The 108,022-nt window shown below is 69.8% G+C and carries 87 protein-coding genes and 1 pseudogene (1 of these 88 running past the window's edge); 50 read left to right on the top strand and 38 right to left on the bottom strand.

Annotation, left to right across the window (positions count from 1 at the left end; all coding sequences use genetic code 11):
- Nucleotides 1-49 precede the first annotated feature (49 nt).
- The 3 genes from ACFFQA_RS27820 to ACFFQA_RS27810 all read left to right on the top strand — a co-directional run bounded on the left by ACFFQA_RS27820 (nt 50) and on the right by ACFFQA_RS27810 (nt 2,469).
- Complete coding sequence (locus ACFFQA_RS27820; RefSeq protein WP_377858490.1) at nt 50-433, top strand: hypothetical protein; 384 nt, start codon at nt 50-52, stop codon at nt 431-433.
- A 99-nt stretch (nt 434-532) separates the two neighbouring features.
- The gene (locus ACFFQA_RS27815; RefSeq protein ID WP_377858487.1) at nt 533-1,894 is read left to right on the top strand and encodes a tryptophanase; all 1,362 of its coding nucleotides are present in this window, start codon (nt 533-535) and stop codon (nt 1,892-1,894) included.
- A gap of 149 nt (nt 1,895-2,043) precedes the next feature.
- Entirely contained in the window at nt 2,044-2,469 is a 426-nt protein-coding gene (locus tag ACFFQA_RS27810) for a LysR family transcriptional regulator (RefSeq protein WP_377858484.1), read from the top strand.
- A 58-nt stretch (nt 2,470-2,527) separates the two neighbouring features.
- On the opposite strand, the gene ACFFQA_RS27805 is transcribed toward ACFFQA_RS27810, so the two are convergent.
- Nucleotides 2,528-3,013: a carboxymuconolactone decarboxylase family protein gene (locus tag ACFFQA_RS27805; protein WP_377858482.1), complete on the bottom strand. Its 486-nt coding sequence runs from the start codon at nt 3,011-3,013 to the stop codon at nt 2,528-2,530.
- Nucleotides 3,014-3,430: 417 nt separating this feature from the next.
- Here ACFFQA_RS27805 and ACFFQA_RS27800 point away from each other — a divergent pair, with 417 nt between their 5' ends.
- From ACFFQA_RS27800 to ACFFQA_RS27790, 3 genes are all read left to right on the top strand, one after another.
- Nucleotides 3,431-4,327 (top strand): RNA polymerase sigma-70 factor, encoded by an 897-nt coding sequence (locus ACFFQA_RS27800; protein WP_377858479.1) that lies wholly within the window; start codon nt 3,431-3,433, stop codon nt 4,325-4,327.
- Nucleotides 4,328-4,400: 73 nt separating this feature from the next.
- Nucleotides 4,401-5,315 carry a class A beta-lactamase gene (gene bla, locus ACFFQA_RS27795; protein WP_377858477.1) on the top strand — a complete coding sequence of 305 codons (915 nt, stop codon included), beginning with the start codon at nt 4,401-4,403 and terminating at the stop codon, nt 5,313-5,315.
- A gap of 94 nt (nt 5,316-5,409) precedes the next feature.
- A complete protein-coding gene (locus ACFFQA_RS27790; protein WP_377858474.1) occupies nt 5,410-10,656 on the top strand; it encodes a hypothetical protein in 5,247 nt (1,748 codons plus the stop codon).
- 48 nt (nt 10,657-10,704) lie between these two features.
- Here the strand turns inward: ACFFQA_RS27790 and ACFFQA_RS27785 are convergent, their stop codons facing one another.
- Nucleotides 10,705-11,067 (bottom strand): MmcQ/YjbR family DNA-binding protein, encoded by a 363-nt coding sequence (locus tag ACFFQA_RS27785; RefSeq protein ID WP_377858471.1) that lies wholly within the window; start codon nt 11,065-11,067, stop codon nt 10,705-10,707.
- A 122-nt stretch (nt 11,068-11,189) separates the two neighbouring features.
- Here ACFFQA_RS27785 and ACFFQA_RS27780 point away from each other — a divergent pair, with 122 nt between their 5' ends.
- Nucleotides 11,190-11,849, top strand: a complete 660-nt coding sequence (locus tag ACFFQA_RS27780) for a single stranded DNA-binding domain-containing protein (protein WP_377858468.1) — start codon at nt 11,190-11,192, stop codon at nt 11,847-11,849.
- An 11-nt stretch (nt 11,850-11,860) separates the two neighbouring features.
- Here ACFFQA_RS27780 and ACFFQA_RS27775 read toward each other — a convergent pair whose 3' ends face one another.
- Entirely contained in the window at nt 11,861-12,691 is an 831-nt protein-coding gene (locus tag ACFFQA_RS27775) for a class I SAM-dependent methyltransferase (protein ID WP_377858464.1), read from the bottom strand.
- Nucleotides 12,692-12,739: 48 nt separating this feature from the next.
- Between ACFFQA_RS27775 and ACFFQA_RS27770 the strand changes: the two genes are divergently transcribed.
- Nucleotides 12,740-13,336, top strand: a complete 597-nt coding sequence (locus ACFFQA_RS27770) for a TetR family transcriptional regulator (RefSeq protein WP_377858461.1) — start codon at nt 12,740-12,742, stop codon at nt 13,334-13,336.
- 4 nt (nt 13,337-13,340) lie between these two features.
- Here ACFFQA_RS27770 and cpt read toward each other — a convergent pair whose 3' ends face one another.
- Nucleotides 13,341-13,874, bottom strand: a complete 534-nt coding sequence (gene cpt / locus ACFFQA_RS27765; RefSeq protein ID WP_377858459.1) for a chloramphenicol phosphotransferase CPT — start codon at nt 13,872-13,874, stop codon at nt 13,341-13,343.
- Nucleotides 13,875-14,354: 480 nt separating this feature from the next.
- On the bottom strand, nt 14,355-14,723 hold the full coding sequence (locus ACFFQA_RS27760; protein ID WP_377858457.1) for a YciI family protein: 369 nt from the start codon (nt 14,721-14,723) through the stop codon (nt 14,355-14,357).
- Nucleotides 14,724-14,859: 136 nt separating this feature from the next.
- On the opposite strand from ACFFQA_RS27760, the gene ACFFQA_RS27755 reads away from it, so the two are divergent.
- A complete protein-coding gene (locus tag ACFFQA_RS27755; RefSeq protein WP_377858455.1) occupies nt 14,860-15,054 on the top strand; it encodes a nucleotidyltransferase domain-containing protein in 195 nt (64 codons plus the stop codon).
- 64 nt (nt 15,055-15,118) lie between these two features.
- A complete protein-coding gene (locus ACFFQA_RS27750; RefSeq protein WP_377858453.1) occupies nt 15,119-15,322 on the top strand; it encodes a hypothetical protein in 204 nt (67 codons plus the stop codon).
- Nucleotides 15,323-15,348: 26 nt separating this feature from the next.
- On the opposite strand, the gene ACFFQA_RS27745 is transcribed toward ACFFQA_RS27750, so the two are convergent.
- Nucleotides 15,349-16,515, bottom strand: coding sequence for an SGNH/GDSL hydrolase family protein (locus ACFFQA_RS27745; RefSeq protein ID WP_377858450.1), 1,167 nt, complete (start codon nt 16,513-16,515; stop codon nt 15,349-15,351).
- Between the two features lie 685 nt (nt 16,516-17,200).
- Here ACFFQA_RS27745 and ACFFQA_RS27740 point away from each other — a divergent pair.
- A complete protein-coding gene (locus tag ACFFQA_RS27740; RefSeq protein WP_377858448.1) occupies nt 17,201-18,625 on the top strand; it encodes a tetratricopeptide repeat protein in 1,425 nt (474 codons plus the stop codon).
- Between the two features lie 68 nt (nt 18,626-18,693).
- On the top strand, nt 18,694-19,155 hold the full coding sequence (locus ACFFQA_RS27735) for a DinB family protein (RefSeq protein WP_377858445.1): 462 nt from the start codon (nt 18,694-18,696) through the stop codon (nt 19,153-19,155).
- A gap of 57 nt (nt 19,156-19,212) precedes the next feature.
- Here ACFFQA_RS27735 and ACFFQA_RS27730 read toward each other — a convergent pair whose 3' ends face one another.
- Nucleotides 19,213-19,764 carry an EF-hand domain-containing protein gene (locus ACFFQA_RS27730; RefSeq protein ID WP_377858443.1) on the bottom strand — a complete coding sequence of 184 codons (552 nt, stop codon included), beginning with the start codon at nt 19,762-19,764 and terminating at the stop codon, nt 19,213-19,215.
- Between the two features lie 219 nt (nt 19,765-19,983).
- On the opposite strand from ACFFQA_RS27730, the gene ACFFQA_RS27725 reads away from it, so the two are divergent.
- The 3 genes from ACFFQA_RS27725 to ACFFQA_RS27715 are packed head-to-tail and all read left to right on the top strand — an operon-like array spanning nt 19,984 to nt 21,524.
- Nucleotides 19,984-20,415 carry an SRPBCC domain-containing protein gene (locus ACFFQA_RS27725; protein ID WP_377858441.1) on the top strand — a complete coding sequence of 144 codons (432 nt, stop codon included), beginning with the start codon at nt 19,984-19,986 and terminating at the stop codon, nt 20,413-20,415.
- Entirely contained in the window at nt 20,405-20,734 is a 330-nt protein-coding gene (locus ACFFQA_RS27720; protein WP_377858438.1) for an ArsR/SmtB family transcription factor, read from the top strand. Before ACFFQA_RS27725 ends, ACFFQA_RS27720 begins: the two co-directional genes overlap by 11 nt.
- A 52-nt stretch (nt 20,735-20,786) precedes the next feature.
- Nucleotides 20,787-21,524: a class I SAM-dependent methyltransferase gene (locus tag ACFFQA_RS27715; protein ID WP_377858435.1), complete on the top strand. Its 738-nt coding sequence runs from the start codon at nt 20,787-20,789 to the stop codon at nt 21,522-21,524.
- Here the strand turns inward: ACFFQA_RS27715 and ACFFQA_RS27710 are convergent.
- The 3 genes from ACFFQA_RS27710 to ACFFQA_RS27700 all read right to left on the bottom strand — a co-directional run bounded on the left by ACFFQA_RS27710 (nt 21,502) and on the right by ACFFQA_RS27700 (nt 25,572).
- Nucleotides 21,502-22,131, bottom strand: a complete 630-nt coding sequence (locus tag ACFFQA_RS27710; RefSeq protein ID WP_377858432.1) for a dihydrofolate reductase family protein — start codon at nt 22,129-22,131, stop codon at nt 21,502-21,504. The two genes, ACFFQA_RS27715 and ACFFQA_RS27710, sit on opposite strands and share 23 nt — an antisense overlap.
- A gap of 163 nt (nt 22,132-22,294) precedes the next feature.
- Nucleotides 22,295-24,793, bottom strand: coding sequence for an FtsX-like permease family protein (locus ACFFQA_RS27705; protein ID WP_377858429.1), 2,499 nt, complete (start codon nt 24,791-24,793; stop codon nt 22,295-22,297).
- 80 nt (nt 24,794-24,873) lie between these two features.
- Nucleotides 24,874-25,572: an ABC transporter ATP-binding protein gene (locus tag ACFFQA_RS27700; RefSeq protein WP_377858505.1), complete on the bottom strand. Its 699-nt coding sequence runs from the start codon at nt 25,570-25,572 to the stop codon at nt 24,874-24,876.
- 210 nt (nt 25,573-25,782) lie between these two features.
- On the opposite strand from ACFFQA_RS27700, the gene ACFFQA_RS27695 reads away from it, so the two are divergent.
- Nucleotides 25,783-27,003, top strand: a complete 1,221-nt coding sequence (locus tag ACFFQA_RS27695; RefSeq protein ID WP_377858426.1) for a sensor histidine kinase — start codon at nt 25,783-25,785, stop codon at nt 27,001-27,003.
- Between the two features lie 3 nt (nt 27,004-27,006).
- Complete coding sequence (locus ACFFQA_RS27690; protein ID WP_377858423.1) at nt 27,007-27,651, top strand: response regulator transcription factor; 645 nt, start codon at nt 27,007-27,009, stop codon at nt 27,649-27,651.
- A gap of 19 nt (nt 27,652-27,670) precedes the next feature.
- Here ACFFQA_RS27690 and ACFFQA_RS27685 read toward each other — a convergent pair whose 3' ends face one another.
- The gene (locus ACFFQA_RS27685; protein WP_377858420.1) at nt 27,671-28,891 is read right to left on the bottom strand and encodes a cytochrome P450 family protein; all 1,221 of its coding nucleotides are present in this window, start codon (nt 28,889-28,891) and stop codon (nt 27,671-27,673) included.
- A 548-nt stretch (nt 28,892-29,439) separates the two neighbouring features.
- Nucleotides 29,440-30,204, bottom strand: a complete 765-nt coding sequence (locus ACFFQA_RS27680) for a TerC family protein (protein ID WP_377858418.1) — start codon at nt 30,202-30,204, stop codon at nt 29,440-29,442.
- 349 nt (nt 30,205-30,553) lie between these two features.
- Here ACFFQA_RS27680 and ACFFQA_RS27675 point away from each other — a divergent pair, with 349 nt between their 5' ends.
- Nucleotides 30,554-31,387, top strand: coding sequence for an alpha/beta fold hydrolase (locus ACFFQA_RS27675; protein WP_377858415.1), 834 nt, complete (start codon nt 30,554-30,556; stop codon nt 31,385-31,387).
- A 37-nt stretch (nt 31,388-31,424) separates the two neighbouring features.
- Here the strand turns inward: ACFFQA_RS27675 and ACFFQA_RS27670 are convergent, their stop codons facing one another.
- The 6 genes from ACFFQA_RS27670 to ACFFQA_RS27645 form a co-directional block, all read right to left on the bottom strand.
- Complete coding sequence (locus tag ACFFQA_RS27670) at nt 31,425-32,627, bottom strand: putative glycoside hydrolase (RefSeq protein WP_377858412.1); 1,203 nt, start codon at nt 32,625-32,627, stop codon at nt 31,425-31,427.
- A gap of 815 nt (nt 32,628-33,442) precedes the next feature.
- Entirely contained in the window at nt 33,443-34,039 is a 597-nt protein-coding gene (locus ACFFQA_RS27665) for a GNAT family N-acetyltransferase (RefSeq protein ID WP_377858409.1), read from the bottom strand.
- A 482-nt stretch (nt 34,040-34,521) separates the two neighbouring features.
- Nucleotides 34,522-34,962 carry a phosphatase domain-containing protein gene (locus ACFFQA_RS27660; RefSeq protein ID WP_377858406.1) on the bottom strand — a complete coding sequence of 147 codons (441 nt, stop codon included), beginning with the start codon at nt 34,960-34,962 and terminating at the stop codon, nt 34,522-34,524.
- The gene (locus ACFFQA_RS27655) at nt 34,959-35,516 is read right to left on the bottom strand and encodes a CGNR zinc finger domain-containing protein (RefSeq protein WP_377858403.1); all 558 of its coding nucleotides are present in this window, start codon (nt 35,514-35,516) and stop codon (nt 34,959-34,961) included. Before ACFFQA_RS27655 ends, ACFFQA_RS27660 begins: the two co-directional genes overlap by 4 nt.
- Before the next feature lie 41 nt (nt 35,517-35,557).
- Nucleotides 35,558-35,986 (bottom strand): hypothetical protein, encoded by a 429-nt coding sequence (locus tag ACFFQA_RS27650; RefSeq protein WP_377858400.1) that lies wholly within the window; start codon nt 35,984-35,986, stop codon nt 35,558-35,560.
- Nucleotides 35,987-36,067: 81 nt separating this feature from the next.
- Nucleotides 36,068-36,307, bottom strand: a complete 240-nt coding sequence (locus tag ACFFQA_RS27645) for a hypothetical protein (protein WP_377858397.1) — start codon at nt 36,305-36,307, stop codon at nt 36,068-36,070.
- Between the two features lie 234 nt (nt 36,308-36,541).
- Here ACFFQA_RS27645 and lexA point away from each other — a divergent pair, with 234 nt between their 5' ends.
- From lexA to ACFFQA_RS27625, 4 genes are all read left to right on the top strand, one after another.
- Nucleotides 36,542-37,204, top strand: coding sequence for a transcriptional repressor LexA (gene lexA, locus ACFFQA_RS27640; protein WP_377858395.1), 663 nt, complete (start codon nt 36,542-36,544; stop codon nt 37,202-37,204).
- Nucleotides 37,205-37,446: 242 nt separating this feature from the next.
- On the top strand, nt 37,447-37,671 hold the full coding sequence (locus ACFFQA_RS27635; protein ID WP_377858392.1) for a hypothetical protein: 225 nt from the start codon (nt 37,447-37,449) through the stop codon (nt 37,669-37,671).
- 47 nt (nt 37,672-37,718) lie between these two features.
- Nucleotides 37,719-38,882, top strand: a complete 1,164-nt coding sequence (locus ACFFQA_RS27630; RefSeq protein ID WP_377858389.1) for an FAD-dependent monooxygenase — start codon at nt 37,719-37,721, stop codon at nt 38,880-38,882.
- A gap of 180 nt (nt 38,883-39,062) precedes the next feature.
- On the top strand, nt 39,063-40,193 hold the full coding sequence (locus ACFFQA_RS27625) for a VanZ family protein (protein WP_377858386.1): 1,131 nt from the start codon (nt 39,063-39,065) through the stop codon (nt 40,191-40,193).
- Between the two features lie 169 nt (nt 40,194-40,362).
- Here ACFFQA_RS27625 and ACFFQA_RS27620 read toward each other — a convergent pair whose 3' ends face one another.
- Entirely contained in the window at nt 40,363-41,211 is an 849-nt protein-coding gene (locus ACFFQA_RS27620; protein WP_377858382.1) for an ABC transporter permease, read from the bottom strand.
- Entirely contained in the window at nt 41,211-42,119 is a 909-nt protein-coding gene (locus tag ACFFQA_RS27615; protein ID WP_377858379.1) for an ABC transporter ATP-binding protein, read from the bottom strand. The genes ACFFQA_RS27620 and ACFFQA_RS27615 overlap by 1 nt, the downstream gene beginning before the upstream one ends.
- Before the next feature lie 171 nt (nt 42,120-42,290).
- Here ACFFQA_RS27615 and ACFFQA_RS27610 point away from each other — a divergent pair, with 171 nt between their 5' ends.
- From ACFFQA_RS27610 to ACFFQA_RS27570, 9 genes are all read left to right on the top strand, one after another.
- Nucleotides 42,291-43,220, top strand: a complete 930-nt coding sequence (locus tag ACFFQA_RS27610) for a GbsR/MarR family transcriptional regulator (protein ID WP_377858376.1) — start codon at nt 42,291-42,293, stop codon at nt 43,218-43,220.
- Between the two features lie 1,250 nt (nt 43,221-44,470).
- Nucleotides 44,471-44,818, top strand: coding sequence for a histone-like nucleoid-structuring protein Lsr2 (locus ACFFQA_RS27605; RefSeq protein ID WP_377858373.1), 348 nt, complete (start codon nt 44,471-44,473; stop codon nt 44,816-44,818).
- A gap of 860 nt (nt 44,819-45,678) precedes the next feature.
- Nucleotides 45,679-46,239, top strand: coding sequence for a DUF4142 domain-containing protein (locus ACFFQA_RS27600; RefSeq protein ID WP_377858370.1), 561 nt, complete (start codon nt 45,679-45,681; stop codon nt 46,237-46,239).
- 239 nt (nt 46,240-46,478) lie between these two features.
- Nucleotides 46,479-47,708, top strand: a complete 1,230-nt coding sequence (locus ACFFQA_RS27595; RefSeq protein WP_377858368.1) for a glycosyltransferase — start codon at nt 46,479-46,481, stop codon at nt 47,706-47,708.
- Between the two features lie 28 nt (nt 47,709-47,736).
- Nucleotides 47,737-48,759, top strand: coding sequence for a hypothetical protein (locus ACFFQA_RS27590; RefSeq protein WP_377858365.1), 1,023 nt, complete (start codon nt 47,737-47,739; stop codon nt 48,757-48,759).
- Nucleotides 48,756-49,199: a nitroreductase family deazaflavin-dependent oxidoreductase gene (locus ACFFQA_RS27585; protein WP_377858363.1), complete on the top strand. Its 444-nt coding sequence runs from the start codon at nt 48,756-48,758 to the stop codon at nt 49,197-49,199. Before ACFFQA_RS27590 ends, ACFFQA_RS27585 begins: the two co-directional genes overlap by 4 nt.
- Nucleotides 49,200-49,275: 76 nt before the next feature.
- Nucleotides 49,276-49,920 (top strand): phosphoribosyltransferase, encoded by a 645-nt coding sequence (locus ACFFQA_RS27580; RefSeq protein ID WP_377858360.1) that lies wholly within the window; start codon nt 49,276-49,278, stop codon nt 49,918-49,920.
- Nucleotides 49,921-50,198: 278 nt separating this feature from the next.
- Nucleotides 50,199-51,410: an ArgE/DapE family deacylase gene (locus ACFFQA_RS27575; protein WP_377858357.1), complete on the top strand. Its 1,212-nt coding sequence runs from the start codon at nt 50,199-50,201 to the stop codon at nt 51,408-51,410.
- Between the two features lie 262 nt (nt 51,411-51,672).
- Nucleotides 51,673-52,161 (top strand): Maf family protein, encoded by a 489-nt coding sequence (locus ACFFQA_RS27570; protein WP_377858354.1) that lies wholly within the window; start codon nt 51,673-51,675, stop codon nt 52,159-52,161.
- Between the two features lie 101 nt (nt 52,162-52,262).
- Here ACFFQA_RS27570 and ACFFQA_RS27565 read toward each other — a convergent pair whose 3' ends face one another.
- The gene (locus ACFFQA_RS27565; protein ID WP_377858351.1) at nt 52,263-52,967 is read right to left on the bottom strand and encodes a helix-turn-helix transcriptional regulator; all 705 of its coding nucleotides are present in this window, start codon (nt 52,965-52,967) and stop codon (nt 52,263-52,265) included.
- 257 nt (nt 52,968-53,224) lie between these two features.
- Between ACFFQA_RS27565 and folE the strand changes: the two genes are divergently transcribed.
- The gene (gene folE / locus ACFFQA_RS27560; RefSeq protein ID WP_377858502.1) at nt 53,225-53,824 is read left to right on the top strand and encodes a GTP cyclohydrolase I FolE; all 600 of its coding nucleotides are present in this window, start codon (nt 53,225-53,227) and stop codon (nt 53,822-53,824) included.
- Nucleotides 53,825-53,857: 33 nt separating this feature from the next.
- On the opposite strand, the gene ACFFQA_RS27555 is transcribed toward folE, so the two are convergent.
- From ACFFQA_RS27555 to ACFFQA_RS27545, 3 genes are all read right to left on the bottom strand, one after another.
- Nucleotides 53,858-54,196 carry a DUF5313 family protein gene (locus ACFFQA_RS27555; protein WP_377858349.1) on the bottom strand — a complete coding sequence of 113 codons (339 nt, stop codon included), beginning with the start codon at nt 54,194-54,196 and terminating at the stop codon, nt 53,858-53,860.
- 166 nt (nt 54,197-54,362) lie between these two features.
- The gene (locus ACFFQA_RS27550; protein ID WP_377858346.1) at nt 54,363-55,118 is read right to left on the bottom strand and encodes an alpha/beta fold hydrolase; all 756 of its coding nucleotides are present in this window, start codon (nt 55,116-55,118) and stop codon (nt 54,363-54,365) included.
- 281 nt (nt 55,119-55,399) lie between these two features.
- Complete coding sequence (locus ACFFQA_RS27545) at nt 55,400-55,942, bottom strand: ricin-type beta-trefoil lectin domain protein (RefSeq protein ID WP_377858344.1); 543 nt, start codon at nt 55,940-55,942, stop codon at nt 55,400-55,402.
- Between the two features lie 772 nt (nt 55,943-56,714).
- On the opposite strand from ACFFQA_RS27545, the gene ACFFQA_RS27540 reads away from it, so the two are divergent.
- Nucleotides 56,715-57,302: a TetR/AcrR family transcriptional regulator gene (locus tag ACFFQA_RS27540; protein WP_377858342.1), complete on the top strand. Its 588-nt coding sequence runs from the start codon at nt 56,715-56,717 to the stop codon at nt 57,300-57,302.
- The gene (locus ACFFQA_RS27535; protein ID WP_377858340.1) at nt 57,277-58,731 is read left to right on the top strand and encodes a nitrilase-related carbon-nitrogen hydrolase; all 1,455 of its coding nucleotides are present in this window, start codon (nt 57,277-57,279) and stop codon (nt 58,729-58,731) included. Before ACFFQA_RS27540 ends, ACFFQA_RS27535 begins: the two co-directional genes overlap by 26 nt.
- Here ACFFQA_RS27535 and phoA read toward each other — a convergent pair.
- Entirely contained in the window at nt 58,706-60,100 is a 1,395-nt protein-coding gene (gene phoA, locus ACFFQA_RS27530; protein WP_377858337.1) for an alkaline phosphatase, read from the bottom strand. The genes ACFFQA_RS27535 and phoA overlap by 26 nt on opposite strands.
- 1,184 nt (nt 60,101-61,284) lie before the next feature.
- On the opposite strand from phoA, the gene ACFFQA_RS27525 reads away from it, so the two are divergent.
- From ACFFQA_RS27525 to ACFFQA_RS27480, 10 genes are all read left to right on the top strand, one after another.
- Nucleotides 61,285-62,604 (top strand): serine hydrolase domain-containing protein, encoded by a 1,320-nt coding sequence (locus ACFFQA_RS27525; protein WP_377858334.1) that lies wholly within the window; start codon nt 61,285-61,287, stop codon nt 62,602-62,604.
- Nucleotides 62,601-63,590 carry an ArsR/SmtB family transcription factor gene (locus ACFFQA_RS27520; RefSeq protein WP_377858331.1) on the top strand — a complete coding sequence of 330 codons (990 nt, stop codon included), beginning with the start codon at nt 62,601-62,603 and terminating at the stop codon, nt 63,588-63,590. Before ACFFQA_RS27525 ends, ACFFQA_RS27520 begins: the two co-directional genes overlap by 4 nt.
- Before the next feature lie 61 nt (nt 63,591-63,651).
- A complete protein-coding gene (locus ACFFQA_RS27515) occupies nt 63,652-63,903 on the top strand; it encodes an MbtH family protein (protein WP_377858329.1) in 252 nt (83 codons plus the stop codon).
- Between the two features lie 73 nt (nt 63,904-63,976).
- The gene (locus tag ACFFQA_RS27510) at nt 63,977-73,261 is read left to right on the top strand and encodes a non-ribosomal peptide synthetase (RefSeq protein ID WP_377858326.1); all 9,285 of its coding nucleotides are present in this window, start codon (nt 63,977-63,979) and stop codon (nt 73,259-73,261) included.
- A gap of 15 nt (nt 73,262-73,276) precedes the next feature.
- On the top strand, nt 73,277-74,398 hold the full coding sequence (locus ACFFQA_RS27505) for an SAM-dependent methyltransferase (protein ID WP_377858324.1): 1,122 nt from the start codon (nt 73,277-73,279) through the stop codon (nt 74,396-74,398).
- A 2-nt stretch (nt 74,399-74,400) separates the two neighbouring features.
- The gene (locus tag ACFFQA_RS27500; RefSeq protein ID WP_377858321.1) at nt 74,401-86,541 is read left to right on the top strand and encodes a non-ribosomal peptide synthetase; all 12,141 of its coding nucleotides are present in this window, start codon (nt 74,401-74,403) and stop codon (nt 86,539-86,541) included.
- A 40-nt stretch (nt 86,542-86,581) separates the two neighbouring features.
- A complete protein-coding gene (locus ACFFQA_RS27495; protein WP_377858318.1) occupies nt 86,582-87,562 on the top strand; it encodes a TauD/TfdA family dioxygenase in 981 nt (326 codons plus the stop codon).
- The gene (locus tag ACFFQA_RS27490) at nt 87,559-88,776 is read left to right on the top strand and encodes an MFS transporter (protein WP_377858315.1); all 1,218 of its coding nucleotides are present in this window, start codon (nt 87,559-87,561) and stop codon (nt 88,774-88,776) included. Before ACFFQA_RS27495 ends, ACFFQA_RS27490 begins: the two co-directional genes overlap by 4 nt.
- Nucleotides 88,773-89,999 (top strand): cytochrome P450, encoded by a 1,227-nt coding sequence (locus tag ACFFQA_RS27485; protein WP_377858312.1) that lies wholly within the window; start codon nt 88,773-88,775, stop codon nt 89,997-89,999. Before ACFFQA_RS27490 ends, ACFFQA_RS27485 begins: the two co-directional genes overlap by 4 nt.
- Nucleotides 90,000-90,245: 246 nt before the next feature.
- Entirely contained in the window at nt 90,246-90,494 is a 249-nt protein-coding gene (locus ACFFQA_RS27480) for a PLD nuclease N-terminal domain-containing protein (protein WP_377858309.1), read from the top strand.
- A gap of 75 nt (nt 90,495-90,569) precedes the next feature.
- Here ACFFQA_RS27480 and ACFFQA_RS27475 read toward each other — a convergent pair whose 3' ends face one another.
- The 4 genes from ACFFQA_RS27475 to ACFFQA_RS27460 all read right to left on the bottom strand — a co-directional run bounded on the left by ACFFQA_RS27475 (nt 90,570) and on the right by ACFFQA_RS27460 (nt 93,101).
- Nucleotides 90,570-90,962, bottom strand: coding sequence for a VOC family protein (locus ACFFQA_RS27475; protein ID WP_377858306.1), 393 nt, complete (start codon nt 90,960-90,962; stop codon nt 90,570-90,572).
- Nucleotides 90,963-90,964: 2 nt separating this feature from the next.
- Nucleotides 90,965-91,243, bottom strand: a complete 279-nt coding sequence (locus ACFFQA_RS27470; protein WP_377858303.1) for an ArsR/SmtB family transcription factor — start codon at nt 91,241-91,243, stop codon at nt 90,965-90,967.
- 275 nt (nt 91,244-91,518) lie between these two features.
- Nucleotides 91,519-92,169, bottom strand: coding sequence for a lysophospholipid acyltransferase family protein (locus ACFFQA_RS27465; protein WP_377858300.1), 651 nt, complete (start codon nt 92,167-92,169; stop codon nt 91,519-91,521).
- Nucleotides 92,160-93,101: a beta-ketoacyl-ACP synthase III gene (locus ACFFQA_RS27460; RefSeq protein WP_377858297.1), complete on the bottom strand. Its 942-nt coding sequence runs from the start codon at nt 93,099-93,101 to the stop codon at nt 92,160-92,162. Before ACFFQA_RS27460 ends, ACFFQA_RS27465 begins: the two co-directional genes overlap by 10 nt.
- A gap of 64 nt (nt 93,102-93,165) precedes the next feature.
- Between ACFFQA_RS27460 and ACFFQA_RS27455 the strand changes: the two genes are divergently transcribed.
- On the top strand, nt 93,166-93,765 hold the full coding sequence (locus ACFFQA_RS27455; protein WP_377858294.1) for a TetR/AcrR family transcriptional regulator: 600 nt from the start codon (nt 93,166-93,168) through the stop codon (nt 93,763-93,765).
- On the opposite strand, the gene ACFFQA_RS27450 is transcribed toward ACFFQA_RS27455, so the two are convergent.
- On the bottom strand, nt 93,766-94,740 hold the full coding sequence (locus tag ACFFQA_RS27450; RefSeq protein ID WP_377858292.1) for a site-specific integrase: 975 nt from the start codon (nt 94,738-94,740) through the stop codon (nt 93,766-93,768). It abuts the gene before it with no gap.
- A gap of 156 nt (nt 94,741-94,896) precedes the next feature.
- Here ACFFQA_RS27450 and ACFFQA_RS27445 point away from each other — a divergent pair, with 156 nt between their 5' ends.
- Both ACFFQA_RS27445 and ACFFQA_RS27440 read left to right on the top strand, forming a co-directional pair.
- Nucleotides 94,897-95,322, top strand: a complete 426-nt coding sequence (locus ACFFQA_RS27445; protein ID WP_377858289.1) for a PGPGW domain-containing protein — start codon at nt 94,897-94,899, stop codon at nt 95,320-95,322.
- Nucleotides 95,323-95,356: 34 nt separating this feature from the next.
- Nucleotides 95,357-96,304 carry a LuxR C-terminal-related transcriptional regulator gene (locus ACFFQA_RS27440; RefSeq protein WP_377858286.1) on the top strand — a complete coding sequence of 316 codons (948 nt, stop codon included), beginning with the start codon at nt 95,357-95,359 and terminating at the stop codon, nt 96,302-96,304.
- Nucleotides 96,305-96,313: 9 nt separating this feature from the next.
- On the opposite strand, the gene ACFFQA_RS27435 is transcribed toward ACFFQA_RS27440, so the two are convergent.
- From ACFFQA_RS27435 to ACFFQA_RS27415, 5 genes are all read right to left on the bottom strand, one after another.
- Entirely contained in the window at nt 96,314-99,040 is a 2,727-nt protein-coding gene (locus tag ACFFQA_RS27435; RefSeq protein ID WP_377858283.1) for an AfsR/SARP family transcriptional regulator, read from the bottom strand.
- A gap of 102 nt (nt 99,041-99,142) precedes the next feature.
- Entirely contained in the window at nt 99,143-99,985 is an 843-nt protein-coding gene (locus ACFFQA_RS27430; protein ID WP_377858280.1) for a siderophore-interacting protein, read from the bottom strand.
- Nucleotides 99,986-99,988: 3 nt separating this feature from the next.
- The gene (locus ACFFQA_RS27425) at nt 99,989-102,265 is read right to left on the bottom strand and encodes an ATP-binding cassette domain-containing protein (protein ID WP_377858277.1); all 2,277 of its coding nucleotides are present in this window, start codon (nt 102,263-102,265) and stop codon (nt 99,989-99,991) included.
- A complete protein-coding gene (locus ACFFQA_RS27420; protein ID WP_377858274.1) occupies nt 102,262-103,068 on the bottom strand; it encodes an ABC transporter permease in 807 nt (268 codons plus the stop codon). Before ACFFQA_RS27420 ends, ACFFQA_RS27425 begins: the two co-directional genes overlap by 4 nt.
- Nucleotides 103,069-104,037 carry an ATP-binding cassette domain-containing protein gene (locus ACFFQA_RS27415; protein WP_377858271.1) on the bottom strand — a complete coding sequence of 323 codons (969 nt, stop codon included), beginning with the start codon at nt 104,035-104,037 and terminating at the stop codon, nt 103,069-103,071.
- Between the two features lie 74 nt (nt 104,038-104,111).
- Between ACFFQA_RS27415 and ACFFQA_RS27410 the strand changes: the two genes are divergently transcribed.
- Nucleotides 104,112-104,909, top strand: a complete 798-nt coding sequence (locus ACFFQA_RS27410) for a TetR/AcrR family transcriptional regulator (protein WP_377858268.1) — start codon at nt 104,112-104,114, stop codon at nt 104,907-104,909.
- Between the two features lie 50 nt (nt 104,910-104,959).
- Here ACFFQA_RS27410 and ACFFQA_RS27405 read toward each other — a convergent pair whose 3' ends face one another.
- Both ACFFQA_RS27405 and ACFFQA_RS27400 read right to left on the bottom strand, forming a co-directional pair.
- The gene (locus tag ACFFQA_RS27405; RefSeq protein WP_377858265.1) at nt 104,960-105,088 is read right to left on the bottom strand and encodes a hypothetical protein; all 129 of its coding nucleotides are present in this window, start codon (nt 105,086-105,088) and stop codon (nt 104,960-104,962) included.
- 165 nt (nt 105,089-105,253) lie between these two features.
- On the bottom strand, nt 105,254-105,793 hold the full coding sequence (locus ACFFQA_RS27400; RefSeq protein WP_377858262.1) for an EF-hand domain-containing protein: 540 nt from the start codon (nt 105,791-105,793) through the stop codon (nt 105,254-105,256).
- A gap of 167 nt (nt 105,794-105,960) precedes the next feature.
- On the opposite strand from ACFFQA_RS27400, the gene ACFFQA_RS27395 reads away from it, so the two are divergent.
- Nucleotides 105,961-106,863, top strand: coding sequence for a phosphotransferase family protein (locus ACFFQA_RS27395; RefSeq protein ID WP_377858260.1), 903 nt, complete (start codon nt 105,961-105,963; stop codon nt 106,861-106,863).
- A 128-nt stretch (nt 106,864-106,991) separates the two neighbouring features.
- Nucleotides 106,992-107,566, top strand: a pseudogene (locus ACFFQA_RS27390) (IS5 family transposase); the annotation flags it as partial.
- 186 nt (nt 107,567-107,752) lie between these two features.
- On the opposite strand, the gene ACFFQA_RS27385 reads toward ACFFQA_RS27390, so the two are convergent.
- Nucleotides 107,753-108,022, bottom strand: the 3' end of a protein-coding gene (locus ACFFQA_RS27385) for an HNH endonuclease signature motif containing protein (protein WP_377858258.1). The gene runs 858 nt beyond the window's last position; 270 of the gene's 1,128 nt are visible here — the last part of the coding sequence; the start codon falls outside the window, past its right edge; it ends in the stop codon at nt 107,753-107,755.

Genomic DNA, 108,022 nt, shown 5'->3' with positions numbered 1-108,022 from the left:
ACCCTCGTTTTCGCGTTTTGTCACCTTGATGCGAAATGGGAGCGCTCTTTTGCGCATCAAGGTGACAAAACGCGAGAAGCCGACCACGCCAGCCCGCGCGGACGACGCCAGCCCGCTGGACCGCGCCAGCCCGCTGGACCACGCCAGCCCGCTGGACCGCGCCAGCCCGCTGGACCACGCCAGCCCGCGCGGACGACGCCAGCCCGCGAGGGCCGCGCCAGCCCGCGAGGGCCACGCCAGCCCGCGAGGGCCACGCCAGCCCGCGGGACGCGGGCGGGACGGGCGACGCCCGTGGGCGGGGCGGGCGGGGGATGCGGGTGGCTCGGGGCTCGGCCGCGAGATCGTCATCCGGCACGGTGGATGCCTCCGGGTGGAGGGCAGCGAGACGGGTGCTGGGGTTGTCGCCCGACTGCTCACACCGCGGCAGCGGTGACGCCACCGCTCTTTCCCTGGTCGTGGGCGGTATATCAAGCCTTTCGTGCGCTGCCGAACCAAGCTTGCCAGGGGCCGGAGGGAGGCAAACGCTAGGCGTATGCCTACCTTCATCGAGCCGTTCCGGATCAAGTCGGTCGAGCCGATTCCGTTCCTCACGCGCGCCGAGCGTGAGGAAAACCTGCGCGCGTCGGGCTACAACCTGTTCCGGGTCGACGCCGACCAGATCACCGTCGACCTGCTCACCGACTCCGGGACCGGGGCGATGTCGGCGGCGCAGTGGTCGGCTCTGCTCAACGGTGACGAGTCCTATGCCGGGGCGCGGTCGTTCCGCCGCTTCGAGCGGGTGGTCACCGAGCTGACCGGCTACCCGGAGGTGATTCCGGTGCACCAGGGGCGGGCCGCCGAGCGCATCCTGTTCTCCTGCTTGCTCGGTCCGGGCCGGATCAGCGTCAGCAACACCCATTTCGACACCACGCGCGCCAATGTCGAGGCGCTCGGCGCTCTCGCGGTGGACTTCCCCGACTTGGTCTCGGAGTTCGGCGGTGACCTCGATGTCGCCGCGTTGCGCGAGCTGTTGGAGGGGGCGGACGGTTCCGCAGTCGGCTGTGTCGTGCTGACCGTGACCAACAACGCCGGGGGAGGGCAGCCCGTCTCGATCGCCAACGCGCGTGCTGTGCGGGAGCTCTGCGACGCGCACGACATTCCGCTGTTCCTGGATGCCGCGCGGTTCGCCGAGAACGCCTACCTGATCGTCGAGCGCGACCCGGCCTACAGCGGTGTCAGCCCGCGTGAGGTCGCTCGGGAGTTGTTCTCCATCGCCGACGGCTGCTGCGCCAGCCTGAAGAAGGACGGCATCGCCAACATCGGCGGGATGATCGCGCTGCGCGATCCGGCGCTGGCGGCCACGTGCCGGGAGCAGCTGATCATCTCGGAGGGCTACAGCACCTACGGCGGGCTGGCCGGACGGGACCTCGACGCGCTCGCCCAGGGACTGCTGGAGGTCACCGACCTGGACTACCTCCGGTACCGGGCCGAGTCCGCGCGGTGGTTCGGCGACGAGCTGGCCAAGGCCGGTCTTCCGGTGTTGCGCCCGACAGGCTGCCACGCGGTCTACGTCGACGCCGCCGAGCTGCTGCCCCATCTGAGCCTGCAAGAACTGCCCGCGAACGCGCTCGCGTGCGCCCTCTACGCGGAGGGGGGAGTGCGCACCAGTGACCTCGGCACGCTGTGCTTCGGCCGTGTCGATCCGGCGGGTGGGCCCGACCAGCCCGCGCCCCGCGAGTTGCTGCGGTTCGCGCTGCCGCGCCGGGTCTACACCCGCAACCACCTTGAGTACGTGGTCGAGACCGCGGCCGCCGTCGCCGCGCGCGCCCACGGCATTCCGGGCATGCGGATCGTCGAGCAGCCCCGCATGCTCCGGCACTTCACCTCACGCCTGGAGCCCCTCACCGCCCCGTGAGCGGCCCGGCCACGATCCGCTCCGCCCTGACTGTCCACAGTGGATTGTCAGGGCAGCGGATCGCCGTGTCATGACTGCCGGAGTGTGATGCCCGGGATCGCCCTCAGCTCGGCGCGCAGCGCGGCAACCCGGACTTCGAGGTGGAACTCGTGACGTCCCAAGGACTTCGCGAGGCCACTCCTCCCTGGTCGACCGCCGTGTTCGCCCGCGTCGTCGGCGAGCTGGACGAGTCGGTCGATCACCTCCCGGCCTACCTCGAACCACTCCACCTCATCGTCGGCCGCCGGCACCCCTTGGCGCGGCGCCGCACCGTTCGACTAGAGGAGCTGTGCCGCTCGCGGGACTTCTTCAGCTTCGTCGGGGCGTGGTGCGCCGACATCGTCCAGATCCCCATCGTGGATCCCGCGCCGACCTACCCCTGGTCGCTGTTGCTGAACCGGCACCACCCGCACCCGGCGACACTCCAGCTCGTCCGGCACGTCGAAGCCCACTTCGAACCGCTGGACCGGGCGCGCCAACGGGTGCCGCCCGCCGACCGCGCCAGGTTCAGCGCACACCCGTCCGGATCGGCGTGATCACGCGGCGCTGGCCCGGCCCGGATCGCGTGAACCCGAGCCGGGACGCGGCCGTCGATCAGCTGAGCGCGGCGGCGAACATGCCGGGCTCGTAGGAGCCCCCCTGCTGGTGCACGATCACGGCGAGCCGGTTGGCCGCGTTGATCAGGGCGACCAGGGAGACCAGCGCGACGATCTGGTCGTCGTCGTAGTGCTCGCGCACCTGGGCCCACGTCTCGTCGGACACGCCGGGGTGGGCGTCGGCGAGCCGAGTGCCCTCTTCGGCGAGCGCCAGCGCGGCCTGCTCGGCCTCGGTGAACACGGTGGCCTCGCGCCCGGCGGCGACCAGGTTGAGCCGGACGGGGCTCTCACCGGCGGCCAGGGCTTCCTTGGTGTGCATGTCGATGCACCACCCGCAGCCGTTGATCTGGCTGGCGCGCAACGACACCAGCTCCTGGGTGGACTTCGGCAGCGACGACTGGTCGATCACCATGCCGGCGTTGGCGAACCGCTTGGCGAACTTGGCGCCGATCTCGTTGGTGAACAGGTCGATGCGGGGTGCCATGGTCTCGTCCTCACTCGTGGTGTTGCGTGCTGCTGCACTGGACGAACACCAGATGCCCGCGACCCGATCCGTGTGACAGCTCGCCGAAGTGACGCGCGTCACGGGCAGGCGGCCGTCCTGGTGTCACAGAACCGTGGGACCCGACGTCTAGTGGGTGTCCTGCACGCGGCAACACCACCTCACCACCCCCTAGCGCCTTCACCCGCAAGCCCCCTCACTTCGCGTTTTGTCACCTTGATGCGCAAAAGAGCGCTCTCATTTCGCATCAAGGTGACAAAACGCGAAAACCCCGACCACGTCGGCCAGTTGACGCGCGCACGGGGGCACGCGCGCACGGGGGGCACGGGGATGAGGGGGTGAGGGGGTGAAGGGCGCTCGTGGGTGACACGGTTGAGAGCGAAGAGACAGGAGCCACTGGTGAACGAGGACGACCACGCGGACGCCGCCACTGAGGCGTTCGTCGCCCACCGCAACCTGTTGTTCACCGTCGCCTACGAGATGCTCGGCTCGGCCGCCGATGCCGAGGACGTCCTCCAGGAGACCTGGCTGCGGTGGGCGGGCGTCGACCTCGACACCGTGGAGAACCAGCGCGCTTACCTGGTCCGGATTACCACCCGTCAGGCGCTCACCCGGCTGCGCGCGCTCGGTCGGCGCAAGGAGTCCTACGTCGGCTCCTGGCTGCCCGAGCCGCTGCTGACCACGCCCGACGTGGCCGAGGACGTCGAGTTGGCCGACAGCGTCTCGATGGCGATGTTGCTGGTGCTGGAGACGCTCACGCCGACCGAGCGGGCGGTGTTCGTGCTGCGCGAGGTGTTCGACCTCGGCTACGACGAGATCGCGGAAGCCGTCGACAAGAGCCCGGCGGCGGTCCGCCAGATCGCCCACCGGGCACGGGCACATGTCGCCGCTCGCCGCCCGCGCGGGGTCGTTTCGCCTTCCGAGACCCGAGACGTGCTCGACGCGTTCCAGCGGGCGACCGAAACGGGCGATCTGCAGGGCTTGCTCGACATCCTCGCTCCGGATGTCGTCTTGCTGGGCGACGGTGGCGGGGTCAAGCAGGCCGTGCTGCGGCCCATCGTGGGGGCCGACAAGGTGGCCCGCTTGCTGGCCGCCGGACTGGGCAGGGTCGCCGACGCGGTGTCGCTGCGGTCGGCACAGGTCAACGGCCACCCGGCGCTGGTCGTCCGGCTCAACGGCGAGCTCGACACCGTCGTGGCTGTGCGCATCGACGACGGCCTCATCACCGGGCTCTACGCCGTGCGCAATCCCGAGAAGCTCTCGCACATGGGGCGGGAGACCACGCTGCGCCGCTGAGCCCCGCCCTCGGACATGATCTCATGGCTGCGATGCGCATCGTTCGAGTCGCTGAAGCAGCAGGGGGAAGAACTTGACGCCATCGCGACCGGTCGTCTCTCGCCGCGCTTTCCTCGGGGTGGCAGCACTTCTGCCGTTGGCCGGATGTGGGAGGGGCGAGGCGCCCGCTTCGCCACCCTCGTCCTCTGCCGCCGTCACCACGACCACGGATCGCCACGATCGCTTGGTTGAGCTGGAGCGGAAGTTCGACGCACGCCTGGGGGTGTACGCCCTCGCCACCGGAACCGGCGCCACCATCGCCCACCGGGCGGATGAGAGGTTCGCGTTCTGCTCGACGTTCAAAGGGCTCGCCGCCGCAGCGGTCTTGCAGCGCAATCCCTTGTCGCACTTGGACAAGGTCGTCACGTACACCAAAGACGATCTCATGAAGAGCTCCGTCATCACCCGGCAGCACGTGGCCACCGGGATGACGATCCGTCAGGTGTGCGACGCCGCGATCCGCTACAGCGACGGCACGGCCGCCAACCTCCTGCTCCGCGACCTAGGTGGCCCGGACCAGGTCACGGCGTACGCGCGGAGCCTTGGCGACACGGTCACGCGGATGGACCGGATCGAGCCGTTGATCACGGAAGCGACCCCGGGCGACCCCCGCGACACCACCTCGCCCAAGGCGTTCGGCACCGACTACCAGAAGCTGGTGCTGGGGGACGCCCTTCCGGCCGACAAGCGCGCGTTCCTCCGAGACCTGCTGGAACGCAACACCACTGGCGCACAACGCATCCGGGCAGGCGTGCCGCAGGGTTGGACCGTGGCCGACAAGACCGGGACCGGTGACTACGGCACGCTCAACGACATCGCCATCGTGTGGCCCCCGGACTCCGCCCCGCTCGTCGTCGCGATCATGTCGAGCAAGTCCACCAAGGACGCCGAGTACAACCAGGCCGTCATCGCCGAGGCCGCCGCGTACGCAGTAGCCACCCTCACTTGATCATGGGCATGTGCTGAGACGCGCCCTCCTGGTCTCCGTACCCTGTTGGCCGATCATGAGAGCATGCGTTCTCCGCTGGCGTAATGGGGGTCGGGTGGACAAGGACGGGTGGTCTGGCACTGCCAACCAGATCGATGGCACGGTCTACGGCCCTGCTGTCCAAGCCAACTCCATCCACGGTGACGTGCACATCACCGTTACCAGCGGTGGTGACGGTGAGCGTCCGGTGCCCTGTGCACCGCCATCCGGGTGGCACGACCGACCGGAGCTGCCCGACGCGGTCCGTTTCCTGCTGCGCGCCGAGATCCAGACCGCTCACGAGCTGCCGTACCGCCTGCCGGGGGCGCGCAGACCGTCCTTGGCGACGGTCTACGTGCGCCAGGACCTGGGCAGCGGCTCTGAGGAGGACCAGCCCGAGCAGCCCCAGCCGACCCCGATCCTGGACGGCCGGGGCCAGGTGACGGACCCGCCGAACCGGCCGGTCACCCGGGTGGCCGTCCGCCCGCCCTCCCGGACGGTGCGGGAGGCGCTGGACACCGATGACCACCTGCTGATCACCGGTGGGCCGGGGCAGGGCAAGTCCACACTGTCGTTGCGGCTGGCCGCCGACGTCGCCGCGCGGTGGCTGTCCTCCGACGCCGAGGGCGCTCCGATCGCCGAACCCGTCGTGCCGCTCCGCGTGACGGCGCGCGAGCTGGCGTGCCGGCTCGGGCTGCCGTTCTCGGAGGCTCTGGCGGAGAGCACCCGGATCGAGTACGGCGCGTTGCTCGGAGCCTTCCTGGACGCCCGGTTGCTGAGCGAGCGGATCGCGGGCTGTCGGTGGCTGCTGTTGGTGGACGGCCTCGACGAGGTCGCCGACAGCGCGGAGCGGGACCGGCTCGTCACCGTGCTGGCGGCGTGGTCATCCGATGCGGGTTCCCCGTACCGGGTCGTGCTCACCACCAGGCCGCTCGAAGGCGCCACCCTGGCTCCGTTGCAGCGGATCGGAGCGGCCCGCTACGAGCTGCAACCCTTCGGCGAAGAGGCGTTGTGGCACTTCGCCCACAACTGGTTCGACGATGACGACCAGGCGCACCGGTTCGTCCGGCAGATCCACGCGGCGTACCTGGACGACCTGGTGCGCGTGCCGCTGCTGGCGACGATCGCCGCGATCATCTTCGAACAGCACAGTGACCGACCGTTGCCGGACAACCAGTACGAGCTGTACGAGACCTACCTCAAGTACCTGCGGTCGGGGCGCCCCACCGCGTCCGTCGCCTTCGACCAGGTCTGCGACGCCCTGTTGGAGCACCTGGGCCGCATCCGGCTGGAAGACGACACGTCCCTGGTGGCGGCCGCACTCGACTGGACCGCCCAGCACCTCCCCGACCTGGCGGGGGACTGGCAGGACGACCTGATCACCTACCTCGCCACGGTCGGCCCACTGAGCCGTCGAGGCGACGACCTGCGCTTTCTGCACCACAGCTTCGCCGAACACCTTGCCGCCACCGAAAGAGCGCGCCTCCTACCGGGAAGCTTCGAGCCGGACCACCCCGAGTTCGCCCGCCTCCTGCACGCCGCGCGCCCCAGCGAACGCGGACGACACGCCCGAGCGGTGCTCCTGCACCACACCCGCCTGCACCCCACGGAAGCGGATCACCTCATCGGCTGGCTGCACTCCGGCGGAGCTGACCAGCACCTGCTCGCCGCCCGCCTGCTCGCCTTGCACGTGCCCGCGGGGCCCGATGTCGTCGACGCGTTCCTGGACACCGTGCGGGCCTGGGCGATGACCACCCAGTACCCCGGGGGCGAGATCCTGGCGCAGGCCGACCGCGCCGCGCACCACCCCGGTATGGCGACGTGGCTGGTCGGCCTCATGCGCGACGAGGACGCACCCTGGGACACCCGGATCGAGGCGGCCACCGCGCTGGCGACCAGGCTTCGCGGAGCCGAGTCCCCTGATGCGACAGCGCAGTTGCGGGCGGTTGTTGACGACATGACGGTGCCGGTCGAACACCGGCTGACGGCAGCCGAGGCGTTGTGCGAGTGCGGGAGCTCTGAGCGCGAGGCCTCGGAGCACGGTTTGCGACTGGTCCTCGCCGACCCGTCAGCCACCGGGCTGGAATGCCGCACGGCGGCTGTGGTGCTCGCCGGGTTCGACGGCGCGGCCCGCGCGTTCGCCGTCGAGGCCCTGATGTCGATGCTGGACGACCCCTGGACACCGGACTACGAACGGGTCGAAGCCGCGACAGGTCTGGTCGAGATCGGCGTCGAGTTTCACGAGCGCTGCGCCGAGGTCTTCCGCGTGATCCTCGGCAACCGCACGGTGTTCGACATCGCTATGCGCAATGCCGCGATGGGGTTGGCGTCACTGGGGCCCCACGAGTTGACCGAGGCCGTAGCCAACTTGACCGCGCTGGCCAACGACAGGCGGCTGGACTGTTCGGATCGGATCAGCGCTGTCGAAGCGCTCGCCGAACTGGGGCCTCAGCACCGGGTGACGGCGGGCGAGCAGCTGGTGGCCCTCTCCGAGGAGTTCGGCAGAGAGCCCGGCGACCTGTGGCGAGTCGCGTCGTCACTCGCCCAGCTCGGGTTCGACGACCATGCGTTGGCGCTGCTTCGTGCGGTGCTCGCAAACCTCGAAACCGGTGCGCACGACCAGCTGTGGGCGGCGCGGACGCTGGCCAATGTGGCGCCCGACCACCAGGACGAAGCCGTCGGACATCTCCGCCGCGTCACGACCCATCCGATGATGAGCGCGGGCAACCGAGCAGCGGCGTTGGCGCAGCTGGTCATCGCGGGCGAGCCACACCGAACTCCGGCCCTGGCGTCGATGCGCGCAGTGCTCTCGGACCCGGTTGCGGATCCAGCACTGCGGTGCCACGTGGGCGCCGAGCTGAAAGAGCTGGGGCCGGAGTTCCACGGCGAGGTGGCCAGGCATGCGCTGGGGATCGCCACAGGTCAGGCCGACCCCGATGCCCGCCGCCTGGCGTGGCGCACGCTGCGATCCCTCGGCACCAAGTTCAGCGCCCAGGCTTCGTCAGCCTTGTCCGCGCTCATGGGGCCGGATGAGGCGGCGAACTGGGAAGCACACCGTGACTACGCCTTCCTCATGGCCGGGGATGTCGATGACCACAGCGCTGCGGCTGAGGTGCTCACCGCGGCCGTCCACGACCCCGCGCGTAGCGTCGCGGTGCAGGTGGCCGCCGCCTGCAGCCTGGTGAACCTCGGCCCACGATTCCACCGCACGGCACTGAGCGGTGTGATCGGTCTGCTTCGTGCTCGCCTCGTGCCCGTCACCCAGCTGTCCTGGATCGCCAGGACTTTCGCTGAACTGGGCTCCGAGCCCCGTGCCGAGCTTGCCGAGGCCTTTCGCGAGTTGGCGCGCTGTCCCGAAACGGATGCTGCGACCGTCGCCACGGTGGCGGAGGTGTTGGAGCACCTCAGTCATCGCGCCGATCCCGAGATCATCGCTGCCCTGCGGGACGTCGTCGCCGACGATCTGGTCGAGGCACAGGTGCGCGGAGACGCGGGGATCGCCCTGGTACGTGCGGTGCCGGACGCGCTCGGGGAGGTCGCCGCCGTCGTGCTGGAAGACCGGGACGACGAGTCCGTGCTCCGGTGGGAACGGCACGTGCGCAAGCTCGCCGCTTTGGGCACGGACGTGGCTCCGAAGCTGCGTGACCTGGTGTCGGACGTCGACGCCACCCGCCGCAGGCGCGAGGTCGCCGCCGGGGTCCTCGCGGACCTGGGTCCCGGCCGGCGCGACGAGGCACTCGACGAGCTGCGGGCGCAGGCCGACGACGAGTTCCTGGAGTTCCAATGGCGAACTGATCCGATGATGCGCCTCGCCCGACTCGATCCCGCCACGCTCGGTGACGCCATCGACTACCACCGTGCCGTGCTGGACGACGAGCGGGAACCGATCGCCCACCGCTGCGAGGCGGCCCTCCAGCTCGTGCGACTCGACCAGTCCTTCGGTGACGCGGCGCGCGCCGCCCTTCAGCGGTTCGCCACGAGCCCGGAGTTCACGATCAACGAACGCGCGGTGAGCGTGGTCTGGTTCGCGATGACCGGCCCGTACCGGGCGCTCGAAGTGAACCGGTTGGGGCTGGCAGTGGCCCGCGACCCCGCCGCCGACGCCACGATGCGCAGCCGACTGGCCAACGAGATGTTCGGGAGCGCACGGTTGGAGGTGGAACGGTCGCTGTTGACTGACCGGAGCGGATCGCCGGGGGAGCGAGTGTCCGGATTGGACACGTGGGAAAGCCGTGCGCTCGCCACGGAGGCCGAAGCCGCGCTCAGGGACGTCCTCACCGCCGTCGAGTCCTTGCCCGCCCAACGGATACAAGCAGCGGCGGCGCTCGGCGGACTCTCACCGCACCACGTCCCAGAAGCCGTGAACCTGCTGGAGCAGCTGTCCACGGGGGCGTGCGCCGCTGACGCGCGTGCGGAGTTGGCCAAGCTCGACCAGAGGTGGCGTCGCAGGCTGCTGGCGGAGGATGAGCGCCTCGTCGCGGACACGTCCCGCTCGTGGCGACAGCGGTGCGAGGCATCCGGACGGATCTGGAGCATGAATCCGAACCCTGGTGCGGAGCAAGCAGACTTCCTGCGCGAGCTGGTGGGGGACGAGCGGCTGGCGGACGACGACAGGGTGAGGATCCTCTACGCGTTGCGCTGGTTGGACGGGCTCAAGCGGTTGCGAGAGATCCGGGACGACGAGCGGACCCCGCCGGCGACGCGGCGGGCGGCCGCGAACCAGCTCCGCGACCACGCCGTGGAAGACCGCGTGGCCGGTGCGCGAACTCTCCACGCCATTGCCTCGGACACCACCTGTCGTCCTGCGCTGCGGTGGCGCGCCGCCAATGACCTGACGAGGTTCGGCGTACGGGGACGTGAGATCGGAGTGAGTTCGTTGCAGGCGATCGCCGCCGACGACACGCTGCCGGTCATCGGTCGTGTCGACGCGGCGCGTGCGTTGGGTGATGCCCGGCCAGATCTCCGTGGAGAGGTCCTACGGTTCCTGCGACCACTCAGTACCACTGGAAAACCGTTGGCACGTATACAGGTTCTCGAAGCCATTGGTCAGTTCGACGCGACCGGTGGTGCGCGCGCGTTGCGCGAGATGGCGTGGGACCGCACGCTCGGTCCAGGAGTCCGTCTGCGCGCCGCCAGCTCCATGAGCAAACTCTGCCGCGACTACCGGGAAGCCGCGGCTGGGGTCGCGAGGGAAGTGGCGCACGACAAGGCGGCGCCGAGGCACATTCGGGTCAAGGCCGCGCGGGCGCTGGCGCGCTGGACCGAGCTGTGCCGCGCCGAAGCCCAGGACCTGCTGGTCGGGCTGGACTCCGCGTGGTGCTGATCCGCCTGCCCGCTCTCACCGATCGCGGTCGAGCAGCACGTCGGTCGGTCACGTGTGCGGGTTGGCCCTCGCCCAGTCCGGTGCCGCCGTGACGAGGTCCTCGGGAGCGGACAGGCGCCATGCCTCGAAGACCAGCTCGGACAGCTCGTCCAGCTCGATTCCTGCAAGGTAGACGACTACCCAGCCGAACCCGCCCGCGGTGAACTGCTCCTCGAAGACGTCAGGGCGCTCGGCGACCAGGGCCTGTTGCTCGGACAAGGTCTGCTTCAGGCCGACGGTCTGCGTCCGGGGCCAGAAGTAGCCGAAGCGCTTGCCACGCACGCTGAAGGTGCTGTACTGCGCGCCTTCCGTGCGCTTGGTGTCGACGAGCGAGTCCACGACCCGGAACAGCTCGTCTTGGTGAACAGTCACTGCGGCCCCCGGAAAGTCAAGAGCCGCAGTATAAGCGCACTGTGGGCCCGGTTCGGCTGCGCTGGCGTTCGCGTCATGATGGTCCCCCCCCCAAGATCCACTGGCCCGAGGAGTTGGTCGCCTTGTCCCGCCTGTCCGTCATCCTGGCCGTGGCCGCCCTGGTGACCACGTCGCTCACCACCCCTGCCAGTGCTGTCACGGCCGAGCGCGCAATCGCGACGGCCAGGGCACTGCCGCTGGGCACCACAGTGGTGGTGGAGGGCACGGCCACCACGCCCAGCGGAGTGTTCGAGTCGAGCTTCTCCGACAAGGGTTTCGCGATCCAGGACCGCACTGCGGGCATCTACATCAAGACCACGGACGACCTCGGGGTGCGGCCTGGTCGCAAGGTGCGGGTGACCGGAGTGCTGACCGACAGCTCAGGGCTGCGCACGATCGTTCCTGCCACCGCAGGTGTGGTGCTGGGTCGCTGGGACGTGCCGGTGCGGCCGGAACCGGTGCGCACGGGCGACATCGGCGAGCCCAGCGAAGGGCGCCTGGTGCGCTTGCTGGCCAGGGTTACCCGGCCGGTGGAGGACGACTTGCCATACGGGCACAAGGTTCACGTCGATGACGGTTCGGGCGAGGTGGTCGTGTTCGTCAACACGCAGACCGGGATCGCCGTTGGCCGCTTCGCGGTGGGGCAGAGGGTGCGGGTGGTCGGGTTCAGCAGCCAGTACGGCGACCACTACGAGATCGACCCGCGCGGGCCGAAGGACCTCGTGGTGCTTCCGGGCTCGTGATCCTGGACGAGTCAGGCGGCCCTCGTTCGCGCGGCGGTGACGGCGACCGTGCTGTAGGGCATCGTGAAACCACCTCCCATCGCGTCGATGGCGGCCCCGACTTCCTCCAGGACCGTCGCCAGCTTGTCCGGTGGGAGCTGGGTGAGGGCGCCGGAAGTGGGCAGCTGGTCCAGCCACGTCTCGCGGGTGTGGGACTGCTCCCAGTCGAACCGCCACTGCTCCGGGTCGCTGAACTCGCCCGCGGCGCGGATCCCGTCGGCGGCCTTGGTGAACAACACCTGGTACCCGTCCAGGGCCTGCTTCGGCATCGCCTGGAAGGCGAACGGCGAGTCGGGCACCACCCGCTGGTAGACGGCGGCGAAGGCGTCGGCCACCTCGGGTGGAAGCTGGAACACGTGCCAGAACACCGCGAGTCGGCCACCGGGTCGAAGCACCTGTAGCGCCTTGGTCGCGCCCGCGACCGGGTCCACCCAGTGCCAGGCCTGCCCCGCGACGACGGTGTCGAATGTCCTGTCAGCGGGGTCCCAGGCCTCGAACGTCGACACCTCGACCTCGATCCCGCCGCGCCGAGCGAAGTCGGCCATCCGCGCATCGGGCTCGACGCCCAGCACCGTGCACCCGGCCGCCTGGAACTGACGAGTTGCGATGCCGGTGCCGCAGCCGACATCGACGACGTCGGACCCTGGGCTCGCGGCGACGATCCGCTCCACCATGGCGTCGGGGTAGCGGGGCCGGGCGCGGTCGTAGCGCTCGGCGTCCACGCCGAACGACTCCGCCGTTCGTCGGAGCTGGTGCGGTTCGCGCTCGGAGGGACGTGGTGGTTCCTGCGGTAGAGTGGGCATGTGCCCACTCTAGTGGGCGCTCGCCCATTTATCGAGGAAGGCGAGGCCGTGCCGACAGGGGTGCACATCCGCGACGTGCGCGAGCAGTTGTTCGACGCAGCCGACCGCGTCCTGCTCCGGGGCGGTCCGAGCGCGTTGACCAGCCGGGCGGTCACCGACGAGGCGGGCTGCGCCAAGGGTGTTCTGCACCGGCACTTCGCCGACTTCGACGCCTTCCTCGCCGACTTCGTGCTCGACCGCGTCAACCGGATGGACTCCCAGGCCGCCGCCTTGCGCGAGTCCGCGGGAACCGGCACCGTCGCCGACAACCTCGCCGACGCGCTGACGGCCGTGTTCGGGTCGGTCGCGGTGGCGGTCGTCGCCCTCCTCGCCTTCCGGGACGAGCTGCGCGCGCGGTTGCGCCGGACATGGCCGGCGGGCGTCCCGGTCCTGACGGAGGCGGCAACCATGATCGCCTCCTACCTCACCGCCGAGCGCGACCTGGGCCGCATCGCCACGGACGCCGACGTGGACACGCTCGCGCCCACGCTGATCGGCGCCGGGCACATGCTGTTCGCCGACCGGACAGGCACGCCTCCGGAGGCTGCCGCCGTGCGCAGGATGGTGACCACGGTTCTCGCCGGCGTTGTGCGAGGACCGCAGTAGTCGATCACTCGACCCTGGAAGCGATATCCCTTGCGCACGACAGGGAGTTGGCACGCGTGGTGTCCACAACCAGGTCGTAGAGCACGCCATGGTGGACCACATCGGCCTGTGACGCGGCCATTCCCTGGATCCGATCCCCACGGGCGAGCTCACGGTCCGCCGCGACCGCGCTCGCACACCGGACGCCGACCCACAGCACGTCCAGTCCGGCCAGAGCCTTCTGCCACCGCTGCTGCGACGCCGCGCCACCGAGGAAGACGTCATCGACGATCACCCGAGCACCGGCGCGGACCATCGCGGCGACCCCCTCCATCCACGCCGCCTCAAGCCTCCGGAACCCGGGCCCGACCTGCACGCCGCCGTCCGGGGCGAACTCGATCCCCGCATCCGTTGTCCGCATCGCGGCGGGCATCGCCTCGATCATCGTGTCCACGCCGATGGCGAGCCACGCGTCCGGCAGGACCACCTGGAGGCACCTGGCGATCCCGGACTTGCCCGAGCTGGAGCCACCGTTGAGCACGATCACCTGAGTCGTCACCGGGCCACGGTAAAGCTCCGCCCACTGCACAAGGTGCTCAGATGATCGGGATTCCGAGGTCTTTGCCGGACGCGGGGCGGATCACTGTCGAGCGCGAACGCGAGCCCGGAGCATCACGGCTCGCCGGACTGCCGTTTCGCGTTTTGTCACCTTATTGCGAAATGGGAGCGCTCCATCTCGCATCAAGGTGACAAAACGCGAGACCCGGCTGAGTCGGCTTGGGGGATCGGGGTGCCTTGTAGGGGCGCGGTTGGTTCAGGGGCGGGGGCGCTGGCGACGGGGGCCGGTGAGAACAGGCCCTCGTCCGCGAAAGGGCGTCGGCCGCCATGAGACCGACGACGTGAACGTCGGACGCCGGGATGCCCCGGACCACGCGGCGGTCGCCATCGGCTTTCCTGCCCGGTGCCGACCTGATCAAGCGGATGGAGCCGGTCCTGGCCGGTCCGCTCGCTGGGCGGAGCGGCCAGGACCGCCATCGGCTCAGTCCTGCGTCGGAAGGTCCTCGAACTCCACGACCTGGCGCACCTCGACCTCGATCTCCTCGAACAGGTCGGCGTACTGCCGGGCCAGCTCGACGGCCTCCGCCCGGTCCTTGGCGTTGACCAACGCGAAGCCGCCGATGACCTCCTTGGTCTCGGTGAACGGCCCGTCGGTCGCGGTGGTCGCCGCGCCCCGGGGCTTGCGGACCAGCGCGCCCTTCGCGGACGGGTGGACGCCCTCGGCGGTGATCAGGATGCCCCTCTCGGTCCAGTCCTGGATGAACGCGCCCATCTGCTCGATGAACTCCTGGCTGGGGTTCCACGCCTCCGGGGCGCTCTCGTCGAGCCGGTGCATCATCAGAAACCGCATCGCTGCTCCTCGTTGTCCCAGGCTGGGGTCCGGTGGTCCCGGACGCGATGACCAGCCCTCACCTACGCGTCGAACGGCAACACGCTGATTCGACACCGTCCCCGCAGAAATTTCTCGCCGAGACCGAGGAGCCAGGATGACCGCACCCGACCCGGCCGAGGTCTCGTCCGAGCGAGCGACCGAGATCGACGCCGTCATCCGCCGCGTCACGCGGTGGGCCGCCGAGCGCGAGGACATCACCGGCCTGCTGCTGGTCGGCTCCTGCGCCCGTGACGACCAGCGACCCGGCTCCGACGTCGACCTCGTCCTGCTCGCCGAGGACACCAGCTGATACGCCGGCATCGGCTGGGCCGACGCACTCGTCCTGGGGCGCCATCACCGAACAGCGGTTCGTCATGTCCACCGGACTCGAAGTCGAGATCGGCGTCGGCCGTCCCGACTGGGCCCGCACTGACCCCGTTGGCCCTGGCACGCGCCGAGTCGTGACCGACGGTGCCCGAGTCCTGCACGACCCCGCGGGAGCCTTGGCAGACCTGCTGCATGCGTGCGAGCCGACGGGACTGGACGAGGTGATCACCGTCGTGTCTCCACACCAGTGACTCGCTCACCCGGCCCGTGACGCCGATCACGCCTCTTTCGCCGCGAAGGCTCCACCGTTACCGAAGACCAGTTCGGCGAACCGCTCGCCGATGTGGCGGTGTGCTGCTGTGTCCGGGTGAAGGGCGTCGGGCAGCGGCATCCTCTCGAACTCCGGTTCGCCGTAGAGCTCTCGGCCGTCGAGGTAGTGCAGGTTCGGGTCATCGGCGGCTCGCTGCTCCGTGACCCGGGCGAGTTCGTCGCGGATCACGGTGAGCGTCAGGCGTCCGCTGGCGCGGTCCGCCGGGTCGCCCAGAGCGCGGAAGCGCAGCGTGGAGCCGCTGAAGTCCGGCGCGCAGGGGCCAGGGGTGTCCTCGTGGATGGGGCAGAAGATGGGGGAGACGACCAGCAGTGGCGTGTCGGGGTGCCCTTCGCGGATCGTGTCGAGGAAGCCGTGGACGGCGGGAGTGAAGGCGCGCAGCCGCATCAGGTCGGCGTTGACCAGGTTGATGCCGACCTTGAGGCTGATCAGGTCCGCTGGCGTGTCCCGCATCGTCCGCGCGGTGAACGGGTCGAGCAGCGCGTTGCCGCCGAATCCCAGGTTGACCAGCTCCACGCCGCCCAGGGCTGAGGCCACCGCCGGCCAGATCGAGGTCGGGCTGGTGGCGTTGGAGCCGTGGCTGATCGAGCTGCCGTGGTGCAACCACACCCGGCGTCCGATGCCTGGCGCGGCGTCGACCGGTGCGTTGGTGCGCAGGGCGATGAGTTCGGTGGTTTCCGCGTGCGGCAGCCAGATCTCGATGTCCTTCACGCCTGTGGGCAGGTCGGTGAACCGGACGGTGCCCGCCGGGCCGGGAGTGGTGACGGTGCTCTGGGTGGCCATGTCGACGGTGCGGACGTTGCCCCCGGACACACTGGCCTGCCCGGTCAGGCGGCCGTCGACGAGCAGGTCGTACACGCCGTCCGGCAGGGGCGGCACGCCGTGGTAGGCGTTCTTCGTGCGCAGCGCGTCGAGTTCGACCGCGGTGGCGTCGGTGCGGAAGGCAAGGCGGACACCGGACGGTTGAGCCTCGACCATGGCCAAGTGGTCGGTGAGGTACTGCTCGCGGACCCAGGCGGGCAACCGGTGCGGCAGCACGCCGTGCTCGGTGCGTTCCAGGTCGAGAGCGCCACGCAGGACGCGAGCATCGATCGGGGTGGAAATCCAGTCGGTCACGGAGACGTCCTCACGGGGCGCGGGGCAGGCGGGTTGACGATAGGCGTTGAGCCCTCGCCACGCTCGCCCTTAACCGCGCCGCTTCTTCGCGGCGACAATCGCGGCGCGGGTGCCGAGGTAGGTCGCGACCGCACCCACGCGATCGAGGTGACCACAACCAGTGCCGTCAGCGCCAACGCCAGTCCGATCAAGGTGTCCCGCCTGATCGCCGCGTCACGCACCCAGCCGTCGTGCTGCGACGCACGTGGGCTGGCGTGGTCGGGCTTTTCGCGTTTTGCCACCTAAACGCGAAATGAGAGCGCTCTATCTCGCGCTTAGGTGGCAAAACGCGAAAGGAGGGGGGTGGGTGGTGGGCTCCGGGGGATGAGGGGGTGGGGGATGAAGGGGTCGGTGGATGAGGGGGTCGGGGGATGAGGGGGCGGGTGGATGAGTGGGGTGGGGGATGAGGGGGGTGGGTGGTGGGTGGGATGGCCGTGTCGGTGTGGTGTGCCCGTGGTTGTCCATCGCGGGGGTCCTCGTTGTGAGTGCGCAGCGGCCGCCTCTGGCGGGAGGCGGCCGGGATGGGGTGCCGTTACGGCAAGGGAGCCGTGCCGTGCCAGGAGCGTGATCGTTTCCGGGACCCCTCCCGCTGCGGGGCGCGACACTCGGTGACGGCCTCCGCCCGCTCCGCGACAAAGGAACCACGATGGATCATCCGACGCAGGCTGTCCTGGAACCCGCGCCCGTGGCGCGGTCGCACGATTCGTTGGCCGTCGCCCTCGGCAACGCCTCTCTGCTCGGCGTCGGCTACGTGATGATGGGTCGGCGCAAGCTCTTCGTCGTCACCGGCCTGGTCACCATCGCGCTCGTCGTTCTGCTCGTCTCCGTCCGGTCGGTGTGGGTGGAGGTTCTGCTGCTCGTGTGGTGGGCGGCTCTCATCGCGCACGGGTGGTCAGTGGCCGGTGGGCGCGGGCAGCGGGTCGTGGTGCGCAGGCAGCGCCTGATCGCGCTCGGCATCACGGTCGCGGTGCTGCTGGCCGTGGCGCTCCTGCGCTTCGACGCCGCCAGGATCGAGCGGACCGTGACCGAAGCCCGCCAGAGCGGCGACTGCGCGCGGGCGGTGACAGCCCTGGACGGGCTGTGGCTCGGCCACCGCGTGGCAGACGCCCCGATGACCGCTCGCGGCGGAACCACGATCGAGGCCTGCCAGCGGTTGCGGATGGCCAAGGACAAGCTCTCCGCCGCGGTGACCGGTGACATCGAAGCGCTGAAGGCGGGCTTCGCCGGTCTCGCCGCGGTCCTCGCGCAGCTACCCGGCCATGAGCGGATGGTCGAGGTGGTCCTGGACGGCTTCCTCGGCGGCCTGCCCGCCAAGAACCCCTGCCACACCGTCGAGGTCACCGATTGGCTCCGCCAGCGGCAGGCGAGCAACAACGCCCTGGACCGCTCCGTCGCTGTCATCGCGCGGACCGCGCCCGCGGCGTTGGTCGGATGCGCTGACACCTTCATGGGCGCCAAGGACTGGCAGAAGGCACGGGCGCTGTATCAGCGGGTGCCGGACCAGTTCCCGGGCCACGAGCTGACCGCCAAGGCCCAGGAGGGGGTCAAGCAGGCCACGCTGGCGATCGAGCTGGCCACTGTGCGCGGCCTGCTTCGGGGCTCGACCAGCACGGAGCCGGCGTACTGCTCCAGACCTGCGCGGTACAGCGGTGCCGCTGCCCAGGGCGCGGGAACCAACCGCGCACTGATCTACGGCAACGAGGAGTACACGAGCAAGCTCCCCGCCGAGTGGCGGGCCACGGACGCCGCCGACGCGGTGCTGGTGGTCTGCGTGGGCGCGAAGGAGTTCGGCACCCCCGTCCGGACGTGCCCGTACCAGAACAAGCTCTCCCGTCAGTTCCCCACGAACGTGACCTTCCACAAGATCGCGATTCCCGTGAAGGTCTACGAGCTGCGGACCGGGAACGTCGTGGCCGACACCAAGGTGGAGATCGACGGCGCGAGCTGCCCCAAGGTTCTCACCTACTCCCGCCCCAGCGGCCTGATCGACATCGGCCCGCCGTCGAAGGTCTACGTCACCGCGTCCGACGACGACGTCCGCGGCGGCTTCAGTTCGTTGATCAACCGATGACGAACGGGGATACTCCCTCCGTGAGCCGAACCGGTCCGCCAACAGTCGAGTCAGTCGCGGACAGCCCGATGAAGACCCAGTTCGAGACCTTCATCGACCAGCACCGCGCACTCCTGCACGACTGCCTCGACGAGCTGACCGAGGAGCAGGCCCGCCGGTCGCTCGTCGCCTCGCGCACGACCCTGCTCGGGCTCGTCAAGCACGCCACGTTCGTCGAGAGGGTCTGGTTCGACGAGGCGGTGACGGGTCGGTCCCGTGCCGAGATCGGCATCCCCGCGACACCCGACGACTCGTTCGTGCTGACCGACGAGGACACGATCGAGACGGTGCGCGCGGCCCATCGCGCGGCGTGCGAGGCATCGCGCCAGGCCACTGCCCACCTCGGGCTCGACGACGTGCTGCCGGGCAACCGGCGCGGGCCGCTCCCGCTGCGGTGGGTCTACACGCACGTGCTCCGGGAGCTGGCCCAGCACTGCGGCCACGCGGACATCCTGCGCGAGCAGATCCTGGAGCCGACGGCACTGCGGTGAACGCGTGGAGCTGGGCCCTCCGGTGGCGCCGGAGGGCCCACCGACGGCAGGAAACCGTCAGGCTCCGCCGAAGAACACCGCGCCCGGGGCGTCCGGGTCGTCGGCGTAGTAGTACTCGCGCACCGCGCGGATGAACTCCTGGCGGGAGATGCAGCCGTCCCCGTCGCTGTCCAGCTGGTCGAAGGTCTCCATCGCTTCGAGGCTGGTGACCTTCCAGACGTCCGCCAGCAGGCGGGCGAACTCGTCGCCGGTGATCTCGTTGTCCTCGTCGGCGTCGACGACGTCGAAGATGGCGTGGCTTCCGCCCTCGACCACGTTGAGGCGGCTGGTGTCGAGACTGGCCTGGCGGGTGGCGGCGACGAACTCGTCCTTGGTCAGCCGGTCGCCCTTCACGCCCGCGTGCCGCAGCAGTTCCATCCACTGCATCTGGTAGCAGGCGTGCAACGCCCTGGACCGGCGGTCGTTCTTGTCGAGCCCGTACGCGGCGAGGTACCGGTCGATCAGGGTCTGGTAGTCCGGCCACTCCAGGTGGCCGTCCTTGTTGGCGTCGAGGGCGTCGAATGTCCGCGCGTACCTGGCGTTGATCGTGTCCGGTCCCGTGGTCGTCACGTGTCCCGTCCTCCCTGAGTCCGCGTCGTGAGTGGATCACCAACAACCCTGGTCTTCCGCCAGGGGCGGCACCATCCGGCGCACCGCGGCGCGGCGGCGGGTTCACCCCTTCGGCAGCGCTTTCCCCGGCAGATGCCGGAAGCCGCGACCCCGCCTTGACGCAACCGACTGGTTGCCATACTGTCGCAACCAACGAGTTGCTACTCAGTGGAGGTCGTCATGGGATTCCCCGATCGCATCGAACGCGTCGTCGAGATCGCCCACCCGCCCGCCGAGGTGTGGGCCGCGCTCACCACGGCTGAGGGGTTGGGCACCTGGTTCGGTGACCAGGCGACGATCGACCTGCGTCCCGGCGGGTCGGCGCACATGTCCTGGACCAGCGGCGACCGGGCCGACATGCGCGTCGAACGGGTCGAGGAGCCGAAGGTCTTCGGCTTCACCTGGAACATCTTCGGTCTGCCGGAGGACGACCCGCGTCGCACCTACGTCGAGTTCACGCTCGAACCCGTCGGCGCGGGCACGCGGCTGACCGTGGTGGAGACCGGTTTCGCCCAGTTGTCCGAAGACGCCTTCCGCAAGGCCTACGACGGCAACACCCAGGGCTGGGCCGAGAAGCTGGGCCAGCTGGTCGGCTACCTCGATGCCGCCTGACATCGAGGCGATCGCCGAACAGGTCTTCATCGCCCTGGCCGACCCGAGCCGCCGTGGCGTCCTGGCCGCGCTCGCGTCCGGCGGTCCCGCCACGGCCACGGACCTGGCCCATCGCCTGCCGATCACGCGACAGGCGATCGCCAAACACCTGGCCCTGCTGGCCGAGGCGGGGCTGGTGACCGCCGAACCGGGGGAGCGGCGCCGCGTGCGGTACCGGCTCAACTCCGCCCCGATGCGAGTGGCGCAACAGTTTCTGGCCGCGCTGGCGCGCGACTGGGACGGCCCGCTCGACGCGTTGAAGGCGCACCTCGACCGGTAACGGCGTGGGAAACCGAGTTGTCCGCCATCGACGGGGAGGCCAAGCTGCCTCGGTGGATCTCACCGAGGACGACGTCGCCGCCATCTACGACGTGACGGACCCGTGGCGCGCCGAACCGGGGACAAGCGACGCTCTTTACACCGAGTTCGCCATGTCCGCGCAGTCCGTGCTCGATGTCGGCTGCGGCACTGGCCAGATGCTGCATTGCTTGCGCGACAACGGATACACCGGTCGTCTGGCTGGGATCGATCCGGACGCCGCGTCACTGCGGCGAGCCCAGCGCCGCGCCGACATCGCCGTGGAGTGGGTCGAGGGCACCGCGGCCGACATCCCCTGGAAGCAGGAGTTCGAGGTCGCGACGATGGCCAACAACGCTTTCCAGTGCCTCATCGAGGACGACGAGGTGCGCGCGTCACTGACCGCGATCCGCGGGGCGTTGACCGACGGCGGTCGGTTCCTGTTCGAGACGCGTCACCCGCAGGCTCGTGCCTGGGAGGACTGGGCGGCTGCGGAGCCGCGCCGACTCGACTTCGCCGGACGGGTCCTGGTGATGTCGTGGGAGATCGAGTCGGCGGTCGACGGCGTCGTGACGATGATCGAGACGACGAGCCAGGAGGACGGCACGGTCCTTCATGTCGGCCGGGACAGGCTGCGCTTCCTGGACCTGCCGACGCTCAACGCCTGGCTGGAGGACGCGGGCTTCGTCGTCGAGGAGCAGTACGGCGACTTCCGCCGCGGCCCGATCACCTCCGACAGCCGCTCGATCGTCACGATCGCCCGGACGGCGTGAGGCTGGCTGCACGGATTCGGTCGTACAGCAGGCAGATCGCGCCGCTGTCGGAGACCCTGGTCGCTGTCAGCGACCAGGAGGTGGCGGCGGGCCCGTCGGTGAACAGCCTCGCGCCGCCACCCACCAGTTCCGGGCACAGCGTGATGCTGAGCCGGTCCAGCTCGTCCGCGTCGAGCAGCTGGCGGATGACGCTGGTGCTGGCGAGGACGATGATGTCGCCGCCCTCTTCGAGCCGCAGCCGCTTGACGGTGGCGGCGGGGTCCTCCGTGGCGAGGCGGGCGTTGTCCCACTCCACTTCTTCGAGTGTTGTGGAGAAGACGACCTTCTCCACCGCGTTGAGCCAGCGCGCGAATGTCCGGTCCCTCGGGTCGGCGCTGTCGTCGTCGGCAACGGAGGGCCAGAAACCCGCGAACCCCTGGTAGTTCTTGCGGCCGAGCAACGCCGTGGTGGCCGGCGCGGTGACCTGGACCATGTGCTCACGGGGGCCGTCGCCGATGGCGTGCGGGACGATCCAGCCCATGTCGTGCTCCCCAGCGGGACCGGCGACCCGGCCGTCGAGCGAGAGGGTGATGTTGGCGACCACTGTGCGCCGCTGGGGGATGGGCATCTCGGGCGTCCTTCGTCTGCGTGGCAACGACCGACACAGGGTGCCTCGCCAGTGCGCCGGTTGTCACCACTTTCCTCGAAGTCGTCCGCGTTGTACGCACCGATCGCCACCACGTCGCGGTTCGGCATTGGCGATGCCCCTCGATCGCTGACCAGAGCAGTGGTCATGCCGGGTCGGAGCGGAGCGAGTGGAGCGGGTGGGCGCGGGTGACCCGCCTACCGGGGATCCGGATCGAGAGGACTCCGGTGAGCACCGTCGCTGCGACGATCCCGGCGAAGACCCACGGTGTGCCGGACGGCAGTGGGACGGCGGTGAGCCGGAGTCCCAGTACCGCGAGCGGAACCGCCGCGACCGCCGTGCCGAGCGCGACCGCGATGCCGACGATGATCACCGTCTCGGTGCGCAGCATCCTGGCGATCTGCCGCCGTGTCCCGCCGACCAGGCGCAGCAAGGCGAACTCGCGCGCTCGACCCGTGGTCACGGTGACCAGGGTGGTGGCCGACGCGAGCGCCACGTACGCCAGCACCAGGCCGAGCAGCAGCCTGTTGAGCCACGCGTTGGCCTCCTGCTGGTGGTCCTGCGCCACGAGCAACGTCTCGCGGTCGCCGACCGCCAACCCCGGGTGGCGCTCCGCGAGCTCGCGCAGTCCGGCTGCGACGGCGGTGGTGTCCGTGTTCGGAGCGGCCCCGACCAGGATCGCGTCCGCGAGGCGGTCGGTCGTGTGCGGCAGCACCACCTCGGCCGGTAGGAGGACGTCGCCGAAGCCGAGGTTCGTCTCGTACACCGCGACCACTCGCGGCGTGGTCACCGTGCCGTCGCCGAGGACGAGCTCGACGCGGTCGCCGACGTGCTTGCCGAGCCAGCTGGCTTCGACCTCGCTCAGCGCCACGGTGTCTCCGCGCAGATCGGCCAAGTCGCCCTTGACCGCTGGAAGCCGAAGCACCGCCGCAGCGGAGGAGTCGATGCCGTAGGCGGTCGAGCGTGACAACGGCTCGGTCTTCGCGGTGCGGTCGATCGCCACGACTTCGGTGGAGACCAGCGGCGTGGACGCGGTGACACCCGGAATGCGTTGTGCCGCAGACGAAACCTCGGGCGCGACACCCCCGCCCGTGCCTGTCAGGACGAAGTCGGCGACGGTGGCCGCACGTGCTTGGACCTGGGTGGCCTCGGCGAGCGTGGTCTGCGTGTAGAACTGGCTCGTCGCGAAGCCGATCGTGAGCACGAGCGGAGTCACCGCGGCGGCCAGCCGACGCGATCCGGAGGTGCTGTTCGCCGCTGCGAGGTAGCTGGAGACACGGCCGCCGCGCAGGAGCCGTGCTCCGGCGAAGCGGGTGAGCACCGCCATCAGCTTGGGGCCGAGGAGCGCGATGCCGATCACCGCCAGCAGCGACGAGAGCGCCGCGGGCACCACGGTGAGCCGCGCGGGCACGAACATGACGGCCACCACGGTGGTCAGCGCCAGCCCGAGCAGGACGTAGCCGGTGATCGTCCGGGCGCGCCCGGTCTCCGGTCGCTCCACAGTGGACTCCCGGAGCGCTTCCACCGGAGACACCCGAACTCCGCGCCGTGCCGCCGCCCACACCGCGACCCTCGCCGCACCCAGGCACAGCAGGGCCGCACCCAGCGCGGGCACCGGGCTGAGCGACAGCACGAAGCCCTCCGCGATCACCCCGATCCCGGCGAGTCCGTCGCGCAGCGCGTACGCGAGGAGGTAACCGGGCACCACTCCCACCGCGACGGCGGCTCCCGACACCAGCAGCGCCTCGGCGGCGAGCATCCGGTGGACCTGTTTCGGCGTCGCGGCGATCGCGCGCAGCAGAGCGATCTCCCTTCGTCGCTGGTGCACTGTCAAGGACAGCGTGCTCGTCACGACGAACATGACGATCATCAACACGAATCCGCTGAACGAGCCCGACACCAGCAGCAGCACGAAGCGCGACTGCCCGGCGCTGAGGAACTCGACCTCACCTCTGTCCACTCCGGACCTGACGACCGCGCGCTCGGCGAAACCCTTCTCCGCCAGAGACTTCTCGACGTCGTCGGCAAGAGCGTCCGGCAGCACGCCCGGCTTGGGGAAGACCGCGATGGCGGTGACCGAGCCGGGGATCCTGGACAGCTCACGCGCTCGATCGTCGGCGAAGAACAGCGCGGACTGCCTCGGCAACCCGTTGCCCTTCGGCGGTGTGACGAGGCCGCTCACCCGGTACTCGACGGGACTGCTGTCGGTCGCGATCCGCACCTGGTCGCCGACGCGGACCGCCGCACGTGCCGCGAGCTCCGCGTCGAGCACGACCTCGCCGCGACTCGCCGGTGCCGCTCCGTCCCGCAGCGTGAACGGCGTGATCGCCGCCGAGCCCCATCCGTGACCGAGCATGTCGGTTCCTGTGAGCACCTGGTTGTCACGAGTGATCACCCGCGCCGGGAAGCTGATCTCACCGACCGCCGCGCTGACTCCCGGTGCGGCGGCGACCGTGGAGACGAGATCCGCGGGCAGGTGCGCGCGCTCGGGCAACCACTCGACAGGGTCCACGTCTTCCGCCACCGGGACGGTGACCGACTGTGTGGCACCGACGGTGACCGCAGTACCCGCGTAGCGCTGTGGGGCGATCCCGGCGAACAGACCCGACTCCAGCAGCACGCCGCAGGCCGTCACGAGGACCACGCCGCCGAGCACCGCGAGGAACGCCGAAAGGAAGCTTGTGCGATGTGCGCGAACAGAGCGCCACGCAACGCTTTTGTTGCTCACTTGCGCCGCCCCAGCTGAGTCATCCGAGTCGCGACCGCATCCGGAGTCGGATCCGCCAGCTCATCGACGATCACTCCGTCAGCCAGGAACAGCACCCGGTGCGCGTAGGAGGCGGCGACGGGATCGTGGGTGACCATCACGACCGTCTGGCCGCGGGTGTCCACCAGCTCACGCAGCAGCCGCAGCACCTCGGCGGCGGTCGTCGTGTCCAGCGCGCCTGTCGGCTCGTCGGCGAAGACGGCGTCCGGGCGGGTGACCAGGGCGCGAGCGATGGCGACGCGCTGCTGCTGGCCGCCGGAGAGCTGGCTCGGGCGCCTGCCGAGCAGCCCGTCGAGCCCGACCGCGCTGGCGATCTCCATCAGCCACGCCGGTTCGACCGAGCGGCCCGCGAAGCGCAGCGGGAGGGTGATGTTGTCCGCGACGCTCAGCGCCGGGATGAGGTTGTAGGCCTGGAAGACGAAGCCGATCCGGTCGCGGCGCAGCTCGGTGAGCTGCGTCTCGGACAGCCCGCCCAGGTCGGTGTCGCCGAGCAGCACCCGCCCGGAGGTGGGCCGGTCCAGGCCCGCCGCCAGGTGCAGGAAGGTGCTCTTCCCCGAGCCGGAGGGGCCCATGACGGCGGTGAGGAAACCGCGGCGCAGCCCAGCGGTGACCGCGCGCAGGGCGGTGACACGGCCGGCCCCCGAGCCGTAGACCATCGTCGCGGCCTCCAGCCGCACGGCGCAGTCGCTGGTGTTCTCACCCACTGCCACCAGCTGCGACGGTCGCGCCAGCCGTGTCATCATGATCCGCCTTTCGTCACTCTTCCGATGCCGTGACGCTAGGTCTGCGGGAATGGCGCGAACCATCCCGCGCGTGCCCGTATCGATGGTGGAGCCAGCTCCACCCCGCGCCAGGGAGCAGCCCAGGTGACCGACGCCGATTCGCCCTCGGGGGAGCACCGCCCACGGCTGCGCGCGTGGGGCTACCTCTTCGGCGGCATGTTCGTGGGGCTGGCGGCGCTGGCCGTGGTGGTCGGCCTGATGGCGTGCGTGGTGTTCCTGGTGACGGTGCCCTTGCTGCCCAAGGTCGCCCGGCTCGCCCGTCGGCTGGCCGCTTTCGAGCGCGAGCGCACCGGCCGTTTCCTGGGCACGGCGATCCCACCACCGCCGAAGCCGGAGGGGGCCGACCCCTTCACGGAGCTGAGCAGCCCGCCCAGCCGCCGCGACCTCGGCTGGCTGGGCATCCAGGCCTCCCTGGGGACGCTGACCGGGGCGATCGCGGTCGGCTCACCCGCAGGCTTCGTGCAGAACGTGGTGTACGGGGTGATCTGGCCTTATTTCCCGGGAATCACCACGACGGTCGCCATGCCGGTCGAGTCGTGGGGTGACGCGTGGCTGGCGTGGCTGACCGCGCTCGCCTACGGCCTGATGGGCGTGCTCCTGGTGCCGCCCCTGGCACGGTGGTACTCGCGGCTCAGCGCGGCTCGGCTCGCGCCGCCGAGGTTGACCCTCGTCGAACGACTGGCCGAGGTCACCGCGACGCGCGCCGCCGCACTCGAAGCGCACGGCACCGAGTTGCGGCGGATCGAGCGCGGTCTGCACGACGGCACGCAGAACCGCCTCGTCGCGGTGGTGATGCACCTCGGCATGGCGGAGCGAGCGTTGCGCCGCAACCCCGACGCAGCGCTTCCCCTCGTGCTCACAGCGCAGAACGCGGCAACCGACGCGCTGACCGAGCTGCGGGAGGTGGTGCGCAGCATCTACCCGCCCGTGCTCGCCGACCGAGGTCTTGAAGGCGCCGTCACGTCCCTGGCTGCGCATTGCGCGATCCCGTGCACGCTCGGAGTGGGGGAGCTGCCCCGGGTGCCAGCGGCGGTGGAGGCGGCGGCGTACTTCGTGATCGCCGAGGCGCTGACCAATGCGGTGAAACACAGTGGCGCCAAGCAGATCACCGTCGGTCTGCGGGCGCAGGACCGGATGCTCGTCGTGGAAGTCACCGACGACGGGACGGGCGGTGCCGACGAGGGACTGGGCAGCGGCCTGCTCGGCATCCGCCGCCGCGTGGACGCCTTCGACGGCACGACCGAGGTCTCCAGCCCGCGCGGGGGACCCACCGTCGTGCGGGTCGCGATCCCTACGGGAGCATGAGCCGTGCGCATCGTGATCGCCGAGGACGACGCCCTGCTCCGGGAGGGGCTGACCCATCTGCTGCGAGCGGAGGGCATCGAGGTCAGCTCCGCCGTGGACAACCCGGAGGACCTGCTCGCCGCCGTGGCCGCCGACCGCCCGGACGTGGCGGTGGTGGACGTTCGGATGCCCCCGACGCACACCGACGAGGGCCTGCGCGCCGCCGTCGAGGCACGACGGCTGCACCCTGGGCTCGCCGTGCTGGTGCTGTCGGCGCACGTCGAGGACAGCTACGCCGCCGAGCTGCTGGCCGACGGCAGCGGGGGAGTTGGCTACCTGCTGAAGGAGCGGGTCGGCCGGGTGGAGGACTTCCTCGATGCTCTGGAGCGGGTGGCGGGGGGAGGCACGGCGATGGACCCGGAGGTCGTCTCCCAGCTGCTGGTGCGCCGCCGGGCCGACGACCCGTTGCACGCGCTCACCCCGCGAGAGCGCGAGGTGCTGGCGCTGATGGCCGAGGGGCACTCGAACACCACGATCGCCAACTCCCTCGTCGTCAGCGACAGCGCCGTGCACAAGCACATCGGCAACATCTTCACGAAGCTGGGGCTGCCCGCGACCGACGCGGGGCATCGGCGGGTGCTGGCGGTGCTCGCCTACCTGCGCGCCTGACTCACGGCCAGGCCGGTGGTCATGGCCGCACAGTGCCGAGGTTGACCGGGATCGACAGCGGGCCGATCGTGAAGAACGACGGCGAGTAGGGGATGTCGGCAGGGTCGATCGCGAGGCTGAGCTCCGGGAGCCGCCGGTACAGCGACGCGAGCGCGAGCCTGCCCTCCAGCCGGGCCAGCGGGGCGCCGATGCAGTAGCGCGGGCCGTGCCCGAACCCGAGGTGCCCGGTCTGCGGCCGGGTGATGTCGAACTGGTTCGCGGTCTCGCCGTACTCGTCGGTGTCCACACCGGTGGACTGGTAGACCACGCCGACCGCGTTGCCCTTGGGGATGTGGACACCGGCGACGGTCACGTCCTCCGCCGTGAACCGGAAGCTGGTCATCATCACCGAGTGCCGGTACCGCAAGGTCTCCTCGACCACGTCGTCCCAGCGGTTCCCGGCCTTGGCCAGCGCGAGCTGGCCGGGGTTCCGTGCCAGCGCGACGATGGCGTAGCCGAGCAGGTGGACAGTGGTCTCGTGACCGGCGATCAGCATCAGCCACAGGACGCCGACCAGCTCGTCGGTGGTGAGCTTGTCGTCGTTGTCGCGCGCCTGCACCAGCCCCGACGTGAGGTCGTCGCCAGGCTCCTCGTGCTTGCGCTCCACCAGTTCGTGCAGGTACGCCATGAGCTCGTTCTGCGTCGCGAACGCCTCCTCGGGAGGTGTGGTGTGCGCGAGCAGCGTGGCGGTCCACTTGCGCAGCCGGAGCCGCTCGGGCTCGGGCACGCCGAAGAGCTCGCAGATCACCGACATCGGCAGCACCTCGGTGAAGACGGGCACGAGATCGACCCCGTCGCCCGCGGCCACCACGTCGTCGAGCAGCTGGTCGACGATCTCCTGGACCCGCGTCTCCAACGCCTGCACCCGGCCCGGCGTGAAGGCCTTGCCGACCAGGCCGCGCAGCCGCCTGTGGTCGTCTCCGTCCTTTGTGGACAGGTGATCGCCCTGGACGATGGCGCGCAACGGCCAGTCCTCCGGGATTGACCCGTCGTAGAGCGCGGGCCAGTGCTTGGGGTCCCTGAGGAACGTCTTGTTGTCGCCTGCGAGGATCTCGCGCACGGCGGACTGCGTCAGCGCCAGGTACGCGGGCACCCCGCCCGGGAACTCGGCCTCGACAACGGGCGCGATCTTCCGCAGCCGGATGCAGGTGTCGAGCAGGTTCTCGCCCATGGCAGGGAATGCGGGAAGACTCGTTGTCATGGAAGGCGCCTTCCGTGCTGGGAATGTCACTGGGTGGCGCGTGAGTATTCACGGGCGCATTCCGCCGAACAAGGCCGCTTCGGACTCCGCACCCTGGTGGAGTAGGGACAACTCCTGAATGTTCGACCTGTGCCGAAAGAATCCTGTTCTGGCCCGGTGAGCATTGGATCCTGTCTTTCGCGTCCGAATCCTGCGCGAACGCCTGATGCACAGGACCGGCAATGGTCTCCCCGGCGCGGGGCACGACCCGCTCACTGACCTGTCCGAAGTGGACACTCTGATCATCACCGCTTCGGGATGCCCGTGTCCCCAGATCACGGGAAGCGCCCCGAGCGCCCGCCGCAGGTCGTCCCGATTCCCCGAGCCGCCCCCGCCCCCGTACGCCCCCCGTGCGCACGCGTCGACTGGCTGGCGTGGCCGGTGTTTCGCGTTTTGTCACCTTAATGCGCGAAAGAGCGCTCCCATTTCGCATTAAGCCTACATAACGCGAAATGGGGGGCACGGGGGTGAGGGCGCCAGGGGGTGGTGCGGTGCGGGGAAAGCTGGCGCTAGTCCGCTGACGGTGCCTCTTCGTTCTTGACGTAGGTGGGGTGCAGTCGCACCGGTTGCTTCGCGCGCTTGGCGCGGGCCCGCAGGTTGAGGAACTCCACGAACACGGAGAACGCGATCGGGCCGTAGACGTAGCCCTTGGGGATGTGGTGGTCCAGTCCCTCCGCGATGAGGCTGCCGCCGATGAGCAGCAGGAAGGACAGGGCCAGCATCTTGACCGTGGGGTGCCGGTTGACGAACTCGCTGATGGTCTTCGCCGAGACCAGCATGATGACCATCGCGACGACGACGGCGGCGACCATGATGCCGAGCTCGTCGACCATGCCGACGGCGGTGATCACCGAGTCGAGGGAGAACACCACGTCCAGCACCAGGATCTGCGCGATCACCGCGCCGAACGAGGCCGGTTTGGCCCGGTTGCCGTGGTCGCTGCCCTCAAGCTGTTCGTGGATCTCGTAGGTGGCCTTGCCGAGCAGGAAGAGCCCGCCGAGCAGCAGGATCAGGTCCCGGCCGGAGATCTCCTGGCCGAGCGCGGTGAACAGCGGCGCGGTCAGCCCGATCACCCAGGACAGCGATGCGAGCAGCAGCAGGCGCGTGATCAGCGCCAGGGACAGGCCGACCATGCGGGCGCGCTGCCGCTGATGTTCGGGTAGGCGGTCGGCGAGGATGGAGATGAACACGATGTTGTCGATGCCGAGCACGACCTCAAGCAGGAGGAGCGTGCCGAACGCGACCCACAGCTCAGGGCTGAGCATCCATTCCATGCGCCGGACCCACTCTCTCGCTTGTTCTCCGCCTGTCGGTCCGGGTTCGGCGATCGCTCGCGCGCGGTGCAGCCGCCGGTGCCCGGTCAACGGGGGAGATCATTCCGCGAGTGCCACGCCGGCGCCACCGGTGGCGGGCGGTCGCGGTCCCCGAGAGGCACCGCGACCGGATGGACGCTGGCTTGAACCATCCAGGTAGTGCGCTCAGGCATCGGCCACGGGGCACGGGGTGCGGGCGCGTGCGCCCACCCGGCTCGACCGTAGACGGAGTGATCGACTTCGTTGCCGACGTCCGGTCGGTCCCGTCACGACGGGCCGTTCCGCGACGAGGACTCCCGAGGAGAAGCGCATGCCCTACGTCAAGGTCGGTGAAGAGAACTCCGGTGACATCAACATCTACTACGAGGACCACGGCACGGGAAGGCCGGTGGTCCTCATCCACGGGTTCCCGCTCAGCGGGCACTCGTGGGAGAAGCAGCTGCAGGTCCTGCTCGACGCGGGCTATCGCGTCATCGCCTACGACCGGCGGGGATTCGGTGCCTCCAGCCAGCCGGTGACCGGCTACGACTACGACACCTTCGCCGCGGACCTCAACGTCCTGATGGAGAACCTCCACCTGCACGACGCGGCGCTGGTCGGCTTCTCGATGGGCACCGGCGAGGTGGTCCGCTACCTGAGCACCCACGGATCCGGTCGCGTGCGCAAGGCGGCGTTGCTCGCGCCCCTGCAACCGTTTCTGCTCAAGACCGACGACAACCCCAAGGGCGTGAACCAGAGCGTCTTCGACGAGATGACGACCGCCATCATCACCGATCGCCCCGCCTACCTGAAGGACTTCCTCGACGACTTCTACAACATGGACGAGCTCAGGGGGACCAGGGTCAGCGACCAGGCGTGGCAGTTGAGCTGGAACGTCGCCGCCCAAGCGTCGGCCGTCGCGACCCTGGGCTGCGTCTGCGCCTGGCTGACCGACTTCCGCGACGACCTTCCCAAGATCGACGTCCCCACCCTGGTCATGCAGGGCGACGAGGACCGCATCCTGCCCATCGCGTCGACGGGCAGCCGGTTGCCGAACCTGATCGCGGACGTGCGCTACCAGGTCGTCGAGGGCGGGCCGCACAACATCCTCTGGACCCACGCGCACGAGGTCAACACGGCCCTGCTCGACTTCCTCGCCGAGTAGTGCCCGCCGCGACCGCGCGGACGACGAGGCGGAGGTATCAGGTCGGACGGCAAGATCCGTCCTTGCGCAGGATGGTTCCGGAGGTCCCCGGCAGGCTCACCGAGGACACCTGCGCTCCCAGCTCGTCGGTGTACGTGCCGCCCAACGGGAAGGTGACGTTCCCGGTTGCCGTCGGATTGGCGTTCACCAGGACCGTGCCGCAGCTGAAGTCGCGTCGGTAGGCGTGCTCGCCGACCGACGTGTACGGGCCGGTCGGCGTCCCCAGGTCCCACTCGTACTCGGTGTGCCACGGCGTCGGGTCGCCGTAGCCGTCGGTGCGGTCGATCTCGGCGATGGCGGAACGGCCGGAGCTCGCGCCCATGTAGTAGCTCGCGAGCGCGTAGCGGAACGGCCGGACGGCGCTCTTCGAGAAGTGCGGCTGCACCAACGTGATCTTGCCCGCCGCCTCATTGTCCACGACCTCCTGGACCTGCCGGCGCCAGCCCTCGGCGTAGTCGGGGAGGAGGTTGTCGTCGGAGAAGGACAGCCACCACTCGTCCCAGCCGCCGTCGAGGTTGGCCATGTAGGAGTTCCACCCGCCCTCGTGGGTCCTGGCGTTGCTCAAGTTCGCGACCGTTTTCAGTCCCGCCGCGGTGAACTTCGACCGGGTGTTGGCGAAGAACGACGCGTACGCCTTCTGGAACGACGCGTTGTCCTGGTACTTCTGCGGGCACGTGCCGGGGTGGTAGGTGTCGCACGCCCACAGCGCGTTGTCGATGAGCACGCCGTCGAACTTGTCTTTCGTGGCGGAAATGACGTTGTCCGCCCACTCCTCCTGGTACTTCGGGTCGCCGATGTCCATCTGCCAATGACCGGAGTAGCCGGAGTACTCCAGCCGCTGGTTGTCCGGCCCCGTCAGAAACCATTCCGGGCGCTCCTTGTCGGCGCGGCAGTAGCCGACTCCCGCCGGAAGGCTCGCGTCGTCCTTGCCGTCGCGACATGCGTAGGAGCGCGTGGAGGACATGTCCTTGTACACCAGCACCGTGACGTCGGGATTGGCCGCCTTCAACTTCGGGACGTAACTCTCCTCCCATGCGTTGAGCAAGATGTACTTGCGCTGCTTCGCCTCCCTCGTGAGCATCTCGTCAGTGACGGGAGAGCTGTTCCAGTGAATCCAGAAGGACTGCGCCCGCATCGATGTGTCGGCCGTGGCGGTCTCCGGGACGGAAAGCCAGGCCGCCGAGAGAAGAACGGTCGTCAATGCGGAAATCACCTTCATGCGGTCCTCCGGGGAGCTTAGGGGGCGCCCACCGTAGTTCCCTGGGCGACCGCGTCCGCGACGGATAAAACAACCTTGAACAAGGCCCGAAAAAAGTCGCACTCCATTTCACTGATGAATGAAAAGGCTTGCGCTGGAACGAGAACGCGGCGGTCGCGCGCCTGCGCGACACGGCAAGCGCTCGTGCGGGACCTGCTGGTCGAACGCCGAACGGACACGAGGGCCCGATGCCTTGTCAGGGCTAGGCAGCGCCCTCCGCAGACCAACACGCCACCTCGGCGCGCCGGGCAGCCCGTCACCTCGGCGCGCCGGGCAGCCCACTGCCTCGGCACGCGGGGCAGTCCACTGCCTCGGTGCGCGGGGCAGCCCACTGCCTCGGTGCGCGGGGCAACTCATTGCCTCGCGGCGCGGGGTAGCCCACTGCCTCGGTGCGCGGGGCAGCCCACTGCCTCGGTGCGCGGGGCAACTCATTGCCTCGCGGCGCGGGGTAGCCCACTGCCTCGGTGCGCGGGGCAGCCCACCGCCTCATCCCGCGTAGCGACGCATCCCCTCGGCGACCGCCACCCGAAGCCCACTCCGCGCCCTCACTCTTCGCGTTTTGCCACCTAAACGCGCGATGGAGCGCTCCCAATTCGCATTTAGGTGACAAAACGCGAGAACACGAACCACGCCAGCCCCTGGGGCGCATCGCTGAGTGGCGCTGGGGCGACCAAGGACCTCGCCATCGAGGAGCAGGCCGTCGGCCTGGGGCGGATCAACCGATCCGGCGACGGAGCGCGTTGTCCACTGTGGGCTGCTCAGCTCCGCTCCGGGGCGGTCGCCTCTCGCCACTCCGGCGCGAGCACCGACCACACCTCGATGTCGTGCCGCTTGCCCCGGAACGGGTAGCTCTCCCGCAGGACGCCGTCCTTGCGCATCCCGAGCCGCCGGGCCACGGCGATGCTCGCCTCGTTCGCCGCCGAGACCCGCCACTCCACGCGGTGGATGTCCCGCTGCTCGATGGCCCAGGTGATGATCACGCGCGCGGCTCTGGTCACCAGCCCCCTGCCCGCCGCTGACGGCTCCAGCCAGCACCCCGCCTCGGCCGTGCCGTGCTCGACGTCCATCGTCCTGAACAGGACTCCGCCGACCAGCACGCCGTTGGTCCAGATGCCGTAGATCCGCCCGGTGTCGGCGGCGGCCTTCTCCGCGTACGCCCGGAGGAACGACCGGCTCGACTCCAGGTCCGTGACGACGTCGGCGAGCCCGATGTACCGGCCGATGAACTCCCTGCCCCGGTTCATGTGGGTCAGGAACTCCTCGGCCTGCCACGGTTCGAGCGGGCGCAGTTGCGCGCCGTCGTCGCCAAGGGACACCGCGAACATCGTCACCCTCCACAGTCGCAACCGGCGCATGCCGCGAAGGGATCCTCGCACGCGCGGCGGACCTCCTCTCGGCCAAGTGCGCTCTCCGGAGCGAGACGTGAAAACCCCGGGTGTACCTCGGCGCGGACAGCTGTCGTGCTGGGCGACACGGTGGAGTCCTATGTGGAGCGTTACTCACTGGCACTTGCCGCAGAACCGCGCACGGACGGACCGGGGCTGCGACTAGAGCCTGTCCTGCAAGTCGTCCCGATGCCCCGAGGCGGCACCACCCCCGTGCCCCGGTGCGCGCGCGGGCCAGCTGACGTGGTTGAGGTTTTCGCGTTTTGTAGCCTTATTGCGCAAAAGAGCGCTCTCTTTTCGCATTATGACTACAAAACGCGAAATGAGGGACATGCGGGTGAGGGTGTCAGGGGGTGGTGAGCTTGTGGTGAGGGGGTGTTACCGCTTGCAGGACACGACCTCGCCTCAGGTTGGCCGGGAGACTCCAGAGAATCCGGCCGGCTTGGAATCCACTATGGACGGAACTGCGTCACCCAGCGACGTTGCCACGGGGTTTCGACGGCGCGATGGTGGTGGTGTTCGCGCGCCCACGCGACGGCGGCCTCCGGCGCTACGCCGGAGAGGACGGCGAGGCAGGCGATGACGGTGCCGGTCCTGCCGACTCCGCCGCCGCACGCCACCTCGACCGACGAGCCCGCGAGCGCCTTCTTGTGGAGCGCGTGGATCTGCTCGACGGCGAAATCCCTGTTGCGGGGCAACAGGAAATCCGGCCACTCGATCCACGTGTGCGGCCAGTGAAGCGCCGGGGAGTGGCGGAGGCGGAAGCGGTTGGAGCCCAAGTAGAGGCCGAAGTCGGGGGTCGGCCCCTCCGGTGCGGGGCGGCGCAGGCCGCGGCCGCGGACCCAGGAGCCGTCGGGAAGTCGGACTGCGCCGACAAGCTGGGAACGGTTCACGGGGACACCCTTCTGGCTCGGTGGTTGGCGACGTTGAGGCGGTTGCCGCACCGGTCGGGCATGCAGTAGCGGCGTCGTCCTGCTCTGCTGGTGTCGACGAAGACGCCACGGCAGTCCGGGGCGGCGCAGGGGCGGAAGCGCGAGTGGCCGAGCGACCGCACGACGCCGAGCAGGCCCAGCCCGATCAGGGCGGCGAGTTCGTCGGCCAGGCCCGCGCCGGGCGCGGTCGGGACGGACCACTGCCACCCGTCGTCGGAGTGGCGCAGCCGGGGAGCGAGACCGGCGCGCCCGATCAGCACGTGAGCGCCCGCGACGGCCTGGTCGGCCGTCTCGGTCTCCATGATGGCGCGGACTTCTCGGCGGAGCAGATGCACGTGGTGGAGGTCCTCGGCGCTCGGAAAGGAGACAGTGTCGAGGCGGATGCGGTGTTCCTCGAGGAAGCTCGCCAGCGCGCCCGGTGTCGGCAGCGCCTCCTCCCGAACGGTGGGTGACGTGGTGACCAGGTCGGTCGCCACCGCCGCCCCGCGCGCGTAGTCGGACAGTGGTGTCTCCATGTCCCTCCTCGCCTGTAACTGGTAAAAACGTAGCACAAGCCTTACCGGTGGATCGTGGAAGCGGCGTCTCGGACGGCGTCGAGAGCCGCCGTGGCCCACGGCCCGGTCGATTCGTCGGTGAGGTCGCCGCAGGTGAGTCCGATGAGCAGCGTCACGGCACGGGCGAGCGCGGCGGCCAGGGTGCCCACCGCGTCGGCCACCGGATCGACCCACTGGTCACCATGGGCATCGGCCCGGATCGCGACCGGCAGGTCGGAGTCGCGGAAGGTCGCGCTGGCGTCCCGGGACGCGGCCACAAGCTTGGTGAGCTGGTCGCTCATCGCGTCGTGCGCCCGCCGGAGCCCGTCACGGGAGCCGAGCGACTCCGGGGACAGCGCCCTCAGCGCCTCTTGGGCGATCCTCTCGGCCTTCGCGGTGAACACCCGGTTCGTCTCCGCGCACATGCGCGCGTACTCGCTCTCGAACGTCATGAGCGGATTCTGCGCCGTGAAGGGGGACTGTCAGCGGGGATCGGCGAGAGCTGCCAGGTGGCCCACCACGTCGCGGAGCGGCTAACGGGTGTCGATCTCCACGGTCGCCGACTTGCGGAGCAGCGGCTCGACCTCGGTGGTGTCCGTGATGATCCGGTCACGTTCCTGTGCGGTCCTCCCGAACGGGTTCGTGTCGCGGTCGAGCATCACGTCCAAGGGGACGCCGAGCAAGACGACCTCGTCGAACCGGGGAGAGAACGCGTCCTGGTTGCACACCGTGCCCGCTCCGCGATCAGCGCGCCGATCCGGTCCTCGCGCCACCGCGGCTCCGCGCCGGTGCCATCCGAAAGGGGGACGTCTTCGATCCAGCCACCGAGGTCGGTGTCCACCACGCGGTATCCCCGCCGCGCCAAGTGGTTCAGGACCGTCGACTTCCCGGTGCCGGACATGCCCGTCACCAAGATCACCGCCACGTGTTGATCGTAGGGGCTCCGAGGAGGTGCCGCGCGTGAGCCGGTGGCGTGGTCGCCGGTGCCTGCATCTACCATTCCGCGGGTGACCGCCTTCGACGATCTTGATGTGTTCGAGCACCTGGACGCCTCGACGCTGCCGCAGCGCCAGCAGCAGATCCTGCTCACGATCAGGGACTGGGTGGTCAAGCACGGGTACTCGCCGAGCACTCGGGAGATCGGCGACGCCGTCGGCCTGCGGTCGTCGTCATCGGTGTCGAAGCACCTTGCGAGCCTGGAGGAGCAGGGCTTCCTGCGCCGCGGCGCAACGGTGTCCCGGCCGATCGACGTGCGGGTGTTCCTGCGGGAGCCCTCGACGCGAGAGCCTGCCGACAACTCGGTGACCGTGCCCGTGGTCGGCCACATCGCCGCGGGAACTCCCATCACGGCCGAAGAGCACGTCGACGACGTCCTGAAGCTGCCCCGCGAGCTCGCCGGGCGCGGCACCGTTTTCGGACTGCGGGTGCGTGGTGACTCGATGATCGACGCCGCGATCTGCGACGGCGACATCGTCGTGGTGCGGCAGCAGTCCGAGGCCCATTCGGGACAGATCGTCGCCGCGATGATCGACGACGAGGCCACCGTCAAGGTGTACCGCCGCCGCAACGGACACGTCTATCTCGAACCGCGCAACCCGGCTTACGACGTGATCGACGGTGACCGGGCGGTTGTCCTGGGCGCCGTCGTCTCGGTGCTGCGCAGCGTCTGAAGTCCCCCTTGGCAACGCCGACTTCGCCACCTACGCGTGCCGACTGACCCGACACCGCGCCCCACTTCGCCGCCCCCTGCTGCGTGCGATGGCTTGGCGCGCTCGGGACTTCGCGTTTTGTCACCTTGATGCGAGAAAGAGCGCTCCCATTTCGCATCAAGGTGACAAAACGCGAAAAGAGGAAGAGGAGGAGGGCGCGGCTTGGTTCCGGGGGTGGGCTCGGGGGCGCGCGGGTGGGGTCGGTGAGGTGGTGCGTCGCGCGTGCGGGACCACGGCCCGGGCCAGGGTGGGACGGCAGCCGGACATGGACTGGGGCGGGCTCGCGGTGGTGGCGGTGCGCGGGCCGGGCCGGGGCGGCGGAGATCGGGCGGGGGACTGCGCTCGTGGCGGTGTACGACTTCGACGGCCTGTTCGCCCTGTTCAACGCGGCGGCCGACCGGGCGGAGCCGGTCGATGGTGAGATCTAAGCGTGGGCCGCCGCCATCGCGGAGCGACCGAGGTAGACGGGGGAGCAATGATCAGCGACGTTGTGATCGTCGGCGGGGGCATCGCGGGCACGGTTGCCGCGATCGCCTTGCACAAGGCGGGAATCGACGCGACCGTGCACGAGGCGTACCCGACCGGCGCGAACGACGCCGGGGCGTTCTTCACGATCATGCACAACGGCATGGACGCCCTCGCCGCGGTCGGTCTCGACCAGGCTGTCGCGGAGCATTCCTATCCCGCGCAGGGCGTGCGGCTGGTCGACGGGACCGGGCGGCAGCTCGGGGAGCAGAGCTACGCGCAGGGCATGGGCTCGGTCCCTGGTCCGCGAACGCTGCGGCGGTCCGCGCTTTACCAGCTGCTGCACGATGAGGCGGCCAAGCGCGGGATCCGGGTCGAGCACAGCAAGCGCCTGATCGCCGCGACGGAGGCGAAGCGCGCGACGGCGACCTTCGCCGACGGCAGCACCGCCCAGGGGGATGTGCTCATCGGCGCCGACGGTACGCACTCCACCACGCGCGCCGTCATCAATCCCGACGCCACACCCGCGCGGTACACCGGCCTCAACGTCGTTTACGGCTATGCGCCGGCGCGGACCGATGTGGAGCCGAACACCTACACCTTCGCCCACGGAGCGCGTGCCGCGTTCGGCTACATCGTCGTGCCGACCGGTCAGACGTGGTGGTTCAGCCGCCTTCCCGGCGAGAAGCTGGACTGCTCGGGAATGACCGTGCAGCAATGGAAAGACCACGCGAGCTCGTACTTCGCCGACGACGCCTTCCCCGCTGCGGAGATCATCCAGTCCACGGAGGCGGAGGTCATCGGCAGCAACGTCTACGACATCCCGACCACGCCGCAGTGGTACACCGACCGCATGGTGCTGACAGGCGACGCCGCCCACGCCGCCTCGCCCGCCGCCGGACAAGGTGCCTCCATGGCGCTCGAAGACGCCGTGACGCTGGCGAAGTGCCTGCGCGATCTGCCAAGGGACCAGGCGTTCCGCGCCTACGAAAGCCTCCGGCGCGATCGTGTCGAGCAGATCGTCGCGAACAGCGCGGCCCGAGACACCGGCAGGATGACGGGTGCGCCGCAGAGCGAGGAGGACAGGGAGAAGGCGTTGCAGCGACGGCGGGCCTTCCAAGCCTGGGTGTACCAGCACCACATCGACTGGGAGCAGCCCGTCACCGTCGGGTAGCGGGGAGAGCACGTGCTGGCACCCCGATGCATTGGGGTGCCAGCACGACAGACATCGCCCTCTTGAGACTCTAGGGTGGGGCGGTCCCACCGATGCCACGAAGATCACGACCGCGTTGACGGAGTCCGTCCGCTGTCGGCCGTGGGGTCGGTCATCGCCGCCTCGCGTCAGAAGAGACTCTTGCTTCCCGAACACACGCAGAACATTCAGAACGGCTTCCTGTTCTTCTTGGTGACTGGCATCGCGTTGCTTGTTCCCGCGGTGGCCTTCCACTACTTCCGCTTCGGCCGGGTGGAGCCGCGGCGCACCTTCGTCTTCTATGCGGGACTGCTCTACAGTCTGGTCGCGCTCGCCCTGGTGCTGATGCCGTTCCCCGAGATCGGCACCGTGTGCGTGGCGCCACCGAGTCCACAGTGGACGCCGTTCCAGTTCGTATTCGACACCTGGACGGAACGGGGCTTCACCAGCGGCCCGCTGCTGTCCTGGGTCTTCAACATCGCGCTGTTCGTGCCGCTGGGTGTGTTGCTGCGCAAGGCATACGGGCTCCGGCGGCACTGGGTGGCACTCGTCGGTCTCGCGGTGTCACTCGCGATCGAGATCATGCAGGTGACCGGCAACTTCGGCATCTATCCCTGCCCGTACCGGCTCTTCGACGTCAACGACCTGATGGCCAACGCCGCTGGCGCCGCGATCGGCGGACTGATCGCCCCGGCCGCGCTGATCGTGCCGAAGGTGTTGCCCGCCAGCGAGGCCCGTGCCCAGCTCGACGCAGTCGGACTCCCGAGGCAGATCATCGCCTACTGCATGGACGTTGCCCTTTCATGCCTCGCCGTGATCCTGGTCTACCTGCTGACCGAGTTCGGCTCGGGGTGGACGGTAGCGGTGGTGTTCGCCGTGCTTCGGATCGTTGTGCCGCTGTTGACTGACGGGTACACGCCTGCGGGCAAGCGGCTCAAGTTCAAGGTGCGCATGGTCGACCGCACGCCGATCACTGTCGGACGGATCGTGGTGCGAGAGGGGTGTGGCCCCGTCGGCGCGCTCGGCCTAGTTGCGCTCGTGGTCGTCTTCGGTGAGATGGGCGCCCGCGCGATCGACCGCCTCACGATGGCGAAAACCTTCGGGCTGCCCGGCCACGAGCCATTGTTGGTCGTCGCCATCGTCGGGATCGCCGTGTTCTCGTTGCTGTTGTTCGCGCCGGCGGCTCGCCGGGACCAGCGGGCGTGGCACGACGTGCTCGCGGGCACCCGCTGCGTCCTGGACACGCCCCGAGCCGAACCAGCCGTGAGCGAACATCCGCAGTTTCCTCCATAGTTGCGGAATGTTCGGATAGGGCGAGAAGCATGGCAGTCCCCGGCTGTTAACCGAAGGTAGGGGAACTTGAGGTGATCTCGTTTCCGCGGAGTGCAAAGTGCCCGTTGCGTTCGAACTCGGCGGGCCACAAGCCAACCGGGGCACGCTGCTCAGGGACGGAGCGAGGCGATCAGCCGATCCGCCGCAGGGCACGCTCCCGCCGCTGGGCCACTGCTGAACCGGACTCCCGGCGGGCCATCCGCCGGAGCACGATCGGGGCGACGACCAGGCCGAGCGCGAACCACGCGCCCAGGACACCGATGGTCTCCAGGTGCCGCCAGGACTGGCCGATCTCGATGCTCACGGCGCTGTCCGGCAGGAGGGCGGACCGCATGCCGAGGCCGAGCCAGTAAACCGGGAAGACCTGGGCGACCCACTGCAGCCAGTCCGGCAGCGCGGTGATCGGGTAGAAGATCCCGGAGATCCCGACCAGCGCGAGGATGGGCAGCGTGAGCAGTCCCTGGCCGCGGGCGCTGGTGAACATCGACCCCAGTACCGCGCCGATCGGCAGCGCCGCCAGCAGCCCGAGCACGAGCACCCACGCCAGGGTCAGCCAGGAGCCCACGCTGCCCGTGGCGAGGCCACTCACCAGGATCATGCTGGGAACCAGGAAGATCGCCAGATCCACGACCGTGCCGCCGGCCACCGAGATGATCTTGCCGATCAGGTAGCACACCATTCCGTTCGGGGTGGCCTTCGCGCGCAACAGCGTGCCGTCCTCCCGGTCGGCGGTGAGCTGCTGGCTGATGCTGACCATCGACATCGCGGCGTTCATGCCGAGAACGCTGGGCAGGACCAGGGTGCCGAGCAGGAACCCGGTGCCGCCGAAGGACGTGTTCCGCAGGAAGACCGTCACGATCACCATCAGCGTCGGCCAGAGGAGGTGGCCCACCAGCTCGGTGCCGTTGGTGAACGACTGCCGCAGCTCCGTCCGGCCGCGCTCCCAACCGCCGCGCACCGCGGTCGCGGTCGGAGTCATCAAGCCACCTCGGTTCCTGGGAGCGCTGACTCGGCCTTGGTGACCAGAGCGAGATAGGTGTCCTCCAGCGAGGCGCGGCGAACTTCGAGCTCGGTGACCGAGTCGCCGTACCGGCCGAGCAGTTCGCGGACGAACTCGGTGGACCGCGTGGTCGACCGGACGAAGTGCTCGCCGTCGCGGATCCAGCGCACCTCGTCCTCGCCCGCGATGCGCTGCGCGAGCTCCCTGGCGGTGCCGTCGGCCACGATCCGCCCGCCGTCGAGGATGACGATGCGGTCGGCGAGTTTCTCGGCCTCGTTGAGGTCGTGCGTGGTGAGCAGGATGGTCGTGTCGTCCTGTGCGCCGAGTCGGCGCACGAGGTCGTGGAACACCTGCCGGGCCTCCGGGTCGAGCCCGGCCGTCGGCTCGTCGAGGAAGAGCAGCTCCGGGCGGCCCACGATGCCGATCGCCATGTCCAACCTGCGTCGCTGCCCACCGGAGAGCGTCCTGATCTTCCGGTCCGCGAACTCGGTCAGTCCCGCCACGGCGACGAGCTCGTCCGGATCTCTGGGGCGTCGGATGCGCTCGGTGGAGTAGCAGGCGTAGAGGGATCCGAGATGGGCCAGCAGCTCCCGAACCCGCCAGTTCCCGTGGTCCCGCCACGACTGCAGGACGATCCCCACCCGCGCCCGCCACTGCTCGGTGGCCTGGGCCGGATCGGTGCCGAGCACGGTGGCTCGTCCCGCCGACCGCGTCCGGAACCCTTCCAGGATCTCGATCGTGGTGGTCTTCCCGGCTCCGTTCGGCCCGAGCAGTGCCAGCACCTCACCGCGACGGACCTGGAAGGACACGTCGTGCAGGACATCGACCGAGCCGTACCGCATCCGCACCCCGTCGACGTCGACCACCACGTTGTCGCTCGTCGTCATCGCCACACCCCTCTCGTTCAGGAATGCGTGAAAGCTATGGTGCGGTTTCCAAAAGTGGCAACGAACAGATCTGTATTTATGCAGGTAAAATGCCATATTCTCGTGCGACGGTGTGGCTATGAACGCAACAGCCCGTTGCATTGGTTAGCCCGTGAACGCACACTGGGCGCCATGGCGGGCGGCAGACTGACCCAGCGGGACCGGCACCACATCGCGTCCGGGCTGGCAGGCGGACTGGGCTATTCCGAGATCGCGCGGCGCCTGGACCGGCCCACGTCGACCATCAGCCGGGAGATCGCCCGCAACGGTGGCCCCGCCGCCTACCGCGCGGATCAGGCCCACCGAGCCGCGTGGCGGCGTGCCCGACGGCCCAGGCCGATCGCGCGGCGGCCGGCCGCCCCCGGCGGACGCGACCCCGGGGCGGCGCGAGAGTTCCTGGAGCGGTTCGCGGAGTTGATGGTCACGACCGGGATGCCCCGGATGGCGGCCCGCGTGTTCACCTGCCTGATCACCACCGACTCCGGCGCCCTGACCGCCGCCGAACTGGTGCACCACCTCCAGGTCAGCCCCGGGGCGGTCTCCAAGGCCGTCGGGTACCTGGAATCGCTGGACCTGATTCAGCGAGAACGCGGCCCGCGCCGACGGGAGCGCTACCTGATCGACGACGACGTCTGGCTACGAAGCTGGCTGACCAGCGCCCGGCAGAACGCGATGTGGGCAGACGCCGCGCAGGAAGGGGTCGCCATCCTCGGCGCCACCACACCCGCCGGAGCACGGATACGGCAGATGGCGGAGTTCTTCACCCAACTCAGCCACGACATGTCCGGTGGCGCGGCACAGGTCGTCTCCGACGACGCGTTCACCGTGCTCGCCGCTCTGGCGCACACCGGCCAACCACACACCGTCGACGAAGTGGCCACAGCACTGAACTGGCCCAGCGACCGCGTCGCCGCGGCGCTGAGCAACGCCCGAGAACGCCCCGACATCACCGACCCGGTCACCGTGCGGCGCCTTGGATCCGGCGCCTACTCCATCGTCGCCAGGCCCGGTCGGCTCACCCCCGCCCAACGCGAAGCCCTCGACCGCCGAGGTGCCCGATAGAGGTTCGATCGTCCAGGGGAGCGGCAGCTCAGTACGACAACGACAGGCTGTGGCCTCGTCTCTTGTGGTGGCTGACGCGCGGTTCTGGGAGGTCCGTCGCCCGGGTGGACGGCACGGACCAGTGTCCGAAGGCCAGCGACCACACGATGGACGCGAACCTTCATCAGCTCCATCGACACCACCATCCCAACAAGGCGACTCGCACACCGGAAGTCCTGCCCGCAGCGACAGTTTGCCTTGCAAGACAACGGATTCGTCTTGTACGAACCGAGTTCGACCAGGGCGGCCACCACTGCGGCGGATCGCTGTTCAAGGTCTGCATAGGACAGTGAACCGGGGGTCGGTCACCACGACGTCCTCGGTGCCCTGGCTTGGCTCGATGATGTCATGGACGTGCCTCACGGGTGGCCGCCCGCAAGCTCCCACGGCCACCATCGCAGGGCGGCGGGAGGTCGCTGTTCTGGCCGGCCGTGGTGGTCGTCGGTCACCTCAGCGCACCGTTCGCGCTTAGCGCTCGAATGACCAGGCCATAGCCACTCCCGCCGGTCGTGTCCTGGTTGCGCGTGTTGGAGTGTGTCGGAATCCGTCTCACGGAAGCGGACGCCGAGTTGATAGGCCTTGACGGTGTTTGCCTAGAGCGGGACAGGCGTCCGTGCTCGGATCGTCCCGGAGCTGGACTTTATCCCGTCCTGGCGGCGTCGAGTGGCATGTAGGTGATTGCCGCAGCTGCCGTGATGATTAGCTGAGAAGGGCTTGTATTGCTGGAGTTCGGCGTGTCGCGAACGGTGAACTTCTCCCGTATCTGCTTGGGTTTCATCGCAGGTCATGCTCTTGGTCGCCGGTGGGATCAGGTGCGGGGAGGCCGGCGTCTCCCGGAGTGGGGGCTGTCGTTGTCGCCCTGCCGGGGCGATCCCACTCCTGGTGTTCGTGACCAGCGAGGATGTCAGGCCGGTTCCGGATGGGAAACACGTCGAAGTGAACTCGCCAGTTCGGGTTCCTCGGCAGCGCATGCCCGGGTCTGCTTTTCCGGTGCGCACTCGCTTCTGTTCGGCCAGGTAAGGGGTCGTCGCTGCTGCGATCGGTCGGCACCCGGAGGTCGGTGCTTTCTTCGCGGGGACGGCGTGTGACGATTCGGCATCGCGGCGGCGGCAAAACGGGGATGCCGGGATCGGGGTGGTGGCCACCAAAGTGTTCTTGCTACGGTGAATGCGACAGCTAACCCGTTTCACACCCTTCTTGGGGGATTCACCATGGCCCAGCGCACGATCGTGCAGCTGATCGACGATCTCGACAACACCAGCTCGGAAGACATTTCCCGGATCGAGTTCAGCCTCGACGGTGTCACCTACGAGATCGACCTGAACGAGTCCAACGCCGCCACGCTGCGCGAGCACCTCACCCCGTTCATCGAGGCCGCGCGGCGGATCGGTGGCCGTGCCAGGTCCGGCACCGGCCGTCGCGGCTCGGGCGAGGGGCGCAGCAAGGAGGAGACCAAGGCGATCCGTGAGTGGGCGAAGGCCAACGGGCACGAGGTCTCCGACCGTGGCCGCATCCCCAGCACGGTCATCGAGGCGTTCCAGGCCGCCAAGGCCGCGTAGCGGGCGTGTCGCCAGCGGTCCGGCCCCGACCACAGGTCGAGGCCGGACCGGCGCGCTTGTCGCCGGGCGCTACGCGCTCATCGTGGCCGGGGATGCCCCGCCCCCAGCGGCATTGCCGCCGGGCAGCTCGACGGTCCCGCTCGTGAAGTAGCCGGGCGGGCGACGCGGCGGCGGATGAGGAGTCCGGTGTCTGTCTGAAGTAGACAGTTCTGGCCCGGCGGATCGCCTGGAGTCCACGGCGCGGCACCGAGCCGGCCCAGCCGGCGATCCCGTTGCCCCCTGGAAGTCCCGGGCCGCACTCGGGAGCCTGGCCTACAAGGCCACCAGAACCATCAGCGCCTTGTCGCGGCCATGGTCATCGGCGAGACGCAGAGTGTTGGGTCAGCGTCCGATCTCACGCCAACCGAGGTGTCGATAGAACTCCGCCGAGCCCATCCCGCCAGCACGCCGCCGTCCACGGCGACGATCAGCGCCGGTGATCAGCCGCTCTTCCTGAGCGCTCTGGCCCTAGCCGAGAGCCACCGGTTCACCGCGGCGAGTACGCATCGTCCATCGGTGTACCTGCCCGATTGCCGCGTTCGGACGTCGCGCGGTCCGGCGGTGAGCCATTTGCGTGATCTTGGTCGGAGAACCGACAGAACGGACCGGATTGGCGCGTATCCCCTGTGACGCCAGAAACACGGCACCAGCTTCATGGACGCCGACAGGGCGTGTGAGCGCGTGTCTGGGTGGATGTTTCCGCGCCGCCGCGCCGCCTCCGTGAGCGGCTGGGCTCCTCGCGTGGGCGACCGGGCCGTGGTCGTCGGCTGCGCACGGGTGTCGCGCATGGACAGAGGACCAACCACGACAGGGGAAGAACCATGAAGCCATTGCACTTCTTGGCGGCGACCGGGGTGGCCGGAGCTCTCGTACTGACGGGGACCACCATCACCCAGGCCGCGACCGTGCCCGAGTCCGGCCCGCTCGCCTCCGCTGTGATTCAGCCAGAGTCCAGCCGGATGGACCGGTCGTTCCTGATGCAGGCGCACCAGGGCAACCGCTTCGAGATCTCGGCGGGCCTTCTGGCGATGCACAAGGCGCGCTGTTCCACCGTGCGGCGCCTCGGTGCCGAGTTCGCGCGTGATCACAGGAAGATGGACGCGAAGCTGCGTCTGGTCTCGACGCGGGAACGGGTGGCACTGCCCGGCACCATGACCCGTGCACAGCAGGTTCTGCTCAGGCAGCTCGCGAAGAGGTCCGGAACCGCATTCGACCGCTCCTGGCTCCGGGCGCAGGTCAAAGCCCACGAACAGGTACTGGCACTCATCCACCAGCAGGTCCGGCACGGCTACTCGCACGAGGTGAAGCAGCTGGCGCGCGGCGCCGCTCCCATTGTCCTGCACCACTTGAACATGGCGCGCACGGCACTGCGAACCTGCTGACGCCGTGAACCGGGTCGACTGACCAACGGAGTCCGGTGGGGACGGTGGTGTGCCGGCCAGTCCTCGCCGGGCTCCTCGGTGTCCACAGTGGATTCACGGAGCCGGGTTAACGGAGTCCTCGGAAATGCCGAAACCCCTACTTCCAACGTATAGCGGAGCGGGGGTCTTGCGGCAAGACCCCGGGGCAGGCCCAGAATCGACCGACCGTGAGCTGAGGCCGTTGCAGTGGGGGAAGTCCAATGCGTGTGTTGTTGTCGACCATCGGGTCGCGTGGCGATGTCCAGCCAGTCGTCGCGCTGGCGGCGCAGGTGAAAGCCCTCGGGCATGACGCACGCGTGTGTGCGCCGCCTGACTTCCGCGACCAGGTCGAAGGCCTCGGGATCCCGTTCACGCCGGTAGGTCCCGAGCTGCGCTCGACCGGGAAAGCCCGCCCGGCCGCGGGCCCGCTCACACCGGAGCAACGGCGCTGGATGGTGGAAGCCTCGCTCGCCGGCCAGTTCGAGGCGGTCACGGCGGCAGCCGAAGGATGTGACGTCATCGTGGCGGGCGGGTACCTGCTCCTCGCCGCTCGCACGGTGGCCGAGCGGATGGGGGTCCGCTACGTCATGGCCAGCTACTGCCCGGCGTTCCTGCCGTCCCCGCACCACGCGCCACCCGTTTACCCCATGCTGGGACAGGAGCCGGCGGACGGGACGGTCGACAACCTCACGCTGTGGGCCCGGGACGCGCAACGCTGGAACGACACCTGGGGCACCCCGCTCAACGCCCATCGTGCGTCGGCGGGCCTGCCGCCGGTCACCGACGTGCGGAGCCACCTGTACACGGACACGCCCTGGCTGGCGGCCGACCCGACGTTGGGTCCTTGGCCCACTCCCGCTGAGTTGGATGTCGTCCAGACGGGAGCCTGGATCCTGCCGGACGAGCGTCCGCTGTCCGCGGAGCTGGAAGCCTTCCTCGACGCCGGTGAACCACCCGTCTACTTCGGCTTCGGCAGCATCGGCGCTCCCCAAGCCCTCAGCAAGAACATGATCGAGGCGGCCCGTGCGCTCGGCCGCCGCGCGATCGTGTTGCGCGGTTGGGCAGACCTGGAGCTGCCCGACGACGAACCCGACTGCCTGTCCATCGGGGAGGTCAACCAGCAGGCGCTCTTCCAGCGGGTCGCCGCCGTCGTGCACCACGGCGGTGCGGGCACCACAACGGCGGCCGCGCGAGCCGGGGCGCCCCAGGTCGTCATCCCTCAGCACGTTGACCAGCACTACTGGGCACAACGAGTCCACGATCTGGGGATCGGAACCGCGCACGCGCCCGGCGCACCGACCGCTGACTCGCTGACCGAGGCTCTCGCCCGCGCTCTCGAACCGGACCTGGCGGCCCGGGCCAAGGCCGTTGCCCCGGCAGTGCGCACCGACGGGGCAGTGGCCGCTGCGCGGCTCTTGATCGCTGCGGACCCCGTGGAGACGATCGCCTGAATTGTTCAGCACGCTGAGCATAGGCATAATGCTCAGTGTGCTGAACGATCGTCGTCCTCGGGCCCTGCCGGTTCTCTGGTGGGGGCTGGCGGCCAGTGCGGTGCTGACCGGGCTGGTCTGGCTGGCGGGGCCCCGGTTGGACGTCGCGTTGCTGCCCGACCAGGGCGCGTCCTGGTACTACTGGAAGCTCCCCGAGCCGACCTTCTGGACCCGGCTGTCGGCATGGGGCGGGTACGCCGCCCACCAGCTCGCCTCGTGGGGGCTCATCTACTACGCGCAGACCCGGGTCCGCCGGACGAGCGCGACGCTGCACCCGGTCAACCTGGTCGCCCTGGCCGTCAACCTCGGCTTCATCGTGCTGCACTGGGCGCAGACGCAGCTGTTCTACGACGGTCTCGCCCAGGACGTCTCCATCTTCAGCTCCCAGGGCTCGGTCGTCCTGCTGCTCGTGGTGGTGCTGCTCATGGAGAACCGGCGCCGCGGCCTGGTCCTGGGGCGCCCGGCGCCGATAGCCACCGACGTCGTCCGCTTCGTCCGCCGCTACCACGGTTACCTGTTCAGCTGGGCGGCGATCTACACGTTCTGGTACCACCCGATGGAGACGACCAGCGGCCACCTCATCGGCTTCTTCTACATGTTCCTGTTGCTGGTACAGGGCAGCCTGTTCCTGACCACCGCGCACACCAACCGCTGGTGGACCCTCGCCCTGGAGCTGCTGGTGGCCGTGCACGGCACGCTTGTCGCGGTGATGAGCTCCGGTCCGGACGGGGCGTGGCCGATGTTCCTCTTCGGCTTCCTGGGCGTCTTCGTGCTGACCCAGCTGCACGGTCTCGGGCTGAGCCGGGCGGCGCGCGGGTGGTTCGTGGCGGCCTTCGCCGTGGCGGTGCTGGCGGTGTACTCCTGGCGCGGCCTCGACCGGATCGACGAGGTGGCCCGCATCCCGTTGATCGAGTACCTGCTGGTCGGGGTGCTCGCCCTGCTGCTCTGGCTGGTGTTGCGACTCATCCGGCGCGTGCGCGCCGTTCCGACGGACGAGGACGTGAGGCGATGACAACACAACCGATGGACCCGGCGGCGCTCAACCGGCGGATGATCGCCGACATCCTCGCTGCGCCAGCGACGCCACCGGAGGAGGGCGGGTACGTCCTGCGCGTGCTGGAGACGACCGGCCGCCGCAGCGGGCTGCCTCGGCGCACACCCGTCGGTCTGCTCCGGCGCGACGGCAAGGACTACCTCGTCTGCCCGGACCGTGGCCGGGACTGGCCGAACAACCTGCTCGCCACCGCTGACGCCGCGGTGCTCGTCGGGAACGAGCGCCGTGCCGTGCGCGCCCGAGCCGTCGACGGGGCCGAGGCAGCTGACGTGGTCGCCGCGTACGTCCGCTCCGTCCGGGCGCCGTGGGCCGTCCGGGCGTTCGCGCTGCCGGAGAACCCCGACCAGGCCGACATCCTCGACCGGATGCCGCCGATCATCGTGTTCCGGGTGGACTGAGCCGCGCATTTGTCCACAGTGGACGACTTCCGGTGCGTGCCGGTTTGGCCCGGCACGGCCCGGGTAGCCGCCCAGCATGTCGAACCGCCTGTTTCGAGACCGCCGGGATGCCGGGCGGGCGCTGGTCGGCTCGCTTGAGCCGTACCGGGATCGCGACGACGTCGTCGTGCTGGGCCTGGCCCGCGGCGGGGTACCCGTTGCCTACGAGATCGCGAAGAGCCTCGGTGCGCCGATGGACGTCTTCCTCGTGCGCAAGCTGGGGGTGCCGGGCCGGTCCGAGTTCGCCATGGGCGCGATCGCCAGCGGCGGTATCGCGGTGATCAACGACGACGTGGTCAGCCGACTCGGCATCTCGCCCGAGGTCATCCAGCGGGTGGCGGACCGGGAAAGCCGGGAGTTGCTGCGGCGGGAGCACGCTTACCGCGAGGGGCGGCCGATGGCCGACTTCGCCGGGAAGACGGTGATCCTGGCCGATGACGGCATCGCCACCGGTGCCAGCATGCGAGCCGCGATCAAGGCGGTGCGCGCGCTCGGGCCGAGTCACGTGGTGGTCGCGGTGCCCACCGCACCCGGTTCCACCTGCGAGGAGCTTCGGCGTGAGGTGGACGAGGTGGTGTGCGCCGCCACGCCGTCGCCGTTCTTCGCGGTCGGCGAGTCGTACCGGGACTTCGCGCAGACCACCGACGAGGAAGTGCGCGACCTGTTCCGAGCGGCGGTGTGAGCCCCTTCTCCACACCGCCGTTCGCGTTTTGTAGCCTTGATGCGAAATGAGAGCGCTCTTTCGCGCATCATGGTGACAAAACGCGAAAACTCTGACCGCACGCGCGCGCACTCACTGCGGTACGGGGACGGCGCGCCACCTCGGGTCGACTGCCGCGGACGTCTGTCCGGTGTGGACGGACGTGCTGGTGTTCGTCCTGAGGAGCAGCGAACCTGCCGCCGGGACGTCCCGTGGGAAGATCGCGAGGTGACTCGAAGGGGTGGCGAAAGGTGGCGTTCGTGACCGACCACGTCGCGCGGGTGCGGGCATGGCTCGACCAGCGGGCCGAGGACATGGCCGCGCTGCTGGAAAAGCTCGTCGCGATCGACTCCGAGAACCCGCCCGGCCGGGCGTTGGGCCGCTGCGCGGCGGTCCTGCGCGAGGCGATGGACGACCTGGGACTCAGCCCGGAGATCCTCCGGATCGCCCCGACCGGCGAGCTGGAGGACCCGTGCGTCGTGCGCGGAACCGTCGGTGACGGCGCGAAGCTGCTGTACTTCCACGGCCACTTCGACGTCGTGCCCGCGCAGAGCCGCACGCAGTTCACGGCCCGGCGTCGAGACGGCCGGATCATCGGGCGGGGCACGGCGGACATGAAGGGCGGGATCGTCAGCATGCTCTACGGCGCCGCGGCCGCCAAGGAGCTCGGGCTGCTCGGCGACGGCCGCATCGTGCTGCACCTGGTGTGCGACGAGGAGACCGGCAGCGTGGTGGGATCGGGGCACCTGCGCGAGGCCGGCCTGATCGATCCCCGGGCGGTTGCCATGGTCACCGGCGAGCCCAGCGGTGGCAGCATCTGGAACGCCGCCCGCGGCGCGATCTCGCTCCGCGTGGACGTCCACGGCCGCGAAGCCCACGTGGGACAAGCGAACCGGGGAGTGAACGCCTTCGCCCACATGCTGCACGTGGCCAGGCCCGTCGAAGCCTACGCGCGGGAGATGGCGCAGAAGCACACCAGCTTCCCGATGAACGCCGACGACGCGCGCGGCTCCATGCTCGTCGTCGGCGGCATGTCCGGGGGCGGTTCGAACTTCAACGTCGTGCCCGGTTCGGCCTACTTCACCGTCGACGCCCGCTACAACCCCGAAGAGGATCTCGACGGCGAGCTCGCCCGCCTGACCGGCCTCATCGACGAGGCCGCCCGGGAGATCGACGCGAAGGTGTCGGTCGAGGTGACCCAGCTACAGCCCCCGGCCAGCACGGAGGAGACCCACCCGGCGGCGGTGGCCCTCTCCCGTGTGGTCACCGAGGTCGAGGGCAGCGCGGCACGGTTCGAGATGTGCGCGGGCATCCTGGAGATCCGGTGGTACGCGCAGCTGGGCATTCCCGCCTTCGGCTACGGCGCCGGTCGCCTCGACGTCTCACACGGCCCTGACGAGTACATCGACGAAGCCGCGATGCTGCGCTGCGCTGCTGTCTACGCTCTCTACGCCGAGCAGATGCTGTCTTGACGCGACGAGGACCCTTCGTCCGCTCTCGTCAGAGAACTGGACGCTGCCGGACGGCGTCGCGCCGGATACGTGGTTGCCCGCGAACTTGGTCAGGGTGGCGCTCCCGCGGACAGTGACGCCCGGAAGAGCGTGCGCCGATCCGTTCTTGATCCTCCCGGGAGTTCTCGGGGAGGTCATCGTGACGAACCGATCTGCCGGAGCCGGACCGGTGATTCCTGGCTCGGCTCCACGCCGCCGTCGGCAGTTCGGCAGACTGGGGGCCATGGCGTTGAACCTCCTGAGTCCTTCCGCGGTGATCGGCTGGGCTGTGCAGACCACCGCGACCGTCGTCTCGATACCGGGGCGGCTGCTCGGCCTGCTCACGGCGACCGAGGAGGCGGTGCGGCGGGCGAACGAGCTCATCGAGCGGACCGACACGGTGATCACGTCGGCCGAGGAGGCGGTGGAGCACGCGCGGCGGGTGACCGCCGCCGCGGACGAGGTCCTCCAGGTCACCAAGCCCATGCTGCGGTTCGTGACCGAGCTGTCGGCGCACGAGATCGAGGCGGCGATCCGCCTGGTCGACGAGCTGCCCAAGCTCGCGGAGCACATGGCGAAGGACATCATGCCGATCCTCGGCACGCTGGACCGGGTGGGGCCGGACATCCACGAGCTGCTCGACGTCACCAAGGAGGTCCGGCAGGCGATCCTGGGCATCCCGGGGTTCGCCTACCTGCGCAGGCGGGGCGGGGGACGGGAGCTCCAGGGCTGATGCGCCACGGGGCACCCAGCGGGGTGCCCCGTCCACTGTGGACAGGAATTCTCCCGTGGAGATGTCCTTGGCCACCTCCTCCGCGCGACTCCGGGCGCGGGTCAGGAGTGGGTGCGCAGCTCGACGCAGCATTCACCGGCTCGTGGATCGAGCACGGCCTCGACGGTCGTGGCGCCCAACCCGTCGAGCAGGCCGACGAGGAAGGCGTGGTTGATCCCGCACACCATCTCTGGTGCCTTGGCGACCAGTGGGTGGAATGGACAAGTGGCCAGCCGCATGCACGTCGGTGACCTGCGGTCCGGTTCGAAGCCGTGCCGTGCCAGCGCCGCCGCGGCGAGGGTGAGGGCGCGCTCGGCGCCCAGCCGCCCGGGGCGGGTCCGCTCGCGCTCAGCGGCACCTGTGTCATGGCCGCGCTCGCGGGCGACCCGCAGCGTCGCGGACCGGGCGTCCCGGTCCGCGCCCCCGTTGCCGCTGTCGGCGAGGACGGCGTCGAGCAGGATGCCGGCGAGCAGGTCGTGGTGGCGGGGCGGAATGCTGATCCGGATGTCGTTCCCGACCGGTTGGTAGACCTTCGGTGCCCGGCCGACCTTCCGGATGCCCGTGACCGCCTGGTAGTCGGCTCGCAACACCCCGGCGTCGACGAGCTTGTCCAGGTGGAACGCGGCGAGCTTGCGGGAGATCCCGACCGCCGCGGCAGCCTCGTCCCGGGTGACCGGGCGGCGCGCGGCGCGGATGAACTCGTACATGCCTCGGCGCAGCTCGTCATCCAGCACCGCGATGGCCCGGATCTGCGGGTCGGCCGTCACCTCGCCACGATAGCACCAACAAGAGTTCGCGGAGCCGGTGTTGAAGGCTGTGGAACAGCTTGGCTTGACTGGGTGGCGCAATAAGACCAATATTTCTTAGCGTTATGCGGGGCGAGGTGGTGTTCCTCGTCGCCGACGGTCCCGGCGAGGCAGCCGGTGACCCGACGTCGGCCGAGCAGCACCTCCCGGTCGCCGAGGGGCGGTGCGGCTCGCGCCCCCGGTCCCACCCCGTTGTCACCGATCGAGAGGGCCTGTCCATGTTCTCCGCGTCCGCGCTGCGGGTGGTCCACGAACCTGATCCCGGCATCGACCTGGCGGCTGCCGAGAAGGCCGCTGCCGAGTTCCTCCGCGCGCTCGGCGTCGAACTGGACTCCGAAAGCCTGATCGGCACCCCGGGGCGGATGGCCCGCGCCTACGCCGAGCTGTTCACGCCACGCCCGTTCAACCTGACCACGTTCCCCAACGACGAGGGCTACGACGAGCTCGTGCTGGCCAGAGCCATTCCCGTGCGGTCGGTCTGCGAGCACCACCTGCTGCCGTTCGTCGGCGTGGCCCATGTGGGCTACCTGCCCGGTGAGCGCATTCTGGGACTGTCGAAGCTGGCTCGGATCGTGGAGCACTTCGCCCGTCGCCCGCAGGTGCAGGAGCGGTTGACCAAGCAGGTCGCCGACTGGCTCGCCGAGCACCTGCAACCCAAGGGAGTCGGGGTGGTGATCGAGGCTGAGCACAGCTGCATGACCCTGCGCGGTGTCCAGGCCGTGGGATCGGACACCGTCACCTCGACCCTGCTGGGAGTCCTGCGCCAGGACGCGCGATCTCGGCAGGAGTTCTTCGCCCTCGCCGGCGTCAACGCCTGACGTCGTGCGTGTCCGGGAGACGCTGACCGGACGTTAGGCGTCACGGGAGTTCGTGGCATGTCCTCGCGGGAAGCCGTACTTGGTGAGCCGGATGTCGGTGCTCTCCGGCGCGTAGGACAGCGAGTAGAACATGCCGACGCAGAGTCCGAGCGCGAGCGCGGGAAACACCACCTCGGGAGGCCCGGCCAGCAGCACACCGAAGACGAGGTACAGCAGCCCGAGCGCCGGGGCGAGGACCACCAGCACTCGGACGAAGTGCCGCAGGAGCCACGTCCGGCACGTCAGGTCGCGCACCACCCAGTCGCGGTACCGGTCCGGCAAGCGGCCGCCGAAGGCGTACCACAGCCAGAGCAGTGGGTTCGGTCGCCGCATCGCTCCTCCTCGGTCACACAGAAGCGTATGCCGACTGGCCTCAGCTCGAACTGGCCTCCCGGGCTACGCGTTCCAGCTGCCTGCGGTCCTCCGGCCGCCCCGGCGCGGGGCGTGACTGGTCGGCGGTCGCCAACGTGTCCGCGTTGGGCTCGGCGAGGAGCCGGTGTCACTGGAGCAGGCGCATGATCTCGGTGGCGATCAGGCCCGGTTCGGTCACGGGCACCATGTGCCCCGACTGATTGGCGTACACGTGCCGCCCTTGGGGCGACTGCTGCGCGCGGTATTCGTGGGAGGCGTCCGCCGCGGTCCTGATCCGCTTGTGCAGCCCCGGGGACGTGCGCCCGCCGGAGATGACTGTGACCGGGACGTCGGGCAGGTGCGGTGGGTTCTCACGCAGGTCGGTGAGGTCGCTGGGGACGGACGCCAGTTCGGCCGCCCTGGTGCGCATCGTCCCGACGGAGAACCCCTCGGCGAGCATGTCCTTGCCCGCGTCGGTGGGCAGGGCTGAGATGAGGCCGCGATAGGCGAGCTTGAGCAGTCCCACCCGCGCGAGGGCGGCACTGGCCACCTGGCCGACCTTCTCAACGCGGCGCATGGTGTTCGTGAAGAAGAGATCGCACGCCTCATCGGTGGGGTCGACCAGCACGAGCCCGGCGATCCGTTCGGGCGCGGCCGCGGCGGCCAGGCGCACAGCCGGTCCACCCCAGCTGTGTCCGACCAGCACGTACGGCCCGTGGCCGAGGTGGTCGAGCAGGTCGCCCAAGTCGTCGGCGAGTCGCCGGAGCGTGCGGGGGTGTGGGTCCGGAGCACTGCGCCCGAGCCCGCTGCGGTCGTAGACCACCGAGTGCGCGCCGGCGGCGACGGCCGGCTGGACCAGGGCCCAGTACGAGCGGCTCGCCGCCAAACCTCCCTCGAAGACCACCGTCGGCGTCCCGGGACCCGGTGGCCCCGGACAGCGCATGTAGAACAAGCCCCGCCCGTCGCGGGTCCGCGCGATGCTAGGGACACCCTGGCTGTGCTGAGACCTCGGTCGGCCAGGGGGCGCGTCGATGCCGGTCGGCTCCTGTCGCTGTCGCACAGTGACTGCTCCCGTCATTCCAGCGGTCGTAGATTAGGTTAGCCTAACTTAAACCGCTGGGTGGCGGGGTTCGCCCAGGGCCGGGCAGGACAGGGGGCGCCGCGGCGCCCCCTGTCCGAAGGCCGTCACTCCACTGATCGGAAGATCCAGCGCTGCCGCGCTTCGCCGCTGGCGGGCCGCAGCGTCACCGGTGCCCGCACTGCTCCGCCGTCCGCGTTCCAGACCAGGTCCACGCCGGGCAGCGCGATGACGAACCCCTTGTCCTCGGTCGGTTCGATGATCCAGTTCACCGGCTTGTCGCCGGTGCGGACCTGCTCACCTTGCCTGACCTCGTCCAGGCCCGCGAAGGCGTTCGCGCCAACGTTCTTGATGGTGAACCCGCCGTTGTTGGACGGGGCGACCTCCCAGAAGTAGTTCATGTTCCGCACCTCGCGGGTCGCCGAGGTGCGGACCGGTCCGGCCTCCCAGCCCGACATCAGGTCGCCGATGCCTCTCTCTGCATTGGTGACCAGGTAGATGCCCGGCTCGAACACGGGGGCCTTCCGCTGCTTCGCGCTGGCCGGAGCGGCTAGCCCGACCGACGCGGAGGCGCTCGCCAGCACAACCGCGGCGGCCAAGACCTTGGCGATACCGCGCCTGCTCAACCGCTCCTTGCACGTCTCCCGCATGCCGCTGACTCCTCTCTGCCGTCACCTGATGCTCAGCGGTCGCCCCGCCCCGGGCCGGGCGACCTCGTGCCAAGAGCGCCGGACGGGCGGGTACTGGACCGCGCGGAGAGGCCGGGCCGCTCTGGGCCACGGCGTTTCGGGGGCAGTCTCCACCCTCCGGCGAATGCGGAGGGTTCCCTCGGATGCTTGACGCCCTGATCACCAACCATCTGCCGGGCGGTCAGCGGGCCGAGCGGAGACTCCTGGCGCGCTAGACCGTAGGTCAACGCGGTTCAGACGGGATCCAACCCGGGTTCACCACCGCGTGGACGGACCGGCCGCGCCGGGCCGAACACCCCCTCCCCACCCCCTCCCCACCCCCTCCCCGCCCCCTCCCGACTCCCTCCCCTCCCCACCCCCTCCCCGCCCCCTCCCGACTCCCTCCCCACCCCCTCCCCGCCCCCGCCCCACCTCCGGCGCCCTCGCTCCCGTGCCCCTCGTTTCGCGTTTTGTAGGCTTAATGCGAAATGGGAGCGCTCTTTTGCGCATCTAGGTGACAAAACGCGAAAACCCCGGCCGCGTCAGTCGGTCGACGTGCGCACCGGGGTGCGGGGGCGGGGAGCCACGGCGCTCCTGTTCGGTGGGGTTGGTCCGGGGGCGGACGTGGGTTGGTGAGACCTCCGCGTCTCGGCTGGGTTGGCGGAGTGGGGCGCGGTTCGGGCGGGTTGGACTGTCCTTTGTGGACCCCGGTGTCGCGCGGGCTGGGCCGGGTCGGGTTGCGTACGCTGTACACGTGAGTGATGCCCCCACTGCCGCGCGGATCGCCGCCGCGGCGCGCGAGATCCTGCTCAACGAGGGCGCCGACGCCGTGACCATGCGCAGGGTCGCCGCCGCCGCCGGGATCTCGCCGATGGCGACCTACCGGCACTACCCCAACCGCGAGACCTTGGTGCGCGCGGTCGCCGACGCCTTGTTCGCCGAGGTGGCGCAGGGGTGGGGAAAACGGCCGCACACCGACCTGATGTCGCGGATGTACGGGCTGCTCGATGACTTCCTGGACTTCGCGCTCGGCAGCCCGAACCTGTACACGTTCCTGCACACCGACCGCCGCGAGGACGCCAGGCGGTTCCCCAGCGACTTCCTCTCAGGCACTTCGCCAACTTTCACCCCGCTGCTGACGCTCGTGCGCCAAGGTATGGGTGAAGGGCTGCTGCGGGAGGACGACCCGCTGGAGGTGACGCTCACGCTCGTCGCGCACGCCCAGGGAATGGTCCAGCTCTACCTCGGCGGCCGGATGGCACTGTCCGAAGCGGACTTCCGGGCGTTGTGCAAGCGCACCACCGGAAGGATCCTCCATGGTATTGCGGGTACTGCGCAGTAGGTTCGCCGCGATTCCCCTCCTGCTCGTCTCGGCCGCGGGGTTCTACCTCGGCACCGGACTCCGACCGGAGCCGCTGCTGGCCTTCCTCGCACCCATCCCCGTGTTGCTCTTCGCCGTGGAGATGCCCTGGTGGATCGCCGCCGGGACGGCCTTCGCGGCGTACCTGCTCGGGACGTCGAACATGTGGTCCTACTACTCCGTCTCCCACGACGTGCCGATGCCGGTCGCGATCGGGATCTGCCTTGGGGGCGCGGTGTTGTTCGCGCTCGCCACGGTGCTCTTCCGGGCTCTGCTCGGCCGGGGACACGTCCTGCTCGGCATTCTCGCCGTGCCCGCCGTGTGGACCGGTGTGCTGTTCCTGGTGTCTCTGCTCAGTCCCGTCGGCGTCGTCGGCACGATGGCATCGACTTTGGGGAACGCGCCCGCACTGCTGCAGATCGCCTCGGTGACCGGCGGCTGGGGTGTGGAGTTCTTGGTGTTGCTGGTTCCTACGGTCATCGCGGCCGCGTTCGCCTCGCGGCCGGCGGTGTGGACCGCCGTGGTGGTCGCCGTGCTCGCGGTGCTCGCGGTGGGCGGGGCTTCCGTCCGGATGATTGTCCAGGACAGCGGCTCCGGCGAGCTCGTCGCCGCCGTCGCGCGCAACCAGTCCCACTGGGGCACCGACCTGGCCACGCCCGCCGGGCGCGAGACCGTCGCCTCCTACGTCGGCCAGATAGCCCAGCTGCCCAAGGAAGTGCGGCTTGTCGTGTTGCCGGAGGGCATCTTCTCCGGGGACGGCACCAGCCTGGCGGAGCTCTCGGGACCGATGCGGGAGATCGCGCGCGCCAGGGACGTCAACGTCGTGGTCGGGGTCATCCTCAGCGCGCCGGAGGGGCGCTACAACGCCGCGCTCGGCGTGCCCGCCGGTGGGGGAGAGTCGGTGGTGTACCGCAAGCACAACATCGGCACCGCGCCGAACACCAGGCCCGGGGACACTCTCGCGTTCGTTCCCGACACCCGGGTGGGCGTGGAGATCTGCATGGACGTGAACATGGCGGGGCCGAGCCGGGACTACGCCGGAGCTGACGTGGTCGCCATCCCCGCCTCCGACGAGGACGTCAACGGTGAGCAGCACAGCAGGGCCGCGGTGCTGAGGGCCGTGGAGTACGGCTATCCCGTGGTCTGGAGCGCGCAGCGCGGTATGCAGACCATCGCCGACGGCTGGGGCAGGGTGATCGCGGAAACGCGCACGACCGGCCGCGACGGCTTCTCCTGGGTCACCGCCGAGCTGTCCGCCGGACCGGGGTCGACGCCGTACGCGCGGTTCGGCGACGTGTTCGCGTGGTTGTGCGTCGCGATCGCCGCTTTGTCCATTGTGGTCAGTGGGCGGGACCGGCGGCGTGCGCCAGCCCCGCCCACGGTCGTCACCTCAGGTTCAGCGCGCGGCTGATGGTGCGGAAGACATCGGTCTGGTCGGTGACGCCGACGACGTTCGCCGCCTGCGGGCCGTAACCGGCGATGCGGACCTGCGTGCCGGTGTGGTCCTGGGACGCGCCCGGCATGGCGGTGCCGTAGTTGATGGTCATCGGCTGGCCGTCCTTGGTGACCACGGTCGCGGTCTGGCCGGGGCTCCTGGTGTCGTTGCCGATGATCTGGCTGGTGTGGCCGTGGTCGGCGGTGACGATCACCAGGGTGTCCCGGTTGCTCCTGGCGAAGGCCATGCCCGCGGCGACGGCCTCGTCGAAGCCGATGGTCTCGCCGATCTGGCCGCACGGGTTGGCCGCGTGGTCCTGCTTGTCGATGCTGGCGCCCTCGACCTGGAGGAAGAAGCCCTTGCCGTGCCTGCTCTGCCTGGTGAGCAGGTCGATCGCCTTGCGGGTCATGTCGGCCAGCTTCGGCGCCGTCGCGGGCAGGTTCGGGTTGGGACCGCACACCGAGGGCGGGGTGCCGCCGACCCTGGCCATCGGTCCGCTCAGCTGGACCTCCATGGTGCTCTCGGCGAACAGGCCCAGCAGCGGCTTGCGGCCGGTGGCGGCGGCGAGCCCGGCCGCGTCGGTGACGAGTTCGTAGCCCGCGGCCGTTGCCTGGTCCAGCACGGTCCGGCCCTTGAACTCACCGGCCCGCACCGTCTCGGTGAAGAACTTCCTGCCGCCACCGAGCAGCACGTCCGGCCTGGTCTGCACGAGCTGCTCGGAGATCGAGCCCGCGCCGCCGTTCTCCTTGGCGTTGGTCGGGCACTGGGTCATCGACTGCGGTCCCTTGCAGTCACGGTTGACCACGTGCGCGCCCTGCACGGCGGGCGTCGCGTCCTGCACTTCGGCGGTGGTGACGTCGCCGGTGCGCAAGCCGTTGCGCGCGGCCAGCTCCAGCAGCGTCGGCAGCGGGTTTCCGTAGGCGTCCACGGAGATCGCCCCGTTGTAGGACTTCGAGCCGGTGGCCCACGCCGTGCCGGTCGCCGCGGACTCCGGGTTGTACACCGGCTTGGACGGGTCGCCCTTGGTCACCGAGTACGTGGTGTAGGCACCGGTCAGCGGCAGCTCGTCCAGCGCGAGCCTGCCCGCGGCGCCCTTGGCGTAGTTGCGGCCGATGGTGATCTCCGAGTCGCCCATGCCGTCGCCGATGAACAGGATGACGTTCTTCGCCCGCCCGCCCCTGATCGCGTCGCGGACATCGGAGGTGCGGTCACCCTGGGAGCGCTCGGTGCCTCGCGCACCGGCGTCGGGGGTGGGGTTCTCGGCGAGCGCGAACGGCGCTGCCGCCAGCACGGCGACGGCGACCGCACCGAGTGCGATCCCTCGGCGGCCGAACTTCGACGACATGGAACCTCCTGGTCGGGACTGGTTCGTTGGCCGCACCAGTAGTCAGTGCCGAGATGTCCGGAGGGTGGCGCCGGGGACAACACCCGTGATCGGCGCTGTGAACCTCAAGGAAGCGAATGGCATCGCCGCGACAATCCGCGATGTCAGTGCCGAGGTTTGTCATGGCGTCGGCCGGAGTGAGCGAAGTGACCGAATCAGCGCTGTGGAAGCGATTCGGTATCTCGTCGGGGTGGTGCGGTGATCCGCTCGCACGCCTGGATGGGATTGGAAGTAAGCTTTACCAAGTGTCGGTGGTCGTTGTGTCGCTCGCCGGGCATTCGAATGGTGTACTGGCGCAGGCTGCGCGTTGTGCGATGCGGAGAAGCCTAGTAACAGTATTAGGTGCGTGATCGCCGGGTATCTCGACGTCGGGCGGGATCTCGACGTACTGCCACCGCGGTGGTGCGCGGCTGTTCCGGATTTCATCACTGTGAACCGGGACCTCGGAGTCCGGCGAGCCGGAGATCGTGCCGGTGAACCAGGTGTTTCGGGTGGTTGTGGCGTTGGCGGCCGCAGTACGCGGAACCGGTTCCTCCCGGCCGCTTCCGGCGGTGTGTGCGATTTGACTTTTTTGCACAGGCGTCAAGGGTTTTGAGTCAATCCGGGTTTCAACTTCTCTTGGCCCTTCACTCGGAAGAGGTCAGTTTCGCGTGTTTCTTGCTGGGTGTGCGCGGCATTCGAGTCGGGTACCCGTTTCGAGGATGTTCCGAGTGGCTGGGCCGCCTCGGGGGAACACGCATCCCTGGCGAGGGTTTCCGTTTCGGCGTCGAGGGTCCGCTCGTCCTCGGTCCGGTGGCTCCGACCAGCCGTGATCGCGCCTCGGCGAGCGGCTGCCCGCCCGCTGGCATTCGCGCGCGCGTAGCGGTTACGCCTGCCCTGGTGTGCGGTCAACGCGAGTTTGAAACTCCGTGGAGCATTTCCGGAAACCCTGGCCGGGGGCCGCTTGTTTTTCGCTTGTGTCGGGGTTGGCAATGGTCGATTGCTCCATTCGGACGCTGCCCGCGTGCTTTTGTGCGGGGCACGCTTGCGGCAGCCGCGCAGCGAAATTCATGTTTCTGTTCTGCGTACTGGTGTTCAGCAACATTGATATGCAAGGGAAAGGTGGTCGTCGATTGACGCCGGCCACCGGAGTTGGGGGCTGTTCCATGGAGCACGTTCACCTTGCCGAGACACTCCGAGCCCTGGTGTCCGCACATGGCGTTCCCGGCGCCCAGCTGGCGGTCCACCGCGCCGGGGCGACCGTGCACGCGGTCGCCGGCGGCACCAGGGCCGGCCGGTCGGACATCGACGAGGACGTCCCGTTCGCGTTCGGGTCCGTGACCAAGACCGTCACCGCCACGGTGGCCATGCAGCTCGTCGGCGACGGCGACCTGGAGCTGGACGCGCCCGTCACGGGCTACCTGCCCGAGCTGGCGGGCAGCGCCGTCAGCGGCTTGCGCCGGATCACCCTGCGGCACCTGCTCGGCCACGTCAGCGGCCTGGTCTCCGACCACGAGCTCGACGACGACGCCGACCCGTCGCTGCGCCGGTACGTGGCCAGCGTCGCCGACTCCGACTGCGTCGCGGTGCCCGGATCGGTCTTCTCCTACTCCAACACCGGGTACGTCCTGGTCGGCCGCGTGATCGAGACGGTGACGGGGCTGAGCTGGTGGGAGGCGGTGCGCGCGTTCCTCGCCGAGCCGCTCGGCCTGGGCCTGACCCGGCTGGACGACCCGCGGCTCGCCGTCGGGCACCTGGTCAGCGCGGGACGGGCGACGTCGGTCGACGCGCTGCTCGCGGCAAGCTGGGCACCGGCGGGCGGGCTCGCCGGAACGGCGAAGGACCTGGTCGCGCTGGCGCTGGCGCAGGCCGGCGCGGGACCGGAGGAGGTGCTGGACCCGACGCTCGGCGCGCTCATGCGCGAGCCGGTCGGGCCGGTCCCGTTCGGGCTGGCCGGGGCGTGGGGGCTGGGCTGCGCGCTGCACGACGGGCCGACCGGGTGGTGGGCCGGGCACGACGGGACCCTCGCGGGTACCAGCTGCTCTGTCCGCTACGACCCGGCGACCCGCACCGTGGTGGCGTTGAACACCAACGGCAGCAACGGCATGGCGTTGTGGGCCGACCTGCTCACCGAGCTCGCCCGGCACGGGCTCGTGGTCGGCGGCACCACGCCGCTCCCACCGGACACCGGATCCGCGCCCGACCCCGCGCCGTTCACCGGCGACTACGTCAACGGGGCCACTCGGTTCCGGGTCCGGGAGCAGCGCACCGGCGACCTGCTGGTGGAGGACGGCACCGGGTTCGTCGCGACGCTGCGGCTGCGCGCCGACGACGTGTTCTCGGTGCGCCACGTCGGCGCCGACCACGGAACGCACCAGGGCCGGTTCCTCCGCGACGCCCGTGGCGAGGTGGAGTCCCTGCAGCTCAGCGGCAGGCTGGCCCGACGGGTCGCCGCCGGGCCCCAGCGGTTGTCGGTCGGGGCATGAGCGTGACACGCGACGCCGTCGCACACCGGGAGACCGCGGCAGAGCCGCAGCGGATCCACTTCGGCGTCCAGGACATCGCCAGGGTGCGCATCCTGGCCACGCTCGGCCACACCGCCGAGGCCGTCTTCGCGCTCGACGCGCTGAGCAGGACCCGGGGAGGGGACGCCTTCGGGGCCTGGCGGCAGCAGACGATCGGCGCGCTCGGGCCGCACTGGGAGCGGGTGCGGGCGCTGGTCCGCGCGGTGCGACCGGTGCCGGACCTGTTGTGGCTGATCAGCAAGCCGGTGCGGGACTCGGCTCCGCCGAGGCTGGCGGGCGTGCCCGCCGCGGAGGCGGCCGAGCTGGTCCGGCTGTTCGCCCGGCTCGCGGTGGAACCGCACTGGAACCGGATGCGGCTGTTCCTCGACGCCGAGCGGGACGCTCGCGGCCGGATCGCCACCACCGGTGGGACCGACCGCCTGCTCGCCACCCTGCACCCGCACCTCCGGTGGAACTCGCCGGTGCTGGAGACGCGCGGCGAGGGGCCGAGGGAGATCAGGCTCGACGGGCAGGGCCTGGCGCTGGTGCCGTCGGTGTTCCTGCACGACCGCGTGACCACGCTGGTCGGGACCGAGCACGGCGTGAGCACGCCCATGCTGGTCTTCCCCGCCGTGCACGACGCCGCCGCGGCCACCGCGCTGTGGGGTGGCGAGAGCGGGGAGGAACAGGCGTTGGGCGCCCTGGTCGGCCGGACCCGGTCGCTGGTGCTCCAGGAGCTCACCGAGAGCAGGACGACCACCGAGCTCGCCCAGCGGCTGGGCATCTCCAACGCCGGGGTCAGCCAGCACACCGGGGTGCTGCGGCAGTCCGGTCTCATCAACACGCTGCGCTACCGCAACACCGTCCTGCATTCGCTCACCCCGCTCGGCGCGGCGCTGCTGGGCGGCAAGGTTTTCGATGTGAACAAGAAGTCAGGTCCGTCGAAAGCGCAGTTCAGTGCCGACTGAGGGCCAGGGTGTTTACGGCCAGTCTTAACAACGTTGCCCGCGCAAGCAGTGTGCGAACAGGATGAAGATGTTCGCCGCAAGCAATGACTGCGGGAGGGCCGTCTTGTCCAATCCTTTTGAAGATCCCGATGCGAGCTATGTGGTACTCGTCAACGACGAGGGACAGCACTCGCTGTGGCCGGAATATCTCGCGGTACCGGCAGGCTGGGAAATTTCGTTTGGCCCGAGGGATCGGGCCTCGTGCCTCGACCACGTGAACGCGACGTGGCTCGACATGCGGCCGCGAAGTCTCGCGGCGCGTATGGATTCCTGATCAGGAGAGTTTTCTCGCCGGGCTTATTCGAACGGGCTCGGTTGTCGCTGTGCATTTCCGCGTGGAGGTTCGGGTGAGCGCTGAGCTGCTGACGGAGCTGTTCGAGAGCCAGGTGGCCCGGTCGGGCGGGGCCACCGCGCTGGTGTCCGAGGACGGGGAGCTGTCCTACTCCGAGCTCAACGCCAGGGCGAACCGGCTGGCCCACGCGCTGCTGCGGCTCGGGGTCGGGCCGGAGGACTTCGTCGCGCTCGTCCTGCCGCACGGGCCGGACTTCGTGGTCTCGGTGCTGGCGGTGCTCAAGGCCGGTGCGGCCTACCTGCCGGTGGACACCAGCTATCCCGAGGACCGGGTCTCCTACGTCTTCGAGGACGCCCGGCCGGTGCTGGCGCTGTGCACCGAGGCGACGGTGGACGTCGTGCCGCGCGGGCAGCGCGCGGTGCTGCTGTCGGAGCTGTCCCACGACGCCACGCACAACCCGGTTCCCCGTGCGGTCAAGGAGAACGCGGCCTACCTCATCTACACCTCGGGGTCGACCGGCAGGCCGAAGGGCGTCGTCGTGACGCACTCCGGCGGGGCGGTCTTCGGCGCGATGGACGAGCGGTTCGGTCTCGGCCCGGACAGCCGGATGCTCCAGTTCGCCTCGCTCGGCTTCGACGCGGCGGTGTGGGAGACCTTCGCCCCGCTCGTGGTCGGTGGCGCGCTGGTCACCGCCCCGACGCACCGGCTGTCGCCGGGCGCCCCGCTGGCCGGGCTGATCGCCGAGCGGGGGGTCACCCACGCCACGATCCCGCCCGCCGCGCTCGCGGTGATGGAGCCGGGCAGCGTCGCGGGCGGGGTGAGCCTGATGGTGGCGGGGGAGGCGTCCACGCCGGACCTGGTCGGCCGGTGGTCGGCGGGGCGGACCATGGTCAACGCGTACGGCCCCACGGAGGCCACGGTGTGCTGTTCGGTCAGCGCGCCGCTGGCCGGGGCCGTGCTCCCGCCGCTGGGGACGGCGTTGCCGGGCACCGGGGTCTACGTGCTCGACGCGCGGCTGCGCCCGGTCGCCCACGGCGAGGTCGGTGAGCTCTACATCGCCGGAATCGGCCTCGCGCGGGGATATCTGCGTCGCCCAGACCTGTCGGCGGAGCGCTTCGTCGCCGATCCGTTCGGCCCGGCCGGGACGCGGATGTACCGCACCGGCGACCTCGTCCGGTCCGGTGTGGACGGTCCCGAGTTCGTCGGCAGGGTGGACCACCAGGTCAAGCTGCGCGGGTACCGGATCGAGCTCGGTGAGGTCGAGGCCGTGCTCACCGCACACCCGGACGTCGCCCAGGCCGTCGTGCTCGCCGAGGACGAGCAACTGGTGGGGTACGTCGTGCCCACCAGCGCCGAACCCGGCACGGCGTCGCTGCGGGAGCACTTGGCGGCGACGCTGCCGGAGTACATGGTGCCCGCCGCGTTCGCCGTGCTGCCCGAGCTGCCGCTCACCCCGCACGGCAAGGTGGACCGCGACGCCGTCGCCGCTGCGGCGCGGCGGCTCGGCTCGGGGTCCTCGCACGTGGAGCCGCGCACGGACACCGAGCGCGTGCTGGCCGGGATCTGGCGCGAGGTGCTCGGCGTCGAGCGGATCAGCGCGCACGACAACTTCTTCGAGCGCGGCGGCGACTCGATCCGGGGCATCCGGTCGCTGACCAGGGCCATGGACGCCTTCGGGGTGAAGCTGTCGCCCCGGGAGCTCTTCGACGCGCCGTCGCTGGCCGCGCTGGCCGAGGTGATCGACGGGCTCGGCTCGTCCGGTGCCGCGATCGTGCCGGTGCCGCGCTCCGCTGAGCTGCCGCTTTCGCCCGTGCAGCAACGGTTGTGGTTCCTCGCGGAGTTCGAGCCGGACAGCTACGAGTACAACGTCACCTGCGGCCTGCGGTTCACCGGCTCGCTCGACGTCGCCGCGCTCCGCCGCGCCCTGGACGGGGTTGTCGAGCGGCACGAGGCGCTGCGCACGACGTTCTCCTCGGCCGACGGCCGCGCTGTGCAGCTGGTGCACCCGCCCGCTCCGGTGCCCCTGCCGATGACTGACCTCTCTGGACTGTCCGCAGAGGAGTTCGACAAGGAGTACGACCGCGTTGTCCGCGCGGAGCTGACGACTCCCTTCGACCTGCGAACCGGTCCGCCGCTACGGGTGTCGCTGATCAAGCTGTCCGAGCGGGAGCACGTCCTCGTCTTCTGCGTGCACCACATCGTCACCGACGGCACCTCGATCCGGATCATGGCCGAGGAGCTGTGCTCGCTGTACGCCGGATGCGGAGACCTGCCGCGGCTTCCCGTGCAGTACGCGGACTTCGCCGTCTGGCAGCAGGAGCAGTGGACCGAGGACGCGGTCGCCGAGCACCTGGAGTACTGGCGCACGCGGCTCACCGACGCGCCTCCGCTGGACGTGCCGCTGGACCATCCGCGCCCGGCGGTGCGGTCGTACGCGGCAGGGCGGCACGAGTTCGTCGTCCCCGCGTCGGTGACCTCGGGGATGCGGCGGGTCGGGGAGCGGGCGCACGCCACCCTGTTCATGACGCTGGTCGCGGCGACGCAGGTGTTGCTCGGCCGGTACTCCGGGCAGGACGACGTCACCGTCGGAACGGTGACCTCCGGCCGCAACCGGCCCGAGCTGGAGCGGCTGATCGGCTTCTTCATCAACACGTTGGCGCTGCGGACCCGGCTCGACCCCGGCGCGTCGTTCCTCGACCTGCTCGGCCGGGTCAAGGCGACCACCCTGGAGGCGTTCGCGCACCAGGAGGTGCCGTTCGAGCGGATGGTGGACGCGCTCGGCATCGACCGGGACACCAGCAGGACCCCGCTGTTCCAGTCGATCGTGGTGCTCCAGGACACGTGGATGTCCACAGTGGACACCGGGGACGTGCTGATCGAGAACGCCGGGTTGCCGGAGCTGTCGGTGATCAGCGACCTGGTGTGGGAGTTCCAGGAGCGCGACGGCGAGCTGCACGGCTCGTTGAGCTACGGCGCGGACCTGTTCGACCCGCCGACCATGGCGCGGATGGCCACGAACCTGGTGTCACTGCTGGAGCGGATCGTGACGGCTCCGTCCACGCCGATCTCCCGGCTGCCCGTCGCCGCGCGGGAGGGCCTCGTCGCGGTGTTCAACGACACCGACGGTTCCCAGCCGCTCGACATCCCGCTGCACCGGTTGTTCGCCCAGCACGCCTCGGCCGACCCCGACGCGGTGGCGGTGGTCTGCGGCCGCGACTCGATGACCTATGGCGAGCTCGACCAGCACGCCAACCAGCTGGCCAACCGCCTGATCAGCCTCGGGGTCCGTCCCGGCGACGTCATCGGCATCTGCGCCGAGCGCGGGGTGCGGCTGCCGGTGGCGCTGCTCGGCGTGCTCAAGACCGGCGCCGCCTATCTGCCGATCGACCCGGCGGAGCCGCTTGAGCGCGCCGGGTTCATGCTCGGTGAGGCCGAGGTGCGAGTGATGCTCGCTCCCGCTGACCGCGTCGCGGACTACATGGCGCTTGTGTCCACTGTGGTCTCTCTCGGCACGGACCTCTCGCTGTCCCCGACCACGTGCCCGGATGTCACTGTCAGCGGTGACGACGTGGCCTGCGTGCTGTTCACCTCCGGCTCCTCCGGGACGCCGAAGGGCGTGTTGTCTCCGCATCGCGCTACCGTGCATGCGCTGTGCGGCACGGGCTTCTTCGAGATGGGCCCGGCGGAGGTCGTCCTCCAGTGCATGGGCGTGTCGTGGGATGGGCTGTCGCTCGAACTGTGGTCGGCGCTGCTGCACGGCGCGAAGCTCGTGTTCTACCCGGGACGGTCGATCGACGCCGACGTCCTGGTCCACGAGGTCCGGGAGCACGGTGTCACCACGCTCTGCCTGGCCGCGGGGCTGTTCAGCTCGTTGGCCGAAAGCCACATCGAGCTGTTCGGTCTGGTCAAGCAGGTGCTCTTCGGTGGTGACGTCGCCGGGATGGCGCACATCCGCCGGGTTCGACGCGCCTTCCCGCAGCTGCGGCTGGTCAACGGCTACGGCCCTGTCGAGACCATGATCGTGGCGGCCTGCCACCAGGTGCGGCAGGAGGACGTGCGCGAGGAACGGTCGCTCGTGCCGATCGGCCCGCCGCTGCGCAACACCCGCCTGCACGTGCTCGACGCCGCGTTGAACCCCTTGCCGATCGGTGTCGCGGGCGAGCTGTACATCGGCGGGAAGGGCTTGGGGCACGGGTATCTCAACCGCCCGGACCTGAGTGCTGAGCGGTTCGTCGCCGACCCGTTCGGCGCGCCGGGGGAGCGGTTGTACCGAACCGGCGACCTCGCGCGGTGGACCGCCGAAGGTGTCCTGGAGTTCTTCGGCCGCGCGGACAACCAGGTCAAAGTCCGGGGTTTCCGCATCGAGCCCGGGGAGATCGAGGTCGCGCTCGCGGAAGACCCGCGCGTCGCTCAGTCCGCCGTTGTGGTGCGCGAGGACACGCCCGGTGTGAAGCGGTTGACCGCCTACGTGGTGATTGCCGCGGGGTGCGCGCGACCCGAAGCGGGTGAGCTGCGTGCCATCGCCGCGCGCCGGTTGCCGGACTTCATGGTGCCCTCGGACTACGTCGTGCTGGACGAGATCCCGTTGACCCGTCACGGGAAGCTCGACCGCCGTGCGCTGCCCGCGCCGACCGGCCGACCACAGCTGCGCAACGCCTACGTCGCACCGCGCACCCCCGTCGAAGAACAGGTCTGCCACCTGTGGGCGGACGTGCTCGGCGTGGAACGGGTCGGTGTGGAGGACAACTTCTTCGACCTCGGCGGGGACTCGATCCTGAGCTTGCAGGTGGTGTCGCGGGCGCGGGCGGTGGGTCTGCCGGTGACGTCGAAGCTGATGTTCCTCCACCAGACGGTGGCAGCCTTGGTCGGAGCCGGGCTGACCGGTCAGGTGCCTGAGGTGGCGCGGGAGCGGGTGAGCGGAACGGTGCCGCTGCTGCCGGTCCAGCAGTGGTTCCTGGACAACCACCCGGAGCACCCCGAGCACTTCAACCAGTGGGTCCGCGTCGAGCTGGACGCTGACGTGGACGTGGCGGCCCTCGGCGGCGCACTGCGGGCGCTCGTCGACCACCACGACGCGTTGCGCTCGCGGTTCGGCCGGAGCGGCGGTCAGTGGTGGCAGGAGATCCTTCCAGCAGATGACGCCGAGGTGCTGACGTGCCACCGGGTGTCCAATGTGGACGAAGCGGAGCAGGTCTTCGCTGAGGCCCAGCGGGGGTTCGACCTGGAGGACGGCCCGGTGCTCGCGGCGGTGCTCGCGGACTTCGGCGGGGAGCGGCTGCCGCAGCTGTTGATCACCGTTCACCACCTGGTCGTCGACGCGGTGTCGTGGCGGGTGTTGCTGGAGGACCTGGCAACGGCGTACGAGAAGCAGGCACTGCCCGCGCGGACGACGTCGTTCCAGGAGTGGTCGCGGCGGGTGTGGGCAACGTCCTTCGAGGCGGACCGCGAGTATTGGGCGGGGGAGCACGTCGCGTTGCCGACCGACCGCAGCGGGGTCAACACCGTCGCCACCGCCGACACCGTCACGGTGCGGCTCGGCGAGGAGGACACCGAGGCGCTGCTGCGGCACGTTCCCTCGGTCTACCGCACGCGGGTCAACGACGTGCTGCTGGCGGCGCTCGGCAAGGTGCTCGCCGACTGGTCCGGCCGGGACCGCGTCGTGGTGGACCTGGAGGGCCACGGCCGCGAGGACCTGGTCGGTGACGTGGATCTCTCGCGCACCGTGGGCTGGTTCACCGCGCTCTTCCCCGTCACGATCACGGTTCCCGGTGGTGACCTCGGTGAGCTGCTGAAGTCGGTGAAGGAACAGTTGCGGGCGGTCCCGTCGAAGGGGCTCGGGCACGGGTGCCTCACCGAGTCCACTGTGGAGCGTCCGGCGATCAGCTTCAACTACCTCGGCCAGTGGGACGCCTCCTACGGCGGCCGACCGCTGACCATGGGACTGGCCCAGCATCCCGAGCAGCGGCGTGCGCATGCCCTCGACGTGGTCGGCGCGGTCGTCGGCGGGCGGCTCGAACTGGTGTGGACCTACTCCACGGAGCTGCACGACACCGCGACCGTGGAACACCTGGCAGGCAACCTGGCCGAGGTGCTGAGCGCGATCGTGCGGCACTGCGCCGGGCCGGGCGTCGGCGGGGCAACTCCGTCGGACTTCCCGCTCGTGCGGCTTGACCAGTCCACTGTGGACGAGATCACCGCCGGGTCGGTGGTGGAGGAGGTCTACCCGCTCACCGCGTTGCAGAGCGGCATGCTCTTCCACACGCTTTCCGAGCCGGAGTCCTCGGTCTACTTCGCCCAGGTCGTGTTCGTGCTCGACGGCGTCGCCGATCTGGACCGGCTGGCCGAAGCGTGGCGCGCGGTCGTGTCCCGAATGGACGTTCTGCGGACCTCTTTGCGGTGGAAGGGCGTAGACCACCCGGTTCAGGTGGTGCACCGCGACGCCGAGCTGCCGATCGAGCGGCTGGACTGGAGCGGGCTGGACGAGGACGGCCAACGTGCGGAGCTGGAGTCGTTCCTGGCCGCCAACCGCGCCAAGGGCATCGACCTCACCGCCGCGCCGCTGGCCAGGATCGCGCTCGCGCGGCTGTCACCGGAGAGCGTGCAGGTCGTTTTCGCCTTCCATCACCTTGTTCTGGACGGGTGGAGTGTGCAGCTGGTGCTCACCGAGTTGTTCGCGAGGTTCGGTCAGCTCGACCGGCCTGCTCCCAGGCCGTTCGGTGACTACCTCCGCTGGCTCGACGCGCAGGACGACGCCGCGACCGAGGCGCACTGGAGGGGGGTGTTCGCCGGAGGCGGTGAGCGGACCCCGCTGCCGTTCGACCGCCAGCCCGGTGAGGCGCACCACCCGCGCGGCTCGGAGCAGGTGCGGGTGGAGCTCTCCGAAGGGACGTCCACGCGCATCTCGGAGTTCGCCAAGCGGCACCGGCTCACGGTGAACGCCGTGGTCCAGGGTGCGTGGGCGCTGCTGCTCTCCCGGCACAGCGGTCAGCGCGAAGTGTGCTTCGGCGCGACCGTCTCCGGGCGGGAGGCCGACCTGCCCGGCATCGACAGCGTGGCCGGACTGGTGATCAACACCGTTCCGGTCCGGGTGCGGGTCGACGGCGCGAGCGAGACCGTGCAGTGGCTGCGTGCCCTGCAACAGGCGCAGATCGACTCGCGCCAGTTCGAGCACGCGCCGCTGTCCGGGATCCAGTCGTGGGGCGGTGAGGCCGCCCAGTTCGACAGCATCGTTGTCTTCGAGAACTATCCGTTGCACTACGAGGCCGCCGCGGCGGCCGGGCTCGCCATTCGCGAGGTTCGCGGTGACGAGGGCACGCACTACCCGCTCAACCTGATCTTCTACGCCGCCGAGCGGTTCTCCTACCTTCTCGGCTACGACCCGGACCTGTTCGACGCCGCGACCGTGCGGCTGCTGGCGGGCCGGCTGTCCTCGCTGCTCGACGACATCGCCGGGGCCGAGGGTGTGCGGATCTCCGAGCTGTCCACAGTGGATGGCAACGAGCTCGTGGCGCTGGCGCGGTGGAACGACACGGCCGTGGACTACCCCTCCGACCGGTGCGTGCACGAGCTGTTCGAGGAACAGGCCGACCGCACACCGACGTCGGTCGCCGTCGTGTTCGGCACCGAGCGCATCACCTACGCCGAGCTCGACCAGCGGGCCAACCAGCTCGCGCACCACCTGGTGGAGCTCGGGGTCGGGCCGGACGTGGTGGTCGGCGTGTTCCTCGAACGCGGTGTCGAGATGGTGGTGGCGATGCTCGCCGCGATGAAGGCTGGCGGTGGCTACGCCATGATCGACCCCGCGCACCCGGACGAGCGGGTCACCGTGCTGGCGACGGAGCTGGCCACACCGGTCGTGGTGACGACCAACCGCCTGCGGTACCGGTTGCCGTCGGCCGTGCCGACCGTGGTGTGCGTGGACGGCGGCGCAACGAAGATCGCCGCGCAGCCGACCGACCGGCCGGAGGGCGGAGCCGGACCGGCGAACATCTCCTGCGTCATGTTCACCTCCGGCTCCACCGGCAAGCCCAAGGGAGTCCAGGCCCCGCACCGCGCGTCGGTGCGCACGTTCTTCGGCACGGACTACTTCGACTTCGGCCCCGACGAGGTGTTCCTCCAGTACTCCTCCGTGTCCTGGGACGCCATCTCGCTGGAGCTGTGGGGAGCGCTGCTGCACGGCGCGACGACCGTGCTGTGCCCTGGCCAGAAGCTGGACCTGGACGTGATGGCCGAGCTGATCGCGCGGCACGGCGTGACCACGTTGTTCTTGTCCACCAGCCTGTTCAACGCGGTTGTCGACGAGTACCCGAGGGTCTTCGACACCGTCCGCCAGCTCGCGACCGGTGGTGAGGCGGCCTCGCCGGACCACATCAGGGCCGCGCGGCAACGGTTCCCGCACGTGCGCCTCAAGCACGTGTGCGGGCCGGTGGAGAGCATGGTGTTCGCCACCTCGTACGACGTGCCCGCGGTGGACGACGGCGGGCCGCTGATCCCGGTGGGCGGACCGATCGCCAACACCCGCTGCCACGTGCTGGACGCCGACCTCAACCCGGTGCCGGTCGGCGTCGTCGGGGAGTGGTACGTCGCCGGTGACGGGCTCGCGCGCGGGTACCTCGGCCGTCCCGACCTCACCGTGGAGCGGTTCGTGCCCGACCCGTTCGGCGCGCCGGGGAGCCGGATGTACCGCACGGGCGACTTGGCTCGCTGGCGCGCGGACGGGACTCTCGACCTGCTCGGCCGGGCCGACGACCAGGTGAAGATCCGCGGTCACCGGATCGAGCCCGCCGAGGTGCGCGCGGTGCTGCTCGACGACCCCCGCGTCGCCTCCGCCGAGGTGGTGGTGAGCCGGGACCCGGCAGGCACCAAGCGGCTGGTCGGCTATCTGGTCGCCCGGTCCACAGCGGACAGTGAGATCGATGTCGTCGCGTTCCGCGAGGAGCTGGCTGCTCGGCTGCCGGAGTACATGGTGCCCTCGGCGTTCGTGCTCCTGGACCGGTTGCCGCTGACCGCTACCGGCAAGGTGGACCGGAAGGCACTGCCAGAACCGGACGAGCGGCGTGCGGTGGGCACCGGCTACGTCGAGCCAGCAAACCCGACCGAGGCCAGGATCGCGGAGCTGCTCGGCGAGGTCGTCGGGGTGCGGCGGGTCGGTGCGCGGGACAACTTCTTCGCACTCGGCGGCGACTCGATCAGCTGCATCCGGCTGGTCGGCCGCATCCGCGCGAACTTCGGCGTCGAGCTCTCGCCCCGCGTGGTCTTCGAGGCGCCCACCGTCGCCGCGCTCGCGGTGGTGGTGCAGGAGGAGATCGTCGCCGACATCGAACGTTCGCTCGTGCCCTGACCAGCAGACAAACCCGTGAGGTGGTCGATCGTGTTCGCGCAGCGCAGGCTGGAGATCCCGGGGCAGACCTTCGACGTCGTGGTCGACGAGTCCGGCTGGGACCCGGGCAGGCCGCAGTTGTGGCCGTCGGTGGGCATGTACCCGTGCTACGACGAGATGCTCTACGACTTCATGACCATGGACGAGGTGCGCAACCTCGCCTACCGGGAGGCGTTGCGGGACCTCGCGCCCGGCCGGTCGGCGCTGGACATCGGCACCGGCCGGGACCTCAACTGGGCGCTGGCGTCGCTGGCGGCGGGCGCCACCAGGGTGACCGCGGTCGAAGGGATGGCCGAGACCTACCGGATGGCCCTGGAGCACGCCGAGCGCGAGGGCCTGCTCGGTCGGATCGACCTGCGGCACGGTTGGTCCACCGAGATCTCCCTGGAGCGCCGGGTGGACCTGTGCGTCTCCGAGGTGATCGGCGACATCGGCGGGGCGGAGGGCGCAGCGGCCATTCTCGCCGACGCTCGTAGACGGTTGACGACGCCGGAAGCGATGTTCGTCCCGCACCTCTGCGTGACGCTGGCGGGTGCGGCGTGCTTCGCCGACATCTTCCCCTCCGGGGCCGGGTTCTTCGAGGACTCCCTCGACCTGTTGACCCAGGCGTTCACGTTCCTCAAAGGACCGCGCGACGTGTTGCTCGGGATATCGGGGATCGGGCCCGAGGCGGTGCTCTCCGACCACAAGCCGGTCGAAGTGCTGGAGTTCAACGGGAAACTCGCGGTCGAGGGAGACACCACTGTCGCGCTCACCATGACCCGGCCCGGTCGCGTCGACGGCGTGCTGTTGTGGATCCAGCTGTGGTGCTCACCCGACGGCGCGCCGGTCGACTCCCTGCACGAGCGCACGAACTGGATGCCCGCGTACGTCCCCCTGTTCGACGAGCCGCATGCCGTCGAGCGGGGCGACGTGCTGACGCTCGGATTCCGCTACAAGCCCAGCGATGACGGCATCCACCCCGACTACTCGCTCAACGGCCGCCTGCACACAGCACAGGGCGTCACCACCGGCGAGCACGACGTCCAGTACCGCCCGACCGCCCTGCGCGGGCGTCCGGTCTACGACCGGCTGTTCCCGATGGCTACGGAGGAGTGAAAGTGGACACCTCGTCACTCGAAGACCGCATCGCAGCCGTTCCGGAGCACCTGCGCGACGCACTGCGCAAGCGCCTCGCCGGGCAGGTCGAACCAACCGCCGTCGCCGACGATTCGATCCGCCCCGCGCCGCGCACCGGCCCACTGCCGCTATCCTTCGCCCAGCAGCGGTTGTGGTTCCTCAACGAGCTCGAACCGGGTGGAACGGAGTACAACAGCTCGCTGGCGATGCGCCTGCACGGTGAACTCGACCTGCCCGCGTTGACCACCGCGCTCCAGCGACTGGTTGACCGGCATGAGGCGCTGCGCACTACCTTCGACTCGGTCGACGGCGCGGCTGTCCAGATCGTGCACCCGCCGTACTCGCTCAATGTGTCCGTTGTGGACAGTTCAGCTGACGAACTCCGCCAGGTGCTCGACGAGTTCAACCAGCCCTTCGACCTCCGTGAAGGGCCGTTGTTCCGGGCGATGGTGGTCCGGCTCGGTGCCGATGAGCACCTGCTCGTCATCGGTGCACACCACATCGTGGTCGACGGGTGGTCCTTCGACGTCTTGTGCGACGAGCTGAGCGCGAGCTACCGGGCCGCCGTGGACGGGGTCGATGCCGCGCTGCCCGAGGTGCGCGTGCAGTACCCGGACTACGCGGTGTGGCAGCGCGAGAAGAACTCCGGAGCGGCGAAGCTGGACTACTGGAAGCAGCAGCTCGCGGGCATCGCGCCACTGGAGTTGCCGACCGACCGGCCACGGCCGCCGGTGCGGACGCAGAACGGGGCGCTCCGGCTGTTCGACGTGCCGGACGCCGTCACCGACCGTTTGCGAGAACTCGCCCAGGACACCGGTTCCACGCTGTTCATGGTGTTGCTCGCCGCGTGCAAGACGCTGTTCTCCCGCTACTCCGGCCACGAGGACATCTCGCTCGGCACGGTCACCGCCGCGCGCAACCGACCCGAGCTCGCTGGCACGATCGGCTTCTTCACCAACACCGTTGTCGTGCGGGCGCAGGTGGACCGCGACCAGCAGTTCCTGGACTTCCTCGCGGACGTGAAGGCGACCGTGCTCGACGCGCTCGCGCACGACGAGGTTCCGTTCGACCGGCTCGTGGACGCGTTGCAGCCGCAGCGCGACCCGAGCCGCACTCCGTTGTTCCAGGCCATGGTGGTGCTGCGCAGCTACCAGAAGCAGTCCCTTGAGCTGAAGGGCTTGCGTTCCGAGGAGTTCAGCCTGCCCCGGGACTCGTCGACCTTCGACATCAGCCTGGAGTTCCAGGAGCGCAACGGCGCGCTGCTCGGCGTGCTGGAGTACAACACCGACCTGTTCGACGCCGCGACCATCGAACGCATGATCGGGCATCTCCAGGTGCTCCTGGAGGGGATCGCGTCGCAGCCCCGCCGGACTGTCGGCGAGCTGCCGTGGCTGACCCCCGCCGAGCGCACCGAGGTCACCGCGACGTGGAACGACACCGCCGCCGACTACGTTGTGCCGCAGCACATCCACTCGATGTTCGAGCACCAGGTCCGGCTGTGTCCGGATGAGACGGCCGTGGTGTACGAGGACTCCGCGCTGAGCTTCGCGGAGTTGGACGCCCGTGCCAACCAGCTCGCGCATGAGCTCGTCGCGCAGGGAGTCCGGCCCGGAGTGCTGGTGGGTCTGTGCGTGGAACGCGGGCTGGACATGGTCGTCGGTCTGCTCGGGGTGCTGAAGGCCGGTGGCGCGTACGTGCCGCTCGATCCGGCGTACCCGGCCGACCGGCTGGAGTTCATGCTTTCCGACTCGGCAACTCCGGTTCTGTTGACGCAGCGGCGACTCCTGCCGAAGCTGCCGGGCAGCGACGCCCGGGTGCTGTGCCTGGACGACGGCTTCGGGCAGCACCCGACCATCGCCCCGGAGACCTCGGTCGGCCCGGACGACCTCGCCTACGTCATCTACACCTCGGGCTCCTCCGGCACGCCGAAGGGCGTGATGATCACCCACCGGAACCTCGCCTACATCGCCGACGCGTGGGACCGCGGGTACGCGCTCAGCGACAAGCGGCTGAGGTTCGTCTCCGTGACCACGCTCGCCGTGGACCTGTTCTTCTCCGACCTGCAACGCTCCACGTTCTTCGGCGGCACGATGATCATCGCGCCGACCGACGTGGTGACCGATCCGCCACGCCTGCTCGCGTTGGTCGAGCGCGTCGGCGGGACCGCGATCGAGCTGGTGCCGACGCTGGCCAACGCGCTGGTCGAGGAGCTCGCGACGCGCGACGCGCTGCTGCCGTTGATGGGGCTCGTGTCGGTCGGCTCGGAGGGCTGGCGGGTCGAGGACTGCGCGCGGCTGGTCGAGCGCGTCACGCCGGGCACCCTGGTGGTCAACGCCTACGGCTCCACCGAGGTCACAGTGGACTCGACGGTGTTCGTGCCGACCGGGGAACCGCTGCCGGACAAGCCGTTCGTGCCGATCGGCCGACCGCTCGCGAACACCAGGGTCTACGTGCTCGACCCGGCGGGGGAGCCGGTTCCGGTCGGCGTGCCCGGCGAGCTGCACATCGGCGGTGACGGCGTCGGCGCGGGGTACTGGCGCCGGCCCGAGCTGACCGCGCAACGGTTCGGGCCCGACCCGTTCCACCCCGGCGGTCGGGTCTACCGCACCGGAGACCGCGTGCGCTTCCTCGCCGACGGCACGCTGGAGTTCCTCGGTCGGGTCGACGACCAAGTCAAGATCAGGGGCTTCCGGATCGAACCCGGTGAGGTCGAGGCCGCGCTGTCCGCGCACCCGGGGCTCAGCGACGCGGCCGTCGTCGCCCGCCCGGACGAGTCCGGCAGGCCGCGCCTGGTCGGCTACGTGGTTCCCGGAGCCGGTTCGACGACCACCGTCGCGGAGCTGCGCGCACACCTGGAACAGGCCCTGCCGACGTACATGGTGCCTTCGACGTTCGTGGTCCTCGAAGCGCTCCCGTTGACCCCCAACGGAAAAGTCGACCGGAGGAACCTGCCCGACCCCGATGGGCCCGCCGAGACCGGGACCGCCTACGTCGCCCCGCGCACACCCGTCGAGGAGAAGCTCGCAGCGATCTGGTCGGAGGTCCTGCGTGTCGACCGGGTCGGCGTCGACGACGACTTCTTCGCACTCGGCGGCGACTCGATCCTCAGCATCCAGGTTGTCTCCCGGGCCCGCCGGGTCGGTGTCCGGCTCACCGCCAAGGACATCTTCGTCCACCACACGATCGCCCAGCTCGCCGCCGTCGCCGACCGCGCGTCCGCACCGGTCGCCCAGCGCGTCGCGGCACCGGCAACCGCGCCGCTGACGCCGATCCAGCACTGGTTCTTCGAAGCGCACACGGCCATGCCGGACCACTACGCGATGTCCACGACCCTCGATCTGGTGGAGGACGTCGACGAGCAGGCCCTGCGCGCCGCGCTCGTGGGGATCGTCACGCACCACGACGCGCTGCGCACCCGCTTCCGCAAGGTCGGGGGAGCGTGGCAGCAGGACATCGCACCGGTCGAGCCGAGCAGGCTGCTGACCAGCATGTCCGATGTGGACGCTCATGAGGCGGCGCTCACCGCGCAGTCCTCGATGGACCTCGCCACTGGCGACCTGGTTCGCGCGGTGCTGATCAACGGGACCACGCTGTTCCTCGCGATCCACCACCTGGTGGTCGACGGGGTGTCGTGGCGAATCCTGCTCGAAGACCTCGATACCGCCTATCAGCAGGCGCGCGCCGGTAAGCCGGTCGACCTCGGCCCCAAGACCACGGCGTTCACCGACTGGGCCGTGAGGCTGAACGCCCACGTGCGTGGTGGTGGGCTCGATGCGGAGATCCCGCACTGGTCGGCGATCCACGGCTCCGAACCGCCGCGGCTGCCGGTGGACCACCACGGCCCGAACACCGCCGGTTCGGCACGGATGCTCACGGTCCGGCTCGACCGCGAGACCACCGACGCGTTGCTGCACCAGGTTCCCGGGGTGTACCGCACACAGGTCAACGACGTGCTGATCAGTGCGATGGGTGCGGCGCTCGCGAGCTGGACCAGCGACAGCCGTGTGCTGCTGGGCATGGAGGGCCACGGCCGCGAGGAGATCACCGACGACGTCGACCTCTCCCGCACGATCGGCTGGTTCACCACGCACTTCCCCGTCGCCCTGGCCATTCCCGCCGGTGACTGGGGTGTTGTGCTCAAGGCGGTCAAGGAGCAGCTGCGCGCGGTTCCCGGGCGCGGCCTCGGCTACGACGCCCTCCGCTACCTCGACCCCGGCTCGTCGATGCGGTCGGACCCCTTGCCGTGCATCAGCTTCAACTACCACGGCCAGTGGCACGGCTCCGCTGAGCGGAGCGCGCTCTACCGGGACGCGCGCTTCGGTGACCTCGGCCAGGACATGGGGCCGGAGGAGCTGCGCCCGTACCTGATCGACGTGGTCGGCATCGCGCGGGACGGTGTGCTGGAGATCAGCTGGCTGTACTCGGAGAACGTGCACGACGAGGCCACCGTGCGGCGGCTCGCCGACGAGGTGGCCGAGAACCTGCGGCGGATCGTGCTGCACTGCGCCGAGCCCACCGCTGGCGGGGCTACGCCGTCGGACTTCCCGCTCGCCGGGCTCGACCAGTCCACAGTGGACCGGATCACGGCCTTGGGGCAGGTGGAAGACATCTACCCGCTCACCCCGATGCAGAGCGGCATGCTGTTCCACAGCCTGGTCGGCGGCACCGACGAGGCGTACTTCGACCAGATGAGTCTGCGGCTGGATGGTGTCACTGATCCGCGTGCACTGGCGACAGCGTGGCAGCGTGTGGTCGACCGCACGCCGATCCTGCGCAGCACTGTGGTGTGGGAGAACATCGACACGCCGGTTCAGGTCGTGCGCAGCGGTGTCGAGGTCCCCGTCCAGCACTACGACTGGCGTGGACTGTCCGATGAGGACCAACGCGCCGAGATCGCCTGTGTGGTCGCGGAGGACACCGAAGCGGGCATGGACCTCAGCACGGGACCGTTGGTGCGCCTCATCATCGGGCGGCTCTCCGACACCAGTGTGCAGATGATCCGCACGTCACATCACATCCTGCTCGACGGCTGGAGCCTGTCGGAGGTCGTCGCCGAGGTCTTCGAGATCTACGGCTCGCTCGTCAAGGGAGCGGAGCCGCGACTCGCCACGAGGCGCCCGTTCCGCGACTACATCGACTGGATCCAGCGCCAGGACGCCGATGCGGCAGAGCAGTACTGGCGGCGGGTTGTCGGTGGGATCGACGGGCCGACCGAACTGCCGTACGACCGGCGTCCCACCGCGGCCCACACGACGCGGACGTCCGGCTCCGTGCGGTTGGAACTCTCCGAAGAGCAGACGCAGCAGCTGTACTCGCTCGCCAAGGACCAGCGGCTCACGATGAACACGCTGGTCCAAGGAGCGTGGGCGCTGCTGCTCGGGCGGTACGGCGGCGAGCTGGACGTGTGCTTCGGCTCCACTGTCTCCGGTCGGCCGGCGGAGCTCGCCGGGGTGGAGACCATGATCGGCCTGTTCATCAACACCCTGCCGGTGCGCGTGACCGGCGAGGCCGACGACCAGCTCCTGGAGTGGCTGCACCGCATCCAGGGCGAGCAGATCGAGTCACGGCGCGTGGAGTACGTCGCGCTGTCGCAGATCCAGGCATGGAGCGGCGTCGGCGGTGGTGTGAACCTGTTCGACAGTCTCGTGGTCTTCGAGAACTACCCCTTCGACGGTGAAGCGGCCGAGGACGGCGTCGTAGTGCGTGAGGTCGACGCGCTCGACGACACGAACTACCCGTTGACGGTGAGCGCCTACCCGTTGCCGCGATTCACGATCGAGCTGTCCTACGACCCAGCCCTGTTCGAGTCGTCCACTGTGGACCGCGTGGCCAGGCACCTGCGGAAGCTCCTGACCGGAATGGGCAGCAACCCTTTCCGCACGCTTGTCGAGCTGCCGATGGTCGAAGAGGCGGAGCGTGTCGAATACCAGGACCAGCCGATCACGCCGTCGGAGCCGCGCTGCGTGCACGAGCTTTTCGCGGAGCAGGCCGCGGCAACACCCGACGCCGTCGCGTTGGTGTTCGGCGACCAGGAGCTGAGCTACGCGGAGCTGGACGCACGTGCCAACGGGCTCGCGCACGTGCTGGTCAAGCGAGGAGTGCGGCCGGGGGTCCTGGTGGCAGTCGGCCTCGAACGCGGGATCGACGTGGTGGTCGCGTTCCTGGCTGTGCTCAAGGCCGGTGGTGCCTACGTGCCGCTGGACCCGGGATACCCGGCCGACCGCTTGGAGTACATGCTTGCTGACTCCGGTGCCGCCGTCCTGCTGACTGACCGGGACTGGGGGAAGACCTCGATCGACGTGGTCCGTCTGGGCGGTGAGTGGCCGGTCGCCTCGGATGCGCCGTCCACTGTGGTCGCGCCGCGCGACCTGGCCTACGTGATCTACACGTCCGGCTCGACCGGGAAACCCAAGGGCGTGATGGTCGAGCACCGCAACCTGTGCTCGGTCGCGGCGGCCTGGAACACTCGGTACGGATTGCGTGAGATGCGGCCGCGCCACCTGTCGGTTGCCAGCGTCTCCTTCGACGTCTTCCACGGTGACCTGCTCCGCGCCTTGTGCTTCGGTGGCACCTTGGTGATCTGCCCGCGCGACATCGCGGCCGATCCGACCAGGCTGCTGGCCGAGATCGAGCGGACGGGCGCGACGGCGATGGAGCTGGTGCCGACCATGACCAGGGCACTGGTCGACGAGCTCTCCGGGCGGTTTCCCCCGCTGAAGGTGCTGTCGGTCGGCTCGGAGGCATGGCACACCGAGGACTGCCTGGAGCTGCTGGAGCGCCTCAGCCCCGACACGCTCGTGGTCAACTCCTACGGCGTGACCGAGGCGTCGATCGACTCGTGCATGTTCGAGCCGTCCCGCGCCGCACTCGAAGGGCGCACGACCGTGCCGATCGGCCGAGCACTGGCCAACTCCCGCTGCTACATCCTTGACCGGGCTGGCGACCTGGTGCCGGTCGGGGTCGCCGGTGAGCTGTACATCGGCGGTGAGGGCGTCGCGCGCGGCTACCTGAACCAGCCGGAGCTGACCGCGTCCCGGTTCGTCGAGAGCCCGTTCGTCCCGGGGGAGCGGTTGTACCGCACCGGCGACCGAGTGCGACGGCTGTCCAGCGGCGAGCTGGAGTACGTGGGCCGGATGGACGATCAGGTGAAGATCCGCGGCTTCCGGGTCGAGCCAGGAGAGGTCGAGTCCGTCCTGATTGGACACTCCGGCGTCAACGAGGTCGCGGTGGTAGCGAGGGCGAACCGGCTCATCGCCTACGTGGTCGGTGCGAAGCTCGACGCGGCCACGCTGCGGTCCTTCGCCGCGGAGAGCTTGCCCGCGCACATGGTTCCGTCGGCTTTCGTGCAGCTCGACGCGCTGCCGCTGACCCCGAACGGCAAGATCGACCGCCGCGCACTGCCCGCGCCGGATGGTTACCTGGACACCGGAACCGCTTACACCGCGCCGAGAACGGCGACCGAGAAGACCCTCGCGGACATCTGGGCCGAAGTGCTCGGTGTGCCCAGGGTCGGCGTGCACGACAACTTCTTCGACCTCGGTGGGGACTCGATCCTGAGCATCCGCGTCACCTCCCGGATCAGGGCGGCTCTCGCGGTCCAGACCTCACCTCGCGCGTTGTTCACCACGCCGACGGTCGAAGGGCTCGCGGTGGTGGTGGACCAGGAGACCACCGTCGGCGACCAGCGCATTCCGCGTGTGGACCACACCGGTGATATGCCGCTTTCCTTCGCGCAGCAGCGGTTGTGGTTCCTCGACGAGTTCGCCCCTGGCGGAGCGGAGTACAACACCTGCGCCGGCCTCCGCCTCTCTGGGCCGCTTGTGGTGTCAGCACTCCAGGATGCGATCACCGGTCTCGTCGCGCGGCACGAGTCGCTGCGCACCACCTTCGACTCCGTCGACGGGCGAGGTGTCCAACGCGTCAGCCCGGCTTCTGAGGTGCCACTACGTGTGGTGGACGTGGCCCCGAGCCAGCTCGACCAGGCGCTGGCCGATGAGGTCGGCACGCCGTTCGACCTGCGCACGGGTCCGTTGCTGCGCGCGTTGCTGCTGCGGCTGACCGACACCAGCCACGTGCTTGTGCTGTCGTTGCACCACATCGTCACCGACGGCTGGTCGATGGGTGTGCTCGTCGAAGAACTCGGTGTGCTTTACGCATCGGGTCTACGTGGCGAGCGGGATGTGTTGCCGCCGTTGGACGTCCGCTACTCCGACTACGCGGTCTGGCAGCGCGAGCAGCAGGCGGGGCCGGAGTTCGCCGCGAAGCTCGACTACTGGCGGGCGAAGCTCGACGGGCTCACCCCGTTGGAGCTGCCGACCGACCGCCCGCGCCCGCCGGTGAAGACCTCCAACGGTGCTGTGCACCGCTTCGACCTCCCCGCGTCGGTCCTCGATGGGCTCAACGCGGTCGGCAGGTCCTGTGGGGCAACGCTGTTCATGACTCTGGTTGCCGCGACCCAGTTGCTGCTGGCCAGGCACAGCGGTCAGCGTGACATCGCCGTCGGCACCGTCAGCTCCGGCCGCGACCGGGTGGAGCTGGAGCGACTGGTCGGCTTCTTCGTCAACACCCTGGTGCTGCGCTCCACAGTGGACAGCTCGGTTCCGTTCACCGAGTTCCTCGCCCAGGTCCGGGACACCGCGCTCGGCGCTTTCGGCAACTCCGACGTTCCGTTCGAACGCCTGGTGGAGATCCTCCAGCCGGAGCGCGACCCGAGTCGGACGCCGCTGGTCCAGGCCCTGGTGGTGCTCCAGAACACCCCGTCGTCCACAGTGGAGCTGGACGGGCTGAGCATCGAAGAGCTGGAACTCCCCGCAACGATGGCGATCTTCGACCTGTCCTTCGAGTTCACCGAACGCGACGGCGGCCTCATCGGGCTCGTCGAGTACAACACCGACCTGTTCGACCGCGCGACGATCCAGCGGCTGGCAGGTCACCTCGCGGTCCTGTTCGACGCGATCATCGCCGCGCCGGAAACCCTGGTGGCGCGCCTGCCGATCCTCACCGAGCCGGAGCGACGCCAGCTCACGGAGGGCTGGAACGACACCGCCGTGGAGACCGGACAGCCGCGTTGTGTGCACGAGCTGGTCGAGGCCCAGGCCAGGTTGCGGCCGTCCGCCGTCGCCGTGACTTGCGAAGGCGAACAGCTGACCTATGCGCAGCTCGACACACGTGCGAACCAGGTCGCGCATCACCTGATGGGGCTCGGCGTCCGGCCGGGAACCCTTGTCGCGGTCAGCCTGGAGCGCGGTCTGGACATGGTGGTCGGTCTGCTCGGGGTGCTGAAGGCCGGTGGCGCGTACGTGCCGCTCGACCCGGACTACCCGGCTGACCGGCTGGCGTTCATGCTCGCCGATACTTCCGCTCCGGTGCTGCTGACGCAGACCGGACTCGGTGACCTGGCCACGGGGGAGGCCGAGGTCGTCACCATGGACGCCGACTGGCCGGTGATCGCCGCCCAACCCACGTGGGCGCCGAATTCCGGGGTCACGGCGGAGGACCTGGCCTACGTGATCTACACCTCGGGCTCCACCGGAACCCCGAAGGGCGTGCAGGTCGAGCACCGCAGCGTCGCCAACCTCCTGGAGACCACCCGCGTCGGGTTCGGCTTCGGCCGTGAGGACGTGTGGACGGTGTTCCACTCCTACGCCTTCGACTTCTCGGTGTGGGAGATGTGGGGCGGCCTGAGCTTCGGTGGGCGGATCGTCGTCGTTCCACGGAGTGTGGCGCGTGCTCCGGAATCGATGTGGAGCCTTCTCGCCGATGAGGGGGTGACGGTGCTGAACCAGACGCCGTCGAGCTTCCGCGGCCTGGTGCGGACCGCCGTGGAGGCGGGGTGCCCGGTGCCGCCGCGGCTCCGACTGGTGATCTTCGGCGGTGAGGCGCTGGAGCCGACGCACCTGCGGACGTGGTTCGACAGCTATCCGGGCGCGACCACGCGCCTGGTCAACATGTACGGCATCACCGAGACCACGGTCCACGTCACCCGCCACGACCTGGACTGGGCGGAGATCTCGCGGACCGGCCGCGTCGGGATCGGCCGCCCGTTGCCGAACTACCGCGCCTACCTGCTGGACCCGGACGGCAACCAGGTCCCGGTCGGCGTGGCGGGCGAGCTGTTCATCGGCGGGGCCGGTGTGGCTCGCGGCTACCTCAACCGCCCCGACCTGACCGCCGACCGCTTCGTCGAAGATCCTTTCGTTCCCGGGCAACGGATGTACCGCACCGGTGATGTGGCGAAGCACCAGCCCGACGGCACCCTGACCTACCTCGGCCGGGCCGACGACCAGGTCAAGATCCGCGGTTTCCGCATCGAGCTTGGTGAGATCGAAGCCGCCATCGCCACCCACTCCGCTGTCACCGAAGCCGTCGTGGTGGCCCGAGAGGACACCCCGGGCGACAGGCGCCTGGTCGCCTACGTGATCACCACCGCGACACCGGTGGAGCTGCGGGAACACCTCCGCCGGTCGCTGCCGGAGCACATGATCCCGGCAGTGTTCGTCCCGTTGGACGAGCTGCCGTTGAGCCCGAGCGGGAAGGTGGACCGGCGGGCGCTCCCGGTGCCGGAGGCGCGCGGGGAGCGGGGTGGCGCTTTCGTGGAGCCGACGCCCGGTGTCGAACGCGAGCTGGCGGAGATCTGGTCGGCCGTGCTCGGCGTGGAGCGGGTCGGCGCGACCGACAACTTCTTCGACCTCGGCGGGGACTCGATCCTGAGCATCCAGGTGGTCTCGGCGGCGAGGAAGGCCGGGCACCACCTGTCCACGAAGGACATGTTCACCCACCAGACCGTCCGGGAGCTGGCCGAGGTGGCCACGGCGGCCACGACGAGTGCCGACAGCGGGCCGGTGACCGGCTCCGCACCGCTGACGCCGATCCAGAGCTGGTTCTTCGCCGAGCATCCGGTACAGCCCGATCACTTCACGATGTCGCTGCACCTGGAGCTCGCGGAGCACGCACGAGAGGAGGTCGTGCGTGCCGCGCTGGAGGCACTGGTGGCCAAGCACGACGCTCTCCGCTCCCGCTTCGAGTGCGCGGACGGTGTGTGGCGACAGCACCTCAAGCCGGTCGACTCGACCTCCTTGGCGTTCCACGTCGCCGACAAGGCAGATCACCACGCGGAGGCACTTGCCGCGCAACGTGGTCACAGCCTCGCGGACGGCCCACTGGTGCGCGCCGTGCTGTTGACCGGCGACGGCGCTCCGAAGCTGTTCCTGAGCATCCACCACGCGGTTGTGGACGGAGTGTCCTGGCGCATCCTGCTTGAGGACTTCTCCACTGCCTACGAACAGATCAGTAGTGGGTCCGAAGTGGACCTCGGACCCAGAACGACGTCCTATGTGGACTGGGCGAGCAACCTGCGCGACTACGTCACGACCGGCAAGCTCGACGGCGAGGTGGGCCACTGGGTCGCCGCCGCCGAAGCCGTCGCAGCGCTTCCGCTTGACCGGAAAGGCTTGAACAGCAACGGTTCCCGGAGGACCCTGGCAACCAGGCTGACCACGGCCGAGACGGAGCTGCTGCTCCGCAAGGTCCCCGGCCGCTTCCGCACCCAGATCAACGACGTGCTGCTCGGCGCGGTCGCGGTGGCGCTGTCGGAGTGGACGGGCTCGGACACCGTCGTCGTCGATGTGGAAGGCCATGGCCGCGAGGACATCCTCGACGGCGTCGACCTCTCGCGCACCGTCGGGTGGTTCACCACGATCTACCCGGTCGCACTGACCGTTCCCGGCGGTGAGGACTGGCGCGCTCTGGCCAAGGCCGTTCGGGCTCAACTTCGAGCCGTCCCCGGTCGTGGCATCGGGTACGGCGCGCTGAAGTACCTGGGCGGTCATCCCGCGCTCCTCGCGGCGGGGTCGGCGCCGGTGTCGTTCAACTACCTCGGCCAGTGGGACACCGCCGTCGGCTCCGGTGGTGTCGTGCGGCGGCAGCTCGACGGGCTCGGCAGCGACCAGGCCGACGACCAGCTCGCCACCCACGTGCTCGACGTGGTCGGCGGAGTCCACGGCGGAGAGCTTGAGATCACCTGGCAGTACTCGGAGAACCTGCACGACGAGGCCACGGTGCGGCGGATCGCCGACCGAGCCGCCGACGCCCTGCGCGAGCTGGTGCGCGGCGTGTCCGGCTGATCCACCGATGCCAACCATCCCTGACAGAAGGAGCAGTGGCGTGGACAAGATCACTCTCAGCTCTGCCGAGTCGGACGAGATCGCCCGCCTTGCCGACGAGGTGCTCGCGGGTGCCGACACCTGGGACCCGCTGACGTTCGTGGACCGCGCGGGCCGGGTCGCCGAGCGGCTTCCGTTGCGACTGCGGGAGTTCCTCGCCGAGGTGCGGGCCAACGAGACCGACGTGACCGTGGTCTCCGGACTGCCGATCGCGGGCGACCTGGTGCCCACACCGACCGGATGGGACACCGCTGCGAAGACCGGCGCGGGGCAGCGTGAGGAGATCGTGCTGCTGCTGTGCGGTTCCGCGCTCGGCGAGGCGTTCGGCTGGGCCAACCAGCAGGACGGCCGCATCGTGCACGACGTCTGCCCCGCACCCGGCATGGAGCTCTCGCTGACCAGCGCGAGCAGCGAGGCGGCGCTGTCGCTGCACACCGAGGACATCTTCCACCCCTGCCGGGGCGACTACGTCTCCCTGCTGTGCCTGCGCAACCCCGACGCGGTCGGCACCACCTTCGTCCGCATCGGCGCGTTGGAGCTACCTGAGGAGACCAGGAAAGTCCTGTCGCAGAACAGGTTCCGCTTCTACCCCGACGACTCTCACATCGGTGAGGTCCTGCTCGACGGTGACGGTGACGACCACCTCGCCGGTCGTGCCTACACCACCGGATCGGTGATCTTCGGTCCTGAGGAGCGGCCGTACCTGCGCTTCGACGTGGACTTCATGTCCGTTGAGGACGGTGACGACGAGGCGGAGGCAGCCGTGCGCGCCACGGTGGGTCACCTGGGATCGGCGGTGGAGCGCGTGGTGCTCCAGCCGGGCGACGCGGTGTTCGTCGACAACTACCGGGTGGTGCACGGGCGCGAGCCGTTCCAGCCGCGCTACGACGGCAAGGACCGCTGGCTGAAGCGGCTCAACCTGATCCGCAACGTCCGCAGCATCTACGCGCTGAGCGACCGTCGATCCCGCATCATCGCGTGAGCACGCCGTTGTCCCGCAACAGGAACTTCCACCTGTTGTGGACCGCACAAGCCGGCTCCGAGCTGAGCAACCAGGTCTTCGTGCTTGCCTACCCGTTGCTGGTCGCATCGGTCTGGGCGTCACCCGCGCTGGCCGGGCTCGCGGGCTTCACCCTCGCCGCGGCCCAGCTGGCGGCCGGGCTCCCGGCAGGAGTGCTCGCGGACCGGTGGGACCGCAGGAGAATCCTGGTGTTGTGCGCGTTGACCAGGGCGTGCGCCTACGGTGGGCTGACGGTCGCGCTCTGGCTGGACGTCGTGTCGTTTCCGCACCTGTTGGCGGTGGCTGTTGCCGAAGGGGTGGCGCTCGCGTTGGCCTACCCGGCCGAGGAGGCGGCGCTCCCGCAGGTGGTCCCGGCCAACCAGCTGCCCAGCGCGTTCGCGCTGAACTCGGCGCGCGGCTCGCTGGGCCAGCTGGGGGGCAACGCCGTCGGAGGCGTCCTGTTCGAGCTGGGCCGGGTCTTCCCGTTCCTGCTCAACGCCGTGCTCCAGGCGGTGTCCTGTGTGGCCCTGCTGTTCCTGCGCCTGCCGCCGAGCCGGAAGCCGGTTCGGCGCGGGTTCGCCGCGGAGCTGGGGGAGGGCGTCCGCTGGGTGCTCGGCCACGCGGTGATCAGGCTGATCTCGGCGTGCGCGGTGCTGCTCAACCTCAGCTTCGGCGCGGTGTACCTGATCGTGCTGTTGTCCGCGCAGGGGAGGGGCACACCGGAGAGCGAGATCGGTCTGCTGGGCGTGCTGCTGGGCATCGGCGGCCTGCTCGGCGCGCTCGCGGCTCCCCGGCTGCTGCGGCTGGTCAGCCCGTACCTGTCGATCACCGGCGTGATCTGGGGTTTCGTGATCGTCGCACCGTTGCTGGCGTTCTCGCCGAGCCTCCCGGTGACCGGCGGCCTGCTCGCGGTGGCGGCCTTCCTCGCGCCGACCGCCAACACCGCGATCGTCACCTACCAGATGCTGCTGACCCCGGAGGAGCTGCGCGGACGGGTCGGCGGCGCGATGGGACTGCTCGACAGCGTCGGCGGCGCGCTCGGCTCACTGGTCGGCGGAGTGCTGATGGAGCTCGTCGGCGGAAGGGCCGCGTTGCTGGCTTGTGCGGGGCTGCTGGTGGTTCCGGCCCTGCTGGCGGCTTTCAGCCCGACGCTGCGCGCCTTCGGCCACGACCTGGACAAGGAGAGAACCGGATGACCACCCGAACCCTGGTCGCCCCCGAGGACATCGACCGCATCGACCTCGCCGACCCGAGCACCTTCGTCGAGCACGACCTCACCGAGGTGTGGCGGCACCTGCGGCAGCACGATCCCGTGCACTGGCAGCCGGAATCCGCACGGGGACCGGGGTTCTGGGTGGTGACGAAGCACGCCGACTTCAACGCGGTGTGCCGGGACACCACGAACTTCACCTCCGAGCGCGGCAACGTGCTCGACACCCTGTTGCAGCAGGCGGACTCGGCGGGTGGACGGATGCTCGTCGTCACCGACGGACCCCGGCACGTGAAGCTGCGCAAGCTGCTGTTGAAGGCGTTCGCGCCGCGTGCGCTGCACGTGGTCACGGAGCGGCTGAAGGCGGTCACGCGTCGCCTGGTCGGCGAGGCGGTGGAGCGTGGCGAGACCGACTTCGCCAAGGAGGTCGCCGCGCACATCCCCCTGGCCACCATCTGCGACCTCCTCGCCGTGCCGGAGGAGGACCGCATGGACATCCTCGCGCTGACCAAGCAGACCATCAGCTCGGAGAGCGCCGACCACACCGCGATGGACGGGTGGATGGCGAAGAACCAGCTGCTGCTCTACTTCGCCGACCTCGCGCGGCACCGCAAGGACACCCCGCACGCCGACGTGGTGGCGATGCTGGCGGGAGGGGAGATCGACGGCCTGCCGCTGAGCGAGGACGAGATCATCCTCAACTGCTACAACCTGATCCTCGGTGGTGACGAGACCAGCAGGCTGTCGATGATCGGCGCGGTGGAGGCGTTCGCCACGCACCCCGGCCAGTGGCGGGCGCTGCGCGACGGCGAGGTGACGGTCCGGACCGCCGTCGAGGAGGTGCTGCGCTGGACCAGCCCGACCCAGCACTTCGGCCGCACCGCCACGCACGACACGGTGGTCGGCGGCCAGGCGGTCGCGGCGGGGGAGATCGTGACGGTGTGGAGCGTGTCGGCCAACCGCGACGAGTCGGTCTTCGAGCTGCCGTACACCTTCGACCTGGCGCGCAGCCCCAACAACCACGTGGCCTTCGGCTACGGCCCGCACTTCTGCCTCGGCGCCTACCTGGCGCGGATCGAGGTGACCACGCTGCTGGAGACCCTGCGCGAGCTGGTGTCCACTGTGGAGCTGCGCGGCCCCGCCGAGCGGATCTACTCGACCTCGCTGACCGGCCTCAGCAGCCTGCCCGTCGCGCTCGTCCCCACCTGATCCCCACCGACCTCCCCCCTCCCCCTCCGACCCCTCCACGTAGTCGCGTTATGTAGGCTTGTTGCGAATTGGGAGCGCTCTCATTCGCGCTATGCGTACATAACGCGCGGCCGCGGTCGCCGCCTCCATCGGCGGTGACCCCGCCGTCGCTCCGGATGCGGGAGTGCTGGGACTGGCAGAGGATCATGCCGAGGGGCTCAGCCGGAACTGACCCGATGTCACCGGCGCGGCGCGAAGGGAGACCCAATGGAGACGCTGCTCGCCAGCGATCCCGACATCGGTGGCCAGGTGGCCGGATGGGGGATCGTGACCCTGTTCCTCGCGATCGGGCTCGCTGCCGTGGTGCTCTTCATCGCCGCGCTGATCGGCATCGTGCGCAGCGAGAACTACGCTCCAGGTGGCAAGGCGGTCTGGGCACTGGCCGTGCTGGCCTTTCCTTTCCTGGGGCCGCTTTTCTGGTTCATCTGGGGCAGGACGTCCCGCTTCTCGGCCTGAGAACTGCGGCCCGCCGCCGCGCCAGTGGAACTTCGCCCACGAGCAACAGTCCACAGTGGAACCAGCAGGCGCGTCCTAGTGCGTGCTGGCGATCTGGATCAGGTTGCCGCAGGTGTCGTCGAAGACCGCGACGGTGACCGTGCCCAGGTCGGTCGGCTCCTGGAGGAACTTCACCCCGGCCGCGCTGAGCCGCTCGAACTCCGCTGCCACGTTCTCGACGCCGAAGGAGGCGGCGGGAATGCCGTCGGCGACCAGAGCGTCCTTGTAGGGGCCGACCGCGGGGTGACTGGACGGCTCCAGCAGCAGCTCGGTGCCGTCCTGGTCGGCGGCGGAGACGACGGTCAGCCACCGGGCGCCGCCGCCGAGCGGGATGTCGTTCTTCTTCACGAAGCCGAGCACGTCGGTGTAGAAGTCCAGTGCCTTGGCCTGGTCGTCGACGAAGACGCTGGTGACGGTGATCCTGAGCATGGCTAGTCCTCCTCGGTGATCGGCCATCGCTCGACGATGGTCCGCAACGGCGTGGTGTCGAGGTGGTGGAACTTGTAGCGGCCCTCCCGGCGCGTCCGCACCAGGCCCGCCTCCTCCAGCACGGCGAGGTGCTGCGAGATCGCCTGCCGCGAGGAGGTGAGCCCGTGCCTCATCGTGAGGCGGGTGCAGATCTCGAACAGTGTCTGCCCGTCCTTCTCGGTCAGCTCGTCGAGAATCGTTCGCCGGGTCGCGTCGCCGAGGGCCTTGAACACGGCATCCACCCCGCCTTTATAGGCAAGCCGCCACTTGCCTGTCAAGGCTCGTCCTGCTCCTGCGCCCTGTCCTTCTCGCGGAAACACCACCTCACCACCCCCTGGCCTCCTCATCCCCGCGCCCCTCGTTTCGCGTTTTGTAGGCTTAATGCGAATTGGGAGCGCTCTTTTGCGCATCAAGGTGACAAAACGCGAAAACCTCGATCGCGCGAGTCGGGCCAGGCGCGCAGGGGGGCACGGGGGTGGCGCCAGCTCGGGGGGCGGGACGACTTGCAGGGCAGGCGCTAGGCGGCTTGGGGTGGGGACTCGTTGTAGTGGGTGGCGCGGGGTTGGTCGGTCAGGGCGTGGATCGCGGTCATGACCTCGTCGGTGACCTCCCGCCTCGCGCGGGCGGAGTTCTCGCGGCCGGGGAACGCCAGTGGTTGTCCGAAGTGGACGGTGACGCGGTGGGGGCGGGGGAGGCGGGCACCGACCGGGTGGAGCTTCTCGGTCCCGCGCAGGCCCACCGGGACCACCGGGGCTCCCGTGGTCAGCGCCAGCCAGGCGACGCCGGTCCTGCCCCGGTAGAGCCTGCCGTCCAGCGACCGCGTGCCCTCCGGGTAGAGCGCGAAGGCGTTGCCCGCGTCCACGATCCGCCTGGAAGCCTCCAGGGACGCCCGCGCCGAGTGGTAGGTGCCGCGTTCGACCGGGATCGCTCCGAGCGCGGTGAACAGGCGACGGGTGAGGCGGCCGCGCAGACCGGCCCGGGTGAAGTACTCCGCCTTGGCCAGGAACGCCACGCGGCGCGGTGCCACCAGGCCGATCACCACGCTGTCCACGAAGGACAGGTGGTTGCTGGCGAGGATGACCGGACCCGACGGGGGCACGTTCTCCGTTCCGCGCACGTGCGGCCGGAACACCAGCCGCGCCAGGAACGCGATCGTTCTCACGGGCACGTCACCACCTGGCCGGCCCAGGACAGGCCGCCGCCGAAGCCGAACAGCAGGGTCGGCGTCCCCGATGGGACCTCGCCACGCTCGACGAGCTTGGCCAGCGCCAGCGGGATCGAAGCCGCCGAGGTGTTGCCGGAGTCCACCACGTCCCTGGCGACGACCGCGCCGGTGACGCCCAGCCGCTCGGTGAGCGCGTCGATGATCCGCAGGTTGGCCTGGTGGGTGACCACCGCGCCCAGGTCGGTGGGGGAGATCCCGGCTCGTTCGCAGGCTCGCCGCGCGATCGGGGCCAGTTCCGTTGTGGCCCACCGGAACACCTCGCGGCCCTCCTGGCGGAACAGGGGGTGCCAGTCGCCGGAGATGCGCACCGCGTGGCCGCGCGTGGGGTCGGAGCCCCAGACGACCGGGCCGATCCCGGCCGGGCCATCGGTCGCACTGACCACGGCGGCGCCCGCGCCGTCGCCGAGCAGCACGCAGGTGGAGCGGTCGGTCCAGTCGGTGACGTCCGACATCTTCTCCGCGCCGACCACCAGGGCGTGGCGGGCGGCCTCGGCGCGCACGGCGTGGTCGGCCGTGGCGAGCGCGGTGCCGAAGCCCGCGCAGCCGTTGTTCACGTCGAAGCCCGCCGCGCTCGGGATGCCGAGGCGGCCGGCGATCTGGGTGGCGATGGCCGGGCAGCGGTCGATCGCGGTGCAGGTCGCGACCACGACCAGGTCCACGTCCTCGGGGGAGAGGCCCGCCGCGGCCAGCGCCTTCGCGGCGGCCTGGGCGCCGAGGCCGGTCACCGACTCCTCGCGGGCGATGTGCCGGGTGGCGATCCCGGTGCGCTTGCGGATCCAGGCGTCGCTGGTGTCGACCAGCTGGGCGAGGTCGTGGTTGGTGAGCACGTGTTCGGGCTGGTGGTGGCCCAGTGCGGTGATCCGGGAGCGAAGCATGCGCCGGAGTTTAGCGTCCGATCGGTCGGACGCTAAACGGGCCGGATCGGGCTAGAGTGGCCGGGTGAGTCCGCGCAGATCCGCGACCGACGCCAGGCACACCCGCTCGGTGATCCTCGACCGGGGCGTCGAGGTCGCCTCCGTGGAGGGCCTGGAGGGCCTCACCATCGGCCGCCTCGCCACCGATCTGGGCATGAGCAAGTCCGGGCTGCTCGGCCACTTCGGCTCGAAGGAGGTCCTGCAGCTCGCCGTGATCGACACCGCGGCCGGGGTCTTCGCGCACGAGGTCCCGGACCGGGCCGCCGGGACCGAGCCGGGGCTGCCCCGGCTGCGAGCGCTGTGCGCGGCGTGGGTGTCGTACATGGAGCGCGGGGTGTTCCCCGGCGGGTGCTTCTTCACCGCCGTCGTCGCCGAGTTCGACGACCGCGAAGGACCCGTGCGCGATGCCATCGCCGGGCTGACAGCGGTGTGGAAGCGCGACCTGACGCTCCAGATCCGCCTCGCCGTGAGCGCGGGGGAACTGCCGGAGGACACCGACGCGGAGCAGCTCGTGTTCGAGCTCTACGGCGTGATGCTCAGCCTCAACCAGGCGCTGCGGCTCGACCGCGACCGTGCCGCGCCGGAGCGCGCGCGCCGGGTGATCGACCGCCTGCTCGGCTCCTGATCATCCGGTCTGGCGGATCACCCCCTCCGGCAGCGGCAGCAGCGCCTGCTGGCCGTAGCCCGGCTGGTGCGCGTCGTTCTCGCGGGGGTCATCGGGCAGCGCGAGCTGTTCCGGGGCCGGGGCCACCGCGCGCAGCTCCGCCAGCGGTGGCAGCACGACGGCGACACCGCGCCGGGTGAGCTCCGCGGCCGCGCGCGCCACCTGGGTCGCCGTGACCGCGTCGCCGAGACCGGCCCGCTCGGCGCAGCGCAGGACCAGCCGCATCAGCTCGATCGCGGAGATCCGGCGCAGCCCGGATCTCTCGAAGAACACATGTGCCCCAACGACATCCGGGCGTTCGTCGAGCCACGCGCCGAGGTAGTGGTGCAGCTCCGCGGGCAACGGGATCCACTGCTCGTCGTCGTGCACGCCGCGCCGGGAGAGATCGGTCAGCGTGCGCGTGGTGACCCGCTCCGGCCGCCATTGGGTCACGATGAGCAGCCCGAGCAGGGAGGCACCCAGGCTTCCGCCGAGCCACGGGTCGCGGTGCGCCTCGGTGACCAGGGTGCGCAGCGCGGCCGCGTCGACGGTCCGCGCGGGGTGGTGCGGATGTGGCGGGTAGGCGGCGGCCGGGTCGAGCGCGCGGGCCTCCTGCACCGGGTTCGCCGTGAGCAGACCCTGCCGCACGCAGTAGGCGAAGAAGGAGCTCCACGCGGTCGCCTTGGTCGCGATGGTGTTGTGCCGGCGCAGCGGGTGCACGCGGTGGTCGAGGTCGTGGCGGTGCCCGGTCAGGGTGTGCGAGTACGCGATCACGTCCTCGGCGCGGGTCGCCAGCACGCCCCTGCCGCGGTGGACGAGCAGCCAGCTCGCGAGTTTGCCGAGGTCGCGGCGGTAGCGGCGGCGGGTGTGCTCGGAGGGGATCGTGGCCATCCAGGCGTTCACCAGCCGCGACACAGCCGCGCTGGTCATGATCGGTGTCGTCGGTGCCTTGTCCATGTCGCGATGGTGACACCGACCCCTGACAGTCTGGGCCGAACAGGTGAAGGTCGGCCGGGGAGCGCCCACAGTGGACACTGCGCCGGGGTGGCGTGTTCAGTGCGCGCGGGGGTCGTTCTGCCCTAGCGTGGTCGGTATCGGAGCCGAGGAGGGCGAGTGGGCGCGAGCAAGCAGATGAAGCGCTTGTTGATCATGTTGCTCGGTGGGGCCTTGGTGGTGGTCGGAATCATCCTGCTGGTGCTGCCGGGGCCTGGCCTGCTGCTGGTGCTTGCCGGGCTGGTCACCCTGGCAGCGGAGTTCCCGTCGCTGGAGAAGTACGTCGACCCGGTGCGCGACCGCGCGATGAAGGGCATGGAGAGCGCGGTGTCCTCGCCGCTGAGCATCGCGGGCTCGGTGCTGTTCGGACTGGGGATGATCGCCCTCGGCGTGGTCTGGGGCCTGCGGGTGTTCCCGTGGCTGCCGTTGCCCGGCTGGGCCACCGGGTCGAGCCTGATCATCTCCGGCGCCATCGTGCTCGGGTTGCTCGCGTACAGCTACCACAAGGTGAGCAAGCGCCGCTCCGCCGCGGCGAAGGAGACGTAGTCTGGTCTCTCTTGGGCGATCGTGAGGAGGCCCAGTGTCACAGCTCCCACTGCGAGTCAGTGCTGGGACAGCAGCTGTCCTGCACGAGGCGCACCACACGGTCACAGCGCGGTTCGCCTACGACCGCTACGGCCTCTACGAGTACGTCCGCGTCGTGGCGAGCAGGATCGCCAGGGTCGACTCCTTCCACGTCGGTCTGCTGCACGGGGCCAACCGGATCCGTTACGTGTACGGACACGAGGACCCGGTTTCGCGCGCCTACAGCCCACAAGGGCAGACGGCGTGGGTACTGCGGCACAAACAGACCTATCGCGTGGCCTACGACAACGGGGCGGCTCTGCGGGCCGACAGCGACGCCGCCGACGTGGTCACGGTTCCGTTGTTCCGGCGGGACCGCACGGGGGGACGCCGGATCTTCGGCATGCTGTCGATGTACTGCTCGGTGCCCGACGCCTTCGACGACAACGCGGTGCACGCTTTCGAATGGCTGGCCGGACTCGTCGGCAGGGTGCTCGCGCGGCATCAGGAGGACCTGGAAGCACTGCGACTGCTGCCCGGCGCCGGACTGGGCGTCCTGCCGTCCCGCAACTGCGACCCGGTCGTGGAGTACCTCGCGTCGCGGGTCGCCGCGCTGCGCCGCACCGCCGAGGACGTGCTCGTGGGCGGCGAGATGACGCTCGCCGCCGCGCACCTGCGGCAGGTCGTGACCTCGTGCGAGGAGATCCAGTCCGAGCTCGTGGGGATGTCGATGCGCTCCGAGCCGATCCCCACCGACGGCCCCGAGCAGCGTTTCCTCGCGCTGACCCCGGCAGAGCAGCGGATCGCGTTACTGGTCGCAGACGGCTTCACCAACCAGCGGCTGGCCCAGGAGCTGGGTATCAGCGCGAACACGGTGAAGACGCATTTGAAGAACATCCTCCGCAAGTACGCCATGGACCGCGCGCAGGTCGCCGAGGACATCCAGCGCCACGTGGTCCGGTGAGGAGCGGGCTCAGAACGGGACCGGCCCGCGGAGCAGGGCGAGCACTCGCCGCGCCTCGCGCGTGCGGTTCTGCTCGATGAAGGCCTCCGCAGCCCGCTCCCAGCTGCTCCTGGCCTCGCGGTGCCGCCCCAGGCCCGCGTACGCCTCGCCGATGTGTTCGACGACTTCCGCCTCCACGTACTGGTTTCCCGTTTGCTCGCACAACTCCCGCGCTCGCTGGAAGTACGCCAGCGCCTTGTCGTAGCGGCGGCAGCCGTAGGCCAGCATGCCGAGCCCTTCGAGAGCGCCCGCCTCACCGCTGCGATCGCCATGCGCGCGGTACAGGGCGAGCGCGTCCTCGCAGTGCTGTCGCGCTTGGTCGTGCCGCCCCAGTTTGATCAGGCACCAGCCCACCGCGATCTTCCCCTGCGCGTGCCACGTGGGGTTGTCAAGGCCTTGGTAGGCAAGCAAAGCCGCCTTGGCGTGCTCCAGGCCGCGCGCGTGGTCGCCTCGTTGGTCCCACGCCGAGACGAGGCTGTAGTGGATGTGTCCCAACACCGCTGTGTCCTCGCCGCGCTCGGCCAGCGCGAGCGCGTGTTCGACGATCGTGAGCCCTTTGTCGTGCTCACCCGCGCGCGCGTACGCGTCGGCGAGCGATCGGAAGCACAGCAGGCGCACCTCCATGTCGTCGAGGGCTTCGGCCGCGTCGAGGCCCGCCGACCACATCGCGACCCGGTCGAGGAGGTGACCGCGACGCCAGTAGAAGGTGTCCATCGCGCGGGCGATCTGCCACACCCTGTTGTGCCACAAGAAGTTCATCGCAACCGATTGCGCTGCCTTGACGTTGTGGTGCTCGACGTCCATCCACGCCATCGCCGCTTCGATGCTGTCGAAGGTGTCGGGTACGCAGCCGGGTGCCGGTGCCTCCAGCTCGATCCCGGCGCGACGGGGGAACAGCACCTGTTCGACGTTGTAGGCCGAGTGCGTGTGGAAGTCCACCCACCGCCGCAGCCCCTCAGAGGAGTCGGACGCGGTCTCCTTGGCGTACAAGCGAATCAGATCGTGCATCCGGAACCTGTCCGGAGTGGACCGAATCACCAGGTTGGCGTTCTCCAGCTCGCTCAGCAACCCTGCCGACGCCGGGGAGCCGGTGAGCGCGGCCACCGCGGTTCTGCCGATCTCTGAGCCGGGCACGAGTCCGAGCAGTCCGAACAACTCGGCGGCTGCGGGGGACAGGGCGCGCAGCGACCACGAGAACACCGCGCGCAGGTCCACGCGTGAGTCGCCGATGCCCAGACCGTCCAGCCTGGACCGGTCGTCACGCAGCTGGTCGGTCAGCTCGGACAACCGCAACCACGGTGAGGTCGCGGCGCGGGCGGCGACGATGCCCAACGCCAGGGGAAGTCCCGCGCACAGGGTGAGCAGTTCGGTCACGGCGTCCGGCTCCGCCGTGAGCCGGGCCTCGCCCAGCCGCAGAGCGAGGAGCGTGTAGGAGTCCTCCTCGTCCAGCGGATCCAGCCGGACCAGCCGCGTGCTGGGCAGTGCGGTCATGTGGTTGCGGCTGGTCACCACGACGGTGCACTCGTCGCAGCCCGGCAGCAACGGGGCGATCTGGTCGACGTCGCGGGCGTTGTCCAGCACGATGAGCATCTCGCGGTCGGCCACGAGATCCCGGTACAGCTCGACCTGCGCCTGGAAGCCGTCGGGAACGGTGTCGGGCTGCACGCCGAGCGCGTCGAGGAAGCCACGGAGCACGACCGGCGGCGGGGCCGGCTCCTCCGCCGGGTCGAAGCCGCGCAGGTCCGCGTAGAGCTGGCCGTCGGGAAACCGTTGTGGGGCAAGGTGAGCCCAGTGCAGGGCCAGCGAGGTCTTGCCGGTCCCTCCTGCTCCACTGACCACGGTCAGCGGACTTCCGTCCAAAGTGGCCAGTTCGGCGTGGCGACCGGTGAACCCGCCGGGCGCGGACGGGAGCTGGTGGGGGACCGGGCCCCTGGGAGAGCCTCGGCGGTGGTGCGCGGCCAAGTCGGGGGCTGCGGCAAGGATGCGACCGTGCAGCTCCTGGAGCTTGCCGCCGGGGTCCATCCCCAGCTGGTCGGCGAGAGCGCGCCTGATCCGCTGGTACTCCTGGAGCGCGTCGGCCCGGCGGTCGTTGCGGTAGAGCGCCAGCATCAGCTGCTCGCACAGGCGCTCGTCGAGCGGGTGCTCGGCGGTGAGCTCGGTCAGCTCCGCCACCAGGTCCGCGTGCCGCCCGCACTCCAGCAGCGCTTCCACGCGGTCGATCTGCGCGGCCAGCCGCTCCTTGTGCAGCGTGATCCGCACCGAGCTTGCCCACTCCGTGTCGAAACCGGCGAGAGCGTCTCCACGCCACAGCTCCAGCGCGTGCCGGAGCAGGACGGCGCGACCGGCGGGATCGGACTTCGCGCGGGCCTTCGCCACCCTGGCCCGGAAGGCGTGCAGGTCGATGTTGGCCGAGTCGGTGGCCAGCGTGTAGCCGCCGGGCCTGCGCGTCAGGCTGACCTCGGCGCTGGCGGCGAGCGCGGCGCGCAGGCGGGAGATGTAGGTGTGCAGGGTGGATCGCACCCCGGTCGGCGGGTTCGCGCCCCACACGCGGGTGATGAGCTGGTCCTGCGGGACGACCCGGTTGGCGTCCACGAGCAGGGCCGCCAGCACCGTGCGCTGTCGCGGGGAGCCGGTGTCCACCGGCTCCCCGTCGACCCGCGCCTCCAGGTCGCCGAGCACCGCGAGTTCCAGGGCCACTCCGCCCCCAAGGTCCGAAGTCGGCTCCTGGATAGCTCGCCGGTGCCGGGCCCGGCAAGCGACTGTTCAGGAACTTCTACCTCTGGCCACCCGGTGCGGTGATCACTGGTACCGCTCCTGGGCCTCGGCGATGTCCTCCGCGGTGGGCGCGTCGTCCTGGGTCAGGGCCCGCCGCCAGTGCCCGGTGAACTCGATGGCCCGCTTGCCGACACCGCGGTCCCCGATGAGGTGCCGCCGCAGCGACCGCACCACCCCGGACTCCGCGGCGATCCACGCGAACACCGATCCCGGTGGGAACTCCGCTTCGCGCAGGGCGTCCACGAGCGGACCGGTCTCCGCGCCGTCCCGGTGCACCCAGTGCACGGCCGCGTCGGCCCGGGTGTCGAACCGCTGGTGCTCCGCCGCGTCGGCCACCTCGACGTAGACCAGCGCGCGGTGGCCCGGTGGCAGCCACCCGAGCAGCGTGCCGATCGCGGGCAGCGCCGTCTCGTCCCCCGCCACCAGCAGCCAGTCGGCCGCCTCGACGGAGGTCCGCAACGGCACCGGCCGGGCGAAGTCGTCCGAGGGGCCGAACATGCCGAGCTTGTCGCCCGGCTCCGCCGACATCGCCCACAGGGTCGCCGGACCGGCGTGGTCGTGCAGCACGAAGTCGATGTCGATCGTGTCGTCCCCGCTGTCGTGCCCACTGAGGGTGTAGCTGCGCATCCACGGCCGGTCGGCCTCGGGGATCTCGTTGTAGGTCTGGTACCACGACAGGAACTCCGCGTCGGGGTCCGGCAGTACCGGCACGGCGTGGCCCGGCTTCGGGAAGTACAGCTTCACCTGCTGGTCCGGCTCGGTGTAGCCGCCGAACCCAGCCAGGTCAGGACCACCGAAGGTGATGCGGGCCATTCGCGGCGTGATGCGCCGGACCTTCGTGACCTCGATCGTGCGTACCGGGAGCATTCCTCACCCTCCCACGTAGTCGCGCAGGTGGCGGGCGGTGAGCGTGCTCCCGTCGGCCACCAGGTCGGCCGGAGTGCCGGTGAACACCACGCGCCCGCCGTCCTGGCCCGCGCCCGGTCCCAGGTCCACGATCCAGTCGGCGTGCGCCATCACGGCCTGGTGGTGCTCGATGACGATCACCGTGTTGCCGTCGTCGACCAGCTGGTCCAGCAGCCCCAGCACCTGGTCGACGTCGGCGAGGTGCAACCCCGTCGTCGGCTCGTCGAGCACGTAGGTCGCGGCCTTCTCCGCCATCCGGATCGCCAGCTTCAGCCGCTGCCGCTCACCGCCGGAGAGCGTGGTCAGCGGCTGGCCGAGGCCGAGGTAGCCGAGCCCGACGTCGGAGAGCCGGTCCAGGATCGCCCTCGGCGCCTTGGCGGTGAAGAACTCCCTGGCCTGCGCCACGGACATGGCGAGGACCTCGCTGATGTCCTTTCCGTGCAGCTTGTGCGTGAGCACCTCGGCGGTGAACCGCTTGCCCTCGCACTTCTCGCAGACCGTGGCGACCCCGGCCATCATCGCCAGGTCGGTGTAGACGGTTCCGATGCCCTTGCAGGTGGGGCACGCGCCCTCCGAGTTCGCGCTGAACAGCGCGGCCTTCACCCCGTTCGCCCTGGCGAAGGCCGTCCGGACGGTGTCGAGCAGCCCGGTGTAGGTGGCAGGGTTGCTGCGCCGGGAACCTCGGATCGCCGACTGGTCGACCACCACCACGTCGTCCCGGCCGGACAGCGACCCGTGGATCAGCGAGCTCTTGCCCGACCCCGCGACCCCGGTCACCACCGTCAGAACCCCGAGCGGGATGTCGACGCTGACGTCCTTCAGGTTGTGCAGCGACGCGCCGGTGATGGACAGCTTCCCGGTCGGCTTGCGGACCTCCGGACGGAGGCGCGCGCGGTGGTCCAGATGCCGCCCGGTCAGCGTTCCCGAGGCGCGCAGCCCCGCGACGTCTCCGGTGTAGCAGATCCGCCCGCCGTGAGAGCCCGCGCCGGGACCGAGGTCGACCACGTGGTCGGCGATCTCGACGACCTCGGGCTTGTGCTCCACGACGAGCACGGTGTTCCCCTTGTCCCGCAACAACAGCAGCAGGTTGTTCATCCGCTGGATGTCGTGCGGGTGCAGTCCGACGGTCGGCTCGTCGAAGACGTAGGTGACGTCGCTGAGGCTGGAGCCGAGGTGCCGCACCATCTTCACCCGCTGCGCCTCACCACCGGACAGCGTTGATGACTCCCGGTCCAGGCTCAGGTAGCCGAGACCGATCTCCACCAACGAGTCCAGGGTGTGCCGCAGCGTGTCGAGCAGCGGCCCGACCCCGGTGTTGTCGGTGATCTTGCTGACGACCTCCGCGAGGTCGCTGACCTGCATCGCGGAGCAGTCGGCGATGCTGCGCCCGTCGATCTTCGACGACAGCGCGGCGGGGTTCAGCCGCGCGCCCTGGCAGGACCCGCACGTCGTGAAGGTCGCCGCCCGGTCGACGAAGGCCCGGATGTGCGGCTGCATCGCCTCCCGGTCCTTGGACAGGTAGAGCCGCTGCACCTTCACCAGCAGGCCCTCGTAGGTGACGTTGGTGCCGCCGAGCTTGACCTTGAGGGAGGTCCGGTTCAGCAGGTCGTCCCACTCCGAGGGGGAGTAGTCCGCGAGCTTCTTGTCCGGGTCGAACAGGCCCGACTGGATGTAGGTCTGCACGTACCAGCTGTCGACGGTGAAACCGGGCGCGGTGATCGCACCCCCGGCCAGCGACAGCTCGCGGTCGACCAGCTGGTCGACGTCGACCGCCGAGACCCGGCCGATGCCCTCGCACTCCTGGCACATGCCCTCGGGGCCGTTGAAGCTGAAGGCGGCGGCCGGGCCGACGTGCGGCGTGCCGAGCCTGCTGAAGAGGATGCGCAGCATCGTGTGCGCGTCCGTCGCGGTGCCGACCGTGGAGCGGGAGTTGGCGCCCATCCGTTCCTGGTCGACCACGATCGCGGCGCTGAGGTTGTGCAACGCGTCCACGTCCGGCCGGCCCGTGCTCGGCATGAACGACTGGAGGAAGGCGGTGTAGGTCTCGTTGATCAGGCGCCGTGACTCCGCCGCGATGGTGCCGAAGACCAGCGAGGACTTGCCCGACCCCGAGACGCCGGTGAAGACGGTGAGCCTGCGCTTGGGGATGTCGAGCGAGACGTCGGCCAGATTGTTCTCCCTGGCACCGCGAACCTGGATGACGTCGTGGCTGTCGGCGGCGGCCCGCCCCGGCGCGCTCATCGGGACAGCCCCTGGAACGCGCGGACGGCGAGCGGGAGGAACACCGCGCTCAGCACGAGCGGCCACACGGTGGCGAGGAGAACCGCGTTGTCCCCCAGCCATCCCGATGGCGCACCGACCGGGTTGCCGAACAGCCCGCGGATCGCGGTGATCGTCCAGGACAGCGGGTTGGCCTCGGCCAGCGCTCCGACGACCCCGGGCATCCGCGCCGGGTCGGCGAAGGCGTTGGTCAGCATGGTCACCGGGTACATCAGTCCGATCAGGCCGCTGACCGCCTCGGGGTGGCGCGCCTTGAGCCCGATCACGATGCCCACCCACAGCATCGCCAGCCGCAGCAGGAGCAGCAGCGCGAACGCGGCCAGCGCCCCGTCGAGCCCGTTGTGCCAGCGCCAGCCGATCGCCAGGCCGCACAGGACCACGATGGCCAGACCGGCGACGGAGTAGAGCATGTTGGCGAAGCAGCGGCCGAGCACCACCGCTGACGGCGCGATCGGCATGGACCGGAACCGGTCGGTGACGCCCTTCGCGGAGTCGGCCTGCACCGCCATGATCGTCTCGCTCAGGCCGAAGGCCATGGTCTGCGCGAAGAAGCCCGGCATCAGGAAGTCCTGGTAGTTCCCGCCTTCCGGGGCGATCATCGCGCTGCCGAAGACGAAGGCGAACAGCAGCACGGACACCACGGGGAACAGCAGGTTCCAGAGAACCATCTGGGGTTCCCTGAACCACTGGGTGAGATCCCGCCTGGCGATGAGCAGTCCGTCGCGGACGGCCCAGCGCACACGCGGGGCTGGGGTGGCGAGCACTCAGGCTCCCTTCTGGGTGGTGGTTCCGGTGATCTTGAGGAAGACGTCGTCCAGGGTGGGCTTGCGCAGGCCGATGTCGGCGAGGGCGATCCGGCGCTCGTTGAGCTCGGCCAGCGCCCCGCTCAGCGCGGCCACGCGGTCGCCGACCTCGACGCCGATCCGCCGCAGCGCGGGCTCGACCCTGGGCTCGCCGACCGCCCACGCGGCCAGTGCCTCCCGCGCGGCGCCGATGTCGCAAGCGTGCTCGACGGTGACCTCCAGGCGGTCGCCGCCGACCTTGCGCTTGAGCTCGTCCGGGTTGCCCTCGGCGATCACCCGGCCCGCGCCCATCACCGCGACCGTCGCGGCGAGCTGGTCGGCCTCGTCCAGGTACTGGGTGGTGAGCAGCACGGTGGTGCCGTCGGCGACCAGTGACCGCACCGCCTCCCACACCTCGTTGCGGTTGCTGGGGTCCAGGCCCGTGGTGGGCTCGTCGAGGAAGAGCACCTCGGGCCGCAGCAGCAGGGTGACCGCGAGGTCCAGCCGCCGCCGCATGCCGCCGGAGTAGTGCCGGACGGCCTTGGAGCCGGTGTCGGTGAGGCCGAACTGGTCGAGCAGCTCGTCGGCCCGCCGCCGAGCCTCGGCGCGGCCGAGGCGGTTGAGCCTGGCGAAGAGCACCAGGTTCTGCCTGCCGCTGAGGATCTCGTCGACCGCCGGGCTCTGGCCGCTGAGCCCGATCCGGCGCCGCACCTCGAAGGGCTCGGTGCGCACGTCGTGCCCGGCGACGGTGGCGCTGCCGGAGTCGCAGCGGGCCAGCGTGGTCAGCGTGCGCACCGCGGTGGTCTTGCCGGCGCCGTTGGGGCCGAGCAGCCCGAAGACGATCCCGCGCGGGACCTCCAGGTCGAAGCCGTCGAGCGCCCGGTGCGAGCCGTACCGCTTGACCAGGCCGTCGGCCCGGATCGCCGCCCGGTTGGATGGGGCAGAGCCCATACCGCTCCTCCTGATATCTTTACGGCGTAAAGGGTTGGGGCGGCGAGAGTACTTTAGGGTGTAAGGAGATGCAAATGGTGGTCTACGCCGGGCAGGGCGACGCCCGTCGGTCGATGGGGTTGCTGTGGCGTACCGGTAGCTCGGAGGCGGTGCGGACGAGTCCGGGACCCAAGCCCGCGCTGTCCGTCGAGAAGATCGTCGATGCCGGGATCGCCCTCGCCGACGCCGAAGGCATGGAGGGGCTGTCGATGCGCGCGGTCGGCGAGAAGCTGGGCCGCACCGCCATGGCGCTCTACACCTACGTGTCGAACAAGAACGAGCTGGTCGACCTCATGTACGACCGCACGCTCGCCGAACTGCCCACCGACTACTCCGAGCACGCCGACTGGCGCTCGGCCGTCACGGCGTGGGCGGGGGACAACTGGGACTTCTACCTCCGGCACCCGTGGATGCTCCAGGTCTCGCAGGCGCGCTCGGTCCTCGGTCCGAACGAGTTCCAGGCACTGGAGACGCTGCTGGTCATCCTCTACGGGGCCGGACTGCCCGCGAAGGACGTGCGGCGGCTGGTCGGCACGCTGAACAACTTCGTGCGCGGAGCGGTGCGGATCGTCGCCGAGTCCCGGAAGGCCCAGGCCGAGACCGGTGTCTCCGACGACGAGTGGTGGCTGACCCGCTCCTCGCTACTGGAGGAGGTCGCGCCGGACTTCGCCTCGCGGTACCCGATGATGACGAAACTGGAGTCGGAGCGCGCCTTCCAGCTGGAGGACGAGACCGTGCCGTACCTGGAGCAGGAGGCGCGAGAGACCTACCGCGCTGGCCTGGAGACGGTGCTCGACGGCGTCGAGGTCGCCGTGCGCAGGGCCCGCTCCTAGTGGTGTCGTGCGTGCCCCTGGCATCCCGCTTCGAACTCATAGCCGGGGTTCTACGAGGACGAAACGGGGGTCAACGCCGCACCGGAGGACTGGCGGGACAGGTCCTCGGTCGTCTCCTGCACGTCGCGGCACCACCTCGCCGCCTCCGTCTCCGTCTCCGCCTCCGCCTCAGAGCCCATCACCCACCTCCTCTTTTCGCGTTTTGTCACCTAAATGCGATATGGGAGCGCTCTTTCGCGCAAGAAGGTGACAAAACGCGAGAACCCGACCGCGCCGGCCCGTGTGCGCCGTGGCGCGGGACGGAGGTGGTGGGCGCGTTGAGGTACTGGGACGACGCGCGGGACCTAGTCGTAGTGGCCGAAGATCAGGTTGCCGGGCGCGTCGGGGGAGTCGCCCGCCCAGAACTCGGTCCACAGGACGGCGAACTCCGCGCGGGAGAGCCTGCCGTCGCCGTTGCTGTCCAGCAGCGCGAAGATCTCGTCGGTGTCGGTCGCCGTGCCGGTCCAGCCCTCGATCATCTGGCGGTACTCGGCAGGGGAGATCTCGTCGTCGCTGTTCTCGTCGACCGCGTCGAACATCGTGTGCGCGGTTCCGGTGACCACCTCGGTCATCGAGCCGAGCCGGTCGACCACGGCGAGGACGTCCTCCAGCGTCACCTTGTCCCCGTCGCGCGCCGGGTCGGAGACGGCCAGCAGCGTCGCCCACCAGCCCATCATCACCGAGGTCAGCCGCGCGTGGGCCTCGCTGCCCTGCTCGGCGCCGCGGATCGCGGTCCAGCGGTCGGTGAGCGCCTGGAAGTCCGACTCCTCCAGCAGCCCGTCACCGTCGGCGTCCATGGCGGCGAACACTCCACTGATCTTCCGTCGCTGCAGCTCACTCGCCATGGCCTGATCCTTTCGGCGGTCCGGGGCAGACGAAGGACCTAGGCTGGTCGAGGGAGCGGGGCCGCGGCAACTGGCCACTCGGGTCACGGCGTCCGGCGTTGCGGTGATCCAGCGCGTCACGGTCGGTAGCCGTCGGCGCCAGTGAAGATCGGGCTAGGCTGGCCGCCATGACCGCGCCGCTGGCCCTGGCTGGAATCTCCCCCGCCGACGTGGCCTCACAGGAACAGCTGACCGACGGCTTCTACAACTCGGTCTACCGGCTCGTCATGGTCGACGGCGCCCGTCTGGTGCTGAAGGTCGAACCGCCCGCGTCGGCGCCGAGGATGAGCTACGAGATCGCGCTGCTCGTGACCGAAGAGCTGTTCTACCGCGTGGCCGAGACCGGCGGCGTCCCGGTGCCGCACGTCCGGCACGGCGGCGAGGGCTACCTGCTCGTGGAGGAGGTCCCGGGCATCACCTGGCACTCCCTGCGCGAGAAGATCGGCCCGGAGGACCAGGCCCGCCTGCGCGCCGAGCTCGGCCGCGTGGTCGCGGACCTGCACCGCCTGACCGGCAGGAGGTTCGGCTACCCGCAGCGCGGGCTCGCGAACAGCTGGCGGGACGCGTTCCTGGGCATGCTGGACTCCGCCCTGGCCGACGCGGCCCGTTTCGGTGTCGAGGTGCCGGAGATCCGTGGGCGGGTCGCGGCGAAGGCGGACGTGCTGGACGAGGTCGTCACGCCCGCGCTGGTCCACTTCGACCTGTGGCCGGGCAACGTGCTGATCGACTCCTCGCGCGGCACGCCGCAGATCAGCGCGCTCATCGACGGCGAGCGCTCGTTCTGGGGAGACCCGTTGGCGGACATGGCCTCGCTGGCCCTGTTCGGCGACATCGAGCGAGACGAGGCGTTCCTGACCGGGTACCGCCAGGCCGGGGGTGTGCTCGTGTTCGACGAGTCGACCCGCACCCGCATCGCCCTCTACCGCGTCTACCTGTACCTGATCATGTTGGTGGAGACCGTCCCCCGTGGACAGCAGGTCTCGCAGCAGGTGCGGGACAGCCTGGCGGAGGCCCTGGCGTCGCTGGAATAGCGCGCGTGGCCGTCGATTCGCGGCTGCGCGGCCACCGGATTGGTCCCATCGGAAGCGCCGAGATCCATGCTGGACACCGCATCGGCGAGACGGCCTGCCAGGGCCTCGTGCACGGGATTCACCGCGCAATGAGGGCGTGTCTCGTTTGGCCTGTGGGTGATGCTGGGGCATGCTTGTCGGTCGTGGATGAGTTGTCGCGGCGGCTGGTGCCGGATGAGTTGTGGGTGTTGGTGGAACCGTTGATCCCTCCGGCGGGGCAACGCCCGCAGGGTGGTGGGCGCGCGGTGACCGAGCCCCGGGCGGTGTTCACCGCGATCGTGTTCGTGTTGACCAGTGGGTGCGCGTGGCGGCATCTGCCGCCCTCGTTCGGGGTCGCGGTGCCTACCGCGCACCGGTGGTTCACCACCTGGACCAGGGCCGGGCTGTGGGCGAAGCTGCACCGGGCGGTGCTGGACGAGCTCGGTTCCCAGGGGATGATCGACTGGTCCCGGGCGGTGTTCGACGCGGCGTCTGTGCGGGCGAAAAAGGGGGATCGCTGACCGGTCCGAACCCGACCGACCGGGGCAAGATCGGCTCGAAGATCCACGCCTTGTCCGACCGCAACGGCCTGCCGTTGGTCATCGGGGTCTCCGCGGCCAACCTCAACGACCACCTCGCCGCCGAAACCATGATCACCGCGATCCCGCGTGTCCGCTCCCGCCGCCGCTGAGCTGCACGCGGACTCCGCCTACGACGCCCGCGCCTCATGTGATGTTGAAGGCTGGGCTGCCGCCCCGACTTCGTCGGGTTGCCCTCGGATAATTCTTCCGGACTTGGGTGCGGATTTCCTTGGGTATCCACTACCGCTAGCCCGCTCACCTCTAGTGGTGGCGGCTAGCCGGGGTCGGGTTTAAAACGGGGGAGTGGGATCCGCTATCGGCTCCGGTTCCCGGACATAGGTGCGTCCCATCGGCGTGGTCCAGATATGGATACCGCCGGGGAGCTGGGTTCGTTTCCACCGCGTGTGGTGCTTCATCGCATGATGTCGTCGGCATTTCGCACCGAGGTCATCCGCGATGGTGTTGGTGCCGTCGAAGGGTTCGCAATGATCCAGATCGCAGCGGTGCGCCGGTTGGCGACAGCCGATCGCCACACAGGTGACATCGCGGGCCCGGACGAG

It is taken from the genome of Allokutzneria oryzae (assembly GCF_042429765.1).
In the GTDB taxonomy this organism is placed as follows: Bacteria; Actinomycetota; Actinomycetes; order Mycobacteriales; family Pseudonocardiaceae; genus Allokutzneria; species Allokutzneria oryzae.
Note: the sequence above shows the minus strand (reverse complement) of the source record. Positions and strands in the feature narration are given on the sequence as shown.

What these genes read in the sequence shown, in the direction of transcription:
- ACFFQA_RS27815 (WP_377858487.1), top strand. Translation starts at nt 533, where the DNA reads ATGCCTACCTTCATCGAGCCGTTCCGGATCAAGTCGGTCGAGCCGATT.
- ACFFQA_RS27805 (WP_377858482.1), bottom strand. Translation starts at nt 3,013, where the DNA reads ATGGCACCCCGCATCGACCTGTTCACCAACGAGATCGGCGCCAAGTTC.
- ACFFQA_RS27775 (WP_377858464.1), bottom strand. Translation starts at nt 12,691, where the DNA reads ATGCCCACTCTACCGCAGGAACCACCACGTCCCTCCGAGCGCGAACCG.
- ACFFQA_RS27760 (WP_377858457.1), bottom strand. Translation starts at nt 14,723, where the DNA reads ATGCGGTTTCTGATGATGCACCGGCTCGACGAGAGCGCCCCGGAGGCG.
- ACFFQA_RS27755 (WP_377858455.1), top strand. Translation starts at nt 14,860, where the DNA reads ATGACCGCACCCGACCCGGCCGAGGTCTCGTCCGAGCGAGCGACCGAG.
- ACFFQA_RS27750 (WP_377858453.1), top strand. Translation starts at nt 15,119, where the DNA reads ATGTCCACCGGACTCGAAGTCGAGATCGGCGTCGGCCGTCCCGACTGG.
- ACFFQA_RS27740 (WP_377858448.1), top strand. Translation starts at nt 17,201, where the DNA reads ATGGATCATCCGACGCAGGCTGTCCTGGAACCCGCGCCCGTGGCGCGG.
- ACFFQA_RS27735 (WP_377858445.1), top strand. Translation starts at nt 18,694, where the DNA reads ATGAAGACCCAGTTCGAGACCTTCATCGACCAGCACCGCGCACTCCTG.
- ACFFQA_RS27725 (WP_377858441.1), top strand. Translation starts at nt 19,984, where the DNA reads ATGGGATTCCCCGATCGCATCGAACGCGTCGTCGAGATCGCCCACCCG.
- ACFFQA_RS27720 (WP_377858438.1), top strand. Translation starts at nt 20,405, where the DNA reads ATGCCGCCTGACATCGAGGCGATCGCCGAACAGGTCTTCATCGCCCTG.
- ACFFQA_RS27710 (WP_377858432.1), bottom strand. Translation starts at nt 22,131, where the DNA reads ATGCCCATCCCCCAGCGGCGCACAGTGGTCGCCAACATCACCCTCTCG.
- ACFFQA_RS27700 (WP_377858505.1), bottom strand. Translation starts at nt 25,572, where the DNA reads ATGGTCTACGGCTCGGGGGCCGGCCGTGTCACCGCCCTGCGCGCGGTC.
- ACFFQA_RS27685 (WP_377858420.1), bottom strand. Translation starts at nt 28,891, where the DNA reads ATGACAACGAGTCTTCCCGCATTCCCTGCCATGGGCGAGAACCTGCTC.
- ACFFQA_RS27680 (WP_377858418.1), bottom strand. Translation starts at nt 30,204, where the DNA reads ATGGAATGGATGCTCAGCCCTGAGCTGTGGGTCGCGTTCGGCACGCTC.
- ACFFQA_RS27675 (WP_377858415.1), top strand. Translation starts at nt 30,554, where the DNA reads ATGCCCTACGTCAAGGTCGGTGAAGAGAACTCCGGTGACATCAACATC.
- ACFFQA_RS27665 (WP_377858409.1), bottom strand. Translation starts at nt 34,039, where the DNA reads ATGCGCCGGTTGCGACTGTGGAGGGTGACGATGTTCGCGGTGTCCCTT.
- ACFFQA_RS27655 (WP_377858403.1), bottom strand. Translation starts at nt 35,516, where the DNA reads ATGGAGACACCACTGTCCGACTACGCGCGCGGGGCGGCGGTGGCGACC.
- ACFFQA_RS27650 (WP_377858400.1), bottom strand. Translation starts at nt 35,986, where the DNA reads ATGACGTTCGAGAGCGAGTACGCGCGCATGTGCGCGGAGACGAACCGG.
- ACFFQA_RS27630 (WP_377858389.1), top strand. Translation starts at nt 37,719, where the DNA reads ATGATCAGCGACGTTGTGATCGTCGGCGGGGGCATCGCGGGCACGGTT.
- ACFFQA_RS27620 (WP_377858382.1), bottom strand. Translation starts at nt 41,211, where the DNA reads ATGACTCCGACCGCGACCGCGGTGCGCGGCGGTTGGGAGCGCGGCCGG.
- ACFFQA_RS27615 (WP_377858379.1), bottom strand. Translation starts at nt 42,119, where the DNA reads ATGACGACGAGCGACAACGTGGTGGTCGACGTCGACGGGGTGCGGATG.
- ACFFQA_RS27610 (WP_377858376.1), top strand. Translation starts at nt 42,291, where the DNA reads ATGGCGGGCGGCAGACTGACCCAGCGGGACCGGCACCACATCGCGTCC.
- ACFFQA_RS27605 (WP_377858373.1), top strand. Translation starts at nt 44,471, where the DNA reads ATGGCCCAGCGCACGATCGTGCAGCTGATCGACGATCTCGACAACACC.
- ACFFQA_RS27600 (WP_377858370.1), top strand. Translation starts at nt 45,679, where the DNA reads ATGAAGCCATTGCACTTCTTGGCGGCGACCGGGGTGGCCGGAGCTCTC.
- ACFFQA_RS27595 (WP_377858368.1), top strand. Translation starts at nt 46,479, where the DNA reads ATGCGTGTGTTGTTGTCGACCATCGGGTCGCGTGGCGATGTCCAGCCA.
- ACFFQA_RS27590 (WP_377858365.1), top strand. Translation starts at nt 47,737, where the DNA reads ATGCTCAGTGTGCTGAACGATCGTCGTCCTCGGGCCCTGCCGGTTCTC.
- ACFFQA_RS27585 (WP_377858363.1), top strand. Translation starts at nt 48,756, where the DNA reads ATGACAACACAACCGATGGACCCGGCGGCGCTCAACCGGCGGATGATC.
- ACFFQA_RS27580 (WP_377858360.1), top strand. Translation starts at nt 49,276, where the DNA reads ATGTCGAACCGCCTGTTTCGAGACCGCCGGGATGCCGGGCGGGCGCTG.
- ACFFQA_RS27570 (WP_377858354.1), top strand. Translation starts at nt 51,673, where the DNA reads ATGGCGTTGAACCTCCTGAGTCCTTCCGCGGTGATCGGCTGGGCTGTG.
- folE (WP_377858502.1), top strand. Translation starts at nt 53,225, where the DNA reads ATGTTCTCCGCGTCCGCGCTGCGGGTGGTCCACGAACCTGATCCCGGC.
- ACFFQA_RS27555 (WP_377858349.1), bottom strand. Translation starts at nt 54,196, where the DNA reads ATGCGGCGACCGAACCCACTGCTCTGGCTGTGGTACGCCTTCGGCGGC.
- ACFFQA_RS27545 (WP_377858344.1), bottom strand. Translation starts at nt 55,942, where the DNA reads ATGCGGGAGACGTGCAAGGAGCGGTTGAGCAGGCGCGGTATCGCCAAG.
- ACFFQA_RS27535 (WP_377858340.1), top strand. Translation starts at nt 57,277, where the DNA reads ATGGTATTGCGGGTACTGCGCAGTAGGTTCGCCGCGATTCCCCTCCTG.
- phoA (WP_377858337.1), bottom strand. Translation starts at nt 60,100, where the DNA reads ATGTCGTCGAAGTTCGGCCGCCGAGGGATCGCACTCGGTGCGGTCGCC.
- ACFFQA_RS27525 (WP_377858334.1), top strand. Translation starts at nt 61,285, where the DNA reads ATGGAGCACGTTCACCTTGCCGAGACACTCCGAGCCCTGGTGTCCGCA.
- ACFFQA_RS27520 (WP_377858331.1), top strand. Translation starts at nt 62,601, where the DNA reads ATGAGCGTGACACGCGACGCCGTCGCACACCGGGAGACCGCGGCAGAG.
- ACFFQA_RS27515 (WP_377858329.1), top strand. Translation starts at nt 63,652, where the DNA reads ATGAAGATGTTCGCCGCAAGCAATGACTGCGGGAGGGCCGTCTTGTCC.
- ACFFQA_RS27485 (WP_377858312.1), top strand. Translation starts at nt 88,773, where the DNA reads ATGACCACCCGAACCCTGGTCGCCCCCGAGGACATCGACCGCATCGAC.
- ACFFQA_RS27480 (WP_377858309.1), top strand. Translation starts at nt 90,246, where the DNA reads ATGGAGACGCTGCTCGCCAGCGATCCCGACATCGGTGGCCAGGTGGCC.
- ACFFQA_RS27475 (WP_377858306.1), bottom strand. Translation starts at nt 90,962, where the DNA reads ATGCTCAGGATCACCGTCACCAGCGTCTTCGTCGACGACCAGGCCAAG.
- ACFFQA_RS27460 (WP_377858297.1), bottom strand. Translation starts at nt 93,101, where the DNA reads ATGCTTCGCTCCCGGATCACCGCACTGGGCCACCACCAGCCCGAACAC.
- ACFFQA_RS27450 (WP_377858292.1), bottom strand. Translation starts at nt 94,740, where the DNA reads ATGGACAAGGCACCGACGACACCGATCATGACCAGCGCGGCTGTGTCG.
- ACFFQA_RS27430 (WP_377858280.1), bottom strand. Translation starts at nt 99,985, where the DNA reads ATGCTCCCGGTACGCACGATCGAGGTCACGAAGGTCCGGCGCATCACG.
- ACFFQA_RS27425 (WP_377858277.1), bottom strand. Translation starts at nt 102,265, where the DNA reads ATGAGCGCGCCGGGGCGGGCCGCCGCCGACAGCCACGACGTCATCCAG.
- ACFFQA_RS27415 (WP_377858271.1), bottom strand. Translation starts at nt 104,037, where the DNA reads ATGGGCTCTGCCCCATCCAACCGGGCGGCGATCCGGGCCGACGGCCTG.
- ACFFQA_RS27410 (WP_377858268.1), top strand. Translation starts at nt 104,112, where the DNA reads ATGGTGGTCTACGCCGGGCAGGGCGACGCCCGTCGGTCGATGGGGTTG.
- ACFFQA_RS27405 (WP_377858265.1), bottom strand. Translation starts at nt 105,088, where the DNA reads ATGGGCTCTGAGGCGGAGGCGGAGACGGAGACGGAGGCGGCGAGGTGG.
- ACFFQA_RS27400 (WP_377858262.1), bottom strand. Translation starts at nt 105,793, where the DNA reads ATGGCGAGTGAGCTGCAGCGACGGAAGATCAGTGGAGTGTTCGCCGCC.
- ACFFQA_RS27395 (WP_377858260.1), top strand. Translation starts at nt 105,961, where the DNA reads ATGACCGCGCCGCTGGCCCTGGCTGGAATCTCCCCCGCCGACGTGGCC.